92 protein-coding genes and 1 pseudogene are annotated in these 109,435 nt (G+C 39.6%); 45 read left to right on the plus strand and 48 right to left on the minus strand.

The window, feature by feature from the left end; all coding sequences use genetic code 11:
- Positions 1–1,216 precede the first annotated feature (1,216 nt).
- Both msrB and M3O96_RS22120 read right to left on the minus strand, forming a co-directional pair.
- The gene (msrB, locus tag M3O96_RS11885) at positions 1,217–1,633 is read right to left on the minus strand and encodes a peptide-methionine (R)-S-oxide reductase MsrB (RefSeq protein WP_249720811.1); all 417 of its coding nucleotides are present in this window, start codon (positions 1,631–1,633) and stop codon (positions 1,217–1,219) included.
- Positions 1,634–1,766: 133 nt separating this feature from the next.
- Positions 1,767–2,135, minus strand: a pseudogene (locus M3O96_RS22120) (four helix bundle protein).
- A 212-nt stretch (positions 2,136–2,347) separates the two neighbouring features.
- Here M3O96_RS22120 and M3O96_RS11895 point away from each other — a divergent pair.
- Positions 2,348–2,605: a hypothetical protein gene (locus tag M3O96_RS11895; protein WP_249720813.1), complete on the plus strand. Its 258-nt coding sequence runs from the start codon at positions 2,348–2,350 to the stop codon at positions 2,603–2,605.
- Between the two features lie 147 nt (positions 2,606–2,752).
- Here the strand turns inward: M3O96_RS11895 and M3O96_RS11900 are convergent, their stop codons facing one another.
- From M3O96_RS11900 to M3O96_RS11910, 3 genes are all read right to left on the minus strand, one after another.
- Entirely contained in the window at positions 2,753–5,143 is a 2,391-nt protein-coding gene (locus M3O96_RS11900; RefSeq protein WP_249720814.1) for a penicillin acylase family protein, read from the minus strand.
- Positions 5,144–5,371: 228 nt separating this feature from the next.
- Positions 5,372–6,556, minus strand: coding sequence for an aspartate aminotransferase family protein (locus tag M3O96_RS11905; RefSeq protein WP_249720815.1), 1,185 nt, complete (start codon positions 6,554–6,556; stop codon positions 5,372–5,374).
- 314 nt (positions 6,557–6,870) lie between these two features.
- Complete coding sequence (locus M3O96_RS11910) at positions 6,871–7,770, minus strand: class I SAM-dependent methyltransferase (RefSeq protein ID WP_249720816.1); 900 nt, start codon at positions 7,768–7,770, stop codon at positions 6,871–6,873.
- Between the two features lie 95 nt (positions 7,771–7,865).
- On the opposite strand from M3O96_RS11910, the gene M3O96_RS11915 reads away from it, so the two are divergent.
- The 3 genes from M3O96_RS11915 (at position 7,866) to M3O96_RS11925 (ending at position 11,843) form a co-directional block, all read left to right on the plus strand.
- Entirely contained in the window at positions 7,866–8,546 is a 681-nt protein-coding gene (locus M3O96_RS11915; protein ID WP_249720817.1) for a hypothetical protein, read from the plus strand.
- A 27-nt stretch (positions 8,547–8,573) separates the two neighbouring features.
- A complete protein-coding gene (locus tag M3O96_RS11920) occupies positions 8,574–9,812 on the plus strand; it encodes a S8 family serine peptidase (protein WP_249720818.1) in 1,239 nt (412 codons plus the stop codon).
- A 78-nt stretch (positions 9,813–9,890) separates the two neighbouring features.
- Positions 9,891–11,843, plus strand: coding sequence for a tetratricopeptide repeat-containing sensor histidine kinase (locus tag M3O96_RS11925; RefSeq protein WP_249720819.1), 1,953 nt, complete (start codon positions 9,891–9,893; stop codon positions 11,841–11,843).
- Here M3O96_RS11925 and M3O96_RS11930 read toward each other — a convergent pair.
- From M3O96_RS11930 to M3O96_RS11945, 4 genes are all read right to left on the minus strand, one after another.
- On the minus strand, positions 11,818–12,687 hold the full coding sequence (locus M3O96_RS11930; protein WP_249720820.1) for a type 2 periplasmic-binding domain-containing protein: 870 nt from the start codon (positions 12,685–12,687) through the stop codon (positions 11,818–11,820). The genes M3O96_RS11925 and M3O96_RS11930 overlap by 26 nt on opposite strands.
- A 78-nt stretch (positions 12,688–12,765) precedes the next feature.
- Complete coding sequence (locus tag M3O96_RS11935; RefSeq protein ID WP_249720821.1) at positions 12,766–14,100, minus strand: MFS transporter; 1,335 nt, start codon at positions 14,098–14,100, stop codon at positions 12,766–12,768.
- A gap of 40 nt (positions 14,101–14,140) precedes the next feature.
- A complete protein-coding gene (locus tag M3O96_RS11940; RefSeq protein WP_249720822.1) occupies positions 14,141–16,567 on the minus strand; it encodes a glycoside hydrolase family 31 protein in 2,427 nt (808 codons plus the stop codon).
- Positions 16,568–16,779: 212 nt separating this feature from the next.
- The gene (locus M3O96_RS11945) at positions 16,780–17,811 is read right to left on the minus strand and encodes a LacI family DNA-binding transcriptional regulator (protein ID WP_249720823.1); all 1,032 of its coding nucleotides are present in this window, start codon (positions 17,809–17,811) and stop codon (positions 16,780–16,782) included.
- A 349-nt stretch (positions 17,812–18,160) separates the two neighbouring features.
- Here M3O96_RS11945 and M3O96_RS11950 point away from each other — a divergent pair, with 349 nt between their 5' ends.
- The 4 genes from M3O96_RS11950 (at position 18,161) to M3O96_RS11965 (ending at position 24,809) form a co-directional block, all read left to right on the plus strand.
- Entirely contained in the window at positions 18,161–19,240 is a 1,080-nt protein-coding gene (locus M3O96_RS11950; RefSeq protein WP_249720824.1) for a SusE domain-containing protein, read from the plus strand.
- A gap of 90 nt (positions 19,241–19,330) precedes the next feature.
- Positions 19,331–22,108, plus strand: coding sequence for an alpha-amylase family glycosyl hydrolase (locus M3O96_RS11955; RefSeq protein WP_249720825.1), 2,778 nt, complete (start codon positions 19,331–19,333; stop codon positions 22,106–22,108).
- 20 nt (positions 22,109–22,128) lie between these two features.
- The gene (fbaA, locus tag M3O96_RS11960; RefSeq protein WP_249720826.1) at positions 22,129–23,190 is read left to right on the plus strand and encodes a class II fructose-bisphosphate aldolase; all 1,062 of its coding nucleotides are present in this window, start codon (positions 22,129–22,131) and stop codon (positions 23,188–23,190) included.
- A gap of 65 nt (positions 23,191–23,255) precedes the next feature.
- Positions 23,256–24,809, plus strand: coding sequence for an alpha-amylase family glycosyl hydrolase (locus M3O96_RS11965; protein WP_249720827.1), 1,554 nt, complete (start codon positions 23,256–23,258; stop codon positions 24,807–24,809).
- Between the two features lie 249 nt (positions 24,810–25,058).
- Here the strand turns inward: M3O96_RS11965 and M3O96_RS11970 are convergent, their stop codons facing one another.
- A complete protein-coding gene (locus tag M3O96_RS11970; RefSeq protein ID WP_249720828.1) occupies positions 25,059–25,712 on the minus strand; it encodes a hypothetical protein in 654 nt (217 codons plus the stop codon).
- Between the two features lie 418 nt (positions 25,713–26,130).
- Here M3O96_RS11970 and M3O96_RS11975 point away from each other — a divergent pair, with 418 nt between their 5' ends.
- The 9 genes from M3O96_RS11975 to M3O96_RS12015 all read left to right on the plus strand — a co-directional run bounded on the left by M3O96_RS11975 (position 26,131) and on the right by M3O96_RS12015 (position 33,569).
- Positions 26,131–26,442, plus strand: coding sequence for a hypothetical protein (locus M3O96_RS11975; protein ID WP_249720829.1), 312 nt, complete (start codon positions 26,131–26,133; stop codon positions 26,440–26,442).
- A 95-nt stretch (positions 26,443–26,537) separates the two neighbouring features.
- The gene (locus M3O96_RS11980; protein WP_249720830.1) at positions 26,538–26,693 is read left to right on the plus strand and encodes a lmo0937 family membrane protein; all 156 of its coding nucleotides are present in this window, start codon (positions 26,538–26,540) and stop codon (positions 26,691–26,693) included.
- Positions 26,694–26,818: 125 nt separating this feature from the next.
- A complete protein-coding gene (locus M3O96_RS11985) occupies positions 26,819–27,043 on the plus strand; it encodes a CsbD family protein (protein WP_249720831.1) in 225 nt (74 codons plus the stop codon).
- A 218-nt stretch (positions 27,044–27,261) separates the two neighbouring features.
- Positions 27,262–27,822, plus strand: coding sequence for a helix-turn-helix domain-containing protein (locus M3O96_RS11990; protein ID WP_249720832.1), 561 nt, complete (start codon positions 27,262–27,264; stop codon positions 27,820–27,822).
- A gap of 723 nt (positions 27,823–28,545) precedes the next feature.
- The gene (locus M3O96_RS11995; protein ID WP_249720833.1) at positions 28,546–28,971 is read left to right on the plus strand and encodes a hypothetical protein; all 426 of its coding nucleotides are present in this window, start codon (positions 28,546–28,548) and stop codon (positions 28,969–28,971) included.
- A 45-nt stretch (positions 28,972–29,016) separates the two neighbouring features.
- A complete protein-coding gene (locus tag M3O96_RS12000) occupies positions 29,017–29,259 on the plus strand; it encodes a hypothetical protein (RefSeq protein WP_249720834.1) in 243 nt (80 codons plus the stop codon).
- A 42-nt stretch (positions 29,260–29,301) separates the two neighbouring features.
- Positions 29,302–29,763: a hypothetical protein gene (locus tag M3O96_RS12005; protein ID WP_249720835.1), complete on the plus strand. Its 462-nt coding sequence runs from the start codon at positions 29,302–29,304 to the stop codon at positions 29,761–29,763.
- Positions 29,764–30,094: 331 nt separating this feature from the next.
- Entirely contained in the window at positions 30,095–32,575 is a 2,481-nt protein-coding gene (locus M3O96_RS12010; protein ID WP_249720836.1) for a response regulator, read from the plus strand.
- A gap of 454 nt (positions 32,576–33,029) precedes the next feature.
- Positions 33,030–33,569 carry a hypothetical protein gene (locus tag M3O96_RS12015; protein ID WP_249720837.1) on the plus strand — a complete coding sequence of 180 codons (540 nt, stop codon included), beginning with the start codon at positions 33,030–33,032 and terminating at the stop codon, positions 33,567–33,569.
- Between the two features lie 227 nt (positions 33,570–33,796).
- On the opposite strand, the gene M3O96_RS12020 is transcribed toward M3O96_RS12015, so the two are convergent.
- The 8 genes from M3O96_RS12020 to M3O96_RS12055 all read right to left on the minus strand — a co-directional run bounded on the left by M3O96_RS12020 (position 33,797) and on the right by M3O96_RS12055 (position 42,972).
- Positions 33,797–34,348 (minus strand): hypothetical protein, encoded by a 552-nt coding sequence (locus tag M3O96_RS12020; RefSeq protein WP_249720838.1) that lies wholly within the window; start codon positions 34,346–34,348, stop codon positions 33,797–33,799.
- 617 nt (positions 34,349–34,965) lie between these two features.
- The gene (locus tag M3O96_RS12025) at positions 34,966–35,160 is read right to left on the minus strand and encodes a hypothetical protein (RefSeq protein ID WP_249720839.1); all 195 of its coding nucleotides are present in this window, start codon (positions 35,158–35,160) and stop codon (positions 34,966–34,968) included.
- A complete protein-coding gene (locus M3O96_RS12030; RefSeq protein WP_249720840.1) occupies positions 35,154–35,987 on the minus strand; it encodes an HAD family hydrolase in 834 nt (277 codons plus the stop codon). The genes M3O96_RS12025 and M3O96_RS12030 overlap by 7 nt, the downstream gene beginning before the upstream one ends.
- Positions 35,988–36,045: 58 nt before the next feature.
- The gene (locus tag M3O96_RS12035; protein ID WP_249720841.1) at positions 36,046–37,608 is read right to left on the minus strand and encodes an arylsulfatase; all 1,563 of its coding nucleotides are present in this window, start codon (positions 37,606–37,608) and stop codon (positions 36,046–36,048) included.
- A 357-nt stretch (positions 37,609–37,965) separates the two neighbouring features.
- Positions 37,966–38,352, minus strand: a complete 387-nt coding sequence (locus M3O96_RS12040) for a helix-turn-helix domain-containing protein (RefSeq protein WP_249720842.1) — start codon at positions 38,350–38,352, stop codon at positions 37,966–37,968.
- Positions 38,353–38,588: 236 nt separating this feature from the next.
- A complete protein-coding gene (locus tag M3O96_RS12045; protein ID WP_249720843.1) occupies positions 38,589–39,779 on the minus strand; it encodes a helix-turn-helix domain-containing protein in 1,191 nt (396 codons plus the stop codon).
- Between the two features lie 214 nt (positions 39,780–39,993).
- Entirely contained in the window at positions 39,994–40,413 is a 420-nt protein-coding gene (locus M3O96_RS12050; protein ID WP_249720844.1) for a hypothetical protein, read from the minus strand.
- A 156-nt stretch (positions 40,414–40,569) separates the two neighbouring features.
- Entirely contained in the window at positions 40,570–42,972 is a 2,403-nt protein-coding gene (locus M3O96_RS12055; RefSeq protein WP_249720845.1) for an arylsulfatase, read from the minus strand.
- Positions 42,973–43,349: 377 nt separating this feature from the next.
- Here M3O96_RS12055 and M3O96_RS12060 point away from each other — a divergent pair, with 377 nt between their 5' ends.
- Both M3O96_RS12060 and M3O96_RS12065 read left to right on the plus strand, forming a co-directional pair.
- Positions 43,350–44,759 (plus strand): aldehyde dehydrogenase family protein, encoded by a 1,410-nt coding sequence (locus M3O96_RS12060; RefSeq protein WP_349630844.1) that lies wholly within the window; start codon positions 43,350–43,352, stop codon positions 44,757–44,759.
- 124 nt (positions 44,760–44,883) lie between these two features.
- Positions 44,884–46,098, plus strand: a complete 1,215-nt coding sequence (locus M3O96_RS12065; protein WP_249720847.1) for an iron-containing alcohol dehydrogenase — start codon at positions 44,884–44,886, stop codon at positions 46,096–46,098.
- Positions 46,099–46,271: 173 nt separating this feature from the next.
- Here M3O96_RS12065 and M3O96_RS12070 read toward each other — a convergent pair whose 3' ends face one another.
- The 5 genes from M3O96_RS12070 to M3O96_RS12090 all read right to left on the minus strand — a co-directional run bounded on the left by M3O96_RS12070 (position 46,272) and on the right by M3O96_RS12090 (position 50,617).
- Positions 46,272–47,468 carry a BamA/TamA family outer membrane protein gene (locus tag M3O96_RS12070; RefSeq protein WP_249720848.1) on the minus strand — a complete coding sequence of 399 codons (1,197 nt, stop codon included), beginning with the start codon at positions 47,466–47,468 and terminating at the stop codon, positions 46,272–46,274.
- Between the two features lie 196 nt (positions 47,469–47,664).
- A complete protein-coding gene (locus M3O96_RS12075; protein ID WP_502798913.1) occupies positions 47,665–48,732 on the minus strand; it encodes a formylglycine-generating enzyme family protein in 1,068 nt (355 codons plus the stop codon).
- A 137-nt stretch (positions 48,733–48,869) separates the two neighbouring features.
- Positions 48,870–49,331 (minus strand): hypothetical protein, encoded by a 462-nt coding sequence (locus M3O96_RS12080; RefSeq protein WP_249720849.1) that lies wholly within the window; start codon positions 49,329–49,331, stop codon positions 48,870–48,872.
- Between the two features lie 40 nt (positions 49,332–49,371).
- Positions 49,372–49,974 carry a hypothetical protein gene (locus M3O96_RS12085; RefSeq protein ID WP_249720850.1) on the minus strand — a complete coding sequence of 201 codons (603 nt, stop codon included), beginning with the start codon at positions 49,972–49,974 and terminating at the stop codon, positions 49,372–49,374.
- Positions 49,975–49,978: 4 nt separating this feature from the next.
- Positions 49,979–50,617, minus strand: a complete 639-nt coding sequence (locus M3O96_RS12090; protein ID WP_249720851.1) for a DUF4136 domain-containing protein — start codon at positions 50,615–50,617, stop codon at positions 49,979–49,981.
- 193 nt (positions 50,618–50,810) lie between these two features.
- On the opposite strand from M3O96_RS12090, the gene M3O96_RS12095 reads away from it, so the two are divergent.
- The 5 genes from M3O96_RS12095 (at position 50,811) to M3O96_RS12115 (ending at position 58,079) form a co-directional block, all read left to right on the plus strand.
- Entirely contained in the window at positions 50,811–51,974 is a 1,164-nt protein-coding gene (locus M3O96_RS12095; RefSeq protein ID WP_249720852.1) for a helix-turn-helix domain-containing protein, read from the plus strand.
- Positions 51,975–52,172: 198 nt separating this feature from the next.
- Positions 52,173–53,327, plus strand: coding sequence for a helix-turn-helix domain-containing protein (locus M3O96_RS12100; protein WP_249720853.1), 1,155 nt, complete (start codon positions 52,173–52,175; stop codon positions 53,325–53,327).
- A 124-nt stretch (positions 53,328–53,451) separates the two neighbouring features.
- The gene (locus M3O96_RS12105; RefSeq protein ID WP_249720854.1) at positions 53,452–55,542 is read left to right on the plus strand and encodes an alkyl/aryl-sulfatase; all 2,091 of its coding nucleotides are present in this window, start codon (positions 53,452–53,454) and stop codon (positions 55,540–55,542) included.
- A 355-nt stretch (positions 55,543–55,897) separates the two neighbouring features.
- On the plus strand, positions 55,898–57,136 hold the full coding sequence (locus tag M3O96_RS12110) for a BamA/TamA family outer membrane protein (RefSeq protein ID WP_249720855.1): 1,239 nt from the start codon (positions 55,898–55,900) through the stop codon (positions 57,134–57,136).
- A 136-nt stretch (positions 57,137–57,272) separates the two neighbouring features.
- Positions 57,273–58,079 (plus strand): DUF2490 domain-containing protein, encoded by an 807-nt coding sequence (locus tag M3O96_RS12115; RefSeq protein WP_249720856.1) that lies wholly within the window; start codon positions 57,273–57,275, stop codon positions 58,077–58,079.
- A 720-nt stretch (positions 58,080–58,799) separates the two neighbouring features.
- Here M3O96_RS12115 and M3O96_RS12120 read toward each other — a convergent pair.
- The 6 genes from M3O96_RS12120 to M3O96_RS12145 all read right to left on the minus strand — a co-directional run bounded on the left by M3O96_RS12120 (position 58,800) and on the right by M3O96_RS12145 (position 66,597).
- Positions 58,800–59,903 carry a serine hydrolase domain-containing protein gene (locus M3O96_RS12120; protein WP_283773986.1) on the minus strand — a complete coding sequence of 368 codons (1,104 nt, stop codon included), beginning with the start codon at positions 59,901–59,903 and terminating at the stop codon, positions 58,800–58,802.
- 244 nt (positions 59,904–60,147) lie between these two features.
- Complete coding sequence (locus M3O96_RS12125; RefSeq protein WP_249720858.1) at positions 60,148–61,350, minus strand: hypothetical protein; 1,203 nt, start codon at positions 61,348–61,350, stop codon at positions 60,148–60,150.
- A gap of 313 nt (positions 61,351–61,663) precedes the next feature.
- Positions 61,664–62,713 (minus strand): BspA family leucine-rich repeat surface protein, encoded by a 1,050-nt coding sequence (locus M3O96_RS12130; protein WP_249720859.1) that lies wholly within the window; start codon positions 62,711–62,713, stop codon positions 61,664–61,666.
- 69 nt (positions 62,714–62,782) lie between these two features.
- A complete protein-coding gene (locus tag M3O96_RS12135) occupies positions 62,783–63,898 on the minus strand; it encodes a BspA family leucine-rich repeat surface protein (RefSeq protein WP_249720860.1) in 1,116 nt (371 codons plus the stop codon).
- Between the two features lie 68 nt (positions 63,899–63,966).
- Positions 63,967–65,091 carry a BspA family leucine-rich repeat surface protein gene (locus M3O96_RS12140; RefSeq protein ID WP_249720861.1) on the minus strand — a complete coding sequence of 375 codons (1,125 nt, stop codon included), beginning with the start codon at positions 65,089–65,091 and terminating at the stop codon, positions 63,967–63,969.
- A gap of 147 nt (positions 65,092–65,238) precedes the next feature.
- A complete protein-coding gene (locus M3O96_RS12145) occupies positions 65,239–66,597 on the minus strand; it encodes a phosphatase PAP2 family protein (protein ID WP_249720862.1) in 1,359 nt (452 codons plus the stop codon).
- 509 nt (positions 66,598–67,106) lie between these two features.
- Here M3O96_RS12145 and M3O96_RS12150 point away from each other — a divergent pair.
- From M3O96_RS12150 to M3O96_RS12190, 9 genes are all read left to right on the plus strand, one after another.
- A complete protein-coding gene (locus M3O96_RS12150) occupies positions 67,107–68,273 on the plus strand; it encodes a sensor histidine kinase (RefSeq protein WP_249720863.1) in 1,167 nt (388 codons plus the stop codon).
- Positions 68,266–69,000, plus strand: a complete 735-nt coding sequence (locus M3O96_RS12155; RefSeq protein WP_249720864.1) for a LytR/AlgR family response regulator transcription factor — start codon at positions 68,266–68,268, stop codon at positions 68,998–69,000. The genes M3O96_RS12150 and M3O96_RS12155 overlap by 8 nt, the downstream gene beginning before the upstream one ends.
- 345 nt (positions 69,001–69,345) lie before the next feature.
- Complete coding sequence (locus tag M3O96_RS12160; protein WP_249720865.1) at positions 69,346–70,515, plus strand: helix-turn-helix domain-containing protein; 1,170 nt, start codon at positions 69,346–69,348, stop codon at positions 70,513–70,515.
- Between the two features lie 228 nt (positions 70,516–70,743).
- The gene (locus M3O96_RS12165) at positions 70,744–72,573 is read left to right on the plus strand and encodes an alkyl sulfatase dimerization domain-containing protein (RefSeq protein WP_249720866.1); all 1,830 of its coding nucleotides are present in this window, start codon (positions 70,744–70,746) and stop codon (positions 72,571–72,573) included.
- Between the two features lie 33 nt (positions 72,574–72,606).
- Positions 72,607–73,437 carry an alpha/beta fold hydrolase gene (locus M3O96_RS12170; protein WP_249720867.1) on the plus strand — a complete coding sequence of 277 codons (831 nt, stop codon included), beginning with the start codon at positions 72,607–72,609 and terminating at the stop codon, positions 73,435–73,437.
- 103 nt (positions 73,438–73,540) lie between these two features.
- Positions 73,541–75,442 carry an alkyl sulfatase dimerization domain-containing protein gene (locus M3O96_RS12175; protein ID WP_249720868.1) on the plus strand — a complete coding sequence of 634 codons (1,902 nt, stop codon included), beginning with the start codon at positions 73,541–73,543 and terminating at the stop codon, positions 75,440–75,442.
- A gap of 318 nt (positions 75,443–75,760) precedes the next feature.
- A complete protein-coding gene (locus tag M3O96_RS12180) occupies positions 75,761–76,240 on the plus strand; it encodes a hypothetical protein (RefSeq protein ID WP_249720869.1) in 480 nt (159 codons plus the stop codon).
- Positions 76,241–77,056: 816 nt separating this feature from the next.
- On the plus strand, positions 77,057–77,809 hold the full coding sequence (locus tag M3O96_RS12185) for a DUF2490 domain-containing protein (protein ID WP_249720870.1): 753 nt from the start codon (positions 77,057–77,059) through the stop codon (positions 77,807–77,809).
- 31 nt (positions 77,810–77,840) lie between these two features.
- Positions 77,841–78,590: a DUF2490 domain-containing protein gene (locus tag M3O96_RS12190; protein WP_249720871.1), complete on the plus strand. Its 750-nt coding sequence runs from the start codon at positions 77,841–77,843 to the stop codon at positions 78,588–78,590.
- 197 nt (positions 78,591–78,787) lie between these two features.
- Here M3O96_RS12190 and M3O96_RS12195 read toward each other — a convergent pair whose 3' ends face one another.
- Positions 78,788–79,435 carry a hypothetical protein gene (locus M3O96_RS12195; protein ID WP_249720872.1) on the minus strand — a complete coding sequence of 216 codons (648 nt, stop codon included), beginning with the start codon at positions 79,433–79,435 and terminating at the stop codon, positions 78,788–78,790.
- 41 nt (positions 79,436–79,476) lie between these two features.
- A complete protein-coding gene (locus M3O96_RS12200; RefSeq protein ID WP_249720873.1) occupies positions 79,477–79,944 on the minus strand; it encodes a copper resistance protein NlpE in 468 nt (155 codons plus the stop codon).
- Between the two features lie 183 nt (positions 79,945–80,127).
- On the opposite strand from M3O96_RS12200, the gene M3O96_RS12205 reads away from it, so the two are divergent.
- Positions 80,128–82,689, plus strand: a complete 2,562-nt coding sequence (locus tag M3O96_RS12205; protein WP_249720874.1) for a glycogen/starch/alpha-glucan phosphorylase — start codon at positions 80,128–80,130, stop codon at positions 82,687–82,689.
- 91 nt (positions 82,690–82,780) lie between these two features.
- On the opposite strand, the gene M3O96_RS12210 is transcribed toward M3O96_RS12205, so the two are convergent.
- The 4 genes from M3O96_RS12210 to M3O96_RS12225 form a co-directional block, all read right to left on the minus strand.
- Positions 82,781–83,266 carry a hypothetical protein gene (locus M3O96_RS12210; RefSeq protein WP_249720875.1) on the minus strand — a complete coding sequence of 162 codons (486 nt, stop codon included), beginning with the start codon at positions 83,264–83,266 and terminating at the stop codon, positions 82,781–82,783.
- A 425-nt stretch (positions 83,267–83,691) separates the two neighbouring features.
- On the minus strand, positions 83,692–83,937 hold the full coding sequence (locus M3O96_RS12215) for a DUF308 domain-containing protein (RefSeq protein WP_249720876.1): 246 nt from the start codon (positions 83,935–83,937) through the stop codon (positions 83,692–83,694).
- Entirely contained in the window at positions 83,934–84,299 is a 366-nt protein-coding gene (locus tag M3O96_RS12220) for an HdeD family acid-resistance protein (RefSeq protein WP_249720877.1), read from the minus strand. The genes M3O96_RS12215 and M3O96_RS12220 overlap by 4 nt, the downstream gene beginning before the upstream one ends.
- Positions 84,300–84,422: 123 nt before the next feature.
- Positions 84,423–85,427 (minus strand): helix-turn-helix domain-containing protein, encoded by a 1,005-nt coding sequence (locus M3O96_RS12225; protein ID WP_249720878.1) that lies wholly within the window; start codon positions 85,425–85,427, stop codon positions 84,423–84,425.
- Positions 85,428–86,022: 595 nt separating this feature from the next.
- On the opposite strand from M3O96_RS12225, the gene M3O96_RS12230 reads away from it, so the two are divergent.
- On the plus strand, positions 86,023–86,652 hold the full coding sequence (locus tag M3O96_RS12230; RefSeq protein WP_249720879.1) for a sterol desaturase family protein: 630 nt from the start codon (positions 86,023–86,025) through the stop codon (positions 86,650–86,652).
- Positions 86,653–86,737: 85 nt separating this feature from the next.
- On the opposite strand, the gene M3O96_RS12235 is transcribed toward M3O96_RS12230, so the two are convergent.
- The gene (locus M3O96_RS12235; RefSeq protein WP_249720880.1) at positions 86,738–87,292 is read right to left on the minus strand and encodes a ferritin; all 555 of its coding nucleotides are present in this window, start codon (positions 87,290–87,292) and stop codon (positions 86,738–86,740) included.
- Between the two features lie 431 nt (positions 87,293–87,723).
- Between M3O96_RS12235 and M3O96_RS12240 the strand changes: the two genes are divergently transcribed.
- On the plus strand, positions 87,724–89,064 hold the full coding sequence (locus M3O96_RS12240; protein WP_249720881.1) for a Gfo/Idh/MocA family protein: 1,341 nt from the start codon (positions 87,724–87,726) through the stop codon (positions 89,062–89,064).
- On the opposite strand, the gene M3O96_RS12245 is transcribed toward M3O96_RS12240, so the two are convergent.
- The 3 genes from M3O96_RS12245 to M3O96_RS12255 are packed head-to-tail and all read right to left on the minus strand — an operon-like array spanning position 89,065 to position 91,448.
- Positions 89,065–89,682, minus strand: a complete 618-nt coding sequence (locus tag M3O96_RS12245; protein WP_249720882.1) for a hypothetical protein — start codon at positions 89,680–89,682, stop codon at positions 89,065–89,067.
- Between the two features lie 60 nt (positions 89,683–89,742).
- Positions 89,743–90,303 carry a GNAT family N-acetyltransferase gene (locus M3O96_RS12250; RefSeq protein ID WP_249720883.1) on the minus strand — a complete coding sequence of 187 codons (561 nt, stop codon included), beginning with the start codon at positions 90,301–90,303 and terminating at the stop codon, positions 89,743–89,745.
- Positions 90,304–90,323: 20 nt separating this feature from the next.
- On the minus strand, positions 90,324–91,448 hold the full coding sequence (locus M3O96_RS12255; RefSeq protein WP_249720884.1) for a pyridoxal phosphate-dependent aminotransferase: 1,125 nt from the start codon (positions 91,446–91,448) through the stop codon (positions 90,324–90,326).
- A 223-nt stretch (positions 91,449–91,671) separates the two neighbouring features.
- Here M3O96_RS12255 and M3O96_RS12260 point away from each other — a divergent pair, with 223 nt between their 5' ends.
- Complete coding sequence (locus M3O96_RS12260) at positions 91,672–92,463, plus strand: hypothetical protein (protein WP_249720885.1); 792 nt, start codon at positions 91,672–91,674, stop codon at positions 92,461–92,463.
- A gap of 59 nt (positions 92,464–92,522) precedes the next feature.
- On the opposite strand, the gene mgrA is transcribed toward M3O96_RS12260, so the two are convergent.
- The 6 genes from mgrA to topA all read right to left on the minus strand — a co-directional run bounded on the left by mgrA (position 92,523) and on the right by topA (position 100,620).
- The gene (gene mgrA, locus M3O96_RS12265) at positions 92,523–93,542 is read right to left on the minus strand and encodes an L-glyceraldehyde 3-phosphate reductase (RefSeq protein ID WP_249720886.1); all 1,020 of its coding nucleotides are present in this window, start codon (positions 93,540–93,542) and stop codon (positions 92,523–92,525) included.
- Positions 93,543–93,562: 20 nt separating this feature from the next.
- The gene (locus M3O96_RS12270) at positions 93,563–94,585 is read right to left on the minus strand and encodes a patatin-like phospholipase family protein (RefSeq protein WP_249720887.1); all 1,023 of its coding nucleotides are present in this window, start codon (positions 94,583–94,585) and stop codon (positions 93,563–93,565) included.
- A 174-nt stretch (positions 94,586–94,759) separates the two neighbouring features.
- Positions 94,760–96,094: a YfcC family protein gene (locus M3O96_RS12275; protein ID WP_249720888.1), complete on the minus strand. Its 1,335-nt coding sequence runs from the start codon at positions 96,092–96,094 to the stop codon at positions 94,760–94,762.
- Positions 96,095–96,155: 61 nt separating this feature from the next.
- Positions 96,156–97,487 carry a flavin-containing monooxygenase gene (locus M3O96_RS12280; RefSeq protein ID WP_249720889.1) on the minus strand — a complete coding sequence of 444 codons (1,332 nt, stop codon included), beginning with the start codon at positions 97,485–97,487 and terminating at the stop codon, positions 96,156–96,158.
- Positions 97,480–98,172, minus strand: coding sequence for an SIR2 family NAD-dependent protein deacylase (locus M3O96_RS12285; protein ID WP_249720890.1), 693 nt, complete (start codon positions 98,170–98,172; stop codon positions 97,480–97,482). Before M3O96_RS12285 ends, M3O96_RS12280 begins: the two co-directional genes overlap by 8 nt.
- A gap of 123 nt (positions 98,173–98,295) precedes the next feature.
- On the minus strand, positions 98,296–100,620 hold the full coding sequence (gene topA / locus M3O96_RS12290; protein WP_249720891.1) for a type I DNA topoisomerase: 2,325 nt from the start codon (positions 100,618–100,620) through the stop codon (positions 98,296–98,298).
- Between the two features lie 156 nt (positions 100,621–100,776).
- On the opposite strand from topA, the gene M3O96_RS12295 reads away from it, so the two are divergent.
- Positions 100,777–101,259: a SixA phosphatase family protein gene (locus M3O96_RS12295; protein WP_249720892.1), complete on the plus strand. Its 483-nt coding sequence runs from the start codon at positions 100,777–100,779 to the stop codon at positions 101,257–101,259.
- A gap of 172 nt (positions 101,260–101,431) precedes the next feature.
- On the opposite strand, the gene M3O96_RS12300 is transcribed toward M3O96_RS12295, so the two are convergent.
- Together M3O96_RS12300 and M3O96_RS12305 are read right to left on the minus strand one after the other, a co-directional pair.
- Positions 101,432–101,797 carry a BlaI/MecI/CopY family transcriptional regulator gene (locus tag M3O96_RS12300; RefSeq protein ID WP_249720893.1) on the minus strand — a complete coding sequence of 122 codons (366 nt, stop codon included), beginning with the start codon at positions 101,795–101,797 and terminating at the stop codon, positions 101,432–101,434.
- Between the two features lie 257 nt (positions 101,798–102,054).
- Complete coding sequence (locus M3O96_RS12305) at positions 102,055–102,804, minus strand: acyl-CoA desaturase (protein WP_249720894.1); 750 nt, start codon at positions 102,802–102,804, stop codon at positions 102,055–102,057.
- 364 nt (positions 102,805–103,168) lie between these two features.
- On the opposite strand from M3O96_RS12305, the gene M3O96_RS12310 reads away from it, so the two are divergent.
- Positions 103,169–103,534: a phage holin family protein gene (locus M3O96_RS12310; protein WP_249720895.1), complete on the plus strand. Its 366-nt coding sequence runs from the start codon at positions 103,169–103,171 to the stop codon at positions 103,532–103,534.
- A 4-nt stretch (positions 103,535–103,538) separates the two neighbouring features.
- On the opposite strand, the gene M3O96_RS12315 is transcribed toward M3O96_RS12310, so the two are convergent.
- Positions 103,539–103,970 (minus strand): AlbA family DNA-binding domain-containing protein, encoded by a 432-nt coding sequence (locus M3O96_RS12315; RefSeq protein WP_249720896.1) that lies wholly within the window; start codon positions 103,968–103,970, stop codon positions 103,539–103,541.
- A 128-nt stretch (positions 103,971–104,098) separates the two neighbouring features.
- Between M3O96_RS12315 and M3O96_RS12320 the strand changes: the two genes are divergently transcribed.
- The 6 genes from M3O96_RS12320 (at position 104,099) to M3O96_RS12345 (ending at position 109,347) form a co-directional block, all read left to right on the plus strand.
- Positions 104,099–104,662 (plus strand): hypothetical protein, encoded by a 564-nt coding sequence (locus tag M3O96_RS12320; protein ID WP_249720897.1) that lies wholly within the window; start codon positions 104,099–104,101, stop codon positions 104,660–104,662.
- Positions 104,663–104,725: 63 nt separating this feature from the next.
- The gene (locus M3O96_RS12325) at positions 104,726–105,628 is read left to right on the plus strand and encodes a histone deacetylase family protein (RefSeq protein ID WP_249720898.1); all 903 of its coding nucleotides are present in this window, start codon (positions 104,726–104,728) and stop codon (positions 105,626–105,628) included.
- Positions 105,629–105,632: 4 nt separating this feature from the next.
- Complete coding sequence (locus tag M3O96_RS12330; RefSeq protein ID WP_249720899.1) at positions 105,633–105,866, plus strand: hypothetical protein; 234 nt, start codon at positions 105,633–105,635, stop codon at positions 105,864–105,866.
- An 84-nt stretch (positions 105,867–105,950) separates the two neighbouring features.
- Positions 105,951–106,562: an OmpH/Skp family outer membrane protein gene (locus tag M3O96_RS12335; protein WP_249720900.1), complete on the plus strand. Its 612-nt coding sequence runs from the start codon at positions 105,951–105,953 to the stop codon at positions 106,560–106,562.
- Positions 106,563–106,658: 96 nt separating this feature from the next.
- Positions 106,659–107,630 (plus strand): deoxyhypusine synthase family protein, encoded by a 972-nt coding sequence (locus M3O96_RS12340; RefSeq protein WP_249720901.1) that lies wholly within the window; start codon positions 106,659–106,661, stop codon positions 107,628–107,630.
- Position 107,631: 1 nt separating this feature from the next.
- Positions 107,632–109,347 (plus strand): OmpA family protein, encoded by a 1,716-nt coding sequence (locus tag M3O96_RS12345; protein WP_249720902.1) that lies wholly within the window; start codon positions 107,632–107,634, stop codon positions 109,345–109,347.
- Positions 109,348–109,435: the final 88 nt, after the last annotated feature.

A 109,435-nucleotide genomic window follows, 5' to 3' on the forward strand; every position in this document is an offset into this window, starting at 1 on the left:
TTAAAAATGATTAATTGGTGCGGTTCAATATGGGCAGGGATCTGTGCTGTTTGGCTAATCACAAAAAACTACCAGGATTTTTATCCTTTTCAGGATGTTTAGAGACTTGAATACAAAAATCTGTTTGGCTAATACTTTGATTTCAAGTATTTTAAAATTAGAAAATATCTTTTGAAATTAAAAACACTTTATAAATAATTCTTTAAAAATTAGAATTTGGCGGAGATTGGGGAAAATTCGGTAGGGGGGAGGGGGAATTTGGCGTTGACTAGATACAAGATATAAGACACAAGATTCAAGACTTTGGAAATTCAGAATTAAGAATGATGAATTTTTAATGTCGGATTTCGACAACTTGATAACAATGACAACGCATAGCAAACAAAAAAAAAGATACAAGATGCTAGACACAAAAATCAAGACTTAATAATAGACACAAGATTCAAGACACAAAGTCCAAGACTGATTCCTCGACAATTACAACGACTAGAACAATTACAACCACTAAAACTTAGATTCTTCGCTTCACTCAGAATGACGGTACTCAACCCGACAACGCGCAGCAGATAATTTGAAACCCGATTACCTGACAACGCGAAGCAGAAAACTGACCACCCGACAAAAATTTCAAAAAATCACGTTGAGAACTTACCAATTTCTCCGAAAAATTCAATCTCCAATTCCTTAGAAAAGGTCAATTCTGTAAAAAATAATGCAATAAAAATCTCAAAAACGGCCCTATTTCCCCCCAGTTCCTCCCCACCTTCTCCGCACCTTCCCCCTACCTTCCGTTATACCCTCCCCCACCATTCGTTAACTTTTGACCAATTTCCAAGAAACCATATAATTATTCCGGTAATTTTATGAGTTGTACTTTTTCAAGACTTAAAATTGGTTAAGAACCCGGTTTTATTTTTTCCCGGTTTAGCCTGTGGTAATTACTTCTAAGGTATCTATGGACAACTTGATTACGCGAAGCGGACAACAAAAATAGATGCAAGATGCTAGACACAAGAATCAAGACTTGTTTCCCCAACAACAATTAGAACAACTACAACCACTAGAACAATTACAACAACTAAAACTGAGATTCTTCGCTTCAATCTGAAGGATGGTCAACCCGACAACGCGCAGCAGACAAAAAAATAAGTCACAAGATTCAAGACACAAGATCCAAGACTTGATTGCCCAATAACAATTACAACCACTACAACAATTACAACTTTTTAAACCCCATACTTACTGAGTTGATGCAATAGCGAATGCCGCCTTTGTCTCTTGGGCCATCGGGAAATCGGTGTCCGAGGTGCCCGCCGCATTTGCCGCAGAGGATTTCTTCCCGAATCATGCCATGGGTATAATCCATGTGCACGTCGATCGCATCAGGTCGGACCGATTCGGTGAAGGACGGCCACCCGCAACCGCTGTCATACTTGGCAGAGGAATGAAAAATTTCGTTGCCACAGGCATGGCATTCGTAGATTCCGGTTTCTTTGTTAAGGTAATACTGCCCAGTGAAAGGTCTTTCTGTTCCTTTTTCTCGCAAAACATGGTAGGCTTGAGGATCAAGTTCCTGCTTCCATTCGTTTTCTGATTTGGAGATTTGGTAGGATTTTGTTGGTTTGGATTTCATTGGTAAAATGGTTCTAGTTGTTCTAGTTGTTGTAATGGTTGTGGCTGTAAAGGTTGTAATTGTTCTAGTTGTTGTAATGGTTGTAATTGTTGTGGGAGTCCGTTAATTTGATGGTTTTTGGTTTTTTCTTAGGTTATGTTTTCCAATTCGTTTTTACGTATTCAATGAAATTGTGGATTTTGACACCAAGTTTTCTATATTCTTCTTGTATCAATTGAACTTCTGCGTCATGCTCAGGATATAGAATCTTTAATTTTTCCAGATGGTTATGACATTCGAGGTTGCTTGCATGCGCATAAACCAAGAATTTGATAAAATCCTATTTGTAGGACTTTCTTCCATATCCTTCCATGATATTGGTATTGATTGAGTCAGACGACCTTCGCAACTGACTACCCAATTCGTATTTCTCATAAGAAGGTAACTTCAGACTGAATCGATGTGTTTCAAAAAACAACTCCAATGAAATTTTATAGATATCCAAGTCCTGATAGCTTTTCATTTGACAAATGTTTGAAATGAGCAATTGCCTAAATTAATCAATCCTGACTCAATTAATAGTTAATCAATAAAATTATTTCTTCAAGTAGAAACAAGATGCAAGACAATAGACAAAAGATTTGATTCTTCGAAAACAAAATGGAAACAAGAACCTAGACGCAGATTATTAACTTGAAACTTGATATTAATAAACCTACACAATTGATAATTGAGATGCTTCGCTTCACTACCAATGAAGAATATCGGGGTCGTCAAACTGATTCCAACAACAGTATAGGAAAAGTGTCTCAGTTAAGGGAGATTCTTCACCTTCGCAGGCTGCGGTTACCAAAGACAGATTTTGGAGGCGTCACCCTGAGTGAAGCGAAGGGTCTCACCTATAAAATAAAATCCTTCAGTTCCCGAAGAAAACGGGACAGGCTGTTCCTCCTTCAGGATGACGGGGAAACCAAATGTTATTACCTTTTCTGAACATTTTTTTAAAAATTTTGAATACTCAGGTTTACGGTTACCCAACCCAACAACAATTACAACCACTACAACAATTACAACCACTACAACAATTATAACCAATACAACAATTATAACCATTACAACCACCCCAACAAATCCCCCTCCCTACGGTCTCACCACCAACCTCCTCCCCCCACCTTTAATCACCTCCTCGTTCATCAGCATCGGGCGGTATTTGCCGGTGGCGTATAGGACGGCTTGGTCGGAGTAGTGGGGACTGAAAAGGTTGCCGCTCTGACCGGTGGGAAGGATGGATTCTGCCGCTTCTACGTCTGCAAAATCTATGATGATTCGCATGGCAGGACCGACATTGACTTTGTAGATGCCATCAGGATTGAGGGTAAATGGTAGTTTGTTGACCGATTCCTCATTGGCGGTGACGGCGGGGGCTTTGACGTTGAAGATTTTGTCCAAAGGTTTTTTGGCACCAAGAGGGTGAGGGTGTTCGAGAACGACGACTTTTTCCCAAAGCCATTTTTCACTGTCGGTACCCAATTGTTCGCTGAGTTCCGAGAGGGTTTTTCCTAAAGCGATTTTGACAATTTCGGCCTTGCTTTCCTTTGCTTCGGTTTTGGAATTGTCCCACCAAGGAGAATTATCGGTTCTGATCAGGGTCGGTACACTTCGGATGTACATAAATGTTTTGATGAAATTTTGAAAATCATCTTCCCCAAGTTCATCCGCCATCATGCCATGGAGGGTGTGGTACAGCCATTTGTAGTAAAAAGTAGGAGCGATGGATTCCAGGTCATGGCTGCCGTTCCAGTTTTCGATGGCCTCTTGTACAGGTTCAAAGCCTTTGAACGCGGCTAAATCCACGACAGCCAACATGCTTTTGGCATTGATGGGGTGGTTTTCGTTAATGGCTTCCAATTGGAGTGCCTTGATACTTTCTTGGGCCCAATCGTTTCGGGAAGTAACGGTTTTGGAGATTCTGTCCCAACGGTCGCCAGGATAATAGTAGCCCGGGAAGAAAGTCCCGTTGGAAAGGGTATCCGGTTGGTTATTGGCGGAAGCCACAAAACCTGAGGCAGGATTTATGCTCATGGGATTTTGCTCAAATGGGATCCATCCTGTCGGTTCGTCGGCAGGGTTACTGCCATCCAAGAAGATCTTACTGTTGACATGGTTTGGTCTAATGGGCAATTTTGCGGTAGCCCACCAAGCAATGTTTCCGGCCTTGTCGCCATACATGACATTGAGTCCGGGGGCGTGGATCATGCGGACTGCAGCCTCGGTTTCCTGTATGTTTTTGGCCCTAGCCATCTTCCATGTTGCTTCTAAGGCAACCGTTGGCTCGAGTACATAAACCCACCACGAAGCCACAGGATTTTGAGTCAGTTTGCCGATTTCGGGAAGGACTTCATTCATAATCGGACCGTGGATGGATTCTTTGATTTCAAAGGAAATGGGTTCTGAATCTTTGACTTGAATCGTTTCTGTTCTGGATGTCAATGGTCTAAATTCCTCTCCGTAAATGATTTCGTTGGGGTTGTTGGGATTGAGTTTTTCTTCAAAAAAATCCTGATCGTCGTTTTCAAACATCGTCAGTCCAATACTGTGGTGGCGTGTATGTCCAACCAAACCAAAAGGCATTCCCGCCAAGTTGTTGCCGTAATAGCTGAAACCGAGATATTCGAGATGGGCTTCATACCAAACAGATGGCTGTGCAAACCCGATGTGGGTATCATTACAGAACAGTACTTCACCGGAAGCCGTTCTGCTTCCCGAAATCACCCAAGAGTTGCTGCCTTCCAAGAGGGGAACGGGCAACTTTTCCAATAGGGCAGAAAGGGAATTTTCTATGACAAGGTCTGTGGTGATGGAATCTCTTTTGGGGTAATTGTTGGGGATCACATGGTGCTCCGGCAAAGTATGGACAGATACCATTTTCATATATTCCAGACCCAAGGTGCGGGCCATTTTGGTGACCAAAGGGTCTGTTTTCATCGCCATGGCAAAAGTAAAGGACATATATCCCGTGATGGCGTGGATGTCATTGATGGTGAATTCCCTCGGTTCTGATCCCAAGAGGGTATATTCAATGGGGATTTTTCCATGTCGGATAAAATGATTTACACCTTCGATATAGGCTTCGGTGGCGGATTTCCATTCTGAATTCCCGGCTTTGTTCCACTCTTCGGTGCTCCAAGCAGCATGTTTGGGAATACCCAAAGTCCTGAAAAATTTATCCACTTCCACCAAATCGGCACCCAAGAGTTCCGCCAAAGTGCCTGTTCCTACACGGCGCATCATTTCCATCTGAAAAAGCCTGTCCTGTGCATGGACATAGCCCAAGGAGCGGTAGGCATCTTCGGCATTGGCCGCATAGATATGGGGAACACCAAAATCATCGAAATAGACTTCCGCTTCCGCGGACATGGAAGGCATGTTGATTTCGCCGTTATATTTTGGTTTGAAGCTGAATTTGACTGCCTGAAATCCGATAAAGAACAGTACAAAAAGTACCGTTAGGGCAATGAGGATTTTTTTCATGGGTTTATTGATGGGTGGGGAATTTTTCAAGAGGTGATAAATGTAAAATTATCATAAATAAGACACAAGATGCAAGACACAAGATGCAAGACTTGATTACTCTAAAACAATGATAACCAGACAATGCGAAGCTGACAACTCGAAAACGCGACAACTTGACAACAATTACAACCACTAGAACCACTACAACAATTACAACCACTAAAACAATTATAACCCCTCCAACCCTCAACTCCCCCCCTCAATCGCCTCCAAAATCACCCCACAGGCTTTTTCTATTTCCTTCTCGGTAATGATCAAAGGTGGTGCGATCCGCATGGCATCATCGCAAAAAAGAAACCAATCGGTAATGACTCCATTTTCGATTGCCCTGTCGATGATTGGTTTAAGGACTTCGAAAGATTCAAACTCCACGGCCATCATCAGCCCTTTGTTGCGGATGGATTTGATTTTGGGATGAATAAGAAGTTTTTTGAAAAGATTTGCTTTTTGCTCGACTTGTTCCAAAAGCTTTTCTTCCTGAATAACTTTTATCGTGGCCAATGAAGCGGCTGCCGAAACCGGATGACCACCGAATGTCGTGATATGACCCAACAATGGATTGTTTTTGAATGCGCCCATCACGTCTTTATTGGCTATAAAAGCACCGATAGGCATGCCTCCGCCCATTCCTTTGGCACAGACCAATATATCAGGTACAATACCAAAATGCTCAAATGCCCAAAATTTGCCTGTTCTCCCAAATCCCGCCTGAATCTCATCCAAAATCAATAAGGTCCCCGTCTCATCACATTTTTTGCGTAAAGCCTGAAAATAATCTGGACAGGCTACCATGATTCCGGCTTCTCCCTGAATGGTCTCGACGATGAAAGCGGCCGTATCTTCTGTGATTTGATTGAGTTGGTGAAAACTCCCATAAACCACATTTTTGATTCCCGGCAAGAGCGGACGATAGGCTCTTTTGAAGATTTCATTGCCACCGACAGAAAGTGACCCATGGGAAGAACCGTGGTAGGCATTGACGCAGGATATGATTTCCCGGCGGTTGGTGTAGCGCTTCGCCAATTTCAATGCGCCTTCTACCGCTTCACTACCTGAGTTGACAAAATAGACATTGTCAAGGTGCCCGGAAAGGGTATCACAAAGTGCTTTAGCCAATTGAACCTGAGGACTTTGTACATATTCTCCATAAACCATCAGGTGAAGGTATTTGTCCAACTGATTTTGGATGGCCTCGAGAACTTTCGGATGGCGGTGACCGATATTGCTGACTCCTATTCCTGAAATCAGGTCCATATATACTTTTCCATCCGGCCCGTACATGTAGATTCCTTCTGCCTTTTCGATTTCTATCATCAAAGGAAAGTCAGTAGTCTGTGCGAGGATAGAAAGGAAAAGTTGGCGGTTATTCATTTTTTAAGATACAAGACGTAAGACACAAGATGCAAGACTTAGAGCCGAGAATCAAGAAACGAGAAAATTGTACCATTTACCAAGTACAATGAACCAAGTAAGTACTCCTAAACTTGAAAAGCCTAGAACCTGATAACAATGACAATGCGAAGCAGACAACATTTTCATTGAACCATGTTCCAAGTACCAAGTACAATGAACCAAGTAAGAACTCATAAACTTGACAACCCGAGAACCTAACAACCCGAGAACTTAACAACCCGAGAACCTGACAACCACTACAACCATTACAACAACTAGAACAATTACAACCTTTAGATTCCACTCCTAAACCTGAAGAAAATCCCCAGCGGCAGGTTCTTTTTGAATCTATCTACAAGGTATAACTCTCCGTGTTCGGCATTGTTGACATCTTTGAAGTTGGATTTGACAAGGTTGGCAGCAATCATCGAGCTGAAGCTTAGGGAATACATATTCAGGATGAGGAAGTGATGCTCGGGGTCTAGAAGCTCAGCACAGAGTTTGAGCATTTCATTGATCTGTTCTTCCAAAATCCATTTTTCTCCATCGGGGCCACGTCCATAGGCCGGTGGATCTAAAATAATGCCGTGGTATTTATTTCCCCGCCTGACTTCCCTCCTGATAAATTTCATCGCATCATCCACGATCCAACGGATACCATCCTGACCGGAAGATTCCATATTGTGCTTAGACCATGTGACTACCTGCTTGACAGAATCCAAGTGCGTGACATCTGCACCGCAGGCTTTGGCCGCAACGGAAGAAGCTCCCGTATAAGCAAAAAGATTAAGGACTTTAGGATTTTTTATGGGAAAGCTTTTCAGCGTATCAGCTATATAATCCCAATTGACCGCTTGCTCGGGAAAGAGCCCGATATGTTTGAAAGAAGTCATGGCAAGATTGAGTTTCATTTTAAGTCCATCCGGATTTTTGTAGCTGACTTGCCAATTGTGTGGAATCTTTTTCAGTTCATTCCATTGCCCTTTTTCTGGATTGTTTTTTTCCTTCGCAAAATGGGCATGAGCCAATTCCCTCCATTCTTTTTCATCCAGACTTTTGTCCCAGATTGCCTGTGGTTCCGGTCGGCTGAGGATATAATCTCCAAACCTTTCCAGTTTTTCAAATCCACCGGTATCAATCAGTTCATAATCTTCCCAATGCTGCGGGGAGAGAGAGAGGATGGTTTCTTTCATGCTGCAAAAGTAATTATATAATCGGAGAGCGGAAGTATTTTATAATTGGGAATAGTTTAGTTAATTTGGATTGTCTTTCATCCCCAATATCCATCATGAAGCGTTTCACAACTTTCCTTTTTATACTTATTCTTGGTTTGGGTTATATACCTTTTGCAAAAAGTCAGACCAATACTTCCTTAAATAGTCAGAATCAACAATACCTTGGCACATTCAGAATTAACCCTAAAAGTGATGGTTTGAAGGGCACTCCTTTTTTATTTGATGTTCCCCCTTTGGGCAAAATCGGACTTGACGGAGGAAAAGATTACAGCGAGATTCCTTTCAATATTCTGTTGGAAAAGAACGAAGTGTATATTCAGACAGGTGGAGAAGATTCTGAGCCCTTGTTATTGCGCAACTGGAAATGGATTGAGATACCCGGAGAGGAAGTAAGGAATTTCAGAATAGAATACCTTCAGGGCAAACCCCAAGTAGTAGAGATACTGTTTGAAAAAGAAGGTGAAAAATATATAGCTTCGCACAAAAAGACTTTGATAAGGCCTAGCAGTCAACGGGATGGGTATTCCGGTCCCCAATATGACACCTTCCGTCATGATATTAAGTACTTTATACTGAAGGGGATGCAGACCACAGAAATCAAAACAAACAGTGCAGGATTGAAAGAATGGGCAGGAAACCGCAATGATGAATTGAAGGAATTTTTAAAAGAAAATAAACTTAATCCCAGTGATCCTGTAGATATAAAAAAAATCATCACATTTTTGGTAAATTAATCCTAAATAAATAACAAAATATAATTTATGAGGTCTTTTCCGACTTTCTCAAATCTAACCATATTTGCATTTCTTCTGTTTTTCTCCTGTTCGCAGGATGAAACCATGGATTTGGAGCCACCCCAGAAATTAGAATTTACATCATTTGTACCTACTATACCTATTGAGGATCAATACATTGTTGTTTTTCATGAGGAAAAGATCTCAAGCAGATTAATCCAAACTGATGTCCAATCAATGGATTTATCTATGAGGAAGGAAGTTGTTAATTTATTATCCACATACAGGATATCAGAAGACAATATACAGCGGGTTTACTCTTCAGTTTTGAATGGATTTTGCGCCAAATTGGATAAGGACCAATTGGAAAAAATAAAAAAGGATCCTTTGGTGAAATATGTTGAACAGGATAGAGGTGGTGCTCTTGGACCTCTTACAGAAAGCATTGCCGTAAAAGGCAATACTGACCCGGTCAACACACAGATTGTTCCTTGGGGGATTACAAGGGTGGGAGGGCCATTTACTTACAAAGGTAAAAACTCCGTTTTTGTGGTGGATACAGGAATCCAACTAGACCATCCGGATCTGAATGTATGTGTCGAAAAAGCTTTTGATGCCTATCATCCAATCGATCCAAAGCTTTGCTTTGTAGATGAACACGGTCACGGTACACACGTGGCAGGAACTATTGGTGCTTTGGATAATTTCATTGGAGTAGTAGGTGTAGCGGCAGGGGTTGATTTAGTACCGGTTAAAATATTTTTCGGTCCTTTCGCTCAGTATTCATATTCAGGTATGATAGCAGGAATTGATCATGTTGGAAAAGTTGGAATTCCCGGAGATGTTGCCAATTTGAGTTTTGGAGGTTTTGATAGCAGCAGGGCTTTGGATGATGCTGTGCTTAATGCTTCGGAAAGCAAAAAAATATGGATGGTAATCGCTTCCGGCAATTCGAATCTTCCTGCCAATTCATTCAGTCCTGCGAGAGTTTCAGGAAATTTTACAATCACAGTCTCAGCGATCGATGCACTTGACCGGTTTGCCTGGTTTTCTCATTATGGATTCCCGATCAAATTTGCTGCCCCGGGAGTCAATGTATACTCTACCAACATTGGAGGGAGGTATAGGTATTTATCCGGTACTTCCATGGCAACACCCCATGTGGCAGGGCTAAGGGTTTTAGGTGAGATTGGAAATGATGGATTTGCTATCAATTATCCTGTAACACCTCCTGATCCTATTGCATATAGACCAAAAGGAAAATGATAAAATAAATAATTTGGTAGTTCATCTTTTTTTGTTAATATTATCGCTGTTTTACACACCCGAAAACAATTTTTCTTAATGAAAAAATCAATTGTGCTTATTTTACTTTTTTCCTCTTTGTTTGGGGAAATTTGTGCCCAAAATGATGAGATGGACAGTTTAAACAGGCTTCTTTCCCATCAGGTTTCCCGTGAAGACAGGGTTAATGCTTTGAACAAACTTACATTTCTTACCAGAGAAAAAGATTTGCAGCAGGCTTTGGTTTGGGGTCAAAGGGCAGAAGATTTGGCAAGTGAACTCAAGGACAGCCTTCAAATGAGTAGGGCAAAAGGTAATCTTGGGTGGGTTTATTTTAGACTTGGGATTTGGGAAAAAGCCTTCCGCTATTCCAAAGAATCTTATTTGATTGCTTTGGCCAAGGGATATAAAACTGAGTTAGGAATGGCTTTGAATAACCTAGGATCTCTTTATTACCGTCAGGATTATTATGATGAGGCCATCAAGAATTTTAAAGAGGCATATAAATATGGACAAGATGAAAACGATGCCTATTTAATCATCCGGAGTCTTAACAATCTCGCCCTAAATTATACCCTAAAAGGTGAATTGGATTCTGCTTTATTGTTTGCGAATGATGCGATAATATCCAATGAAAAATTTGGTGAAGAATATTTTATCACTTTTACACATAGGGTGCTTGGTGACATCCATCTTGGTAGGGGAGATGTCGGTAAGGCCATTGAAAGTTATGAGCATTCCCTCGAAATTTCCAACCCACAGCAGATCAAGACCTCCCAAGCTTCAGTATTGCATAGATTGGGAAACGCCTATTTTATCGACGGAAATACGTCCAAAGCATTAGAGTATCTTACCCAAGGACTAAAGATTTCTAAGGAAAACGGGTTTTTGGATGAATTGGTGGAAACTTATAAAACTTTCACCATGATTTATGATGCAAAGGGTAATATTCCTTTGGCTTTTCAATATCAAAAAGCCTTTACTGAACTCAATGCAGAAAGAGAAGCGGCTTCAAACAGGGAAAGAATGGAAATGTTACAGGCCAAGTTTGAAGTCGAAAAATCAGACGCTGAGATCAACTACCTAAAAGTTCAAAACCAATTAAAGGAAGTTGAAATAAAAAGTTTTAATAAAATTTTGACCATGTTTTTGGTATTCACTGCTGTATCAGTCGGTTTGTTGTTTTGGATGAGTATTATATTTAGAAAGAATAAGGAAACTACCAAAAGGCTCGTCGAAAAGAGGTCTATACTTGAAGCGCAGAAAAAAGAACTTCAGAAAAAATCTGCTGAATTGACAGAATCTAACAGGAGCAAAAACAGGATACTCTCCATCCTTGGACATGATTTGAAGAGCCCTGTAGCCCAGTTGAAGGGAGTCTTGGACCTTCTGCATTCCCAAGAATTGAGTAAAGAAGAATTTGATGGGATTTCACATATCCTCAAAAGAAATGTGGACGGCCTTTATGAAAATATTGATAATATCCTGAGTTGGTCCAAATCCCAAATGGAAGGATTCAAAGTTCAATTGCTTCCTACGAATATCAAAAAGGTAATCCGGCCTTGCCTGGAGCTTTTGCAATACCAGGCCAATTCCAAAGAAATATCCATCACCATCAATATCATCGAGGAAATTGCACTTGTCGATCAAGACCTGCTTCAGCTGATTATTCGAAACCTGCTGAGCAATGCCATCAAATTTTCGAACAAAGGATCCAACATTGATATTTATTCCCAAAAAGATGGGGATTTCATCAAACTTGTCATTCAAGATTATGGTCTCGGAATGAGTGAAATCCAGTTAGACACTATTCTCAACCAACAGGTATATCTACTCGAATCAAGCGTGGGGACAGACAAAGAAAAAGGAACAGGACTTGGATTGAATCTCTGCAAGGAATTTTTAGGTTTGATGGGTGGCGCACTGATGCTTGAAAGCAAGAAAGGCGAAGGAACCACAGCCATCTTACTTTTGCAGAGTGTTACTGTCAATAAAGCCCAACAAGTGATTTGAAGATCAATTCCTCAGGATTAAGCGTCTTTTCTATCAGTTTCAAATCTTTCAAAATATCAATTGTCTCCTGAATTGTATTTTTGGAAATCATCCCGCTGTTGGCCCACTTCGTTTGCCTTAGCCATGCATTGATGTCTTCAATTTTGATTTTGTAGGTCTCGCTGAGGAGAATTGGGTAATCGGGTGAATTGAGCAGGGATATAGATTCCAGATAAACCAAATCCCTCAGGGTTCTAATTACTTCCGGAGAGTCGGCTAAAATTGAAGGGTTGGCCACTATGACAAAACAAGGCCAAGGAGTGGGTATTTCTCCAATCCGATTAAAATACCCATTGTCTACAAATGGCTTGGTCATAAATTTTTCCCAGAGAAAAAGTTTATGGATTTCATCCTGCAAAGCCTCTTTGGCACCTTCTAGGTCACCGACAACTTCAAAATCAAGGCTTTCCATATCCCAACCTTCTCTTTTGGCCAATAAAAATGCCATCAAATGGGAACCTGAGCCATACCTGCTGATGACAAATTCACCGTGACCTAGTTCCGAAATGTCTTTAATTTCTGATTTTCCTGATCCATGAATTCCCCAAATCAAGGGAGATTCAACGTGGAGACCAATTATCAAAGCAGGATTACCCTCAATCTTATCTTTGATAAAGCTCTCAGTCAGCACCACTGCCAAGTCGGTGGATCCCTCACGCAGGGACGTGTTCATTGCACCTGAACCTTTGGGCTCGTCCACCCATTCCAATTGAATGCCTTGAGCCAAAAACGGCTGTCTTTTTATCACCTGAATCCATGGATAATTAAAGTGCTCGGGTACGCCGGTTATGGTTATTTTTTTCATAGTTAAGCTTCAGTTTTAAACAAAAATACCGCTAATATTTGGTTAGCGGTATTGAAAACTTAGGAAATACGATGCATTCTATGTGTCATGGGTGGCATTTCGGTCGGAAATGAAAATATTGCTCAGTCCTGCAACAATCAAGGAACATCCTGCCAATACCATGGTAAAGATCACCTCTTCTCCAAACAAAAGCTTATACAAGAAATTGATTCCGCCCAAGGCGGCCACAATCTGGGGAATCACAATAAACATATTGAAAATACCCATGTACACACCCATTTGTTTGGGATTGACAGCACCGGACAACATCGCATAGGGCATGGACAGAATACTTGCCCAGGCTATGCCTACCAAAGCAAAGCTAAGGTGAAGCATCCAAGGTTCGGAGATGTAGTATATCATGATAAATCCCAAACCGCCAGCGATCAAGCTGAACATATGAAGCATCTTCCTGTTTATTTTCACTTTGCTGGTCACAAAGGCAAGAATTAAGGCAAAAAACATTGACACCAAGCCATAAGTACCGAGATAATTACCCACGCTGTCAGCCGCATCATTATAAACCTGTGAGGTGGTATCTGTGGCTTTGAAAACATGTTCTGTGATGGCAGGAGTAGCAAAACTCCACATGGTAAAAAAAGCAAACCAAGAAAAGAACTGGACTACCCCCAATTGTTTCATGACTTTTGGCATTCCTAAAATGTTTTTAAAGATCTCTTTAAACCCATTCAAAAAACCTTTACTCTCTTCATTTTCTTTTTTGAGGGCCTCAAGGTCCTCAGGGGGATACTCATCTGTGGTCAATATGGTGTACAGAATCGAACTGAAAAGCACAACAGCACCAATAGCAAAAGCAAATTTGACCGAATCAGGCACCACTCCCGGCTCAGCGGTATTAGGGACACCTATCTGAGTCATCAACCAAGGCAAGTTACTTGCCACCCAAGTTCCGATACCGATGATCAATGTCTGCACCACAAAACCATAAGACCGCTGACTATCCGGAAGTTTGTCCGCGACTAGAGCCCTGAAAGGTTCCATGCTGATATTGATCGAGGCGTCCAAGATCCAAAGTGCTCCGGCTGCCATCCACAAAGCAGAAGAGTACGGGGCGAAAAACAATGCAATCGTACTAAAAATCGCCCCAATGAGAAAGAATGGTTTCCTTCTTCCAAATTTTGGATGCCAAGTCCTATCACTGATGTACCCCACTATCGGTTGTACAAGCAATCCTGTAAGCGGAGCGGCGATCCAAAGCAGTGGAATTGCATCTTTATCTGCACCAAGTGTTTGGAAAATGCGTGACATAAAGCCCCCTTGAAGAGCAAATCCAAATTGGATTCCAAGAAATCCGAAACTCATGTTCCAGATCTGCCAAAAGCTTAGCCTTGGCTTAGTATCGATTGCTTGCATTATCTTGGGTTAGAATCTTAAGGAAAATTTAGGTTATAGGTTATTGAATGGTGATTTCAAAGGCCTCAGCAACATTTTGAATGGTAAAGGTTGAAATATTTTTGATTTCCAAATATGGAAAGCGGTTTTCAGGTAAAGGATCAAAATCTGTCAGCATACCTAAAAAAGCAAAATCTTCTTTTTCTGGTGTTTTCAATTTTCCATTATAAAGAACCGATTCTGTTTTTATTCCATGAAAATATACCTTCACTTGTTGGAATTTACTTTGGAAATCGCCCTCGGTTTTTGAAAAGGTCAATGTCTTCAGCTCAGTATTCCAGATGATTTCCCTCTTCAAAAACTTTCCTTTTTTATAATCAGGACTGATGCCATCATCTTCGTAGTGAATATAGGTCGAAGCCTCCTTACCTGCGTAGATATGGAGATCAAGGATTCCATTATGGGACTGACCTGTATAGGACACATCAGATTGTAATGCTAGGATCGAGCCTGCTTTTATATATACTGGGAGGTAATTGAGTGGACAGTCTTGGTAGACGATCTGCTTTCCTTTATATTTTTGATTATCAAACAAATAGTACCATTCTCCTGCAGGAAGATAAACCTTGGTGATCTCTTTATGACTTTCTACCGGTGCAATCAGGAGGTTGTCACAAAAAAGGTATTGGTTTTCATAGGCACTTTCATAGATATATTTGTCATGGGAATAACCCACAGCCAGACTTTGAGCGATAGGAAGACCAGTTTTGGTACTCTTGTAGAAACTGCTGTAAATAGTAGGAAGCATTCTGTACCTCAATTTCATATAGTTTCTTGAAATCTCTTCTACTTCCTCTCCAAACGCCCAAGGTTCGGCATCACTGCTATTGATCATCGAATGCGCTCTGTACAAAGGAGAAAAAGTAGCTATGCTCATCCATCTAGCAAAAAGTGATTTGGTCGCTTCACCGGCAAAACCACCCACATCATATCCTGAATAAGCAACGCCGCTTAGACCAAGACTATTGACCAACCTGATGCCTGCCATCATGTGCTCCTCGCTCGCCACATTGTCTCCGGTCCATGCAGCTGCATAACGCTGAATTCCTGAAAATCCTGACCTTGTCAATACAAAAGGTCTTTCCTCGGGTCGTTGCAATTCACATCCTTCTTTGGCGCTTCTTGCCATTTGAAATCCATAAATGTTTCTTGCTTTTCTATGGCTGACATTTTCTCCTTCATAAGAAAAATTGATCAGATTTGGGGTGAATTGACCCCATGAAGCGGGTTCGTTCATATCAGTCCAATACCCATCTACTCCGGCTTCTTCGTAAAAAGCCATTTTTTCAGCCCACCACTGACGGGTATCCGGTTTGGTAAAATCAGGAAATGCGCACCAACCCGGCCAAACTTGTCCTTCATAAATTTCATTGTCTGGATATTTGACAAACAGGTCCTTTTGTTTTCCCTCATCAAAGGGCAGATAGCCTTTATCAGTTTTGATTCCCGGATCCATGATGACCACTACTTTGAACCCTTTCTCCTTTATGGATTTTATCATGGATTTGGGATCAGGGAATTTTTCTCCATCAAAAGTGAAAACTTTATATTTCTCCATATGATGGATGTCAAGATAAATGACATCTGCCGGCATGTCTTTGTCCCTGAATGTCTTGGCCAAAGTCAAAACTTCAGAATCAGGGTAATAGGAATACCGGCATTGTTGAAAGCCTAGGGACCACAAAGGTGGCATTTCCATTTTTCCGGTCAATTCTGTGTAGGAACTGATAATTTTTGAGACCGAATCATTATGGAAAAAATAATAATCCATATCTCCATCATCCGCGGAATAATAGATAAATCGGTTGTTGGAAGCTCCAAAATTGAAAACAGACTTATGTGTATTGTCAAAAAATATTCCGTAGGCGAGACCACTGTGAACTCCAATGTAAAAAGGAATACTCATGTACAATGGATCGTCACCTATCCCGTACGCAAAATAATCCGTATTCCAATTGGTAAAAGCACGACCCGAACGGTCAAGATGCCCCGTTTTTTCACCGAGGCCAATAAACCTTTCCTTGGGTTGCACTTTTTTATAGTTGCTTACCTCCGTTCCCAACCATGATACTGCAAAAGCTGGATCATCTTGGTTGATAATTTCGCCACTTGGGGTCAAGAACGTAAGGAAAAAAGGACTCAAGTTTACTGAAATATGGATATGGGAAGTTTTGATCCAAATTTTTTCACTTTCCACTAAGGTGTTGAACTGGATTTGGACGGGCCCTGATATTACACTGTAAGGGTTTGGTGAATATTTGGATTCTCTGCTGACCTGAATTCGTACAGTATCCTCTTTGTAAAGAGTAATTTCGAAATTTGCTGACGCAGTATTTCCATAGATCCCGTTTGGCTTTTCGTACCAGGACAAAACGTCCCCAATAGCCAGATTTTGAGTTGAATTTGATAAATTGGTGGGTAGAGGCATTTTATAATTGCTTATTAAATATTAATAGCCTGATATTTTTGTTCACAAGAATTGAAGTTGGGGGTCTAATTTATAATTTTATGTGAAAGGATAAAATTCTTTGGTAATTCCAATCGGCCAAAAAAATCATCCAGGATTGTTCAAAAAGCGGTTTTTTGAATTGTATGACATAATCAAACGATTGCATAAATAATTGCACAAGGGAGAAAAAATCAGACTTTCACAGATGATTTTCTAACCAACAATTCCGTATCCAAGACTACATTCTGCGAAACGGAATCTATTACTGTCTTTTTGTTGATGAGGTCCAATAAAAGTTTGGTAGCAGTTTCACCGATTTGGAATCCAGGCTGGGCAACCGTGGATAGGGGAGGATCGATCATAGAAGAAAATTGCCAATTGGAAAATCCGACTACACCCACATCCTCAGGTATTTTTAGTTCAAGGGCTTTGAGCGCCATCATGGCACCTGCTGCGACAATATCATGATGTGCGAATATGGCATCCGGTCTGTTTTCCTTGTTTTTGAACAATTCGGTAGTGATCAATATACTTTCCTTCTCGGTACCAAAGGGACATTCTACAATCCACTTTTCATCTTCTTGAATACCTGCATCCCTTAATGCATTCAAATAACCTTCTTTTCTTTGTTTAGAGATCGCGAGATTGACAGGTCCGGATAGGTGAACAATTTTTTTAAACCCTTGGTCAATGAGATGTGTCACGGCATTATAAGCTCCTTGATAGTCGTTGACAGTGACATTGATGGTATTTTTCAAGTCTGGTATCCTGTCAAAAAAAACAATCGGGAACTCTAAGTCTATCATCTTTTGGAAATGGTCAAAGTTGGTCGTTTCTCTTGAAAAACTTACAAGTACGCCATCAATTTGGTTGGAAAGCATGGTCTCAATGCTACTTTTTTCCCTTGTAAATCTCTCATTTGTCTGGCAAAGGATAACATTGTAGCCATTTGCGAATGCTACTTCTTCCACACCACTGATCACTGTAGAAAAGAAAAAATGAACTACTTCAGGAATAATTACCCCAATAGTAAAAGATTTACTCTTTCTTAAGCTGAGAGCTACGGCATTGGGCCGATAGTTTAGCTTGGTAGCAAGTTCTTTTACCTTTCGTTTAGTTTCATCACTTATACCAGGATAATCCTTTAATGCCCTTGAAACCGTAGATGTAGATACATTTAGTTCTTTGGCAATGTCTTTTATAGTAGCTTGACCGAGTTTCATAAAAATTAGATTTTTCTAATATTTAAATATATAGGTTTTCAGGATATTTAATATGCCTCAAGAACCATAATTTTTTTTGATTCACACAATTTATATGGTTTCACTTGGATTTTCTAAAAAAATATAATTTCCATGCAATCGTTTGCGGTTTCGTTTGCACAATTATTTGTAAAAAAATTCCATACTGATTATTTGCTTGGACATTTTTGATTCCGTAATATTTCATAGTTGTATTGTGATAATCGTATTCGATTGAAATATTCTTGCAGGTCACAATATAATTTTACAATAGAAAAATTGAATTAAATTAATTCCAACGTGAAACAATAAATACCAAAAACAAATTCCTATGAAAGTATTATCAAAATTAGTCTGGGTTGCATTCATTCTCCCTTTAATCCTGTGGTCTTGCAGCCCTGTAGATGATCCTGCAATTATCCCGCAAACGCCATCTACCTTAACTAGTCCTACAGCAGGTTCAGCTATTGTTCTTAAAGAAGCGGATAAAGCAGACACTTTATTTTTTCAGGCGTCTATCCCTGATTTTGGTGTTCCGGGAAACTACACCTACGCCCTTGAAATGGCAAGAGGCGGTACCAATTTTGCAACAGTGGTTGGGTTGGGTAGTTCCACAACTCCAACAGTAAAAGTTGCAATAGGTGAATTGAATAAGCAATTAGTAACAGCTGGACTTGACCCGGAAGTTGCTGGAAATGTTGATTTCCGTTTCAAAACCACCATCGACAGGAGTTTGAGTCCATTGGTCGGTGCCGGAACAACGCTTTCAATCACTCCTTACAAAGATGCTGTTATTCTTAAAAATTTATTCATTGTAGGCAATGCAGCACCTCCGGGATGGAACAACGACAACAACAACCCTCCTTTGTTCCGCGATCCTGCCAACAAAGATCTTTATGTATACACTGGCTTTTTTGCAGTGGGAGAATTTAAAGTCCTAGAGAAATTGGGTCAGTGGCAACCACAATGGGGCAAAAATGGTGACTCGGGTATCGGTGTCTCAGTTGGCGCTACAGAGCCCCCTGCTTGGGTAATTTCAGCTGCTGGACATTATGTATTTACGTTAAACCTTGCTACAAAAACATTTACTTTGGTTCCTTTTACCGGTGCTGCTGATGTCTACTTTCCAACCGTTGGAATTATCGGAAGTTCAACTCCTGGTGGATGGGATAATAGTACTGCAATGACGAACATTAATTTTGACAAACATCTTTGGTATACTACTGCCACAGTAACTAATGGCGAAATTAAATTCAGAGCGAATAATGCGTGGACAATCAATTGGGGAGCTAAGACTCCGATTTCTGGAAGAGCAGAGTTAGGAAGTCCTGACAATGTTCCAATTGTCGCAGGAACTTACAAAATGTGGTTCAACTCCCTAGATGGAAGATATATCTTTATTGGAGGGTAATTAGAATTACCTCTTTCTTAAAAGGCTACTGTAACGGTAGCCTTTTTATTTATAAATTAATCAGTATCTTATTTGAGTAACTTTCCGACAATGAAAATTAAAATCCTAATACCAATATTTTTTTTATTGAACCTGAGCTATGGTTTTTCCCAAGTAACCACTCAACCCACTTTTCCTCGTGCTGATCAAAAAATAAAAATCATATACGATGCCACCAAAGGAACAACAGGACTCAAAGATATTGATCCTGTCTACGTCCATATCGGTGCGGTCGTAGCCGGTCCTACCTCCACTACTTGGGCCATTGTTCCTTTTACTTGGGGCACAGCAAATGCGGATGCAAGAATGGTCAAAACTGCTCCTAATATCTGGGAGTGGGAACTCACACCAAACGACTTTTTCAAACCAGCGTCCGGTCAGACGATATATCGCTTAGGCATGGTTTTTAGAAATGCCACAGGTTCTTTAGAAGGAAAGAACGAGACAAATGGTGATTTTTTTATTAACCTGAGTCAGGGTTTTGAAGTCACTTTCACCAATCCTACCTCCTCCAAATTACTTGAAGTGGGAGAGTCACAAGAAATAAGAATAGCGTCCTCAGACAAGGCGGATTTGAGTCTGGAGATAAATAGTGTTCAGGTGGCTTCGGCCCCGAATGCAGAAAGTCTGACATATACCTTTTTAGCTATTACTGAAGGAGCTTTTAATGTAATAGCAAAAGCTTCGAAAACAGGAGAGGAAGATACTTCCGAGATAACCCTGACAGTTGTCGGCCCAAGCCCGCAAGCACCTTTACCTTCAGGGGCGAAAAAAGGGATCAACTATATCTCAGATACAGAAGTAGTATTTGTGCTGGAGGCACCGCTTAAGAAAAATGCCTTCTTGATTGGGGATTTCAACAATTGGGAGGTTCTTCCTCAATTTCAGATGAACCAAACTCCTGACAAAGAATTGTTTTGGTACAGATTGACAGGTTTGGTTCCGAAGCAAGAGTACATTTTTCAATATTTGATAGATGGAGATATTCGGATTGGAGATCCTTACGCGGACAAAGTTTCCGACCCTTTTCATGATGATGAGATCATCTCCCAAAACAGGTATCCCGGTCTAAAACCATATCCTAAAGGAAAAACTGAGTTTCAGGCTACTTTTCTCCAGACTGCACAGGATCAATACCAATGGAAATACCTCAACTACGAAAAACCAGCCATGGAGGAATTGGTGGTTTATGAACTTCTGGTAAGGGATTTTGATGACAGGAGGACATTCAAAGCTGTTGTAGATAGGTTGGATTATCTGCAAAGTTTGGGAATCAATGCAATCGAATTGATGCCTATCAAGGAATTTGAAGGGAACCTATCATGGGGATATAATCCCTCTTTCTTTTTTGCTGTAGATAAATTTTATGGCCCAAAGAACCATTTGAAAGAATTGATAGATGAAGCCCACAAAAGAGGCATTGTCGTCATTTTAGATATGGTTTTGAATCATGCCTTTGGCCAATCACCATTTGTAAGGTTATACAACGATGGAGATTATGGTGCTCCGACTCTGGATAATCCCTGGCTCAACAGAGTCGCTAAGCACCCTTTCAATGTCGGTTATGACTTTAACCATGAAAGCACCTATACCAAAGCCTTTGTGGATTCGGTCAATAATTATTGGCTGACAGAATACAAAGTAGATGGATACAGGTTTGACCTGAGCAAGGGCTTTACCCAAGTCAATTCAGGCGACAATGTCGGTTTCTTTGGAGAATACGACCCCACTCGAATCGCAATCTGGAAGAATATTTATGACCAAATCAAAGAAAATCACCCGGATGCATATGTTATCCTTGAGCACTTCGCTGACAACACTGAGGAAAAAGAACTGTCCAACTATGGCATGATGTTTTGGGGGAATATGAATTTTGACTTTAGGGATATTGCCAAAGGGAATTCAAGAAATTTTGATTGGGGCTTCTATCAAACAAGAGGTTGGAATGACAATACTTTGGTGGGCTACATGGAAAGTCATGATGAAGAAAGGACCATGTGGGAGTCCCTGACTTGGGGACAAACTTCCCCATTGAATATCAGACAACTCAGCAATGCCGTGAACAGAAACCAATTGATGGCGGCATTTTTCTTCTCCATACCTGGCCCAAAAATGCTATGGCAATTTGAGGAATTTGGATATGACCTAGAACTTAACAACGATAGGCTAGGAATCAAACCTACCAAATGGGAATACCTTGACAATCCCGAAAGACAGCGTCTTCTTAATATGTATAAAGCAATGATTGACTTGAAAAGCAAATATAATGCTTTTAATAGTCCTCAAAATGCCACCTTAGAACTGACTCAGCCACTGAAAAGTATCAAGCTTACTGAAGGGGATTTTCAGATGGTTCTTTATGGCAATTTTGGATTGTCGGATATTGCTAATGCAAACCTTACCTTTCCAGCCTCAGGAACGTGGTATAATTATTTTACAGGAGAAGAATTTGTCTTGAGTGGAACATCTAGAACATTCAGGTTAAGAGCCAATCAATTCCTGATGTTTACCAACAAAAAACTTCCATTACCGGCAGGTGAAATCCTCCAAGACCCCATTCTTTCCCTCAACCCGGAGTTACCAAATCCGTTGCAATTCAAAATTTATCCTGTTCCTGCGACAGACAGGTTGTTTGTAGAGTTCCCCACTGCCATGAATAAGGTATATTTTAGGATCATGGACGTGACAGGGAAAGTAATGAGGGATGATTCATATTCGGGAACAGACAAGAATTTGCAAGTCGATATACAGGAATTTTCCTCAGGTCTTTATATCTTTGAAATCAGTGATAACCGTCAAGTTTTTAGAAAGCGGTTTATAAAGAAATAATCAACCTATTTTAAATCAACATGAAATTCAAACCAGGAGTTAAGTACGGAGAAGAACTCAAGGACCTATTGTCGTATGCAAAAGAAAGTGAATTTGCTATGCCTGCGGTCAATGTCATCAATACCAGCACAGTCAATGCGGTCATTGAAACAGCAAAAAAAGTCAACTCTCCCGTAATCATACAGTTTTCCAATGGAGGCGGTCAGTTTTTTGCCGGAAAAGGATTAGGAAATCAAAATCAGATAGGAGCAATTCAAGGTTCCATTTCAGGAGCTTTGCACGTGCATAGAATGGCAGAAGCCTATGGTGTTCCTGTAATTTTACATACTGACCATTGTGCCAAAAAATTACTCCCGTGGATTGACGGACTTTTGGAAGAAGGAAAAGCCTATTATGCAGCTTACAAAAAGCCGCTGTATAGCTCTCATATGTTGGATTTATCCGAGGAGCCTGTCGAAGAAAATATCGAAATCTCAGTAGAATATTTCAAGAAATTCAAGAAGCTTGAAATGGGAATTGAGATTGAATTGGGGGTGACCGGCGGAGAAGAAGATGGAGTAGACAACACTGACGTAGACAGCTCCAAACTGTACACCCAACCTGAGGAAGTGGCTTATGCTTATGAGCACCTCAAGGAAGTGGATGATTTGTTTACTATAGCAGCCGCATTCGGCAATGTGCACGGTGTCTATAAGCCGGGCAATGTCTCTTTGAAGCCAGTCATTTTGAAAAATTCCCAGGATTATATCAATAAAAAATACGGAACAACAGGCAAGCCATTGTTCTTCGTATTTCACGGAGGTTCGGGATCAACCGAAGCCGAAATCAGAGAAGCCAACAGCTATGGTTCTGTCAAAATGAACATTGACACAGATCAGCAGTGGGCATTCTGGGAAGGTATCAAGAATTATTACAAGTCAAATGAAGGTTATCTCCAGTCTCAACTAGGTAGCCCTGATGGACCTGACAGTCCAAATAAAAAATACTATGATCCTAGAGTCTGGTTGAGAAAAGGCGAAGAAACCTTTATGAAAAGATTGGAACTTGCTTTTGAAATGCTCAACGCGATCAACAGAAACTAGTATTATCCATCAAAACCCGAGAAAAAGTCACTTTAGGTGACTTTTTCTATTTTAAAAAAGCCCTTATGAAAATTCGATCACTCCAATTTATTCTATTGATTTTGACATTAGCTGCAATATCCTGTTCTGGAAATAAAGAAAAAAAAGTCGAAAACCATTGGCCCCATGCAGGAATCACTTACGAGATCTTTATCCAATCATTTTACGATTCCAACGGAGATGGGATAGGGGATATCAATGGGGTCAAGAAGAAATTAGATCATGTAAAGGAATTGGGTGCAAATGCCATATGGTTTATGCCCATCATGGCTTCACCAAGTTATCATAAATATGATGTCACTGATTACAAAAGCATACATCCAGATTATGGAACGATGGAGGATTTCAAATTATTTTTGGAAGAAACCCACAAGAATGACATCAAAGTGGTGATCGATCTGATAATAAACCACACTAGCAACAAACACCCTTGGTTTATAGAGTCTCAGAAAGGAAGAGACAATCCTTTTAGAGATTATTATGTCTGGGCTCAAAAAGATACAATTGCAGCTTACATCAATAAAAAGACCATCACTCTTGATAGTGATAATGTGAAGCAATGGCATGACCCCGGATTTGGTATGGATTATTATTATGGATTTTTTTATGGCGGTATGCCTGACCTCAATTTTGACAATCCAAAAGTAAGAGAAGAAATATATGAAATCGGTCGGTTTTGGTTGGAGGAAGTAGGAGTGGATGGCTTTAGATTAGACGCTGCCAAGCATATTTTTCCTGATGACAGGCCATTGGACAACCATGAATTTTGGAAAGAATTTAGAAGTAAAATGACAGCCATCAAGCCGGATTTATATCTAGTAGGAGAGGTTTATGATAAAAAAGAAATTGTGGCACCTTACCTGCCCGGATTGCCTGCCTTGTTCAATTTTGATTTCCATTATACTTTGATCGAATCCTATAAAAAAGAAGATGGAATGCTGTTGGCCAAAAAGCAAAAGGAAGTGTTGGATTTTTATAATGGAATTACCGATGAATTTATAGACGCCACTTTTTCATCCAACCATGACCAACCTAGATTGCTCAATTCATTGGACGAAAACCCGAGGAAGCTGAAACAGGCAATCAATATCCTGATGTCGATGCCGGGAGCCCCGTACCTCTATTACGGAGAAGAAATCGGTATGCTTGGCAAAAAACCCGATGAACATATCAGGGAACCGTTCCTTTGGGATATGAAAGCAAATGACAAAGGAAGAGCTACATGGATTGTACCGACCTATTCAAAGGATAACATGGTCACGCCATTAGCCATACAAAAGTCTATGAGTACGAGTTATTTTAACCATTACAAAGAAATCATCCTACTCCGAAACAGCAACAGAGCACTCTCTCTTGGAAATCTGAAATTGTATGAGGGAGAATTGCCAAAACCCTTGATGGCTTTTTTTAGAATACATGACGACCAAGAAGTATTTGTTGTGCATAATTTAGGGGAATCGCCACTTTCAATGGATGTACCCGAAGAATTTCAAACTGTAATTTATTCCTTTGGCGAAGCTAAAAAAGACGAAAACAAACTCATTTTACCCGGATTAAGCAGTATCATTTTGGAATTGTAAACAATTGGAAAGCGTTTTCCTCATCTTTGGTTTGAGCTCAAAATTAAAGGTTTAAGCACAGGAAAATCTATGCATAGACCATCGTCGACAGTCCATTGCTATTACAATTGGACATCGCGCTGAGTTTTATATAGTTATTGTCAAAAAGAGTGCATACGTAAAAAGCCAATTGGATTAAATAAGAAAAGGCCTGCCTCAAATCAATGAAGCAGGCCTTTTGCACTAGGGTATGAATTGTTTGGATGCGAATTATTTTTTGGGAATGATGATTTTATCCCTGATCATTTTGTCCACTACCACGTAGGCAAATTCCTGTGCGGCTTTGTCAATGCTCGATGGATTGGTTGTCTCAGATTGGGCAGACCAAACCAAAGCCTGGGTGTCCGAATCATATAAGTTAATTTCTACATAAAAATTTTTGTCTGTGGCATAATATCCCGGCGAGTAGGAATTGGGACCATACATGCCATAATACCCCCCAAATCTTCCATATCCACCACCATAATACATAGGGGAATAAGAAGTGCCGGGAACATACCGGGTTTCATTGGTCTGATCTATAATTGCAATGGTCATGATACCATCTCTGCCACTGTTTTTGATTTCATGGGCGACTTGGTCTTTGTTGTCATTGGTCAATACCAAACCGGGTTTAATGTTTTCAAGATTGCTGATAGCCTGAATCCCTTTTTGAATCAGGAGTGCATCAATGTCATCTTCAATCGTTTTTTTTGTGACATAATTGTCTGCAATCAAGGCAGCAACAAAAAGGTTGGAATAACCGGTAGTTTCCGCTTCAGGGCTTTTCCACGAGCCTAGTATCTTGGTGGAAGGCGAACAACCTGCTAGGATCCCCGCAAAGACCATTAATAGAGTAAGGTTTTTTAAAATATGGCTTTTCATAAATTAGGTTTTTTTGTTTTAGGATTTTAGGATAACAATTTTCGTTGTGAATTCCTATATCAAATATAACTTATTGATAGTTTAAATTGATGATTTTGAAGGAAATGAAAACAGGTTTATTTCTATCATTTCCCAGTTGACCATCAGCTACATGAGATGAAAATCCCAAATTTTTTATCGCATTGAAAAACAAAGTTTCATTAAGCCTTCAAAGGGATTGAATTTTCTTTGGTGGGCGAAGGCGGCACGGGGTTTCATTTTTCATCCACATTTTCTATTGATTGTAATCCGCGGCAATATTTAATGTCTGCATAACCAAAAAAAATTCAAATCTGTTAATTATGATATTTTGGTTTATGAAATTGTAATGCTTTTTATACAATAACCTGCAAAATTGCACCATAAATAAAAACCAAAGATGAAAAAATTCAATGTGATTTTAATGCTGGCAATGGCGTTTACCTTATTTTCTTCTGTTTCTGTATTTGCAGGGGGTAAAGATAAGGAAGAGGCTAGACCCAAAATGCCTGAAGCCGAAATGAAACTTTTGGTGGAAAGACTTGAAGAGATCAAAACAATGGATAAATCCATGATGGACCGAGATGAGAAAAAAGAACTTAAATCTGAAGTTCGGGAAATCAATGAGGAAATCAAAAGAAACGGCGGAGGAGTTTACCTTTCTGTTTTTGCGCTTCTATTAGTAATCGTATTATTGGTTCTTTTGCTCTAAGTTATTTAATAGAATTCAGGAGTATCATTTGTAACATTCATACAAAAGTTATTGACATTATTTTAATCTTTTAACAAACCAAACAAATCAAAATCATGGGAAATATCCTTTACATCATCGCCGTTATTCTAGTCATCATCTGGGCCGTTGGGTTCCTTGGCTACGGTACAGGAGGCATCATCCACATCTTGTTGGTCATTGCCATAGTCGCAGTTTTACTGAATGTGATCAGGGGTGGCAGGGGCATTTGACGTGACCGAAGCTACTTAATTCACAGTAACATGTGAAGTCTACAATTTTAGTAACCAATAGTATCATGAGATCTGCCGGGACTCCGGCGATCTTTGTTCCTTTATTAACCTTAATCAAAAACTCCATGCAAACCAAAAAAACCACCAAAATAGACTCTTTCAGGTTATCTGGTGACTGGGGCCGGCAATCGACATTTCTTCAGGGACAGTTTCCTGAACTAACAGACGACGACTTGGAATTTGAAGAGGGGAAAGAAGATGAACTTATCAAAAGAATCGAACTCAGGTTGAATAAAAAACACGATGAAGTAGTTAATTTCCTTAAAAAAGGTCAATTGGCAACGTTCTGATTTTTCAAATCTGACACTGTCCAAAAAAAGATTAAAAACCTCTGACAACCAAAGCACAAGAACAGTAATTCTTGTGCTTTTGTCTTTATCCCCCTTTACCGGAAAAAGTGTAATATGAAATACTATCGATTTCATCAATCAAATCACAGTACTCCCATCCCCAACACATGTTTCGCATTCTTTGGGCATCATAACAATTCCACCAAAACAGCCAAATATTGAAAATCTATATAAAATACATGGTCAGCCTTCGTTGCAAAATAATTGTTCAACAAGAGTTAGAAAAGCTGGAAATTCCGTTTTTGACAGTTGACCTTGGGGTGGTAGAAACCAGCGCTAACATCAGTGGAAGTCAGCATGAGACCTTGTCCATTAATCTAAAACGTGTAGGACTTGAAGTACTTGATGACAAAAGAGGAATCCTAATCGATAAGATCAAAAATGTGATCATAGAAATGATCCACCATCATGAACAATTACCTAAAATAAATTATTCCGTCTACATCAGCGAAAAACTTGGCAATGATTATACCTACCTATCGAATACATTTTCTGAGGTAAATGGGATTACCATACAGCAGTATATCATAATCCACAAAATCGAAAAAGTGAAAGAACTTATGCTTTACGATGAACTCAACCTGACGGAGATTTCTTATAGGATGAATTATAGCAGCGTTGCCCACCTTTCAAATCAGTTTAAAAAAATCACTGGATTGACTCCCTCCTTTTATAAGAGGATGAGGAACTTCCGTAAACAGAATCTAGAAAATGTGTGATTTTTGTAACATTGTGAACAGAATATATAATGTTAAATTTGCAATTTTTCCAAACTTTGTACTTCTAGGTTTGAGATAACAACGGATAACAAAGAACAATATTGAATTACGGAAGGCCAACGTTTTCGAATATGTGATCACGAATTCACCGCCTATCTTGCGGATTTTGTAATTAGCATGAGAAACAATTTGAAATGCTTTTGACCATTTTCAAGAGTGGTTATGAAGAATAGGTTTTTTTATATAATGCCAAAAATTTTTCGGATTATCCAGGAGTAGGTACGTGTTAAGCTAGTTCGGCTTATATTATCTATAGGTTTATATAGCCCACAGTTATTTTTAAGACGGTTGATTTTGTTTGGGTGAATTAAATGATACCGATACTCTGCCACAAATGGATAATCTTATTTTTTTATTTTTTCATGAGAGCCTAAAAACGTAAAATATATAAGATTTTGCCCTGAATTTGTAAAAGTAAAATTATTCTTAGTCATATCTTTGTAGAGTAATTTATAGAAATTATTAGGGCTTATAAAATGGTTAGAAAGACAGGTAAAAACCTGTCTTTTCTTTGTTTATAGCTTTTCCAAAATTGGAGTTCTTTTATTTTATATTTTTTTGACATGTAAGATTTATAAGGTATAAGTTATATTCTGTAATTTTTAAGACTTGTGTTGGGCTACCTTTATCATATCAAACCAACAAATATTTAACTATAGTATTATGAAAAGATTAAAATCGATTACCGCGTTAATTATGGTATCTGGAATGCTTGCATTTGGATGTGAAGATTATCCTGATGGACCTGCCGTCAGCTTGATTCCAAAGGCAGAAAGAGTAGGCAATGAGTGGAAAGTAGGAGAGGCATTGGATAATGGAACTAATGTAACCGCCAACTACTCAAGATACGAATTAGACCTTACTCCAGGTGGTGCTGCTACACTTACTGCCCAGTATAGTTTGCTCGGCATGGAATATGACTTTGTGACTGACGGCACTTGGGAATTTGTAAGCGATGAGCAAAAAATCTCTTTTGATTTTGCCAACGACTTAGCAGACGGAGTATATGAAATCCTAAAGCTGGAGACCAATGACATGTGGTTGAAAGAAGATGGCGGAACTCTTGAATTGCATTTTATCCCTAGATAAAATTATTGATCTTAAGGTCAATTTAAACATTAAAAAACCAGTACTATGAAGATTTCAAATTCGAATCCTACCGGAATTATTGTCAGTAGTATATTGATGGTAATCGGTGCCGGAGCAATCCTTGGTTTTTTCTTTAATAAGAAGAATGGCATCATTACCAAAAAAGAAGCAAAACAAACAGGTAAATACATTGCCCAGCAATTTAACAATAAAGGTAAAAAGCTGAAAAACAAAGTTAAAGACCAAGTTGATGCTTCAAAATCAGTTTTGAAAGAGGTAACCAATTAAGTCTCTCTTGAAGCATCCAATCCATTGAAAATAAACAAGAAGATGAAGATCGTCCAGAAATTAAGCAAAGTGTTGATAGGTTCAGCCATCGTATTTGGCTTTAGCAATTGCTCCAAGCCGATAGAGGAGAAGATTGATGACGCAGAATCCAAAGTTCAGGATAAGCAATCTGATGTAATTGAGGCTAGGAAAGAGTTGCACGAAGTAGCCTCTGACTCGGTCAATCAGGTGGAGCAATACTTAATTGTCGCCAAAGAAAGATTGGATGCAAATTCCAAAATTCTTGAGGAGATGAAAAGAGAATTCTCTTCCGATAGATCAGATCGCGAACTTGACTTTAAGGGAAGGTTAGCAGCCTTAAACCAAAGGAATGTGGAGCTGATGGCCATCACCAATGATTCCCGGACAATTCGGAGCGATACTTGGGAAAATGTCAGAGTCGAATTGAATAAAGAGATGGATGATTTGGAAAAATCAATCGCCGTGCTTAGACAAAGGCAGTGACACATAATGATATTAGTGGATTAAGTACAAAGAATTGACAGGGATCCCTTGTCAATTTTTTTTGTTCATACCAATCGGAGCACCTCTACCTATGAGATTCTCTTGATAACCTAAGAGCATCTCCCCAAATTAGTATAGGCTTAAAACCAAGATTTATGATAATTTCTCAGGTTGTGATATAAGAAAAGGTATGATGATTTAATGACCTTTGTTTGCACTATTGTTTTTTGATCTTGAGGATTTGTATCAGACAAGGGTTTAAACCAATTTTTTTTAATGTAAAAATCAAAAAAAGGAACAGGAGCATTGAATGAATAATAAAAAAGAAAATATGACCTCAAAATTAATATCAGAGGACTCAATTACAGAAGATATGAATGAGCAGGAACAATACCTGCACCTCATCAATCTGATGCCTGAAAAGGTCACAAAAGCTGATCATGAAGGAAATATTTTTTATTTCAACAAAAGTTGGACAGATTTTACCGGAGTAAGCAAAGAGGAATTGGTAAAAGAAGGCTGGATTAAATGGGTTCATCCGGGAGATGTCGAAGAGGCAGAATCATCCTGGAAAGAAGCAGTGGAGAGTGGCCAAGATTTGGAAATGGAAATTCGCTTATTGTGTAGTGATTTAGAATATTACTGGCATATGTGCAGGGCACGACCAATCGCAGACACAAAGGGAAAAACAATCAGGTGGCTTGCAATCTATACGGTGATCAACGATCAAAAAGAGCTTAATGAGCATCTGGAAAATGTCGTAAAACAACGAACCAAAATACTCAACAAAACAATCAAGGAGCTCAGTGCAATAAACCAGGAACTAATAGACACCAAAGAGAAATTGGACTCAGGCTATGCAAGGAGTCTGATAGAAGCCAGTCATGACCCACTGATAACAATCAGTATTGATGGGAAAATCACAGATATGAATGAGGCTTTGACCACCATCACAGGCAAAACCAGAGAGGAGCTGCTCAATTCAGATTTTGAGCAATATTTTACAGAGCCAAAAAAAGCAAAAGAAATCTACAAAGATGTTTTCAAAAAAGGCTTTATAAGTGATTTTCCTTTAGTGCTAATGGATGGGGTGCTCGTGGATGTAATGTTCAACGGTTCAACCTATAAAGACCCGTTGGGTAATATCCTAGGTGCAGTGGTAGTGGCAAGGGTCGTTACAGAGCAGAAAAGAATCAAGAGAGAATTGGTCATAGCCATAGAAACAGCAGAATCTGAAAGGAAATCCGCAGAGGTAGCCAAAATCAAAGCTGAAAGTGCTGTCAAAGCCAAAGAACAATTTCTGTCCAATATGAGTCATGAAATCAGGACACCCCTGAATGCTATCATTGGATTTACCAATGTAATCCTCAAAACAAAACTCACTGAAAATCAAAATAAATTCATGTCTGCGATCAAAACAAGCGGTAATAACCTTTTGCTGCTGATCAATGACATCCTTGACCTTGCAAAGGTGAATGCAGGTCAAATGAAATTTGAGAAAAAGCCAACCAATCTAAAATTGATAGCTGACGATATTTCCCTGTTATTCGAAGAGAAAATCAAAGAGAAAAGCCTCGCTTATGAATTGGATTTCGATCCTCAAATACCGGAGTATTTGCTAGGCGACTCACTGAGAATAACCCAGATTATTGTTAACCTGATGGGCAATGCCATCAAATTTACCGAAACCGGAGGTATCAAGCTCTCTTTAAAATTAATCCATAAGGAAGCTGAAGCTGTCGATATCCAGATCTCCGTGCAAGACTCAGGAATAGGAATCGCAGAGGATAGAATTAAATCTATTTTTGAAAACTTTCAGCAGGCCACCAATGACATCACCAAACTTTATGGCGGTTCAGGATTGGGGTTGACCATTGCCAAACAATTTGTAGAAGGGCAGGGTGGAACCATTAAGGTAGCTAGCAAACTAGGTAAAGGATCCGTTTTTTCTTTTCTCCTGACATTTCCAAAAACAGATTATGTCCTCCAAAATGAAGAGCCCATTACTGAAATTGAAATCAATACAAAAAAAGTCAGGGTATTGGTAGCTGAAGATGTGATGTTGAATCAATTGCTAATCAAAACATTACTTGATGGGTTTGGATTTGAATCGGTGATAGCTATAAATGGAAAACAAGCAATTGAAAAACTTGAGGAAGGAACATTTGATATTATCCTCATGGATTTGCAGATGCCTGTGATGGACGGATTTGAAGCCACGAAGCATATCAGGAAAGTTCTTTATTCCAACATTCCAATCATCGCATTGACCGCTGATGTCACCACCATGGATAGAAGCAAATGTGCAGTTTCCGGTATGGACGATTATTTGGCTAAGCCAATTGATGAAAAGGCATTATTGAAGAAAATAAAGAAATTGACAGACATTCATCCTGTAAAAGAAAAATTGACAGGTAGACTGAGTAAATTATATAGAATGAAGCATAAGAATGATCACTTGACCAACTTTGAATACTTGGACAGAATCACTTCTTCTGACCAAGATTTGATGCACGAAGTGATCAACATGTACCTGTCTGAAACTCCGAAGTACTTGGAGGATGTTTTATCAAGCCTTGACAATAAAGATTGGAAAGGCCTTTATCTGGCAGCGCATAAAATCGTCCCCTCATTTCAAATCGTGGGCATATCACCCGAGCATGCAGCCATTGCGATGGATATCCAGAAATTTTCGAAAAACGAATCCGAAAGACACAGGCTTCCCGCATTGGTAAATGAACTTCAAAATCTGATACACACTGTAATGGAGGAATTATCCATGTATATCACCGCATCAACTAACGAGAACTAAAAGGAATCAACTTCTATTTGACCATTTTTTGAAATTACCCGTTGCTTTCAAAAAGATGCCAATGGCCTGATATTCTTTGATAAAATGGACAGCCGCATCTAAAAAACAACTCCTTATTCCGAGCTGTCCGACAGATAATGGAAGTATGCTGAATTTCCCCACTCTCAACGCAAGCTAATTTTTTCCATAAAAAAAGCACTGCCAAAAGCAGTGCCTCTTGCCCGTGAAGCCTAAAAGTAACCTTGATTTGATATTCAAATTTAAGTCGCATTATTTTCAAATTTTCTTTTCAATCATTATGAAATAGTGGTCTTTTTGGCCCTATTTTAACAAAACAATAATCCATATTTCTTCAAAACGAGATGGATTATTTTCAATTTTTGGATATATTATCATTAAAATAAAAATTTGGCTTATTGATTCTTACTAACTTTAGAAGAAACACAAACAAATCATGCAAAAGAAGAAATATATACCCCTCAAGGAATTTACAGATTCTAAATTGAGATATTCGCAACTTTACCTTGATGAGATAAAAAATCCGAAAATAGCCGGTTCAGAATATGAAAAAGCCCATCAGGAATCTTTTTTGTTTCATTTGAACGGAGTAGTAGATGCATTTTTAGCTGAATTGAACGAGATCTATGGGCTTGGGATCAAAGAGAAAAACCTCAATATCGATACCATAAAGGCAGCTAAATCGGATTCAAAAAAAGTTATTAAAGAAGGTAAGAAACTTGGCAAACTCATGGGCAAAAAAAATTGGCTTTATGAGTTGAAATCTTTCAATCCTTATATAATTCCGGCAATAAAAAAAACCAAAAAAACCAAGGCAGACAAGGACGAAGCTTCCAATTTTGTGGAGCAGGTAAGCCCAATACCTTCTAACCCGGTATTGGATAAGTTTGAAGAATGGCAGGCAAAGATGAGAAAACTAATCCCTGATCTTAGAGAGTCAGCACTTCTGGCCTCAGACAAAATTTCCAAAAAATAACCTCTATTACTTCCTATTATTCAGCTCCCAAGAATCCGACTTGGGAGTTTTTTTTTACCAAAATTTAATTGTGGGGTCTCCGCAAACATTCATAACTCCGATTTCCCCAGGTCTCGTTTCTCGCTTCTTGGCTCTGGTCTCCTGTTTCTTGCTTATTGTCTCTTTTTTCTAATTCCTCGTTCTGAATTATTCATTCCTCATTTATTATTCTGAAATTTTTCCAAAAATCAAATCCCCTTGCTAAAACCAATGCCAATCATCCAGGAATCATAGACACTAAATTTAAGGTCATATTGTAGGGTGACAAACACCTCCCACTCTTTTTCTATCTCCCAGCCTCTTTCTATGCCCAGTCGAAGAAGTGATAAGTTTTCCTCTTTGGCAATTTCATACCCCGTACCGGCAAGGAATGACCACCTCTCATGTGGTTTGTAAATCCCTACCAAGGTCATCGTAAGCGGTCTTTCCCTCTCAAATTCCTTATCTCCCTCAAAATCAATGACAGTAAAAGTTTCAGTGATGAAATCGGAATGAATCCCAACAGCCCATTTTCTATTTAGCTGATAATTGTAATCCAATCCCCAAGAGGGAACTGCCAAGACCTTCTTTTTACTATCCATTTCTCCTGCAGGAATGTGTGTATGGCCCATCGTAATAGAAACCCTGTGCTTCGACTTTTGATCTGTATCTTCTTTTTCAATTTCCTGACAAAAAAGAGGAGTTATGAATCCAGAAAATAAGATGAACATGGCAATTAAACTTACTTGTTTGACCTTCATTATAGTGGATGGGCGTTCATTGAAAATTACACAATCTTGTTTATTTTTTCAATAGAAAAGGACTTTTTACCTACTATTCCTCATTTCCTTGGTGAGGATATTTTTCTCTTTAAAAAAATGAGGCAATTGATAAAACAGATTTTAGAATAAGAATGATTTATATAAGATTTTTCACGGGAATTGTAATTAAATAGGAGGCATTTTTCACAACTTTGTCATGTCAACAACAACAAACGGCTTTGCACAGGTTGACCATAATCAAAAGTGATTATGAAGCAGAAATTTAAAAATTGAAGATATTTTTTGATTATCCGTGGTCAGGTAAGTTACATGCCTTTTCTATCCACTATTAGTTTAGAGGTTAATATGGATTTTAGGTTATTTTTCTTATGGTTGAATTTGTTTGGGTGAATTAAGTGAAACCGAAACTTACCTGCCACTGGATAGTCTTTTTTATTTTTTCTTGAGAGTCAACCTTGAAATAAAAGGGACTTTCATTGATATCGAATTTATTGAAAATATTATTAGGGCTTATGAATGGTTAGAAAGGCAGGTTTACCTGCCTTTTCTTTTTTTCGGCTTCTTTCAAAATTTAGTTTTTTTGAGAATTTCATTTTTTATTTTGGGAAAACATCTTTCCAATCTTTTGTCATATCCACAACAATCCAATTGAATTTGGCTGCATCATCAAATCCCTTCTCAAGGTGTCCTATCACTGAATTCCTGTCGTAGGCATATTCCCTTACCGAATCAGTATGGTGGATGACCATCCCAAACCTTGGCCCATCACCTGTCATAGTATATTCTAGCATTGCATAATCCCGGTCCGAATTGCCGGCAGCAAAGACTGGTCGTTTACAGATGTGTTGGTGGATACCCCCAGGCTTTCCTTCTTTGTTATCAATGAAATTGAGTTCAGGAAGTTGTTAATGACAGGTACACCATCCACTGTTTCATATTTGGATTTTATAGAGCTCCCAATAACTTGATAGGGCGGTATACCATACGCTTTCTCTGCCCAAACCCTCATGAAGTCAATACCTCCTCCAGAAACAATAAATGTTTTATAGCCATTTGAACGGAGGTAATCCAAAAGTTCTACCATAGGTTGAGAGATCATTTGGTTAAAAGCCTTACCGGTTTTAGGATGTTTTGCTTTTTCAAGCCAAGCGGATACAGATTTCTCAAATTCGGAGGTAGTCATTCCCGCATGAGACGCCATAATGAGTTCCACCAAAGCCTTCTCGCCTCCTTTCATCAAAGCTTCCAAATCACCGGAAACAACACTTTTAAAAGGTTCTTTGGATTTCCAATCAGGATGGTTGGGAGCTTCTTTTTTGATGTAATCAATACCGTAAGCCATCTGAGAATACATCGGCTGCTCACTCCAAAGGGTACCGTCATTGTCAAAAATTGCAATGCAGTCTGCTTCAGGAATAAAATCAGGACTTCCCGTTGTAGTTGTTTTGGTTACAAAATCAATTATTTGCTGCTTCGTACTGCTTTCATTCCAAGAGGGAAAATGATCAGATGCTACAACAACCTCTGTGGTGGATTTTGGTTGTGGACTGGTACAACCTACTTCAAAGAGCAATAGTCCTACTAAAACCATTAGTATAAATATTGATCTGAATTTCATAATTTATTTGGAATAAAATGAAAAGCCGGTCTTTATTTGACCGGCTTTTCATTCCGTATTAATTACTTTTATTTGTCATTCCTTCAATCTGTTTTTGGACTTTTCCCAAACTCCAGTCTCCTGCAGTTTGACTTGGAGGATAATCCTTAAAGGTTGAAAGGAAATTAAATGCATAGCCCTGAATGGCAATTAGAATATATGCTCGATCTATATACCAATCATAATAAGTATTGGAGCCTTCTATTGCCTTTTCAAAAGGATCTCTTCGAAGATTGATCAAATAAGGAGCTCTAAGTTCCACAAAAGGCTCCAACCATATCTGTAATTTATCCGATCTATTTTCCAAAAACATAGCTTTCCAGTCTCCATACCTCAAAGCTGCAATTTCCCCGGCATCATTTACATAAATAAATCCAGCCCTTGGAGATTCCTTGACCTTCCCTGTCAGGTAGTCAAGTTGGTTGACGCCATCTATGTGATTTTTGAAAGTTTTGCCGTTCATTGTGACTCCTTTTTTAATTTTCTCAACCACATTTGGGTCTCCGCCTATGGCTGCAAAAGTCGGTAACCAATCTTCATGTGAAACAATACCGTTTAGAGTAGTACCACCCACGAATTTTCCCGGCCATTTAATAAAAGCAGGCACTCTGTAAGCACCTTCCCAGCTGCTGTTTTTTTCACCATGAAATGGTGTTGTTCCTGCATCAGGCCAAGTGTTATAATGAGGTCCATTGTCTGTGGAATACATGACCACGGTATTATCAGCTATTCCCAACTCATCCAAGAGATCTAACAATTCCCCTACATGAAGGTCATGTTCAACCATTCCATCGCCATATTCATCTTGTCCGCTGATTCCTTTATGCTCTTCTTTAACATGAGTCCTGAAGTGCATCCTAGTTCCATTCCACCAAGTGAAGAAAGGTTTTCCTGCGGCAACCTGCTTTTTGATAAATGCTTTGGTAGCTGCAATTGACTCGTCGTCAATGGTCTCCATCCTTTTCTTGGTAAGAGGACCTGTATCTTCAAGTCTTTGACCACCTTTTCCATCTGCCCATGAATGGATAACGCCTCTAGGTCCATAAGTTTCTTTAAAAGTATTTCCATTAGCTAAAACCATATCAGTGGGATAATCTTCATTTTCAGGCTCCTCTTCTGCATTGAGGTGGTAGAGGTTTCCAAAAAACTCATCAAATCCATGCATTGTGGGTAGGTGTTCGTCCCGATCCCCTTGGTGGTTTTTTCCAAATTGACCTGTTGCATAGCCAAGGTTTTTCATCACTGTGGCAATAGTGATGTCAGTCTTTTGCCATCCTTCTTTGGCACCTGGCATCCCAACTTTGGTCATTCCTGTTCTTACTGGAACAGTTCCACCAATAAATGCTGCTCTACCTGCGGTACAGCTTTGTTGGGCATAATAATCTGTAAACCCAATTCCATCTTTTGCAATGCGGTCAATGTTGGGGGTTTTGTATCCCATCATGCCCCGGTTGTTGTGGCTGATGTTCCAGGTACCGATATCATCACCCCATATCACCAGGATATTGGGCTTTTTTTGTTGTGACCACGCAACGCTGAGACTAAAAGTCAGAAGCAGGGCACTGAGGATTGTTTTTTTCATAAATGGTTTTTGATTGAATAAAATAATTGGTAACGACGCTATAATAAGCCGTTTAGGAATGTCAAATTTACATTTGTCACCGTTCGGACTTGGCATACTTTAGGAGTAGTTGCAAAAACTCTTCGAATTTTGGCGAACAATATCAAAGTATGGCCGAAAATAGCCTGCTGAAATTAATTAGTATGAGCTGATGGTTGAGGAAATTAAATTGCTGTAGTGATTTGGGGTTCAGCTGCCAAGGAAATTTTTTAGTTATTTCGATATGAGTGAAGTAATCATCACCAGCTATAAAGATTAAAAATCAACCAAAATCCATCATAGAAGAAAATGGTAAGCTTTAAATATATTCAGCTTTTGTTATTTTGTTGCGAAAGGGTCTTTGATCCTTTTTTTGAAAGTCTCTGACGGCAACTCCCCAATGACATTTTTGTAATCTTGGCTGAATTGGCCCATATGGTGAAATCCATATCCCCCTGCGATTTCCTGAATGGTTTGCATGCCTCTTTTTGCTGCGATTAATTCTTCCTGTACTTTTTTAAGTTTTAAATTTTTGATAAACCTTTTAGGGCTCTCGTCAGTCATTTGTTTGAAATTGTAATAAAAGGTCCTTTGGGGCATGCCGGTTTCCCGGATAAGGTCCTCTAAGTTGGTTTCAATATTGTTAATCACATCTTCTTTCATCCTAAAGATGGACCTCTGAAGTTGTTCCTTTCGGATAGATGCAGGGGAGTTTGATTTTTTCATTATAGACATATAAGGTATTGGTTTCAGTAAATTCCCATAGATGACATCAACAGTGGTTGCTAAGCCTTTAAGGAGTTTAAAAATAGAAATGCCTTAGATCAAAATAATCAAATGTTAACTCCGTTTTTGCCAATACTTATCGAATTTTGGCGAAAAAACGTAGAAATTACACCATTTTAGGGAAAACTGATTCTGCCAAGAAAATTTTTCTGATTTCCACTAGGAGGTTTAATGAATTAATTTAAAACTACTTTGGATGGAAGATTTTTTTTAAAATCTGATGGTGTGGTTCCGGTAAATTTTTTGAAAGCGGCCAAAAATGAGTTTCTGTTGTTAAACCCACATTCCTTTGATAATGCCTCAAGTGTGTAGTTAGAAAAGATGCCGTTTTGAAGCATTCTCATACTGTAATCTATTCGTTTTTTGTTCAAAAGGTCAGCAAAAGTAGAATCCAAAGAGCGGTTGATACAGGCGGAAATCTGGTAATATGGAATCTGAGTATCTCTCGCAAAATCTTGGATGGAATATCCATGCTTCAAATAAACTTCTTTTTCCTCTATCCAATTCGTGATTAACATCCCCAATTCTTTCATTTTAATTTCCTGAGAAGGATCGGGTATTCCTGCAACTTCAATTTCTTTAGCAGGTAGTATTTGGTCGGTAACAAACTTAACCTCATTCAGTCCATATAATAATTTGGGATAAAAATAGAGCAAAACGGCACTTGAAAACAGCAAGATAGAAGCAGAGGAATGAATGAAAATAAAAGCCAAGCTACTTTCCAACCAAAAAAAGGTAAGGTAGTAGGGGAAAAACAAGAAAAACTCAAGCACCAAAAAGAAGATAATCCAAGATTTCCAATCTTTTTCAAACCTGTTTTGAGCTCTCTTTAGGCCTTTTTGCCAATATACTAAGGCTGCAATCTGTAATATCCAATACACATTGACCCAGGCAGTTCTGAATATTAAATGAAAACCTTTTGGAAAAAATCTGCTTTGGTTGAAACCAATAAATTGGTTTGGATCATTGATTTCAGCTATAATAAGCGTTAGTTTTTCATCTTGAGATAGCATCAAAACAGGCCAAAAATCAATTAAATATATCAATGATGGGATAAAATGAAAGGCGTCGTACCATTTCAAGGTTCTGTTTTGTGTGATGTTTAAAACATACAAAAAAGGCATTGGGATAAAAATCAAAGCAAAGATGTTGCCCGTCCTGTATAATCCGGGAAAATCTGCCATGAGGCCGGAATTGATTAGCAATGCCAAAAATATAGCAAATGATAGGCTTAAAAATGCCAATGCCAAAGGAATGTTTGATTTATTCCTCGTCATCGAATATACCAGAAGGATAGCACCTGTAACGGTCCCGACAATTACCGAACTGAAGTAAATAGTATTGGCAAGGTCCAGTTTTAAAAGCATTTAGGAAATTAAGGAATTTACCTTGAATATTTCAAGAAGGTACCAAAGGAATATGGTTGGATCCGCACCAATAGTAAAAATCCCTATTGGCTTTTTTACCGAATTCCCTATCGGTCTTTCCATTGTAAAAAGGACGAATTTGCAACTCTGCCAGATAGAAAAAGGCATTCCGCACCTTTAATTTAAAGATTGCGGATTACAATATTTCACAATATCAATCTATCGACCGGGTATTTTTTTCTTCTTTTAGTCTACCTTCAAAAAGGAGATAGAGGATAAATAAAAAAATCATGATAAAATCAACAATGACCGCAGTGCCAACCCCATAGCTATTATATTGACTGCCATAGCTGAGTACCAAGGTTATAAATATGGCTTTGCTTATTCCTGCTATTACCAATGAGTAAGCTCTCACAGCAGGTTTGAATGCGCCATAAATGAGCATGATCCCTGTAAGGCCTATCAAGGCTGACCAGCCCCGGACAATGATGTTTTCGTAACCCGACGAACCGAGTTCTTCTCCAAAATTCATTTGGAGAGAAGCTGCCGGAGAAAAAAGCCCTAGAAACATGCTGCAGGTAAGTAATCCGCAGATGAGCATGATCCACTTAAAGTTTGACACAAATTTGCTCATGAATGTTATCTTAATTTTTAAAAGAGATTGCGCTATTAATTCAAAAAGGAAAGAAGAATTCCAAGGAGATTACCGCAGTAAATGCTCCCTAAAATTCTTCCAGAATACATTTGAACCAACTTGGTACGACATGTATATTTATTAAAACCCTTTTTTTTAATCTATAATTGGTGGAGGGGTGTTGCTTTTAGCATTTTCTCCATTGCGTTGCACAGTTACTTTTTTAATTTCACCGCTAAACTTGCTTGACGGGCCATAGTCGGCGACGGGTGTTCCTAAATCAACTCCCACATCTGCCAAATCAACCACTCCGAAAATGCTAGGTTGAGTCCGTTCAATTCTTCCTTCTCCCACTTTTTCACCATCAATTAGAATAGTGCCAATACCACCGCGGCCGGGCCCACCTCCATCATACTTAAAATCAAAGCCAAGGGTGTGTTTTCCTGGTGGCAATGACTGCGTGGAAGTTAAGGTAGTCGAATTCAAGCCGAACAAATTATAAGTAAAGGAAGGTTTACCATTTTTAATGTAAAAAGATAATCCTCCAAATCGGCCACCTTGGCAAACCATAACCCCATTTGCGTTAGGTCCTACTTCTACTTCTGAAGTTATGGTGTAGGATGTATTTTGTAAATTAATGAAAACATCCACGCCAAGTCCCTTCATATCCTTCGTAAGTGTCATCGAAGTTCTATTCCCAAGCAACGTGGGCCTACCAGCCATCTCGGCTATCATTCGCTCCAACCTTCGGTCGTCTATTGGTAGTACATGGTATTTCTCTGCTTCTTTCATAAAGAGGGCTTGCATATCCTTAAGCCTATTGGGATCTGTTTTTGAAAGATCATTAGACAAGCTGAAGTCCTCTTTGGTATTGTACAGTTCCCATACATCATTTTGAAGGGTATTGTATGGTTCAGGAAGAAAAGGAGCCGCGTGAATGGTGCGGGCATACCAACCATCCTGATAAATAGCCCGGTTACCACCCATTTCAAAATATTGCACCGAATGTTGTTCGGGTGCGTCCCCGTTGTCGAATGAATACGCAAGGCTGGTACCTTCAATAGGGTCTTGAGCAATCCCATTTACCATTTTAGGAGAAGGGATTCCTGTTACTTCATAAATTGTTGGAGCCACATCACTTACAAAACCGAATTGATTTCTCATTTCACCCTTGGCTTTTATGCCCTTAGGCCAATGTACCACCATTCCATTTCGGCTTCCTCCAAAATCTGAAGCTACCTGCTTTGTCCAAGTAAAAGGGCTATTGGTAGCCACTGCCCATCCTGAAGCCATGTGTGGGATGGTGCTTTCTGTGCCCCATTCGTCATAAAGCTTCATCATATCTTCCACACTTTCCTTTACGCCGTTGAAGTAGGTCCATTCATTGAACATACCTGTTTGTTGACCTTCACCGCTGGATCCATTATCACCTGCGATAAAGAAAATGATGGTATTGTCTAATTCACCCATTTCTTCAATGGCATCTATCAAACGCCCAATCTCATAATCGGTATGCTCGGCAAACCCTGCAAAAACCTCCATCTGACGGGCAAATAATTTTTGTTCAATCGGTGATAAATTGGCCCAATCCTGAATTTCTTTTGGCTTTGGAGCTAACTTGGTATTTGCCGGTACAATACCCAATTTTTTCTGGCGCTCCAGAATTTCTTCACGCAATACATCCCATCCTTTGTCGAATTTGCCTTTGTATTTAGCAGAATACTCTTTAGGGGCATGATGAGGTGCTCTTGTACCTGCAGGTGCATAGTACAAAAAGAATGGTTTGTCCGGCTGCAAGGATTGCTGCTGACTCACCCATGAAATGGCCTTATTAGTCATATCATTGGTAAAGTGATAACCGGCATAGTTGGGGGTTTCTATCATGGTTACCCCATCATAAATGACTGGCGCCCAGTTGTTGGTAATTCCACCAAGGAAGCCATAAAATTTCTCAAAGCCTGAATGGGTTGGCCATCTGTCTTGTGGTCCATTGCTTGATTTTTCCCAAGTAGGCGTTTCATGACTTTTTCCAAATTGCGCCGTATTGTATCCGTTTTGTCTGAGCACTTCGGCCAAAGGTGTAACGGACTGAGGGCGGACAGAGCTATAACCTGGATAGGTAGTTGCCAATTCTGTAATTATTCCAAGGCTGACTGAGTGTGGATTGTATCCTGTAAGCAGTGCTGCCCTCGTTGGGGTGCAAAGTGAAGTTGTGTGGAATCTGTTATATGTCAAGCCATTTTTGGCTAGACGGTCGAGTGTTGGCATATATGCCGGACCGCCAAATGTTTCGGGAACAGCAAAACCCGTGTCATCCATCAAAATTATAACTACGTTTGGTGCATCTTTCGGAGCGGTAACTTCAAATCTTGAAGGAGGTGTAGTGTTGCGCACATCGAGTTCACTGTACCTAACCCTTTCAGGTTGTTTGATGGGTAGTACTGTTCGGTCTATGCCGTCCGGACTGGCAACCGTTGTGGTCTCGGTCTGCTTGGGTTCACATGCCAAAAATACCGCAAGGCTAGACATAAGTGACAGTTGTAATAATCGAATTTTCATACGTGAATATTTAATTGAGATTTTTTAAAATTTACTTACCAAGAATCTTTTTACTATCTGAAGTATGCTCGGAATCCCGAGAGTTTCAGGAAAAGCGCATGTAAAAACAATAGGCATTTTTGACGAAATATGAAAAGCTAGGTTTTGCCTTTTACGTTTAGAAATTTCTCTTTTTTCAATTTTTTAGGAAATTTTGTTTAATCTTCAAACTTATTGTTTCCCGAAAAGAAACTTTGGATAATCTTGCCAAATTTCGAGGAATGTTGGAAGCATTATAGGAATGAATACCACTTAGGATTTCAAAAAGATTGGTTTCTAAAAATTAAGGTTGAAAATTGTTGTCTTATCAAATTTTAGAAAAAATGGAAGTTGAATTGATGAAAACCGAAATAGATAGGGTTTTCGACTTGCAAAAAACTCATTCTTTAAATATGAGATCCAGCACTGCCGATGAAAGAATCGGACTGTTGCGCAGTCTACACGACTGGGTTTTGAGCCATAGGGGGGATATTCAAAAAGCAATGTATGCGGATTACCGCAAACCCTACACAGAGACCGATATTTCTGAGATTTACCCGGTGGTTTCCGAAGCCAAGCACACCATTAAGCACCTTAAGAGTTGGATGAAAACAAAAAGGGTTCCTACCCCCGTTACTTTTTTGGGTACAAAGGCATCGATCCAATATGAACCAAAAGGGTCATGTCTCATTATTGCACCATGGAACTATCCATTCAATCTCGCAATATGCCCAATGGTATCTGCTTTGAGTGCCGGTTGTACTGTCATGATAAAGCCTTCGGAAATGACACCGCATACCTCTGCGCTGATCAAACAGATGATCGACGAGCTTTTCAATGAAAACCTGGTTAGCGTAATTGAAGGTGGACTTGAAGCTAGTCAGCTACTTCTTGCCAAACCCTTCGATCACATCTTTTTTACCGGAAGTCCTATGGTTGGGAAGATTGTAATGAGATCCGCCTCTGACCATCTTGGTTCTGTAACCTTGGAACTGGGTGGAAAATCGCCTGTAATCATAGCGCCGGATGCCGACTTAAAGGACGCTGCCCGGAAAATCGCTTCAACAAAATTTATCAACTGTGGTCAGACATGTGTAGCACCTGATTTTGTTTTGGTACCAAAATCCTTACGGGATGAATTTGTCCAAAATTTAAACGAAGCCATTGATACGTTGTATGTCAGTGAGGGGCAAGGAGTAGAAAAAAGTCCAGACTATGGCAGAATCGTCAATGAGAGGCATTTCAATCGACTCAATCAATTGGTAGAGGAGGCCTGTAAAAACGGTGCCACACTTGCCAAAGGAGGTAAAAATATCCCGGAAGAAAATTTTATAGAACCGACTATCCTGACGATGGTCAAAGATTCTATGATGGTCATGGAAGAAGAAATATTCGGCCCCATATTACCCATCATGGACTATGAAAACATAGATGATGCCCTGAATTTTATCAACAAAATGCCTAAACCCTTGGCTCTTTATGCATTTTCTAAGAGTGATAAGAAGCTGGGATATATTTTCACCAAGACCAGCTCAGGTGGTGCTGTCGCCAATGACTGTGTGTTGCATTTTATCCATCCTGAGCTTCCTTTTGGAGGGGTGAACAATTCAGGGATCGGTAAGTCACATGGCCATTTTGGATTTTTGGAATTTACCAACCAAAAATCAGTCCTCAAGCAAAGGGTCGGCTTCACCGCAGTAACACCTTTATTTCCACCCTATAACAAAACAAAAGAAATATTAATTGATGGCCTCTTAAAGTGGTTTTGAAAAGGATTCTGAACCCTCTTAACTCAAGTAATTTTTAGAGGTTTCCGTTTTTTATTTCCCCTTACAGATCATTGCAACCTTTGTTTTGATTGATTTTCCTCAATTTAAAATCTTAAATACTGAAATGAAAAATTTATTGCTAAGCTCCTATTACAGGATATATCAAACAGGTTTTAAATTAGCGATGCCATTGCTTCCCTGGCGCAAACCTGTGCTGCTGGAAGGCCCTGGATGTGTAAAGAAAGTGCCAAGCTTACTTGAAGAATTAAAAATTAAAAATGTTCTGATCGTGACAGACAGTACTTTGATGAAGTTGGGGTTATTGGATAACTTGATTAGAACACTTGGCGTCAATGGCTGCAAATATGCTGTTTTTGATAAAACCGTACCGGATCCAACCATTGAAAATGTCGAAGAGGCACTGAAACTTTATCATCAGTATGATTGTAAAGCCATCATTGCATTTGGAGGGGGATCTCCTATGGATTGTGCCAAAGCAGTTGGCGCGAGAGTCAGCCGTCCAAATAAGCCTATTTCAAAAATGAAAGGCGTTTTGAAAGTAATCTTTAAGATTCCAACATTGATTGCGATACCTACTACTGCTGGAACAGGCAGTGAGATAACGTTGACTGCGGTGATAAGCAATAGTGATACCCACGAAAAATATCCTATCAATGATTTCAGCCTTATCCCAAATTATGCAGTACTAGATCCTGAGCTCACGTTAAAACTTCCTCCTCATATCACTGCGGCTACAGGTATGGATGCCATGACCCACGCCGTGGAAGCATATATTGGAAGAAGCAATACCAAGGAGACAAAAAAAGCTGCTTTGGATGCAATTTCACTCATCCATCAAAACTTGCTGCAGGCTTACAATAATCCAAGTGATATAAAAGCGAGGGCAGCGATGCTAAAAGGTTCATATCTGGCAGGCGTTGCTTTTACCAGAGCTTATGTTGGATATGTTCATGCGATTGCACATACGATAGGGGGATTCTATGGAATACCCCATGGTCTGGCAAATGCTGTAATTATGCCCCATGTCTTGGAGTTTTATGGCAGTGCAGCAAGCAACAGACTTGCAGAACTTGCAAACCATATTGGAATCGGAAAAGAAAGTAAAACCAACTCACAGAAAGCACAGGCTTTTATTCAGTACCTAAGGGATTTGAACAAAAAAATGACTATTCAAAGCCATATTGAGGAAATCCAAAAAAGTGATTTGCCGGAAATGATAAGCCGGGCGTTGGCAGAAGCCAACCCGCTATACCCTGTACCTCGGATTTTGTTTAGGGAAGATTTGGAAAAACTTTATATGAAAATTAAGGGCAAATAAAACTTATCTATGGGAGAAACCCCGGGTTACATTCCTAACCTGGGGTTGTTTTTTAGGATCGTTTGACACCAATGTTTGTGTCTCTTAAAACATCCATCATTCTGAATTATTAATTCTTCATTTTTTCTTGCTTCTTGTCAACTTCGTACTTCCTCCCTCATCCTTCCTCCTTTTCAAAAACTCTCGTTCACATTCAGGTAAAAACCGGAGTTGCCTTTTTGGCCCCAACCATAATCTGCTGTGATTGTGGTGCGGTTTTTCTTATTGATCATGACTCGGAGGCCTAGTCCATATCCGGGATTGAATTGTTCGAAAAGTTTCTCATTGATGTCTCTGCTACTGAAGCTAGCGGCATTGACGAAGACGGTTCCTCCAAACGTCTCTTTTTCTTTTTGTAATGGAAAGCGGTATTCCGCTTCGGTGTAGACCATGCTTTCACCCCGAAACCTACCTTGGGCATAGGCTCTTCCTGACCTTCCAAACATATCCCATCCGATCGAGGGTAGGTTCATGTAAGGGAGGTTACCGGTGACAAGAAAATTGCCCATTCCCCAAACTGCGATCAGATGTCTTTTCCTACTTTGGCTAAGGTTGAAATAGTGACGGTAATCCATTAGCAATGTGCTTGAGGATTGGTCTGAACCAAGGAAAGTAGGGTTGATCTTGTAGGAGAGGAGGGCAAAGTTTTTTTCGTAAGGGGAGACAATAATATCCCGGTTTTCCATGATGGCATTGAAGGTTATTCCTGACAGTACATACCTATCGGTCGAAAAGCCCCTTACCAGGTTGTACGCATCATGCGAAAATTCGAGAGTAGGAGAGGTCCCTTCGTTGGTAAAACTATTAATCTTCGAGTGAAGGTCAAAATGATAGCCCATACCCAGATAAAATTTGGAATCCCCGATTCTCCTTAAAACTGTTTCATAAAAACGGATCAGGTTGAAATCCATCTGCTGCTCTCCACGCCATACCCCAGGTCTTGCCGGATCTTCTCCCGGAATGTTCGGAGCGCTGCTGCCAAGTCCAAAAGTGGGTTGGGAGGTGATGAAATACCTCCAGTCTCCGACCAAGATCCATTTGTTCTTATCCAAAAAGATGTTGCTTCTTGAGCTGAAAATCCATTGTTTTTTGGTTGTGTATAGGAAATTACCGACAAGGTTTGACATTTTGGTGTCTGCAGGGTTCCCCATATACCAAGTAGCGGAGGGAGCGAGGCCAAACATCCAACCATTTGCCGGATTGGAACCTACAGCCGGCAAAGGCACCCATTTGAATTCATGGATTTTATTGGGTGTGTAAACTGTAGTATCCTGGGCTTTCAATTCCTGAAAAATGCCCAAAAATATAATGATCACAGAGAGTACCTTCATGGTGGCGTAGGGTGGATGGTTTGGGGTATTATTTCTAAATACAAATTTTACTTAGAATGGGTCAAAGCAAGTGATCAAATGCAAACTGATAAGGAAAACGCGCACAGCTATATTGAATGTACTGAATAATTTTCTAAAAAGGAAAATGAGCAGTCAGTATCAATGGACCTGCGATATTGAAGTTTTCGTTTGGTAATTATTTCGCATCTGCCACGCACCTGAATCCTACATTGGAGGTGCCACTGTCATTAGCATGTCCTTGCCTTGCAGATGGCCTGTAATTGATGCAATAATCATCCGCACAGAGAAACGAACCTCCTTTGATGACCTTTTCAATGGCATATGGATTGTCAGGGTTATAACATTTGCTGACTGCACTATCCAATGCCGGAGCCTCACCTGACATCCTGAGAAAGGTAGCCGCATCAAACCAGTCACTCGTCATTTCCCATACATTGCCGATGATGTCATAGAGACCAAAATCGTTTGGCGGAAAGCTTTTGACTGGAGCTGTGCCCAAAAAACCGTCCCTTCCTTCATTGGAATGAGGAAAATCTCCCTGGAACGTATTGGCCATAAACTGACCATTTGGCTGAAAGTCCACACCCCATGCATAGCGTTGGCTTTCTTTACCTCCCTTAGCGGCATATTCCCATTCTGCTTCTGTAGGCAGCCTCTTTCCGGCCCATTTGGCATAAGCCTCAGCATCTTCATCCGCCATATGGACGACAGGATGGTTTTCTTTTCCTTTGATATTACTTCCGGGACCTTCGGGATGTTTCCAACTTGCACCGTCCACCCATTTCCACCAAAGGCTCAGGTCATTTGTTTGGGTCGAAACAGCTTGGGCAGGAGGAGAAAAAACCAAAGAACCAGGTTGCATGTCCTTATCTGCTGGTCGAGGTGTTCCAGGAGGAAGCTGAACTTTCATTTCTTCCCAGTCTAAGGGTCGCTCGGCCACTGTCACGTAACCTGTTTCTTCTACAAACTTGGCATATTGAGCATTGGTCACTTCTGTCACATCCATCCAAAAACCTTTGACTTCCTTCCTGACTGCAGGTCGTTCTACATGATAAGAATCCTTCTCATTGGTACCCATTGTAAAAGCACCTCCTTCAATCCATACCATTCCTTCCTTCGAAAAATCTGAGGCTTGTTTTACTTCATTCTTTGTCACTTTGACTTCATTTCCCTTTGGATTGCATTGTGAAAAAAGAAATACTGTCAACAAAATAGGTAGAGCTGAATTGTGGAATTTTCTCATTGGTGGGTGTAGATTTGGTTTTTTGAAGGTAGGGTAGTCCATGAATATTAAAAATATTCAATTTTGGATCAAAGAACAAAAAAACCTGCTCCTCAATATAAGGAACAGGTTATTACTTGTTTCAAAGCCAAATTAAATTATAGCTCACCAATAAATGGAAGGCTTTCAGTAATAGCCAGAAGGATTGTATTTTGAACGTAATTTTCCAATTGGACAAATTTCGCTGCATTGATCGCACCAATAGATTTCTTTACATTTTTGTAATGCTTGGCGGTAAGTGCGTTGAGACCTGCATTATTTTTCATGGCCTTAAGGGCTATTTGATCAGCGTCTGTTTCAGTAAGATTTGGCAACTTTTCAAGGTACTCATTGATAATAAGGATTCTTGCCTTCATCAGCTCTCTTCTTTCTACTTCATAGGCTTCATAGACTGGCCAAAATGGGGAATCAGCAGGCAGTGCCATATATTGTTCTACCAATGCACGCTTTTCCATTCCAAACGCTGATTGGATAAGTTTAATCTCGTCGTTGATTTGCTGTGCATTGCTGATCAGTGGCAGAGCAAATAAGATCAATAGGGCAAATAATTTTGTTTTCATAAGAGGTTTTTAAATTGAAGTAAAGATTAGTTTGTATTAATTATTTGTTAAAATTTAGCATTACAAATCCGAGATTGAATCCCATCATCGAATGTGCCCGCATGTCGGCGTTTTCGAAAGTTTGATAATATTTTGAAGATAACTTAATTCCTACATAATCACTTAGCTGGTAGATTGCACCTATTTCAGGACGGATAATAAACTGCCTAGCTTCGTTTTTATCCACAAATATCCCCATGCTGACAGTCTGGGTATTGATGCCAAGACCCGCACCCATGGCCACGAAAGGCTTAAATGGTTTATCAGCATTAAAAATATAGATCACCGATGCCATTATTGGAGTGATTTTAAGGTACCTGTGTTGTATTCCGCTCAGGGAGGCTGTTCCCTGTTCAAAAATTTGGTTCGGAACTTCCTCGTAGAAATTCATAGTTCCAAATTCCACACCGTATCCCAAGTTATTTTCATTCATTTTATAGAATTCAAAATTGGCTCCACGACCTGTAAAGGTTTCCGTAAAATCTGCTGTTCCACCCAAAGGCATAGCAGGAGCAAAATTCAGCTTAATCATGGTTCCCTGACCGAAAACGGGTAAGGCAAGCACACTCATAACTACTACTGAGAAGTATAGGTATAATTTCATAAAATCACTTTTGGATGTAAGGAGATTGGATAAATGCCTGATTTACCCCGGCTACAGCCCGGTCGGTATTGCTGGTTTGTGACCCGGTCAGCGCACCGTTGACAATTACTACCCAATCCACTTCTAGCTGCTTGGTCGTTGAAACATTTTTCATATTGACCAATTGGATAAACAAAGACCCTGTGGATACCGAGGTAACTACTGCAGGCTGGTATGCTGGATAAATCCAGCCCAGACCGGCTCCCAGATTTGGATACCACCAATCCCAAAACCACCAACTATAATCGAATATCAAGGAATTACTTTCAGGTACTGTAGGTAATAAGATATAGTCAGGATTATCAAACTGGCTGACCTGGGTAAATCCTCTGGCGCGCATGTTTGTCCTTATGGCCCCAAGAATACTTCTGCCTGCAACAAAATCTATAAACGGTGGCTGTTGCCCGGGTTGGATGGGATTTTCAGTGACGATTACCACATTATCCGGAATGGCAAAAGTGGTCCCTTGAGAGAAATCGAATGTTGGATTAAAATTGGTATATACTACGTCAAGCGTGGTGACATCTTCAGGAAGATCAGGAGCGCATCCAAACGTGGCAATCAATCCAAATACAAAAGCAATATGTGAGAATTGGGACTTCATTAATAGTGGTGAATTTTAAATAATAAAACGAATTTCAAATGTATGAATAGTTTTTTGATAAAAGCAAAACAACCAATTTTGTGATGGTATTATCCTGAGAAGATTTTAGGAAAATTGGCAAAGTTCTGACAATTGGAATTTTAATATATAATTTGCAATTTCAAATTGCAGTAACTTATAAATGCATTTAAGTATGGAAGTAGCCCTAGATTGGAAAAACTTTTTTTACATCTTTTCGCAGTTTGTCGGATTTTTGGTTGGATTGGTCTTGATTTATTTTGGTTTCAAAAAAAATCCCCAAAACATCCTTCTTGGCTTTAATTTTTTGGTTCTCACCTATAGTTCCTTTATCATTTGGCTCATCACCACCTCTTATTTTGTTTATTTTCCACAGTTATATAGGACGGGAAACTTTACAGGACTTCTATTTATGCCCATGATGTATTTGTACATCCGGATGGTAGTGTCGGGCAAAAAGCTCCAATGGAGAGATTCTTTGCATCTTATCGTTCCCTTAATGTTTTTGGTAGATTACTGGCCAGTTCTTATTTTGGATAGCAGTGAGAAACTGGCGCTTATCCGATCCGAGATTTCCAACCCTGCATTATTTACTTCTTTTAATCAATCACGATTTTTTCCTGATGGTTTTTATACTCCTTTTAGATCTGTAGTTCTGTCTATATATTGGATTCTATCCGTCTATTGGGTGAGGCAGGGGACTAAGAAAATTGACAAAGAGGGGTTTGCAAAAGAGTGGCTCGCCTGGATAAAGGTTTTTTTGGTTTTGGAATTTTTCGTCTTCTTTCCATTTTTCATGCTTTTCTGGACGATAAAGCCTATTGCCGCTTATCATTTGGTACACATTACAATTGTGATTCTCAATTTGACTACCGGTTTATCCCTGATGTTTTTTCCAAAAATACTTTATGGTTTGGACAAAGATTTATTTATCCAACACCTTAAAAAGCAAAAGTCAAAAACAGAAATCATGGACAATCTTCCTGTCGAGAAATCCACTGAGATTGAAAATAAAGTAAAAACTGCGCTTGAAGAAAATAAAAGGTACCTGCAGCATGGTTATTCTATCCATGACCTGTCAGAGGATACAGGGATTCCCACCTACCTGCTTACAATGTATATCAATAAGGTATTGGATTCAAGTTTTACAGACCTGATTAATAAAAAAAGGATAGAAGAATGTTGTCTATTAATGGCTTCTGGGAAATACCCGCATTTGGCTATTGAAGGATTTGCAACCCTATGCGGGTTCAACAACCGCAATTCATTTTCCCTGGCATTCAAGAAGTTTAAGGATATGTCTCCCTCTGCTTTTTACAAACTCAAATCAATTAAGTAAACCTATTTGTTTATCTAAAGCCAATTTTTAAATATATAACGCGTCAATTTCAACGAATAAAATTCTCTTCAAAAGTTTATTTTTTTGAAAATTAAGTAAAAAGTACCCTTTAATTTTTCGTGATATTTACCAAATTTCGATAATTAATTATGGAAATGGAATATATTGTATCCATAAAGACCTCTTGTTACTTATTTTATGGAAATAACCTCCGTAAACCTCTTTTTCCTTTTCTCGATGTTTATTGGTTCCCTGGTTGGACTGGTTTTGATTTATTTTGGGTTTCAAAAAAACCGCCAAAACATCCTGCTTGGCATTAATTTTTTATTGCTTACCTACATGTCTTTGATTGTATGGCTTATTACATCAGGATATTACCATCATTTTCCATTTTTGTACAGAACAGGTAATGTGGTAGCCTTCCTATTTATGCCCTTAATGTATATGTATATCCGCATGGTATTGACAGGAAGGGGAATTACAAGTAAAGACCTTATTCACTTACTTCCTGTGTTGGTGTTTATAGTGGATTTTTGGCCTGTTTTTATGCTGGATAATGTTGAAAAACAGTTTTTGATCCAATCAGAAATTTCTAACCCTGTTTTGTTTACAAGCTATAGCCAAAGCCGATTTTTTTCTTTTGATTTCTATACACCTTTCAGATCACTTGTCTTGGCGGTTTATTGGGTTGCTTCAATCATCCTGGTTTGGACCTATTCTAAAAAACAAGATATTAAGGGTTTTGCCAAGGAGTGGTTTGTGTGGATTAAGATTTTCTTGGGAATGGAGTTTATGGTCTTTTTCCCCTTCCTTTTCTTGTTTTGGGCAATTGACCCTTTGACTAATTTTTTTCTTATTCATCTGACTATTGTGATTATAACCACGATTACCGGGTTTTCTTTGGTGTTTTTCCCAAAGATTTTATATGGTATGGACAAGCAGCTTTTCGAAGAACAAACAGTAAAAGCCAAACCCGAAAAGACGGAGCACCTTTCAGACCAAAAGGCAAAAGAGATTGAATCCAAACTCGAACTTGTCTTAAAAAGGGATAAGAAGTTTCTTCTTCCCGGCTATTCCATTCATTCCTTGGCTGCAGATACTGATATCCCTGTATATATACTTACGCTTTATATCAACCACCACCTCAACAGCAATTTTTCTGATTTGATCAATCAAAAGAGAATAGCCGAATCCTGTAAGCTGATTGAGTCTGGCAAGTTTGACCATCTGTCTCTAATCGGCCTTGCTGAAAAATCGGGATTTAGTAACAGGAACTCTTTTACCCTTGCCTTTCAAAAGTTCAAAAATATTTCTCCTTCAGTTTACATCAAATCCTTAAAGGCAAAAGCCTGAAATAAATCTCGCCAATTTTGATTAATTATTGGCATCAAAGTCAAGCCAAAATTATTTTACACTTATGGCCGTAGTAGATTTATATGTTATTTATAATTTAAAAACATATAAAAAATTTATGGGCATGAAACCAGTTTATAAAACCCTAATGATTGCGTTTTTGGTGGTGATATTATTCAGCCAATTCGGTTGTAATAATCAGAATACCGAATCTTCAGGAACTGATTTAAGTGTGAGTGACCACTTTGATCCAAAAGGAAAAGGTCCATCCAAATACACTTTAGATATTTGGGAAAATTGGAAAAAAACGTTGCCTTTTGATGACAAGCGGGATTTTGAAGAAGCTCAGAATGGCTTTATTGCTGCTCCGGACTTCCGACAGATCAAAAACGCTGCAGGCGATGTTGTTTGGGATATCGGTCGATATGATTTTTTGCTTCAAAACCAGGATTTCAAAACCATCCATCCTTCCCTTCAGAGAATAGCAACCCTAAATATGGGTTATGGTTTGTATAAAGTAACTGATGGGATCTATCAGGTTCGTGGGTTTGATTTATCGAATATGACCTTGATTGAGGGAAAAACCGGTTGGATCCTTCTAGATGTTTTGATTTCGCGCGAAACAGCTGCCGCAGCATTAAAGTTTGCAAATGAACAGTTGGGTGAAAGACCAGTAAGTGCAGTGATTTACTCTCATTCCCATGTTGACCATTTTGGTGGGGTGCGTGGAGTTATCAATGAAGAAGATGTCATTTCGGGAAAGATAAAAGTTATTGCTCCGGAAGGATTTATGAATTTTGCCGTATCAGAAAACGTGATCGCAGGCAATGCCATGAACAGAAGGTTGTTTTATCAATATGGAGTGCTTCTACCTGTTAGTCCCTATGGACATGTCGATCAGGCATTATCAAAGAACGCATCTAAGGGCATGGTAGGCCTTATTGCACCAACTATTTCTATCAGCAAACCTGTGGAGGAACACACCATTGATGGTGTCAAGATGATATTCCACAATACCCCTAATACTGAAGCACCGGTAGAAATGAATACTTATTTTCCGGAGAAGAAGGCATTGTGGATGGCAGAGAATGTAACTGCAACCATTCATAACATTTATACCTTAAGGGGGGCTTTGGTACGGGATGCCTTGACTTGGTCCAAAAAAATATCTGAGGCACTCTATATGTTTGGGGTTGATGCGGACGTGATGTTTGCCTCACATCATTGGCCAAGATGGGGAAATGAAAGGGTACAAGAAGTACTTCGAACTCAGAGAGATACCTATGGCCATATTCACAATACTGTTTTGAACTTAGCCAATCAAGGAGTAAGTGTCAATGAAGTTCATAACGTTTACGAAGTGCCGTCTGGCTTACAAAAGCAGTGGGCTGCAAGGTCTTACCATGGTTCTGTGGAGCATAACAGCCGGGCAATTATCAACAGGTATTTAGGCTATTGGGATGCCAACCCACTTACATTGATTCCTTTGCCGGAAAGAGAATCTGCACCGTTATTTGTTGAAATGATGGGCGGTGCCGGACCAATTATCGAAAAGGGAAAGGAACTTTTCGAAGAAGGAAAGTATAAGCATGCTGCGGAGATTTTGAACAAATTGGTTTTTGGAGAACCGGAAAACCAAGAAGCAAAAGACCTTTTGGCTGATTGTTATGAGCAAATCGGCTATCAACAAGAAAGTACCAGCGTTAGGAATAGTTTCTTGGCAGGAGCCTATGAACTTAGAAACGGAATTCCAGGTGGAACACCACCATCATCTGTTACCCCTGATGTCATTCGTGCTATGAGTACTGAAACATGGCTGGATTTTCTTGGTGTCAAACTTAACAGTAAAAAGGCAGAAGGTATTAACTTCAAGATGAACATCATTACCCCTGACAACAATGAAAAATTCTTAGTCGAGCTTAGCAACTCTACACTGTCTAACCTTAAAGGGTTTACCGCCAAAAACGCAGATATCACCCTTACCTTGAACCGTACAGATCTCAATCTGGCGATGATGGGTGTCAAAACCTTTGAGGATTTACTGAAAGAAGGAAAAGCCAAAGTAGATGGAAATCCGCAGATTCTTGCGCAATTGGTCGGCATGTTGGATGAATTTGACCCACGCTTTGAAATCCTCCCAGGTACAAAGAAGGATAAGTTTCAACCGGCAAAAGCTGATGGTGGATTCGATGAGCCTGCTTTTGTTGAAGATTGATTTTAAATTTTATAATATGAATCCGCAATATTGCAAGAAGCCAAATATGGGAAGGATTAGCATGCTGTGGTCAGTGGACTGTCGTCCGTTGACGAGTATCCGCAATCTATAAGGCCTCTTCCAATCCAACTTGCAACATTGCGGATACTCACAAACTTTATTTCAATCCGAATATTTCTTTGGTAGCAAAATGATTTCCTATAATGGTTCTCAGAACCATTTTAGGAAATCTATTGGTATTCGCAGCTTACACTTCCATTTCTTGCAATGATTGCTAGAATAGATGCAAGAATACTTTAAATTCCAAATTCCTTGCCACTATATTACGTCGTTCAAAATTATATTTCTGCCAAAAATGAAAAAATCACTTACTGTTGTATTGTTATTTGGATTCCTGTTTTTTAGCCCCTTATTTATATTTGGCCAAGAGGAAGAGAAGGTTCCCGATAAAGTAGAGAAAAAGGAAAAGAAGGTGGATATAGCCTTTTTGCCGGTAATTGCTGCCAACCCTACTGTTGGGGTTTTATTTGGCGTGTTGCCGGGCCTTAATTGGAATATGGGCACACCCGAAGATACAAGAAACTCCACTGCCTTGATAGGTCTTTACTATACCACATTGAACCAGCTTTTTACTTCCATCCGTTCAAATGCCTTCACAAAAAATGACGGGTTTAATTTATTGACAGACATCCGTTTTAACCTCAACGCGCAACCTACTTATGGCCTAGGGTCAGTTTTGGATAGAAGCACCTTGGTGGGAGGAAACGATACCCCTTCCGACAACCCGTATCCCCCTTTTCAAGAACAGGAAATGATGTCTTTTAATAATTTTAGGTTGTATCAAACTGTTCAGAAAAGACACAAACAGACCAATTTATTTTATGGGATCGGTTATCATTTGGATATTTTCTGGAGCATTGATGACAAACAGCTTGATCTTGATGCCAACCCGCAGAGAATTACACATCATTACAGGTATCAGGAATTAAAAGGAATAAATACCGAAAAATATTCGCAGTCCGGCCTTTCGGCAAATGCCACGTTTGATAGCCGGGACAATGTAGTAAACCCCTATGTCGGACAATTGGCTGCTATTTCATTGAGGGCATTTCCTGAATTTTTGGGAAGCACCACAAACGCCTCCCAATTGTGGATGGAATATCGGACATACGTCAATCTGGATAAAAACCGCGCACGAAATGTGTTGGCTTTTTGGACCTACGGATGGTTTGTCACCAGCGGCACTTCGCCTTACCTTGCATTGCCGGCCATCGGATGGGACATGTTTGCCCGTTCGGGAAGGCCATTCACACAAGGAAGGATAAGGGGGGAAGACCTTATGTATGCAGAAACTGAATGGAGGTTTCCTTTGCAAAGAGAAAAGGATAAGTGGGGGGCTGTACTATTTGTGAATACCACCACCGCAAGCAGCAGAACTGAAAACATTAGTCTGGCAAATAATTTTGTCTTTGGATATGGAGGCGGATTGAGATTTATGATCAATGAGAAGAAAAGGGTGAATCTGGGACTTGATTATGGTTTTGGAGCAAATGGTGCACAGGGATTGTTTGTCAACCTCAATGAATACTTTTAACAAAACATTGGCTTCTAGAAAATAGATTTATAATTTGTTCGATTAAGGTAGAAGTGTGAAAAACATACCAAGGTCCGGGTACATAAATTTGGGGTGGAATTCTTTGTTAAAGCGTTTCAATCATCCTGCCTTGGCAATGAAACTCCTAGAAGGAAAAAGTACCAATGTAAAAATGGCCATTAGGATGTTTTTCACCTTTTCTATTTTTCTAATCGTTGATTTCCAAGTTCAAGCCCAATTTGCCAAGCCCCAATATTGGTTCGCCTACAACCACACAGGTAGGTTTACGGACAGATGGAGCTATGGATTTGACCTCAACCACCGGACCAACGGGATCATTCCTTTCAATTCCAGCCTCAGTGCCGCCAGGATGGGTATGACTTACCATACCAAAACAGGATTTCGTTTTACAGCGGGCTATGCGTGGTTTGGGACTTTTGTGCCCCAACAAGATCGCATCTGGCTGCATGAAAATAGGATTTACGAGCAGGCACAATATACCCACGGTAAAGGCAAGTTAAATTTCACCCACCGCATCCGTATCGAACACCGGTGGAGACAATTGTTTAAGGATGCTGTTTTGGATGAAACAGAGGTATTCCTCACAAACAGATACCGCTATCTTTTCCAGCTAGATGGCCCGATTGCGAGAAGACCCGATAGACTGACTTCCATCCGCTGGCAGGTGGCCAATGAGTTTTTTATCCATAACAAAGAGGAAATAGGATATATACTTTTTGACCAGAACAGGACTTTGGCTGGCATAATTATATCCCCTTCACGAAGTGTGAGCATGGCACTTTTATATCAGTTGATCCTGCAGCAGCAGCCTTTTTTGAAAGAAACGCGTGCCATCAATTCCTTTAGGATAACACTTTTTCATCAATTGGATTTCAGGAAAAGGAAGACCTTTAAGATTGAGGAAATACCGGTAATTGATTGAGCTTCTATCGGTTCCGTAGTCCACGCTACGTCGGACAGGTATTGAGATGTTCGAACCCCTCGGAGTGTATCATGAACGCAGGACACTAAAGTTCAACTCCGATTGTGCTGAACATTTGAAGTAAGGAATTGAAAATTCCAAAAAATAAAAAGGGCAGGATTACAAATCCCACCCAGTCAAACGCTTATTCTACGCAAATACGTGACAGTTAGTCACCATCAAAAAATATATGAATAAGGATTGAAAAAAAGCCTTTCGGACTATTGTTTGGTTTTAGTTTAAAATTGGTTGAAACTATCACTGCGTTTAAACAGATTACCTAAGATGCAAAATGTAATAGTAAATTTAACTAAGCTTCAGATCGATATAGAAGCAATAGCAGTTTTTAGAGAGGAGTCTGAGGGTTCTTATCCACGAATAAATTATTTTTCGCATCGTTTATAAAGCTTGTCGCAGTAAACTTTCAACGATAGATAAAAGGGTGTTTTTAAAAAGGTATTTTATTGGATATTTCAATGTTGTCAACTTGCCCTCTGGAAAATCCACTGAATGTAATGCTCGGTCGGGATTTTAGAATTGTAGAAGTAAATGGATTGATGGCTTCCTTCCCTCCTCCCAACTTAATCACCTCATACTTTTGATCTTTTCGGATTCTGTTTTCATGGACAGGGGATTATGATTTAGGTTCTCCGGTTTAATTTAAATTCAAGAGATTTCATCCTAATTGGATTCAAACAAGTCATGGTCCGGCCAGCTGCTTTTGGATTTTATTTCATCATTGATTGCTCTCCTAAAAGCTTCAATAGCGGTACCGAACTCACTGCTATTGCCGTTGGCCACGACAGAAAAGCTGAAATTGTCATTTACTCTCTCCAAAACGGCTGAGGTTCCAGACATTGCACCATTGTGTATCCAGTTGAAAAACCCAAAATACATTTGGAACAAATAGTAATCTCGCAGAAAATCCTGTTTGTAGGGAAGTCTGTCGATTCTAGCCATAAATCTGAGTAAATCTGTCGCAGAGGCTACCCATCCACCTCCTGCATCCATCCTCTTAACGTCGATCTGGTATGGGGAAAAATCTGAATGAGAATTGTAATACCGTACCTCATTTTCAAATTTTCCTGAAAAGGTTTTGTTGCCGATATACATGGCTGTAATTCCAGAAGGCTCCAAGATATTGTTCCGTATATAAGCTTCGTAGCTTTCTCCGCTCACTTCTTCTATTACTCTCCCTAAAATACAATATCCAAAGTTTGAATAGAGAAAAGTGGACCCTGGTTGAAAATTAAGAGGTCTTGTATCAAGGATATAACCAATGAGCTGGTGCTGTGGGTAGTTAAGCGGTGAGAACATTGGATCATTTCCGTCGTTAGTCCAGCCACCTGCCTTGTGCTCTAGCAAGTGTCTGACGGTAATCGATTTTATGGCTTCTGAATACGGTTTGGTGCCAAATGTAGTTCCCAAAATTGCCCCTTCCCCAAAAACCTTGTCGTCCAAGGCCAATAGTCCATCTTGAGCAAGCTTGTAAATTCCAATAGCCGTAATGGGCTTGGAAACACTGGCTATTCGGAAAACGCTTTCGTTCGATACCGGCAATTTGGACTCTTTATCGGCAAAACCATATGATCCTTGGTAAACCAATCTTTCATTTTTCATTATTGCTATTTGCGCTCCAGGGATGTCATATCTATTGATAATTTCGTGGATTTTCGCATCCAGTGTTGAAAATTGATTTTCTTGCGAAGGTTCTGGTTCTGGTTCGCAACCAAATAGGAAACTAATGCAGACAAACGAAATAATAGAAATAAATGTCTTTTTCATAACTTTCTTTGCTTGACGTCAAGGTGAGTATTCGATACTATTACAAGAATTGCCAATTCTGAAACCAAATTTTTCAGCCATAAGTGCCTACACGGTAAAGGCTTTTGACGTACACTCCTTCGTTTGTGGAAGCTCTGCAAATGTTGCTCTTATTATTAAATATATATTTATTTCTTGTTTGACGAAAATCCTTCATAACGCATAGGGAAATGCAAAAGTGGTGACTGTATCCCGACTATCTTCTTTAAGATTTTTTTTTGAATGCTTTGTTATACACAAACTCACCAATTGCCTTTCCCTGATTTATGCTCGGGTTGATAGTATCCCTAAAATTCCATCCGCAATAGATTTTTGTTTCAGCATTATCCTGAACTGCCTGGTCAATGCTGGTATAAGGAATGGATTCGTAAGAAATATTAATATTGTTCGAAAAAACTTCCTTTAAAATTGCCCCAGTAGCCCCACCCGCAATGCCAAAAAGAGAAGGGTATTCTGGGACTCTAGGAGTAGGTAAAAAACTGGCCCAATTAGTGTTATAAATGCTTTTAATTGCAGTGACAGGCCTCCACCTATAATGAGTGTAAACATCTTTGAACATCGAAATAGTCCCGTCCGCCATGGCTGTGTGAATCAGTGCCAATAGCCTGGCAGTATCCCAAGCATTAAAACTCGGATTTTGTTTTTTTATGATTTCAATGGTAAAGTTGTTCCAGATAATGTGCTGGCGGAGATTGAGATAGTCGGTATTATTTCCCCATTTTTCAATCACACTTTTCTGTGCAGGACTAAGGGAATTTGTTATGTAGTTTAACGTGCTTTTCTCTTTTACTTCTTCCAAATCTACCGAACTGGGAACAAGGGAGACTAGCGGTTGGGTAAATTGGCCAAGGTCAAGAGGGTTCAAAACAAATGGTATTACCTTCATCGCAAAATCTGTCATAAATTTATTTCTGGGTGGAGGTGGTGCGTCATAATAATCCGCTTTGAATTCTCCTGGTAATGTTCCATCTGGAGGATTGGCTGAAATAGGTGTTATGTCCTTGTGACCATCATTTTTCCTTTTTTGGATTATCCCGTCTGCTGCATCCTCTCCAATTTGTCTTCCTCTTTCCTTTTTGGGATTATTTTGGAGTTCAATCATTTTTGAATCATACCATTGAATGATTTGGGCAGTACTTGGTATTTGATTGTTACTTGTTCCCACTTCATCTCTCGCCCAAAGGAGCATCTTTTTTGCCGCAGCATTGACTGCTGCCTCTGGAGAGGCACCTGAATCCAATGGGCCATAAAATGCATACCGGTCATATTTTTTTTTGATGCTGTTGAGTGCATCGTGGATGCCGATATGAATGATTGCCATCCTGCGGGCATCCGAACCAGGGTTCGAATGAAAGTCCAGCATTTGTGCTGCCTTTTCATTCCAATACAATACAAGATCTCTGTTCATTTTATTAAAAGTTTTTAAGGTTAAAAACCAAATACAAAAACAAATTGATGCTGGATTCACAAGTAAATTGAGGGTCAATTTGGATTTTAGGACCGCATTTGACACCATCTGACTCCTTATGTTAGCGAGACATTAGAAGCATGAATCACTGCATATTCCAATCTTCAAAAATCCGTTTTGGCTGTTTATAGACTGGATATAAAAGACTCCAACAATCCTTTCAAATGAGACAAATAATACCTTTTGGATCCTTAAAAAGGATGTTTCCAAACCCTCAGATTCAACTTTTCAATATTTAAATGGATGCTGTTTTCTAATCCGGACAGGTACCCCAAATGGGTTTTGGTAATGTCCAAGTCACTGGAAATGTCTCTTTGGGGGTATTTGGAATCTTAATTACGCACCAATTGGATAAGTCTTGGTTGAATTCAAAATTATCTTTGAACATAAAATCCATATTAGTGACATTGCTAACATCCCAGTCTGTGATGGGTTGGTTGAATAATACAACATCCCTAGGAGGTCCATCCCAACCCCAATCGAAAGTGTGGTCATAGTGAGCGAACATTCCCTCCATATTTGTCACATTACTGACATCCCAATTTCCTATGGGCTGATCAATACTGACCCCTCGAAATAAGTAGGTCATGTTGGTCACCAATGAAGTACACAATCTGGTCAAATCCACATCCTCTCTCACCCTTTGGCTTAAATATCCATCGTCAACTGCCTCATATTGTACCCCGTTGATAAAGCCCTTTTGACCGGGGTAGACGTTTTCGCATTTGCAGGTAATTCCGTTTTCAGCAAGGTAAAATTTTGGTTCTCCTACTGGTTTTGGTATAAAACTGACGGTTACCTTTTTAAAATCATCCATACCAATCCTGATAGGGTTTGTATTTCCATTTAGATTTCCGACCCAACTTCTAAATAGCCAACCTTCAGCGGGGATAGCATTGAGTTCTACAGTTGTTCCTGAGTAATATTCTCTTCCAGAAGGGTTTTCCACAACCGTCTCCGTGACAGTTCCTTCTCCTATGATTTCTAAATCCAGGGTATATACTTTTTTCACAAATACCCCAATTATGTTTTTGTTAGAATTCATCTCAAAAAAGTAAGGATTAGAGGTCCCAGCTGCATCACCTTGCCATTGTTGGAATACCCATCCTTCACTGGCTACCGGAATTACTGCGACCCTTTGACCTTCATTAAATGCATCAAGCCATCCCGGAGAAAAATAAATTACACCGCCTTCTTCTGGAGTTGCAGTTTTTGTTATTGTGTATGTCTTGACAGGAGTCTCATCCACACAGGCGGAGAATACCGCGAACAAGAGGATCAGAATTAATTTGGCGCTTCTCATAATTGATAAAAATTTAGGGTTGGAAATAATTTCAATTAGGTGGATTCCAGACTATCATGGTTGATTTATTTAATCCGGACAAGTTCCCCAGACTGGTTTTGGCAAGGTCCAAGCTGAATTGGAATAATCCTTAGGTGCTTTGGGTATATTCGCAACACACCAATTTGATAAATCTTGATTGAACTGTTGGTTTTGCCAAAAAATGTAGTCCATATTGGTGACCTTGCTAACATCCCAGTCCCCAATCGGTTGATTGAATACACCAAAAACAGGATCCCAAAGTATTATTTCTGAACTTAGTGCAAACATTCCCTCCATATCGATGACACTACTGACATCCCAACTACCAATCGGTTGGTTAAACTTGGAATCCAAAAACATCCATGACATATCAGTTACCTTGCTTACATCCCAGTTTCCAATACGTTGGTTGAGTTCACTACCCCAGAACAATGTCCTCATATCGGTAACAAGAGATGTACACAACTTTGTGAGGTCAGCCTTCTCATCGACTTTCTGCCTTAATAATTCATTGTCAACGGCTTCGAATTCAACGCCATTTAGGGTCCCTTTTTGCCCTGATATTACATTTTCACATTTGCAGGTGATCCCGTTTTCGGCAAGTACGAATCTTGCCTCCCCTTGAGGTTTGCGAACAAATATTGCCCATTTAAGGAAATTGCGTCCATCGATGCTTATTGTTTTAGGATTTTCGTTTGAAATCCGGTTTTTGGTCCCGACGATGTCTTCAATCACCCAACTTTCAAATACCCATCCTTCCTTAGGGACAGGGGTGAGTTCTACCATCGTACCATGGGGAAATTGCCTCCCGGAAGGATTTTCCACGATCCTTTCGGTGACTGTCCCTTCTCCAAGGATGGTGTATTCGAAGGAAATATCCTTCATGGTAAAAATAGCTTGAATGTTTTTGTTGGCATTCATAGTAAGCGTCAGCGGATTGGCTGTGCCGCTCCCGTCTCCTTCCCACCTTTGGAATTCCCAATTTTCATAGGGTACCGCAGTAAGGGTGACAGATTGCCCCTTCTCGAACAGTCCGGAGGTTGCTGAGGAAAGAATGTGCCCTCCTTCTGCGGGGGACGCCGACATGATCAGGTATACTGTCTCCTCTACGCAGGAAATCAGGGTGGTAAACAAAATGATTGGAAATAATTTAAGCGTTTTCATAGCGATCAAAATTAAGGGTCGAAAAACTTTCAATTAATTGTGACTCCAGACTATCATGCTTGATTTATTTAATCCGGACATGTACCCCATTTAGGTTTTGGCAGTGTCCACACCGGGTTGCTATAAAAATCCTTGGGGAATATTGGGATCTTTGCCACGCACCATTTTGATAAGTTTTGGTTAAAATTTTCATTACCATAAAACATATATTCCATATTTGAAACTTTGCTGACATTCCAATTCCCAATCGGTTGGTTGAATACGCTAGTCGAAAAATCATGTCCAACTGAAAACATTCCCTCCATATTTATCACATTGCTGACATCCCATTTTTCAATCGGTTGATTAAAAGCTGTACCGGCAAACATGTATGACATATCATTAACATTGCTGACATCCCAATTTTCAATCGGCTGATTAAAATATGGTGGAATCACGCCACTCATATTTGTGACCTTAGAAGTACATAATTTAGTCATGTCCACTTTCTCAATAAATCTTTGTCTTAAAAACTCATTATTTACAGCTTCATATTCAACCCCATTGAGGATTCCTTTTTGACCGGCTATGACATTTTCACATTTGCAGGTAATGCCATTTTCTGCCAAATAAAACCTCGGCTCTCCCTGTGGTTTGGGTACGAAAGTGACTGTTAAAGTTTTTGGTCCATCGATACGGGCTATTTTTGGGATTTCATTAGAAATTAAAGGTTCCCAATACCCACCATTGGTTTCAGCGCCTTTTTCTCCCCAACTTTCAAATACCCAACCTTCTTTGGGGACTGGAGTGAGTTCAACTGTTATTCCATGTGGATACTCCCTTCCCGAGGGGTTTTCCACAACCTTTTCGGTTACCGTGCCCTCTCCAATAATGGTGTAATCCAAAGCATAATTCTTTTTGACAAAGACAGCAACAACCCTTTTGTCTGAATCCATTTTCAGATTAAGAGGACTGGAAGCTCCACTTACGTCCCCTTCCCATTTTTGAAACACCCAATTTTCATTGGATTCGGGGGTAAGGGTCACAGATATTCCTTTAGGATAGAGGCTGTGCCAAGGGGAAAAATTGATCTTGCCGGCCTCCTCGGGAGTTGAGGACATGGTCAGCTTGAAACCTTCCTGTGGCTCTGGGTCTTTTTCACAGGCGAAAAAAACTGTAAGCAAAAGGATCGAAATTAATCTGGCTACTTTCATATAAAAATCAATTTTAAGTTTCTAAATGCTTTAAATAATCTTACCATCCTACTCCTGGAAAGCTTCTTGAAATCACTAAAACAACAAGCAAAAGATTTCTGGTCTTCATGTTGATCGCTCAATCCCAGTGCCTGTTGTTAAAAACTACTATGGTTTTTTAAAAGGTAGTGTATTAATGGCCGTTCCGACCAAACGACCTTGTTTAACGCCGGCTTTTCCTCCGAACCTAAAAATGGTTCCACCACTTACCCGTGCTTGAACAATGTTTTCAAGCATTTCACTGAAAGAGGAATAAGACCATTCTCCATGTGTTGTTTTATGTATATCGTCAACAAAGGCATAGTTTTTTCCAAAATATCCTTCCAAAATGGCAATTGAAGAAGCTGTTGCGGCAAGTTCGTCTGGATAAGAAGGTGTTTGCGGTGTATTTGGCAGAGAGATCCATGTACTTTGACCCATCACGCCTCTTATGTAAGTTACCGGCCTTAAAAGAAAATAATGGAACTTTGAATAAAACACTGCTCCTATAGCATCAGAAGCGGCCATATTCAGTTTGACATAAAGGGTGGCTGCATCTTCAAGATTTACTTTTTCCTCGATCATGATCTTGGTAGATATCCGCAACGTATGCGAAAGAGGGATGTAATTTGGGTTTAAGTCTCTCCAATTGTTGAACTGTCTTGTTTCATCATCGGTAATGTTATTCCTAGATTCATATGTATCCTTTGCTGCCTTATAAAAATCACATGCAGGTTCGGTAGAATATTCAGGATGTGGCGGGGCTAATACAGAATTTACAATATTTGGAATAAATGTTCTCAAAGAACCCTGACATGCAGCTGCAACAGGGAAGAATCCCGGTGGTGTCGGAACCCATTGGCCGGGACGCACGATAGGTACATAAGGAGGGCAGGGCTTTGGAGTACCATCGGCATTAAAAGTACCATCAGTTTTACTGTACTCATAAATGATGTCAGCAACATATCTTCCAAATTCAATGGAAAATTCTAATTGTTCGGGACTAACCTCCGACTGGTATTTTGAATTAAGAGATGCCTCTAGGGCTTCTACAGCGGTCAGGTTGGGTGCCGGATAATTCTGCATTATTTTTGAAGCAATACGGGCAATTGCAGCATTAGCGCAGGCAGGCCAGTAGTAGTCTTTTTTCTTATCGAATTGGATAGTGTTTCCTGTTAAGTGTCCATATATACTCTGATAAGAGGGCATACCGGGAACCACAGATTCATAGAGGGCTATACCGCTATAAGAGAAGATGCGGAGTGCTTGGGCGGAAAAATAAGGTTTTGTTTTTACTATCTCCGTCAACAAAGTGAACCATTCCGTAGCAACGTCCGCTTCGAATTTCTTTGCATGTGGAAGCGCACTCAAGTTGTCCTTGACCTTTGATGTCTCAACAATAGGAATATTCTCAACGCAGGATCCAACAACTACACTGAGTGACAAAGTCATTACCAATACCTTTGTTCTATAATTAAATTTTCTCATAATTTTTTTGGTTTTAGTTAAAAATTGGTTGAAACTATCACTGCTTTCAAACAGATTACTCAGGATGCAAAATGTAATAGTAAATTTAACTAAGCTTCAGATCGATACAGAAGCAAGCACAGTTTTTAAAGAGGAGGCTGAAGGTTCTTATCTGCGACTAAGTTGTTTAGTCGTATCTCTTATCAGGCTTGTCGCAGTAAATTTTCATCAAAGGATTAAAAGGTATTTTATAGGATAATTCAGTATCTGTCTTGCTACCCATGTCGGCCATGTTGTGCCGCTGATTTTTGGTGGAATAATGCCAGGATTCGAGACCGTTTTCCGTGATCAAATAGATGCATTGGATGATCAGAGAATGAACAATCGCAGATGTACCTGACCGGATAGTGAATTCAGACTATGAAATAAGGCTCCTAAAAATTACTCATAAAAAAAAGATCGATCATTGACAAAAAATTTATAACTTTTGTATCTACATAAGTTGCACGTTATCAAAGAAATATCAGTTTATGAATATCCAGGAATTTATTTTTTCCGAAAAACGAAATGACCGTATCAAGCAACACCTGTTGTTTTGGGGGATTTGGTTTGTATACTTCGCATTTACCCATGCCGCGTTTCCATTTGGAGGTCCCGATATCTCTTATTTTAAAAACCCGGTGTATACATTTACTGAAAGTTTCTTTGTTGTATTGGCACTAGCTCCAATGACCTATGGAATGCTATATTTTGTGTTGCCTAAATTTATCTTGAAAAAGAAGTACTTGCAGGGTTTCTTCGTTATCATCGTTTTTTGGTTTGCAGGAGGCATCCTAAACCTCTTCCTTATGGGTAAGATATTTCCTCCACTGCTGGCTATGTTGCTGCCTACACAGTATTTACCCCTAGCACCTCGGAGCGAAGGTGCATCTTTCTTTATGGCAGTGGTTGCTACAAACAAAGGGGCATTTTCGATTGCTTTCAGTGCGTTGATGCTAAAATTTGGTCAGCACTGGTATCACAAAGAACATAAGAATCTTCAATTGCAAAAGGAAAATACAGAATCACAATTGAGGCTGCTGACAGCGCAAGTGCATCCCCACTTTTTGTTTAATACGCTCAACAATATTTATTCTCAAACTCAGATAGAATCCCCGAAGGGTTCCAAGATGATCATGGGCCTTTCAGATATTCTCAGGTACATTTTATATGAAGGTCAAAAACCGATGGTGCGGTTGAAGCAGGAATTACAGTTAATCATTGAGTATGTCAATCTTGAAAAAATACGCTACGGCAATAAACTGGAAGTAAATGTTTTGATCCCTGATACACCAAACAATCTATATATCGCGCCATTGCTATTACTTCCGTTTGTCGAGAACTGTTTTAAGCACGGTACTAGTAATGTATTAGAAAATCCCTGGATCAACCTGACCATTGAATTGAAAGACACAACGCTTGTGATGAAGCTAATGAACGGAAAAGTGCCGGTGAAAGGAAAAGAACAAAAGCGTTCTGGCATCGGAATCAATAATGTACGTCAGCGTCTTGACCTTTTGTATAAAGACAGATATGATTTGCAGATAAGAGAGGAAGAAGAAGTCTTTATTGTTGACCTGCGGGTTGAACTCATTAGAATTACAAAAAAGAAGCAGATTGAAGAACTGAACCAACCACAAAACCCTGTTTATGCCTAATGAAAATCATATGCCGACCAATTGCATCATTGTTGATGATGAACCCATGGCAAGAGATGTGGTCAGGAGATACGTTCATATGATACCGGCATTGAAGCTCATAGGCGAATTTGGAAATGCCATTGAAGCAACCATGTTTTTACAAGATCAATCAGTGGATTTGATCTTTTTAGATATTAGAATGCCACAACTTAGTGGGGTTGAATTTGTAAGAAGCCTGCGCAATATGCCAAAGATCATTTTTACAACTGCACACAAAGACTATGCGCATGAAGGTTTTGAATTAGATGTTACTGATTACCTTTTAAAACCAATCCGATTTGACCGCTTTTTAAAAGCTGTGAACAAGGCTCTCCCCCCAAAACAGCAGGAACTTGAAACACATGGAATAACCAATGGAGAAAAAATCGAGCCTGCCATTTCATTTATTTACCTGCGGGCGGAACGCAAAATGAAAAAAGTGTCGCTGGATGATATAATCTATATTGAAAGTGACAGGGATTATGTAAAAGTATATACTGAAAATGGATTTATCATAACCCGTCAGACGATTGCATCAGTAGAGGCCATGTTGTCTGAAAGCCAGTTTGTACGGATCCACCGTTCTTATATCGTCTCGGTGAGTAAATTAAAGTCCTTTACTACTGAGACTGTGGAGATCGGGAACAAAGAACTGCCTATCGGAAAGCTGTACCGAAATAATTTTTTGAAACTACAAAGCAACTGAAATAGTAGCTCTTCACGAAGTGTGAGCATGGCACTTTTATATCAATTGATCCTGCAGCAGGAGCCTTTTTTGAAAGAAACGCGCGCCATCAATTCCTTTAGGATAACACTTTTTCACCAATTGGATTTCAGGAAAAGGAAGACCTTTAAGATTGAGTAAATCCCGGTAATTGATTGACAGGTTTTTCTTTTCCCCACTTATAAGCTATGGATGAAATACCAGTTTAATTCCAATCTGGATTGAAGGGCTTCATATTTTCATCTCAGTGACTTTTTAAATTGGTTGAATATTCATTAATTGAAAAGTTATTCATCCGAATAATTTTAGAAGGGAATTCTCAATCGAATGGAAATAAGTTTTGATTTTATATCCTTGGTTCATTTGGTGGCGATAGTATTAGGCATTGTGTCCTCTGCTGTTATCCTTTTTTTTGGTTTCAAAACCTTTCCCGCCAACCAACCTTTGGGCATTGGGCAGTTGAGTATTTCCTTGGGTCTTTTTGTGAGTTTTTCCCTTGTTTCCCAATTGATTGTCCATTGGCCTTTTTTGTATAGAACCGGACAAATTTTCGCCCTGATTTTTATTCCGATGCCCTATTTATATACCGTATTCTATACAAAGAAACGGCAGTGGCGTTGGTACGACTTGTTGCATGCGCTCCCATTATTGATTTACCTGGTTGATTATTGGGATGTTTTGTCCATGTCTTCGGCGCAAAAACTACTCCTCATCCAACAGGAAATCAATGACCTTGATGCCATGGCAAAATTTAACCAAGGCAAATTTATCGGTCCGGGTTTTCATCATATATTCCGCACGGTTTTGTTTAGTGCCTATTGGGTAGCACAAGTAATCCTTTTTGTAAAATGGGTGCGAAGTCAATCCTCAATAACTTTACAAAACAAGGTTTGGCGTAATTGGATGTTGGTGTTTCTGGGGTGCCAATTTTTCTTATGGTTCCCTTTTTACCTATCTCTTTTTTGGTTGGATGATTTGACCAATTACCAAATCATCGATTCCTTTTCAGTAATCTGGATATTGCTTTCAAGTCTATCTCTTTTCTTTTTTCCTTCCCTGCTGTATGGGAAGCCTATTGGTGGTGGAGAAGGCATCTTAAAGTTGACCAAAGTGCTTAAGAAAACCACCATATCTGAGGGAGAGGAAAAAAAATTAGAGGAAGTCATGCGGTCGATGGAAACACACATGGTTGAGAGTAGGTTATTTTTGAAGACGGGCTACACCATCAATGATTTTTCGAGGGATATCCATATTCCTGTCTATCTGATTTCAAAGTGCCTGAATACTTTCAAGGGTTTGGGATTTGTGGAATATGTCAACCAAAAGCGTGTCCTATATTGCGTTGAAAAATTTAAAAATGGGGAATGGTCAAATTACAAAGTAGAAGCCATCGCCACTGAATGCGGATTTAGTAACCGAAATTCTTTCACCAATGCTTTCAAAAAATTCCTCGGAACCTCTCCATCTGAATACAGGGAAACTTTTCACAAGTCATAGGTTTCAATAATTGAAAAACTCAGCTGATATTTTTCAATATCAAGTCATTGGTATTCGCCATAATTAATTGAATTCATGCCAAGACATTTAGCCTTGCTAGATGCCTTGACGTATTTTTGAGTTGGGCTCATCATTAAACATGCTGTTTAATGAGGTCAATTCACCATCTGGAATTTTTTCAATCCATAACCAATAAAACAAATCATAATTATAGCTCAAAAACATACCATGAAAAAACACCTTCTTTTAGTATGGATAGTGGCCGCCTGCCAACTTACCGTATCACAGGCGCAATCAACCCTCAACTATCCCGGCCGCTATATGGGCCAAGAGGAAGTACAGCTATTTACAGCACCCAATGGCGCGGTGGCAGATGCAGGATTTGCTAAGATATTGCAATTGATATACCCTCAACCGACCATTGAAAAGACTGCCGAAGGTATATGGGTGATTGGCGGATATTCTATAGCCAATTTTGTGGTGATTGAAACGGATGAGGGCTTAATTGTTATTGATACAGGTGACTCGGAAGAAGAAGGGAAGATAATCAGGGAAGTTATCCGGGAAAACATCAGCAAAAAACCCATCATTGCTGCCATTTATACCCACTCTCACTACTGTTTGGGTACAGGTGCGCTAGTTGACGACCCCAAAACAGCTATCATTATCGGGCATAAAAAATTGAACGAAACGGTTCAGACGGCCTTGAATGCAGGAGGGGCTATAGCAGCAATACCCGAATTGGGACCGGTTTTGAGTGCAAGAAAGGCGATTCAATTCAATAATTTCCTTCCCGATACAGGTGAGGATGGTTTGCTTGGTGGAAGGATCCGCGACAAGATAAACGCTTACTTACCTGCTAATAAAGTGGTTGAAAATGAAGAGATTGTTAAAATTGGTGGCATGGATTTTCAATTTTTTACAGAATACAAATCTGACGACTATAACCTCACCATTTGGCTACCCAAGCAAAAAGTAGTTATCAATAATTTCTATTGGCCGGGTATCCCCAATCTGTACAGTATCCGGGGCGCTTCTTACAGAGATCCGACGGAATGGAGAGATGGACTTCAGGTGATGAGGGATCTGAAACCGGAAAAAATGGTGAACACCCATGCAAGGACAGTATCAGGCGCCAAAGAAGTTTTTGAAGCTATCTCTCATTATATGGATATGGTCACCTTGGTTTATGACCAATCCCTAAGAGGGGTCTTACATGGCCTGGGACCTGATGAGTTGCGTTACTTTGTGTACTTGCCCAAACACCTTGCTGATTTCCCCAACAATGCACAGGCTTATGGTGAAGTGCCCTGGTTTACCCCTGCTGCATTTTACCACCAAATGGGTTGGTTTGATAGGGATGTTTCTACCCTCCAAAAGTTGCCCCCGGTAGAAGAAGCTCAACGCACTGTCGCATTGATGGGAGGAAGAAAGAAGGTGTTGCAGGCGGCAAAGACTTCATTTGGCAAACGTGAACTGGCCTGGGCAGCACAACTTGGGAATTATCTTTTTACCATCGACCCCAAAGATGCCGAAACCAGAAAACTATTGGCCGATGTGTACAGGGCAATGGGCCAATCATCTCTGAGCATGATCGGCAGGACATTCTTTTTAAGTGAAGCGAGGGCACTCGAAGGCAAAGAACAGCTTCCTAGGGTAGTTCCCCCGAAGCCTGAAAATATTGCGGGAAAACCTACCTTTTTTGTGGACATGTTCCGGGTGCGGATTGACCCCAGGAAATCAGAAAACACCGAGAAGATGTTGGTATTCAATTTCTCAAACGGAACCACGGCTGGCTTGCATGTGCGTAGAGGCATTGCCGAATTTGTTCCCAATCCGGCCAAACACTACAGGCCGGCTGATTTAACCTGTACAGTGGATACCAAAACATGGGCTGATCTTTATCTCAATGCCACTACTTTGGATGAAGCTTCAAAAAGTGGCGGGGTTAAAATGACCAAAGGAAGCGTGGAAGATTTGAAGGCTGTGATGGATTTGTTTGACAAATTTGATCCGGCTAAGAACTATACGATTCCGGTGAGCGATACCGAGTTCTGAGGTGATTTCGTATATAAAATAAGTTCTTGAGGGATGAATACTTCCACCCAAAAATTAAAAATCAACGGCATCGAGCTCAATGTCCTGCTTGCAGGCCCTGAGGACGGACCGCCTGTACTCCTGTTGCACGGCTTCCCCGACGACCACACCGTGTGGCGCTACCAAATACCGGAATTGGTCAAAGCCGGTTACCGGGTCATAGCCCCCGATACTCGTGGCACGGGTGATAGTGAGCTTCTGCCGCACGTATCCGATTACGGGATGAAACACCTGGTTGCCGACCAAATTGCTTTGCTCGACTACCTGGGACTTAAAAAGGTCCGCCTGGTCGCTCACGATTGGGGCGCGATACAGGGATGGGCGCTTGTGCTGAGACATCCTGAGCGGTTCGATCGCTACATGGCACTCTCGGTTGGGCACCCCTGGTGTTACACCCGTGCGGGGTGGCAACAAAAGCAAAAAGGCTGGTACGTTTATTTTTTCCAAACCGGAGCACTGGCACGGTGGGTTTGCAGCCTGAACGATTGGAATGTCTTTCGCCATTTTCTTCAGTTTGAGTCCGAATGGCCGCACATCAAGCAGCAATATTCTCGCCCGGGCCGTTTTGCCGCAGGGCAAAATTACTATGTCAGCAATCTGAAAAAATGGCACGCCGCACCGCCAACGCCTGCTCAAATCCCGGTGATGGGCGTATACAGTACCGCAGACATTGCGCTGGTGGAGAAGCAAATGACCCTTTCGGAAAAACTATGTCCCAAGGGATGGCGCTATGAGCGACTTGAAGGAGTAGGTCATTGGATGACACTCGAGGCGCCTGATAGGGTGACCGCGCTGATGCTGGACTATCTAAAGTCGCCTCTGTAGTGGCAGGAATGCTAATAACGCGCGGTTCCGATGAATGATATCGGTTTTAGATTTGAGAAGAATAGAATTAAATAATGTCCTTTAATATCATATTCTAAGAACAATGAAAACTATAAAATATTTTAAAACAGCAACAGCATACCTGGCTATCGCCTTGCTGGCTTTTTCGTGCAACGATAAAAGTGCCACAGAGAATCAGGCAGAAAATCAGACTGAAACGCAGGCAAGTGTTGACAATTCGAATTCGAACTACCCCGGCCGGTACATGGGCCGGGAAGATGCGCCCATGGGTACTCACCCTAGTGGTGCCGTCCACCTGGCTGCTGGTTTGAAGACCAACACAGAAATAATCTATGACAAACCTACCATTACCGAAGTTGCCAAAGATGTATGGGTGATTGGCGGCTATGCTTTTTGGAATTGTATGGTTGTGATAACGGATACAGGACTCATCGTATTCGACTCGGGCGATTCAAAGGACGAAGGCGCCATGATGAGAGAACTTATCAAAAAGAACATCAGTCAAAAACCCATCATAGCCCAAGTTTACAGTCATTCGCACTACTCGTTTGGTACCGGGGCCCTTGTAGATGATCCCAAGACCGCCATGGTCATTGGTCATGAGAAGACAAATGAATTGGTGATGGCCATGGGCAGATCGGGAGGGGTGCCGGCCATCATGCCCGAGATAGGGCCTGTTTTGACGGCACGTACCTTGGTTCAGTTCGCCAATTTCCTTCCCGACTCAGGACAGGATGCCAATATTGGCAAAAGACTTAAAGTGAAAGAAACTGCCTATTTGCCGGTGAATAAGCCGGTAAAGAATGGTGAGATTTTGAATATAGGAGGCACAACAATGCAGTTTTTTACTGAACACAGGTCCGATGACTATTCCATTACCGTTTACCTTCCGGAGACAAAAGTTGTTTATAATAATATGTTCATGTTAGGGATGCCCAACCTTTATTCATTGAGAGGCATGACTTATCGGGAGCCACAGGATTGGCGGGATGGATTGCTACTGATGAGAGACCTAAAGCCTGAAGTTTTAGTAAACACCCATTCACGTCACGTTGTGGGGGCTGAGGCTGTTTTCACGACCTTGTCCAATTACGCTGATTTATTGACGCTGATGTACGATCAGACGCTGAGGGGGATCCTGCATGGCCTGGGCAAAGGTGACTTGAGGTATTTCATTTACCGTCCAAGGCATCTTACTGAGCCCGCTTACACACATGAACCATATGGGGAAATTCATTGGATGGCCGAAGGCATTTACAATCATCAAATGGGATGGTTCGACAGGGACGTTTCCACGCTCAACAAGCTACCCCCGGCCGAAGAGGCAAAACGTTTGGTAGAATTGATGGGAGGCAGATCGAAAGTGCTGGAAGCCGCAAAAACCGCCCAATCCAAAAAAGAATATGCCTGGGCAGCACAACTGGGCAACTATTTGTATGTGGTTGATAAGCAGGATAAGGATGTACGCCAGCTACTTGCTAGCGTTTATAGGACTATGGGACAAATGGCCTGGGGTTCTATTGGCCGCAATTTCTTCATCAGTGAGGCAAGGGCATTGGAAGGGTCTGAGGTTATACCCACGTTAATCCCACCACCAGTGAGGGTTATTGAAAATGATCCAAAGTTTTACGTGAATATGTACCGGGTGCGTATTGATCCCAGGAAATCAGAAAACACTGAAAAAATGGTAGTGTTCAATTTCTCTAACGGCACAAGCGGAGGTCTGCATGTGCGCAGGGGCATTGCCGAATTTGTGACTGACCCTGCAAAGCACTACAGGCCGGCTGATATTGCCGCTACCGTAGATGCCAAGACATGGGCGGCTTTGTATCTAAATGCTGTTACCTTGGATGAAGCTGCTAAAAGCGGTGGACTGAAAATGAACACAGGAAGCTTGGAAGATTTGAAGGTGGTAATGGGTTTGTTTGACAAATTTGATCCTGTTAAAAACTTCACGGTTCCACCAACCGGGACTGATTTTTAAAATAAAACAAAAAGGTGAACTGAAATATCAGCGAATGGCCTAAGTATCCTTAGTTCTTGTGATTTTGTAGGTTAGTTTTAGAATTCTATCAGGGATTATTGCAGGATTTCTTATTCGGCAGTAATCCTTTTTTTTTGTCTCCTTCTCATTGATGGGTATCCATGACGGAAAGGATATCTTGATTTACCAAGTTACCCGTGTGCAAACGTTTAAGTCGGATAAGTTGCCTCGGAAGCTACTCCTGAGATATGAAAGGTTAGATTACTTCATTACTTTAGTTTGATAAGTAGTTTTAACCCCCTTAATCCAACAAAAAACATGGACAACTCCATCTCAATCACCATCCCACCCGTAGATTTGCAAGCAATCAAAGATGCCCTAGCTACCATTAACGGCATATTGAAGCCTTATCTGAAAGCCCTTACTCCCGAAGACCGTCGCAAACTCCTTAAAATGGGAGATGGTTCCGAACCATTTGTCAGCAAGGTCATGGATTATGCTGTCTCTGATCCACAGTTTCTTCCGCCTTTTGTACAGATCACCGAATTGGAAAAAGACTGGGATGCCTACTCTGCACTGGTTCCTATCTTTCGTACCGTACAGCAACTTGATAATAACCTCAGTGATACCGTGATGCTGACAGGGTCAGAAGCGTTTGAAGGTTCACTCAGTTATTATAACTCGGTAAAGATGGCAGCCAAAATGAATGTTCCCGATGCCAAAACCATCTATGAAGACCTCAGTAAGAGGTTTGAGGCACAGGGAAAAAGGAAGTCAAAACCAAGTGAGGAATTATAATAAAGTCGTGGGTTACCCATTGGACGAGGTCGGATCGCAAGATCCGTCCTTTTTTTATGAAAAAATACTATAATGGCCTCAGTCAGTGTCTTCACTGACTGAATCTTTTAAAAATGATAATGTCAGTGGAGACACTGACATTGGCTATTACTACTTCAGTACCTTCTTAGTATACTCGAGTACCCTCTGAGTATACTCGAGTACCAAAATTTCATACAGAGAAAGTCAAAAAGACTACCGCAGTAACAAAAAAGATTTCACGTGTAGTAAAATTGATTACTGCTGTATTGAATCAGAATTCCTTAGTATTAAAATATATTACTGCTGTTCCAAAAAAGACTACTCCTGCATTAAAAAAGGATACCGAGGTAACAAAAAAGATTACTGCTGTATTCAAAAAGATTACTCCTGAAGTCAATTTGAATACAGGAGTACCTTCTGAGGATACTTCAGTACCAAAATAAGGTATTCGAATAGGAGGTGACTGGATTGATTCCTTAATTTTGGGTGTTTACCTTCACTTTATAAATCCACCTATACTGAATATTAAAGAAAAATAATTTCAGTGAGGACATTTTCATTTGCGGAATTAAGCATTGATAAATCCAACCCCAAAACAATTCCATCAAATCCACAGGAACAACCCTCGAAACTCCAACTTCGATTAGGATTAGATGATGACGGAAGTTGCCTTACAACTCATTTGGAGTGCTAGGTAATTAAAAATTTGGTTAGTATCTGTCACCAAGGAATATCTAAATATCACTTTCCAATCAATTATGTATCTTTGGATAAGTTGGTGGTAAACAATCTGTGATGCGTTTTATTAAGCTTTTGATTTTTTGTTTGGTATTTCATTCCGGAGTTGCCCAACAGCAATTTGAGTCTAATTATGAAACTTGGTGGGGAGTGATGACCTCCGTGCGGGTATCCGATAAATGGTCTGTCTGGAACGATGCCCATTTTGTGGATGAGACTTTTTTTATTTACCGGACAGGGATGACCTACCACAACAAACGGGACAATCTTGTCACCACAGCAGGGTACAGTTGGTTGCGGCTTACCACGCCTCTCTCGGAGGGAAGATTGATCCGAACAGAACACCGACCCTGGATGCAGACTATTTTCAGGGTACCTTCTACCATTAAGCTAAGCACAAGTTTCAGGTTTCGATATGATGCCCGATTTATCCAAAACCTTGAATCAGGGCAGCTAGGAGAGGGGTTTTCATTCAATCACCGGTGGAGAATCAACAATTCATTGCGGTATAATTGGGGAAATGTCATCAGTCCAAACACTGTTTTGAGTACGACTTTACTAAATGAAGCCTTGTTTAGAACCGGTCCGGGACCTAATGGAGTCCGGCATGAACACCGAACCCACTTGATCGGAGGGCTCTCAACCGGCAAAGTCACTTATTCAGTGGGTTACATCGTAAGGTATATCAATATCAGTCCCGAAAGAGCGAGACTCAATCACGGCATGGTATTTTGGCTAACTATTAATCTGAATGTATTAAATAGAAGAGCTCCGGCTTTTGTAGAATTTCCTGAAGACCATGTTAATTAAAGCAAGCTAAAACTGTCCTACGCCTTTTTGAATGAAAGCAAGAGTACTGATATTTTCCCTTTTTATTCTTTTTAGCCGTCCTTCATTCGCTCAGAAAGAATTAGCTACTGAATCTTGGTGGGGCTTGATGACTTCAGGGCAGGTAGCGCCAAGATGGTCTTTGTGGTTGGATGTTCACCATGTTCCCCAACTGTTTGTGATTTATAGATCTGGAATTACATACCATACTAGTGACAAAAAGGTGGCATTGACAGCTGGGTATGCGTACCTTGGATTGACTACTCCATTTTCTGAAGGGAAACTGATTAGACCCGAACACAGGCCTTGGGGTCAGGCAGTTTACCGATTACCTAGCAAGGGACCTTTGAGTGCGAGTTTTAGATTCAGGTATGATCTGAGATTCAGACAAAAATTCAACCTCACAGAATTGACAGATGGTTTTTTTCTTAATTACCGTTACCGATTCAATATGAGTTTGAGGTATAATTGGGGAAATCGGTTGAGTCGTCATTTTAATTTTTCGAATACCCTGTTCAATGAATCATTGATAACCACCGGACCGGGACCTAATCCATTGCCTTTTGAGCACAGGGTTTTCTTTTTGTTTGGCTTTCAGAAAAAAGCGGTCACCTTCTCACCGGGGTACCATGTCAGGTTTGGGACGACAAATTTCGGAAATCTAAGAATCAACCATGGATTTGTGCTATGGGTTAATTGGAACTACAATTTCAAAAACTCAAAAAAGCACTCGCTGAAGGAATTTCCGGCTGATAGGATATAATCAGCATTGATGCCTTAATGTAACATTCAAAGTTGATTTTGTGATGAAAACCGTCCACAGTCGACAGAGACCGCCGCCATTTATAAACCAAGATTTGGTTTTATTACTTAGAAGTAAAAAAGAGTGGTGTTTAAAAAAAACCCCGGTCACGGAAGCTTTCAGCCATGACCGGGGTTTTCAATATAAATGAATCACTGCTATTGCTTACGGATTACTCCTTCTTCGAGCATCCTTTCCAAGACCACTTGGGCAAATTCGGAGGAGAATTTTTCCATTGAAGTTGGGTTGAGTGTTTTGGATTGCGCTGACCAAACCAACAATTCTGACTTGACATCATACATGTTGATTTCAATAAAATACTTTCTGTCATTGACAATATGGCCAGGAGTCATCATCATGCCATGGTTCATTCCCCAGTGTCCACCAAAATTTCCACCCATTCCCCAGCCTCCGCCCATCATCATTGGTCCGCCCATCATCATTGCACCTGGAATATAACGCTGCTCGTCCTGTACATCGATCAATGTCATGGTCATAATGCCATCTTGGCCATTTTGGTTGACTATATTCATCATCGCATTTTTGTCCAAGTCTGTACTCATCCAAAAATTTGGCCGGATAGTCGCACTGCTTGTGGTAGACCTTATACCTAAGGTGGACAATTTTGACCTGACATCGTCTTCTATGGTCTGTCTTTTGGTCACGTCACCGATGATGGCCGCAACGTAAAGGTTACTGTATCCTCCTCCATATTTATCGGGGCTGGTCCATGACCTTGTGATTTTTGTGGCGGGTGAGCAAGCTGCGGCAAATGCAAAAATGGCAAAGAATAGAATTTTTTTCATAATTAAGGGATTGTTGAAAGGAACTGTGTGGTGTGTGTATTTTATTGTTTGATCAATTTATAATTTTTTTCCAAATCTCCGGTAATTCTATTCCCATCCAAATCGAGGTGAAACAGGACATTTTCTCCTACAAAGTACTGATTTGGAGTACCTTCATTGATTAGGGTAACGGTATTTCCCGCATCGTTCCAGGTGAATGTACCGGAAATTTCTACCATAGTTTGGTTTTCTATACCAAGATACATGATTTTCTTAGAGTACGAATTACCCGATCCCAACTCAATGATGGTTTCTATACCTTCGCAATCAGCACATGGCAAAACTCCTTTGTAGATTCCCAAAAAGTCCAAGGAATTTTGTGCATTATGTTCATCTATGACCTCATCTTGTTCAAACACGGAGTCATCAACAACCAATTCATTTTGGTTCGTTTTGCTCTGGCAACCTTGAAGCATATAAGTAGCTATCAATAAGGCAACAACCAGCATTTCTTTAAATTTTATCTTCATTTTGAATCGGTTATGACTAAGTCAGAAAGATACAATCTAATTGGTATTGGCACAATTCCCGATTTTGTTTTTCTATTACTTTTACAACAATTATATATTTCTAAGTAAATTTCTCAGTTTTGATTGACTTTTTGTTTTGATTAACTTTCGGACTTCAAATGACTTTGTGAACTTAAAGAATAGATGAAAAAGACCAATACAAGTAATGGGCTAAATTCCGATGCAGAAAAAGTGCCTGAATTTAGTAGCCAAATTCAATCCGGTGAAAGAGAAGATTCCCGAACAGGATTGACAGTAGAAACTTTAAAAAAAGCGATTTCCAACAACCTTTTTTATGTACAGGCTAAATATCCTGAAATCGCCACAAGAAATGATTATTACATGGCGTTGGCTTATGCAGTCAGAGACAGGTTGCTACAAAGGTGGGTTGCTTCGGTGAAGCAATATATTCAGGGAAAAGAGCGGGTAGTATCTTATTTATCAGCAGAATATCTATTGGGTCCACATTTGGCCAATAACCTTATTAATCTTGGTATATATAATGAAGTCGAAAAAGCCTGTGAGGAATTGGGACTCAACCTTGATTGGCTGATAGAAAAGGAAGTAGAACCAGGATTAGGAAATGGCGGCTTGGGTAGGTTAGCGGCATGCTACATGGATTCATTGGCTACATTGGAAATCCCTGCCATTGGATATGGAATCAGGTACCAATTCGGGATTTTTGAGCAGGACATCAGAGATGGATGGCAGGTAGAAGATACCGATAACTGGCTGAGAAGGGGAAATCCTTGGGAAATCGCCCGAAGAGAATTGAACTATGATGTGAAGCTTGGAGGACATATACAGCATTACATTGACCGAAGTGGAAAATTCTGCAGCAACTGGATTCCTGAGTTGGTAGTGAAGGGCGTGGCCTATGATACACCCATTTTAGGATACAAGGTCAACACGGCAAATACTTTAAGGCTATGGAAATCAGAAGCACCACACTCATTTGATTTTCAGTCTTTTAATGCCGGTGAGTACAACAGTGCAGTGAATCAAAAAATCATCTGCGAAAATATCAGTAAAGTTCTCTATCCAAATGATGAGCAAAGAGAAGGGAAAATCTTGAGACTTCAGCAGCAGTACTTTTTTGTGTCTTGTTCTTTGCAAGACATGATCAATATCCACCTGACCCAAGGAGAAAAAATTGAGGATTTTTACAAAAAGTTTGCCGTCCAATTGAATGATACCCATCCGGCTATCGGCGTGGTGGAGCTCATGCGATTACTGATGGATGAGCATCTCTTGGACTGGGATACTGCTTGGAATATTACCACCAAAACCTTTGCCTATACCAATCACACCTTGCTTCCTGAAGCTTTGGAAACATGGGATTTGGAACTTTTCGGATCAGTATTGCCCCGACATTTAGAGTTGATTTATGAAATCAACAGAAGGTTTTTGGATTTTGTGACGATAAAGTTTTACGGTGACAACCAAAAAATCAGCAACCTTTCACTCATTGGTGAAGGAAAAAGGAAGCATGTCAGAATGGCCAATCTTGCCTGTCTCGGCAGCCATGCGATCAATGGCGTGGCAGCATTGCATTCTAATTTGTTAAAAAAGACAGTACTGAAGGATTGGTATGAACTTTCCCCTGAAAAATTCAGCAATAAAACCAATGGTGTAACTCCAAGAAGGTGGATCGTCTTGAGCAATCCCATGCTGACCAAACTGATTACAGAAAAAATCGGAGAAGGATGGATCAAAGATTTGGAAGAATTGCGTGGATTGGAAAAATTCGCCGATGACCCGGAATTTCAGCAGGATTGGATGAAAGTAAAACTTGATCAGAAAAAAGCTTTGGCTAAGAAAATCCAGCGAAGATTGGGTGTAAAAGTGGATCCCGAATCCATGTTTGATATTCAGGTCAAGCGTATCCACGAATACAAACGTCAGCACCTGAATGTGCTGCATGTAATTGCACTTTACAATCAGCTCAAGAAAAACCCTGATATGGAAATGGTGCCGCGAACCTTTATTTTTGCGGGAAAATCAGCCCCGGGTTATAGAAAAGCCAAATTGATTATCAAGTTAATCAATTCGGTAGGGGAGGTCGTCAATAATGACCCTGACGTACGGGGAAGATTGAAGGTGGTATTTTATCCGAATTACAATGTGACCAATGCCCAAAAGATTTATCCTGCCGCGGATCTTTCAGAGCAGATTTCTACTGCAGGAAAAGAGGCCTCAGGCACAGGAAACATGAAACTATCTCTGAATGGCGCTTTGACCATCGGAACATTGGATGGGGCGAATGTGGAAATCAGAGAATGTGTAGGGGAGGAGAACTTCTTCTTGTTTGGTTTGAATGCAGATGAAGTGTCCCAAACCAAATCTGAGGGATACAAAGCAATAGATTATTACAATTCTAATGCTGTGTTGAAACAAGCCATCGACCAGATCAACGCCGGTTATTTTTCACATTTGGACAAAAATACATTTAAAGAATTGACTGATTCCTTGATGTATGATGACCAATACCTAGTTTTTGCTGATTTTCAATCTTATCTTGAAGCACAGGAAAAAGTGTCAGAAGCGTTTAAGCACAAAGAAATGTGGGCCAAAATGTCCATTTTGAATACTGCTAGGATGGGGAAATTTTCCAGCGATAGAAGTATCAGAGAGTATTGTGATGAAATCTGGAAAGTGAAATCTGTTCCGGTCGAAATTGAGACTATGAGAATTATTGAAAAATAAAAAAAGGGGGTTTATCCCCCTTTTTTTTTGTTAAAAGCTATTGGATGATCAAGTTCTAGCTTGGCAAAGCTGTTCACGCCGAAATATTAAATTAAAAGACTTCCTTTATCTTGTAGTGTGTATCTTTAAAAGAAAATTTCTCTCCTTGCTTTTTTCCTTTCATGACTTGGTACAGAGGACTGTCAGCCGAAAGTCCAAATACAGAAATCCCATTGACTTTCATCCTTTCAATGCTAGCTGATACAAAGAAAACATCTTTGTCTGTAACCACCACACTGCCTAATCTCACGGAATCATAAATGTCTTCTATGGTTGGAAGCATGTTTTGAAGGAGTTCCATTTCCCTGTTTGCAAAACTTACCTGTTCACCTACGGCATTGGCTCTGTGGATCTGTTCTACATTGAATCCTTGTTGGGATGTGTCAGCATCTTCTTGGTTAGTTTCACTATCATTGCCCATCATCTCTCTGATGCTGTTTTTGAAATCATCAATCACAGATTGATGTTTTTGGATACTTGTTTCTAATAATGCCTTTTTGAATTCGGCATGATTGATATTTAATTCGCTGGTTTCCATTGTTATATATTGGTAGTTGAGTTCTGATTTATGTCGTGATTTTTCATTTATACAATTTAAAAATAGGAAGCCGTTGATTCCATGACATTTGTTAGGCCTTTCTATGATTATAATTCTGGATTCAGGTTGGTCTGTCCCGTGGGATTAAAAATACGGATAATCAAAAAAATGAGAACGGTAAAAATCAAAGCGAATTTAGCTGTCCTTTAAGATTCAAAATATCTCTTAGGATAATGGCAAAGACTATGCCCAATAATGGCCCTGCCTTTTATGCTTTTGTTTTGATTCATAGCATCCAACAAAAGCTTGACAATTCCCTTCAAGGTCTATCTTGAAACAGAACTATGATTTTGAATTAAATACAAAAAACCAGAATACCTAGGTACCTTATTTATCCAAATAGTATTTTTAGATATTGCAGGTATTTAGGACATTTTATTTTTCAGATTTTGTAACAGCTCTTTGGCATCACCACCTTTTTCTTTGATCTTCTTGAGTGCAAAAGCGAGGGTAATATTAAATAATCCCAAAGAGAAGAATGCCAAAGCAGTAAAAACCACAATGGTCAATCCTCCTAATGTCGGATTGAACAAAATCATCATGGAGAAAATGACTGACAATGCCCCACTAGCCAAAAGCCAACCCCATCCGTCAGAGCCGTATTTTTTCATGTCGAATGCAAAACCGAAGGTGGCAAAGCCTTTGAACATAAAATAAAAGGCATTGATAAATGGAGGACGACCATGGTGACAGCAGGATTGAAAAAAAGTACCGCACCTACTACAAAATCAAACATGGCCCCTGCAAAATGCCATCCCCAATCGTCGATTTCATTCCGGTTATTGATGGAGAAAATCAATTGAAAAATACCTGAAACGAACATAAACGAAGCAAAAATAATAGCCAAACTCATGTAACTTTTGACTGGAGTGGAAATGGTCCAAGCCCCAACAAGAATGAATAAAACACCAACCAAAAGTGGAAGCCACCAGTTTTTGATCATAAATCTGCTTTTTTTAAGTACTGATTCCATATTAGTTTTGTGTAAATGTTTGGGTTGTAAAAATATTTAATTCAAGATGTAAGGATTTTTGGGTTTCATTTCGGTTTGTTTCATGATATTATTAAAAATACCTATTTGCTCGATCAAGCCCGTTCACTCACTCATTGATGCCAACTTGATTTCAATTTTTTTCCTGAGCTTATTAAAAAACTGCATCCTATCCTTTTCTCCAACAGTGCTAACCATAGTAGATTTTTTGATCAGGTTATGGAGATTGTAAAACATGGCATCATTGAATTTGGGATCCATAGAGCCTATAAAGTACATCACACTGTGATTGAGATAGGTAATCCGGACGTTGTCCAACTCCGCGATAATGGTATTGTCACCAATGACAAAATCATTGACATACATGGTGAATGGTGCACTTTCGGCATTTGGCTCTTTTCCAAGAGGGAATTTCAAGCCCAATTCAGCCATTTTTTCTATATGGTTGACCACCTCCAGCAATTGCTCAAATAATATTCTCAACTCCTTCTGAGAGGAAATCAGCCCCATGTCATTATATAATTCAATCTGCCTGATGGTGACATTGATCCCTTCTTCATTCCAAACTTCCGTGGTAGGGATTTGATTGAATAAATTAATCATTTTGGTACTAGTATCCTTGAGCTTATAGTATAGCAGGTTATCAAAATTGAATTTTTCATTCTTGAGACTTTCATTGTGAAGAATAGATTTCATCCAAAAAAAGAATTTAAAGGAAGCCAATTCAGGAAAATACAAATGGTAAAAAGGAGGGAGGTCCTTTACGAGATAATACATGTGTTTCTTTTTCTGAATATGAAACATCTGTAATTGCTTCAGCACATCTTCAAACCAATCATCAAAACTGTCCTTGGTGAATGAATTCAATTTGCCATGGAATACGATAGCGTTGGTTTGCAGATTGAATATCTGATCGAGGGAAACATTAAAATGTTGGCTGATTCTTTTGATTTCCTCAAGGTCGATAAACTTTTCGCCACGGATCCTCCTGTAGGCAGAATCGTTACTGATTTCCAATAAATCTGATACTTCATCCACAAGGGACTTATAGGGGGGTAGTAGGTTTCTTATATGTTGGAAAAACTGAACCTGAATTTCTGAGTTGCCCATAAATATTTTAAAGAGTTTTGTTTAAAGATTTCCCGAAACTTGAGAACAATCCTAACCTTTTAATTTGAATTATCGGAATAAAATTTTGTTGTGGCCTTTTTAATAATCAGATATTGACTAATTTAAATACAAATACAGAATATTCCTAAATAAAATTCTGTCAAAACTCTATAAAAATATTTATATGACTATTATAAGAAAAATTTATGAATTATCGGATGGATTCAAATTGAATAGCTTTTTTCAAATTTGGTTATAATGAGTTGATGATTCAATATTATCAAAAATATTCCTTCTTGATAGAAAACTCTATTTTTTGATTTTAATCTAAAATCCCATTTTGAATAAATTTTTTTGGGAAGAATATTTAAAGTTGGCTTTGGTTTTAGGATTTTTTCAAAATTTAATAAAATTGGCTCCCCGCTCGCCTATTTTCCTGAATATATAACAATCAGGTCTTTAGCCTGCTTTTTTTCAATTCGCTTAGGATTCACGCCGCAGGTAATTTGGTATCAGAATTGGAAATGACGGTTTAGCATGTTTGTCTTGGATAAGCCTCGTTTCCTGAATTTTTATAAACAAAACTCAAAACCAAATGGAAACCCAAAGAATGTCCTCCGCAAAAAGAAAAGAGCTTTATGAAGCAATCAATTGCATCATGGTATTTGCTATCATCACCACCGTATTGGTCTTGGGAGCAGGATTGACAGCATCGTCCACATTCAAGTTTGTTTTTCTATTGGCCACAGGTTGGCTTGCATGGACCTTTACCGAATATTTTCTTCACAGATTTTGGATGCACAACCACTTCAGGAATGTAAACAGTAAACTTTATAACCTTCATATGAACCATCATAAACATCCTCAAGAGATAAAAATTGACGGGACCCACCGGACTATTATGTTTTCGTTAGGACTTGTGTTGGTATATTTTGCCTTGATATGGAACAATTATTTTACCTTGTTTTTAGGATTTTACATCGGAATGACTTTTTATAGTCTACTCCATATTATGCTTCACAAACCTTATGGTCGATATGTATTTCCCAATGTCCAAAAAGCCCATATCCATCACCATGGAAAATATCCTGATAAGGGATTTTCATTCAGCACGATCCTTTGGGATTGGATGTTTGACACCTTACCTCCAAAAGATGATGTCATTTCGAAAAAAATGTTGGATTTCTACTTCAAACCTGATGATGAAAGGCCGAATGAAAAATAGCCAAAAAAGTGATTTCTAGCACAGCATGGCATAAAAAAAGGGAAAAGCATTTGACCGCTTTTCCCTTTTTGTTTTATTTATTTTTTTAAATCAGTTTTGAACTTGCAGCGGCGGCTTTGCCATGAAGTTTACCTAGTTCTTGGTCAATAGTCCAAAGTCCAATTCCTTCTTCACCGATAATATCAAACAATTCCAAAGCCCTTCTAGCCAAGGTTTCTTCTTCTCTCTGCTCAGTCACATACCATTGCATAAAACTGAAAGTTGCAAAATCCTTGATCCCAAAAGCGTGGTCAACGATCAAGTTGATAGATTTAGTTACTTTGATTTCATGTTCGAGGATAAGCTCAAACACCTCACGCAAAGAATTGAAATGATGTCTTATTCCTGTAATTTCAGGTTGGATAGCATGTCCACCTGCTTCATTGACGTAATGGAAGATTTTCATCATATGCATCCTTTCCTCATCTGCATGTACATAAAGGTATTGGGACGCATTTTCATAACCCATCATATGACACCAAGAAGCCATTGATAAATAATATGCGGAAGATTTACCTTCCATTTCAACCTGTTGGTTTAACAATTTTTCTGTATCGATTAACAAAGAACGCTGAAGCGTTACGATTTCTTTTGGTTTCATGGTTATTACATTTTAATACAAACTTAACTAATTTGGATATATAAGGTTCCCAAAAGCTGATTTTTCAGGAGAATTTAGATTTGGTATAAGTAAAAATCTAAACTTTCGGTTGATAAGGAATTAATTGTACATGCAATCTTGCAAGCCGCATCACTGTAATTGGTCAAAGTTATGGGCAAGTGGAAATAAGCACATTACTTTGATCCTTTTATGTAAAAAACACTTTAACTGGATGACAATTTAAATTAATTAGCTAAATAAGGATTTCATCATATCAAATTGACTTTCCTAAAGCAAATTTATGCACATTTATACTATTGGCTTTTTGGTAAGTTGGTTATGCTTTATATTTAAAAATTATGTGTAACTATTTGTTGACATAATACCCCTCAATAAGAATATGTACCCTTTAAAAAAATAACCAAAACACCATGAATTCAAGAAGAAAATTCATCCAAAATGGCCTATTGCTATCCGCAGGATTAAGTATGCCCGGCATTATACATGCTGATTCATTTTCCGCACTCAGAAAGAAAATTGCACCCTCGGACCAGTTGAATTTTGCTGTGATAGGAGCCAAAGGCATGGGTTGGTCCAACATGAATGCCCATCTCAAAATGCCCAATGTCAACTGTGTAGCGATTGCAGACATTGATCAGAGTGTGCTTGACCAGCGGTCAGAAGATATCAACAAACTTAGGGGAAAAAAGCCTCAGGTCTATAAGGATTATCGCAAGATGCTCGAAAACAAAGACATAGATGCAGTGATCATCGGAACCCCCGACCATTGGCATTGTCTGACGATGGTAGACAGTCTTTCAGCAGGAAAACATGTTTATGTCGAAAAACCAATTGCCAATACCATAGAGGAATGTAACCTCATGGTAAAAGCCAAGCAGCGTTATGGAAAGATGGTGCAGGTAGGTCAATGGCAGCGTAGCGGTTCCCAATATGCTGAAGCCATTGCTTATGTCAAATCGGGAAAACTTGGTCAGATCAGGTTGGTCAAAACCTGGGCATATCAGGGTTGGATGAAACCTGTTCCGGTCAAGCCTGATGGTCCCGTACCGCAGGGCGTAGATTATGATATGTGGTTAGGACCTGCTCCGAAGAGACCTTTCAATGAAAATAGATTTCATTTTAACTTCAGGTGGTTTTGGGATTATGCAGGCGGATTGATGACAGATTGGGGAGTGCATGAAATTGATATTGCCTTATATGCTATGGGAGTGACTGCACCTAAGTCTGTTATGGCTTCAGGTGGAAAATTTGCTTATCCGGATGATGCGTCTGAAACTCCAGATACCTTACAGACCGTCTATGAATATGATGGATTCAACATGCTTTGGGAACATGCCACCGGTATAGATGGGGGAAATTACGGAACCACAGAAGGTATTGCTTTTATTGGAAATAATGCCACTTTGGTAGTGAATAGGGGAGGTTGGAAAGTAATCCCTGAAACAGAAAACCAAGATGGAAAAAGAGTCAATAAAATCGAGGAAATTCAATTGATCAAGCCTAATGGCAATGCCCTAGATATCCATGCGCAGGGGTTTGTCAGCTCCATTATCGAAAATGATGCGTCAAAACTAACCTGTGGAATAGAGACAGGCAGTATTGCTGCCATCAATGCCCAAATGGGAAATATCGCCTATAAAACAGGCAAGAAGGTATATTGGGATGCGACTAAAGGTCAATTTACAGATTCGCAAGCAAACGCTTTGATGAAAGCCAATTATCAGAATGGCTGGAAATTGCCAAAAGTATAATCAGGGCTTAAAAGAAGAAAGATTGAGGGGAAGGTTATTGGTTCCGGTAGCCTTCACCCCATCTTTTGAAATCCAGTTATGGGTGATGTTTACCCTATTTTTTTCGAAGTCAAATTGAATAATTATTTTTCCATTGGCTGGATCATGAATAGACTCAAAGATCAGTTCATCAGGAAAGTAATTGAAGCCAATGCTAGGTCCTAAAGAAAAATTTTTCTCTTCTAAGTTTGCTATCACCGCAGGTTCTGTAACTCCTGAGCTTGGATAAACAATATATTCTCCACTTTGAAGAGGAAATTCAGGCAATGTTTTGCCGTTGGTAACAGAGTAAATTACTAGTGACATTACTGATGAATTGGCAATAGATGGTTGGGAGAATTTCTCATCGGTAGAGAGATCGAGTTTTGCCCACACATGAGAACTTGCACTGGAAAAATTGACCGGTCCTGTAATGGTAAGCTTGGCGGATTTGAATTCAATTTTTTTGTCGCCAAAACTAAAATTGCTAAACTCCATTAAAGGATCCTCTCCATCATCTGTTATCGTACATGCCGAAATTCCAAAAATCAAAAAAGCTAAAAATATAACATTGGAATTTAAAAATTTTTTCGTCGTCATGAGGTATTATGTTTTCAGATAGGAATTTAACAAAAACTGTTCCTCAAAAACTCAGGATGTTCACCAATCATTTTCTCTTTTGACATATTCCCATTCCTGCTTGAGGATACCATAATATATGGTGTCTCTTCGCCTTCCTTTCGTCATCAAAGTATGGCTTCTCAATACACCCTCTTCGATGGCATTGATGTTTTTTAGTGCCTTTCTTGCTTGAATATTTAGAACATCAGTTTTGAATTCAATCCGTTCTAATCCCAGAACGTCAAAACAATAGGTCAACATCAATCTTTTCACTTGGGTATTAATTCCCCGTCCCTGAAAATCCAAACCTAACCATGTCCAACCGATTTCTAACCTGCTGTCTCTTTCAGAGATATTGCCAAAAGCGGTAGAACCGGCAATTGCCCCTGAAGATTTATCGATGATTACAAATTGTAACCTTTGATTCTCAAATGCCGGCAATGCCCAACTTGACAGTCCTTCCATTGTAGAAAGATCATGGGTGAAAAATCGCCACATTTCAGAATTGGAAGATAAAGCCGAGAGTTGGGGCAGGTCAGCTTCTATCAAAGGCCTTAACAAAACATGCTCATTTTCCAGTATGATGTTGAAATCAATCATTTAATAATTTTTTTCCTCTATTAGCCCAAAGTTTCTTTGAGGACTTTATTAAAGTAAGCCACCTCTTCGATGGTACCTGTACTTACCCTACACCAATCATTCAAGGGAGGAAAAGGTCTACCGACTACTACACCCTTAGCAAGCATTGTTTTGGCTAGTTCCTTGGCATCCTGATTTGCATGGAAAAAGACAAAATTTGCCTGAGAAGGAAGGTAGGTCAATTTCAATTCATCCAGTGTAGTCTCGATCATTTTGCGGGCTTCGAGATTTTTTTGAAGACTGAATTGGTAGAATTCTGTTTCTTGAAGCGCCGCTTTTCCTGCTTCTATGCCCATGATGTTGGTATTGGCGACAACCCTTTCGGAAAGGTTTTTAGCAATATCAGGTCTTGCGACTAGGTATCCAAGTCTAATGCCCGCGAGGCCGTAAACTTTAGAAAGGGTTTTGGAAACAATGATGTTTTTCCCTTCTTTCACCAGTTTGACCATAGAAGGATAGTTTGGATCTTCGATATAGTCACAATAGGCCTCATCGCTAAAGACCATTGTCTTTTTACTTACCGTTTCGCAGAAGTCCAAAACCTCATTGGCAGGAAGTAATTTCCCGGTTGGATTATTGGGATTACAAAGAAAAACCAGCTTGGTTTTTGAAGACACCCTTTTTTCAATTTCTTTCAGATCATAATTTAGGTCTTTGTCCAAAGGAACCCAGTTGATTTCAGCTCCCCAAACCTCTGCATAAGTCATCATGGATAGGAATGTAGGCAAACCTGAAATCACCTCATCGCCTTTGCCTGCATAGGTTATTCCGGTAATTTTCAGGCCTTCTGTAGATCCTGCTACCAATACAATGTGGTCAGGAGTTACCCCTTCTTTCTTGGCGATCATTTCAACCAAAGGAGCATTATAACCCCAAGGATACCTACAGCTATTATCAAAAGCATCCGACATGGCCTTCCTGACTTTTTGCGAAGGTCCGTATGGATTTTCATTCGATCCTAGTCTTATTGGGTTATCCAATGGACGGGGATTGAATTTCCTAATCTCTTCAGCGGACAATGAACTAAATGCTCCTGTACCTGTGAGTAATGCAGCGCCTCCCGCCAAAGAAGCACTTCTTAACCAATCTCTTCTAGAAAATTTCATATGATTCTGATTTGAGTCAAAATGTAATAATATCAGTTTTTTATTCCTAATCCCTGCTCCGGGGAATGCACTTTATTGGTAAATATCGCCGAAACAGAAAATATTTTACCAATTTCATAAACACAAGAAAAAAAACTAGATAAATATTGTCATTTTCAAAATAAAGTACTTAAATTTTATCGAATACTTATCAATTAGTCTTTAATCCCAAAATTATACTACCATGAAAAAATTAATAATTTTCTTGTTTGTGGGGATTTTTGCCGTTTCTATGGCAAACGCCCAGGCGCCAACTTATCTGGTATTTGAGTTCATCAAAGTAGAATCGAATCAGACTTATGATTTTATCGAATTCAAAGATTTTATGGAAAAAATCTACAGGGCAGCTATCAATGATAAAAAGATCATCGGCTGGGATTTTTGGGCACTACAATCCGGCGCTGATCCAAGTGAATTTCAATACATCACCATCACTTATTATGATAACCCGGTGGCGATGATGAACGGATTCCAGGATGAAGAAATGGTCAAATATGCCATGATTGCCTATCCTCATTTGACAGAAAAGCAGGTTGTCGAAAAATTCAATTCGGCTATCCAAAGCAGGGAAATATCCCAAAGAGCCTACATGCAGGAAATATCGACTACAAAGGACAATTTCAACCTCAAAAAAGGATCATTATCTTCCTTTGATATGATGAAAGCAGTAGAAGGTAAATTCCAAGAGTATGAAAAAGCTGAAAAAGAAGTTTTTCTTAAACTCCATCAAAACAGGATCGAAAAAGGTCTGATGGGAAGTTGGAGTCTTTTGAGGACAGCACTTCCCTTTGGAAGTGAGGCCAAATATACCCACTTGACCATGAATATGTATAAAGATTACCTGCAGTTTTTTAATGGGCAGGAATATGAAGACATGGAGTCTACCGCTGAACAAAGGGCTGCCATGGCAAAAGGAATCGAAGCCAGAGAACAGAAATACATTTATCTAGCCACTTTAGAAAATTCTGTCAGGTAAATTGTTAGAAAGGAAGTAACGGTGACAAACTTATAAAGATTGTCACCGTTATTTTTTTGTTAGGATTGAAGGATATCCTCTATTTTTTTCAACTCTTCGGAAGAGAAATTCAGGTTTTTGACGGCATTCACATTCTCTGCCAATTGTTCGGGTTTACTCACCCCGACCAAAACAGTGGTAATCCTAGGATCTTTTAATAACCAGGCTATGGCCATTTGTGCTAGACTCTGATCCCGGTTCAAAGCAATTTGATTGAGTTGCCTCACTTTATTGATCACTGCCTCTGAGACTTGTTCTTTTTTGAGATACCTGCCATCCTTTGCAATTCTACTGTCTTCAGGAATTCCCTTGAGGTATTTGTCTGTGAGGATTCCCTGTTCCAGAGGTGAGAAAGCAATCGAACCGACTCCTTTTTCTCCCAAGACATCCAATAAACCACCTTCTACCCATCTGTCAAACATGCTATATCTCGGTTGATGGATAAATAGGGGAGTTCCCAACTTACTTAGAATTTCATAAGCTTTGGTGGTGTCCACAGCATTGTATTGGGATATCCCTGCATATAATGCTTTTCCTTGTCTGACAATCTGATCTAAGGTTCCCATTGTTTCCTCAAGGGGAGTTTCAGGATCAGGCCTATGATGATAAAAAACATCCACATAATCGAGTCCCATTCTTTTCAAACTTTGATCAAGTGAGGCTATAAGGTATTTTCTTGAACCATGATTGCCATAAGGTCCGGGCCACATATCCCAACCTGCTTTGGTAGAAATAATCAGTTCGTCTCTGTAGGGCAGAAAGTCCTTTTGCATGATTCTGCCAAAAGTCTCCTCAGCAGAACCATAGGGAGGACCGTAATTATTGGCAAGGTCAAGGTGAGTAATTCCAAAATCAAAGGCTTGGCGAAGGATGTTTCTTGCATTTTTAAAATCAGCATTATGCCCGAAGTTATGCCATAATCCAAGGGAAATCATGGGCAACATAATGCCGCTCTTGCCACATCTTCTATATTCCATGGAATCATACCTTTCCGGATTTGCATGATACAAGGGTAGTGGTTGGTGGTCGTTGATATGCATTGTCTTTATTTCAATAAGTTTTAAGATTTATTTTCAATTAGATTAGTGATGATTTCATCAATCTTTTCTTGGTTGTTTTGGACAAAAAGGACACCTGCTCTTTTCAAAGCAGCCATATTCTTTTTAGTGGCATTGGCCATATCAGAATTGGCATCACCGATCGGCGGTTCTAGTCGGACATATCCCTGTCTGTTATTTCCTGCATCAAAGAGCCATTCCAATTGATGCGAAACAGTCTCTGAATTGCCTGACATCATGATATCGATCAGTGGTTTGATCCATTCCACAGTTCCGAAGTTTTTGGCTTTTTTGTAGGGAATAGGTTTTTTGACCGAACCGGTACCGATAGAAATCATCATCATGTCCTTGGAAGTTGGATTGGTAACGTAGTCAAAGATACATTTTCTAACTTCGGCATAGGCACACATCGCCGGATTATTGGCGAATACCCCCCCATCAATTAACGGAAAGGATTCCGCAGCTTTGGATTGGATCAAGGCTGCCTCAAAGTAGGTAGGTGCGGCCGATGTAGCTAGACTTAGGTCTCTGACATAAAAATCCTCGGCTTCGCTTTCAAGGGCTTTAGAATGCTTGAAAAATTTCGCTTTTCTCTCTTCGATATCATAAGAAGTAAAAAGGCAGGGGCGAATCAGCTGGCTCAAAAGCGTGTCCCCAAAGTAATCATTTAAAGATTTTTTCAAATTGGTGTTCGAAAACTTCTCGTCTTTGAGTCCATAGAGTGATTTGACTTTTTGGGAAAAGGGATTGCTGAAAATCTCCTGTCCGTTTTCCAAATACAATTGAACTACCTCTGATAATGTGTATTTGGGTTTTTTGGGATTGCTTTCACTGGGCATGAGCATCCCGCAACCCAATATGCCACCGGTGCTGGTACCTGCTACAAAGTCAACATAATCGACTAGCCTTGCATCAGGATCCAATAAGCGGTCTTGCAGCTTTTGTTCCATCAGGGCCAAAATTGTCCCTGGGATAATTCCTCTGATTCCACCTCCATCTATGGAGATGATGGTTACTTTTTTCATTGGGATTTGGGTCTTGTTAAAAATAATGTATGTATGCAGACAGTACTGCGAACTTTCAATTTTCTTCTGTCCAAAGCTATTCGGTACTGATTTCTAATTCTAAATTTAACACTTTAGAGGAATCTATTTCGTAGTAAAAACAAAGAAATAGCACCTTATTTTTCCCGAAAAATTTCAGTAAAAAATAAAAATACCCAAAACAATGCTAGTCATTCCGATGAGCAGCAAAACAAGGGTTGGTTTCCAAGTAGTCTTCATCCACTCTTTATATGAAATACCTGAAGCAGCCAAAATGGCCATCAAAGCTCCATTGGTAGGTGTGACCAAGTCCATCAGGCCTGCGCCATATTGATACGCCAATACCACCACCTGTCGCGACATTCCAATCAGATCCGCAATCGGTGCCAATAATGGCATCGTCAAAACAGCCTGACCGGAAGTACTCGGGACAGGAATATGCAATATACATTGACCCACCAACATGGAGACCGCCGAAAGACCAAGTGGCAAACCTTCCAAAGGGCTGAATAATCCAAGAATAATGGTATCAATAATCTGCCCTTCCTGCATGATCAGGTAAATACTCCGGGCCATTCCCACTATCACACCGGCAAAAATCAATTCCCCAAAACCCTCCGAATAGGCCCTTGCTGTACCATTGATTCCAAGGTTTCCTATTAATCCTGCCGCCAACCCCAAAACAAAGAAGATGGCTGACATTTCATTGTAATTCCAACCCAAATTGGTCAATCCATATACCATAAAACCAAAAGTGAGCGCAACGAGAATCAAAATTACAACGTGGGAATTGGACAGACTTTCAGGCTTTTTATCTGACATATCCAATTGGGAGGAATTGTCTTTTCCGGTTTTGATAAAATAAGTAATCCAAAAGCCCAAGGCCAAACCAAGAAAAACCAATCGATACAGACTTCCTGAAAATACTGGGACTTCAGCCACTTTTTGGGCAATGATTACTCCAAATGGGTTGGTCGGACCAAATGAACCGCCTATCACCGCTGAACCCAAGCTGAAGGCAATGACCGCGGTTTTGGAATATCCGATTTTGGTAGACAAAACCATCAGCAGCGGAACCATGGCAATTACTTCCTCTTGAAAACCGCTTAGGTTGCCCATAGCTGCAAAGAGAACTCCTATAATTACGGTCAAGAAGGATTTTGCATTTTTGAATCTGAAAATCAAAACTTCCAATCCCCGGCTGAAAGCACCGGTTTTTTCAACCACGTAAAATGCCCCTCCAATGATCAAAATCAAAACCACTACCTCAGCGCCTTCAATGAACCCTTCGGGAATACTCAGGAACATCTTTCCAATGCCGACCGGATTGTTTTCATGTTGCTTGTAGCTACCCTGAACAACTATTTCCCTACCTGAGACCTCATCCAATACCCGATCATAAGACCCTGCAGGGACGATATAAGTCAGCATGGTAGCAAAACCAATGAAAACAAGCATGATGATCAAGGGGTGGGGAAAGGATAGTTTCATGGTGGCAGGGCTTAATTTGGCGTCAATAGGATTGAAGTACAGTTTTTAAACTCTTATATTCTCAGACCAAATCGGAAATAACTTGAACCTTCTTTTTTGAAACATAATCCTTGGGCAAGTATTTCAGCAGCTGCTTTTTAAAAGCATGAAAATCCACAGTAATTGTATGCCTTGGGGTGTCAATTTGCTTGTAATGAGGGTGGGTTACCTCTTTTTCGCAAAGGTCTTTGATATTGGATGGTCTATTCCATTTGCCTGCTATCTCTCCTGCCATGATCTTTGCCTGTAATTCCGCTCCGGGCCAAATACAGCCCAAAGGCTGGAACATACCCACGAAATAGAGATTTCGGAACTCGGGGTGGAACATTTTCAAGTAAAGCGGAACCGGTCCTGAACTGTAGTCAATAAATTTTTTGTCGAAGAAAGGGTGGGAGAGATAGTAACCTGTACAGGCAATGATAGTGTCATATTCTTCTTCATTGTCGTCTTCAAAAATGATTTTCTTCCCATCCATTCTTTTGATATCCGGCCTTGGCTTTACCTTTCCGTGTCGGATTTTGTAGAGCAGTTCATCATTGATAGTCGGATGGGTTTCCCCAAATTTGTTTTCTACTTTCCGCAAACCGTAAAGGTGATTGTCTCCAATCATTATTTTGAGCAATATATCAAAGAAAAAACTCCTGATTTTGAGCGGAATCCAAGCACTTCTTTCCCCGATTTTGTCTGAAGGTTGGCCAAAAAAGAACTTTGGGATGATTCTATAACCACGCCTCCAGGAAATGGCAGTCATTTTACTGACTCTGCTGGTTTCCACAGCGACATCGCAGGCGGAATTGCCACCACCTATGACAAGAACCCTTTTATCCTTGAATGGTTCAGCCTTTTTAAACGAGTGTGAATGCAAAAATTCCCCTGCAAATTCTCCCGGGTAATTTGGCCACCTTGGATTCCAATGGTGTCCGTTGCAGACAACCAAATCTGAGAATTCTTCGGTTTTTCGGATTCCACCTGTTTCAGTGGTAATCTCCCATTTACTTTGGCTGATCCATTCGCAATGAATCACCATGGTATCGAACCTAATATGTTCTACCAAGCCAAAATGATCAGCATAAGCTTGAAAATACCTTCTCAATTCATCATGGGATGGATAATCAGAAACCGTGGTATCAAAATCGTCAAAAGTGAAATCCGAATATTGGGACAGTGTTTTGGAGCTGATTATATGGGTGGTTTCAAAAACGCTGGAGTGGCTTTCATTTTCCGAATAAACCCAATTTCCTCCTACCTCTGAATTGCGGTCAAAGGCCACGGCATCAATCCCTTGGTCCAAAAGATTTTTCAAAGCAGTAATTCCAGAAGGACCAGCCCCAATGACTGCAACTTTTTTAGGCATATTTTAGAATGATTTCTTCAGACATAATTTTGGTTCCAACCGATGCGGGAGCTTCTATTTTGTGAAGCCGATCAAAATTGGATATCTCGGGAATCTTTACATCGATAATGTACTTCGGAGCATTTTTTGGACTGTAGGCGATCAATCCTGCTGCCGGGTAAACTGCCAAGGAGGTACCGATAACGGCAAAGATATCTGCTTTTAAAGTGGCCTCAATGGCTGTCTCGATCATAGGTACATTTTCGCCGAACCAAACTATAAAAGGCCTCAATTGGCTTCCTTTATCACATTTGTCTCCGATATTTATTTCCCAACCATCCATTTCATAAACCAACCTTGGATCCAATGTACTTTGGGATTTAAACAATTCACCATGAAGGTGAAGTATTTTTGATGAGCCTGCCCTTTCATGGAGGTTGTCGACGTTTTGGGTAATGATCGTCACATCAAAAAACTCCTCCAACCGTGTCAATTCATAATGTGCATCATTGGGTTGGACAGAAAGTGCCTGTTTTCTTCTTTGGTTATAAAAATCAAGAACGAGCGTAGGGTTCTTTCGCCAACCCGTGGGAGAAGCGACTTCCATCACATCATGTCCTTCCCAAAGTCCACCACTGTCACGGAAAGTGCTTATTCCGCTTTCGGCAGATATTCCTGCCCCCGTGAGAATTACCAATTTCTTCATTCCAATAGCTTTTTGAATTGAAAAATGAATATAAGCCTCAATCCCAAGAAAAAAAATGAGAAAGCGAAAACAGATGAAAAATCCCTTTTAAGCACAAAAAAAGGGCTATACGCCCTTTTTTATTTATGCCTTCTTTTTGGCAAACTTGCCTTTCTTTTTTGTATCTGGCTGGCTTTCAATTATTTCTAATGTTTCACCATAAGTCAAACTTTCAGCTTCTTTGCCCTTTGGGATTTTGAAGTTATTTTTTCCAAACTTAATATAAGGTCCCCATCTACCATTCAAAATCTGTATTTCTACGTTTTCCTCAAAAGACTTGATATGCTTCTTTTCATCAGCTTCTCTTTTGTCTTCGATGAGTTTAATTGCCTCTTCTTCATTTATCGTCATCGGGTCTTGCTCTTTACCGAGTGAAATAAACTTGTCATCATGTCTGAGGTATGGGCCAAATTTCCCCACTGCTGCAACGATTTTTTTGTCTTCAAAAATGCCTACTTCTCTAGGCAGTTTGAACAATTCAAGGGCGGCTTCAAGGGTAATGTTTTCTATAAATTGCCCTTTCTTCATGCTGGCAAACTGCTTCTCTTCATCATCCTGCTCACCTATCTGCACCAATGGTCCAAACTTCCCAAGCCTGGCAAATATTGTTTTCCCTGTTTTAGGATCTTTGCCCAAATCACGCGCACTATTGATATCTGCCCGGGCAACATTGGCGGTTTCCTCTACCCGCAGGTGGAATTTGCTGTAGAATCCTTCAATCATATCCTCCCAGTTTTGTCCGCCATGGGCAATATCATCAAACTCCTTCTCAACTTTGGCGGTAAATGAAAAGTCTATCACATTTGGAAAATGCTCCACCAAGAAGTCATTTACCACCATGGCGATATTGGTAGGGAAAAGTTTATTTTTATCTGCTCCTGTAATTTCCTTTTTTGTTTCTTTAGCAAACTTCCCTTTCACCAGCTTCATCTCGGTATAGTTTCTATCTGTACCTTCTCTGGATTCTTTGGTGACATAATCTCTTTTTTGGATTGTCGAAATAGTAGGAGCATAGGTAGAGGGTCTCCCGATTCCCATTTCTTCCAATTTCTTCACCAATGAAGCTTCTGTATATCTAGGAGCTGGTCTTGAGAAGGTCTCCCTTCCTTTCATTTCCTCCAAATCCAAGCTTTGGCCTATATTTACCGGAGGTATCAGGCCTTTGTTGCCATTTTCCTCATCCTCAGGCTCATCATCAGTATCTTCCAGATAAACCTTTAAAAATCCCTCAAATTTGATCACTTCTCCGGAAGCAATTAGTTTTTCAGGGGTTGTGGAAATTCCGATCGTAACAATTGTTCTTTCAAGCTGCGCATCAGCCATTTGAGATGCAATAGCACGCTTCCAGATCAATTCATAGAGGCGTTGTTCATTTCTATCTCCTGTCACCTCACTTTTTGCAAAGTCGGTAGGTCGGATTGCTTCGTGGGCTTCCTGGGCACTTTCAGATTTGGTAGTGAATTTTCTAGGTTGATGAAATTCAGGACCAAAAGAGGAAGTGATTTCATTTTTTGCAGCAGTGATTGCATCTTCAGACAGGTTGACACTATCTGTTCGCATATAAGTAATCTTTCCTGCCTCATAGAGTTTCTGGGCCACAGACATGGTTTGGGCTACAGAAAAGCTCAATTTCCTACTTGCTTCTTGTTGAAGTGTGGAAGTGGTAAAGGGAGCTGCAGGGGATTTTTTAGCAGGTTTTTTCTCAAGGTTTTCTACTGAAAAATCTGCTCCAATACATTTTTTAAGAAAGTCTTCAGCATCTGCCTGACTTTCAAATTTCTTGGGAAGTTCTGCAGATAGTCTTTTTCCTTTTACATCAAAAATGGCAGTAATTCTGTAAGCCGATTTTGATTTGAATTTCTCAATTTCTCTCTCCCGCTCCACAATCAACCTCACGGCCACGGATTGAACACGTCCGGCAGAAAGTCCTGCCTTTATTTTTTTCCAAAGGATAGGAGAAAGTTCAAAACCCACCAATCTGTCCAATATTCGTCTTGCTTGCTGTGCATTGACGAGATCAATGTCTATTTTGCGGGGATTATCGATTGCTTTAAGGATAGCATTTTTTGTAATTTCTCTAAAAACAATCCTCTTTGTCTGCTCATCTTTCAAATTCAGTACTTCTTTGAGGTGCCAAGAAATAGCTTCTCCCTCGCGGTCATCGTCACTTGCCAAGTAGATGGTCTCTGCATCCTTTACCAAACTTTTCAATTGCTTGATCACTTCCTTTTTGTCAGGAGTGATTTCATATGTCGGTTTGAATTTATTTTTGACGTCAATCGCATGGTCGCCTTTGGGTAAATCCCGGACATGACCATAACTCGAAGCAACCTTAAAATCCTTACCTAGATACCCTTCAATAGTTTTTGCTTTGGCAGGTGACTCTACTATTACTAAATTTTTTGACATAATTAAGTTTGCTTTAAAAGATGGCTCGCAGCTGTAGCTCTCCATTTAAAATCCTAAAAATAGACTGCAATATATTCCTATCCAAATAAACCTGATTTTCATGTTTTTAATTAAATCGAATTTTGCCACATTTATATGTATATAAATTTATAAAAAATGGCTACCCAAAAATTTTTATACCTCCTAAGACATGGGGAGGCAATACCGGGAATCGGGCAGATTGGAGACATCAAAAGACCACTTTCGGATTTGGGAAAATCCCATATCAAAAGGCTACTAAAGACCCTTGAAGATCGTAAAACAGAATTTGATTTGATATTAATCAGTCCATCGGTAAGGACTTCACAAACAGCGAAAATTATTTCGGATGCTATCCCTCCAAAAAAAATTGTTGTGGATAAAGACATCTATGATGCCGAGGTTGAAGACTTATTGAAAATCCTTCAAAACATAGAAAGCCTAACTGAAAAAATCCTTATGGTAGGACATAATCCGGCTTTAAGTTCTTTGGTCACATACCTGACAGGCGATGAATCGATCAATATGAACCCGGGGATGATGGCAATAATTGAAATATTAGTGGACGATTGGCTGCATGTAGGTAAAAATGCAGGGTTACTTGTAGATTTGATCAATTGAAGTCGACTATAGTGTCATCAAAGTTAGATCCAATATGATGAGCCATAAAAAAAGCGCTTTCAAATTTGAAAGCGCTTTTAGGAATTGATTTTCTTAGATTGATTTTAGAACCGAAATTTCAATTTATTCATTGTGATAATGTCGGTGGTAAATCAAACCATAATGCTTAAGCTTACTTTTTCAAATCACCCTTAACTTCTTCCATGATCTTTTCGACTTCTTTTACGTCAAGGCTTTTATCCTTTGCGTGAAAAGATGCCAGTTTGGCAAATGAGCCACTGAAATATCCTGTAAGAAGGTTCTTGATTGAAAAGCTACGGTATTCGTCCTTGGAAACTATTGGAAAATACTCGTGTGATTTTCCATAGGCTTTGTGATTGACAAAACCTTTTCTTTCCAGAATCCTCACTATTGTGGAGACAGTGTTATAGGCTGGTTTGGGTTCGGACATTTTTTCTAGGATATCTTTTACGAAACCTTTCTCGATATCCCACAGGATCTGCATGATCTGCTCTTCTGCGCGGGTTAGTTCTCTCATAATGTGTTTAAGTTTAAATTCGTTTCCAACTTATCCATTTAGTTTCTTAATTCCAAGCAAAGGATTTAAAACTTTTTTTGGATTTTTTAAAATAAAAAAAATCGGGGCCAAGTTTAGTTCGAGGGAATAGAATTAATTAAAAAAAATCTCTAAAAAATTATGAAAAACAAATATCAACCTTTCAACAGAAAATATCCTGATACAAAAGCAAAAAACCTCCGTTTGGAGGTTTTTAAAGATGAATTATAATTATTTCTTTAAATTGGCCTAAGCTTTATCACTCCTGTTGCATGTAATAACTTCACTATCGGGTAGGTAGGGTCAAACTCATACCATTTTACTGCAAAGTTTGGACGGTTTGGTAATCTGTGGTGATTGTTCTGAAATAATTCTCCCAACATCAAAAGGTCAAGAAGCAAGCTGTTTTTGGATTTGTCATTATTATCAAAGTTGGCATAGCCATATTTATGACCACTCCAATTTACGATAGCTCCATGTACCGGACCCATCATAAAGTGAATCGGTAACAAAAAATACATCCACCAATGTGTGCCTGCCAATTCAAAAACCGAAATACTCAAAACATAGACCAAGACGTAAAAAACACCCCAACCCAACCTCACAATCATGGTATCAGCAAATAGGTCAAATTTATTCCAATCAGGAACATCTTTAGAAAATCTTTCTTCAGGCTTCAATTTGAAACTGAAGTAGTCATTGTAAATATTTTTTGTTTTCCACATCATGGTAAATAGATTTTCAGTATGGTGTGGGCTGTGTGGATCTTTTGGAGTGTCGCTGTAAGCATGATGCATTCTATGGAGAATAGCATATGCTCTTGGAGAAAGATATGAACTGCCCTGACATGCCCAAGTGAAAAAGTAGAAAAACTTTTCCCAATATTTATTCATGGAAAACATTTGGTGGGCAGCGTACCTATGCAGGAAGAAACTTTGGCAAAACAAGGAGAAATACCAATGCAAAAGGAAGAAAACGATTAAAATCACTTTATTAGGATTAAGAATTGTAAATAATGCGTAAAGATATACCCCTATAACCAAAATCTGAAATCAAAGTTGTGGTATCGGATGAAAAATGATGAAAATCATCAAAATGAAATCTATCGGACCAAATCGATATTATAATTTTCATGTTTACCCAAAAAAGAGGGTCAAGGTAGACTAACCAAACCTGATATGGACTCTGTACTAAATAGCTTCTCCTTACAATACGAATCGCCCAAATCTCATTAATTAAGACTATTGAACTGTTTTTGGAGAAAGTATGAATTTAGAAGCTTATGGATTGCTTCCAAGAAAAAATTTGATAGTTTAAATTCAGTTCATATTTTTGTCGGGAAAAAGAACGATTATGGGCAGATCCAATGACGCAATAAATATCATCATTCAATTGGTCCTTGGGGCAATTTCTGTTCTCATAGCCCAATATATCCTGCCAGGCGTGGCTGTAAGTGATTTTTTCACAGCTTTGGTTGTGGCTGCATTGTTGACCCTTTTGAATTTGACCATCAAACCTATTCTCATCTTCCTGACAATACCCATTACAGTATTGACTTTGGGGCTGTTTTTACTTGCGATAAATGCCATCCTCATTTTATTGGCGGCGGAGATCATTCCCGGGTTTTCAGTGGACGGATTTTGGTGGGCTTTGGTTTTTAGCCTTATCCTGAGTCTGATCAATTCCCTCCTGGGGGTTAATTTTGGTCGAAATCGTTAGTTTATTATTCAAAGTAGGGAAGGGTATGGTCATCTAACCTTTTATAATAGAGCAATTCGCCATTTTCATTTTTAAAAAAGTGTTTTTGAGTTGATTTTTGAACATGAACTAATAAAACGGACTTTTCTATTTCAATGTTTTTTTCATCCATTCCCAGTGTTTCAAAAAGCTCAAAGTGAATTATTGGGGGAGGTGTGCAATTTTCAGATATGGCTTTTTCGACCATGAAGATTTCTTCTTCCGGGTCTATTCCAATAATTTTTTTGTTATCTGAAACGCCGATTACTATAATCCCACCTTCAGTATTTGCGAACGCAACCAAAGTTTTGGCTATTTTTTGTGGTGATTTTATCAATTGTTTAAAATCGATTGTCTGGCTCTCTTTTCTTTTTAAGAGAATTTTTAAAAATTCTTCATTTTTTTTAGGGGTCAACATTTTTTTTTATTATAAATACTTGTATTTTAAGTACTTAAAACCAAAATAAATTACATATATACCACATGCGCTTTTAAGTTAACAGAAACCGTTGTATGTTGTCTTATAAATCCACCAACTTTTCTAATATGAAAAACCAAAATGAAGGTTTTGTTCCAGAAACAATTGCTGCCTTAAAAAAAGACCTTGAAATTTCCAAAAAGAATTTTAAAATTGTTCCGGGTGAGGATAATTCAGAGGAATTTGTCAATTTTTATTTCATAGGAATGCACGAAGGCAAAGAAGTGATATATGATGCTGCTTTATACACTTTAAGACTTCATCATGCTTCCGAAGTTTATGAGCTCGCAGAGCATGAAGCCGCCAAGAAATTTCCAAATTTTAAGGGTATTCATTATGAAGAAGATGAAAATGGAAACCTCAAGCCTCTAAGTAGTGAGGAAGAGGAAATAGGATGGTTTATGACCGAAATTATCATGGACATAGAAGAAGATGAATCTGTCAAAGTTCAGGAATTTGTTGATGTGGACATGAACCATGATTATGGAATTGGGTTGGATGCAGCTTTGAATGTGGATGTTATTGATGAAAGAGTTATTTCAAAATTTGTCAAAGAATTTAATGATGACAGTTTGGTTTTGGATGATACACTCTATGCATTCCAGTCTGAGGAAGAGGATGTAGATGATTAATTAGCTATGATTTTTCAAACCATTATTGAAGACGCTTGTTAACAAACAAGCGTTCTTTATGTTATGCTCAAAATTGCTTGGTCACCTATTTATTGCCATCCACTTCCGGAGGGACACCGATTTCCAATGGAGAAATACAACCTGCTTCCCGAACAACTTTTATATGAAGGAACAGTTGCGGAATCTAATTTTTTTACGCCTTTGGAAATGGAGGATAGGTGGGTTCTTACTACCCACGATCTATCATATTTCGAAAAACTGAAATCCCTTAGCTTAAGCAAATCTGAAATTAGAAAAACGGGATTTCCCCTCAGTCAGGAATTGATCGAAAGGGAAATTCATATCATGAATGGTTCTGTCCAAGCAGCAGAATTCGCACTTCAATATGGCATAGCTATGAACATTGCGGGAGGAACACATCATGCTTTTGCAGAAAGAGGAGAGGGATTTTGTTTGTTGAATGACATTGCGATTGCTTCAAATTACCTAATCGATAATGGATTGGCTAAAAGAATATTGGTGGTAGACCTTGATGTCCACCAAGGAAATGGAACTGCCAAAATTTTTGAAAAGAACCCAGCTGTATTTACTTTCAGCATGCACGGAGCTTCCAATTATCCTATGCACAAAGAAACTTCTGATTTGGATATCGGTTTGCCTGACAATATCGATGATATTCAATACCTGAAAATCCTAAAGGAAACGCTTCCAAAATTAATTGATTCCTTTGAACCGGATTTTATAATGTTTCAGAGTGGGGTTGATGTATTGGGTTCAGACAAGTTGGGAAGATTGGGTTTGACCATAGCAGGATGTAGGGAAAGAGATAAAACAGTTTTGGAATTGGCCAAAAACCACTCCATACCAATAATGTGCTGCATGGGCGGAGGATATTCCGAAAAGATAAGCCTCATTATTGAAGCACACGCAAACACATTCAGGCTTGCACAAGATTTATACTTCTAGATATATGGATACTTTAAAAAGAAAATGGCTCAAATATGCGGTTTTGGGGATTTTAGTAATGGGTTTTGGATTTAGTGTTTTAGGGGAAGGAATGATAGCCAAAGCTTTGGGGAAACCAATTCTAAACTGGTTTTTGATTGGTACAGCAGGTTTGTCATTGATTTTTGCTGGATTATCGGTCTTTGGTCAGGCGGTAGTGTACAAAACTATGATTGACCAAAAGAAAAAAGATCTTTAACGGAAATTAACATATGACCCTGCAAATAAAATTTGCAAAAAAGATACTTTGTTTATATTTGCGCCAATTAGAAAATAGACAATCGTGAAAAAAACAGCAAAATTATTAGTCTTAGCGGGAATTTCAGCTTTGACTTTTTCCTCGTGTGACCAAGCTGGTAAAAACACAGAGGGAGCGGTATCAACCGAATCAAGTGAATCAGTAAGTGTGGCAGACCTCAAAGTAGCCTATGTGCTGACTGATAGCGTCATCGCTAGATATACTTATTTCAAAGAGAAATCAGGAGAAATTACCCAAAAAGGAAAAAACTTTGAAAGTGAATTAGGTACAAGGGCAAAAGGATTTGAGCAGGAAGTTGCGAATTTTCAGCAGACTGCCCAAGCAATGACTCCTAATCAAGCGAGAGCAAAACAAGATGAATTGGTAAAGAAAGAACAAAACTTAGTCACATACAGGGATAACATCATGCAGGAATTGTCAGGTGACGAATCCAAATTGTATAGTGATGTATATGATCAGATCCAGGCGTTTTTGACAGAATATGCTGAGGAAAATAACCTTGAAATGGTCCTTTCCTATACCCGTGGCGGTGCAATCTGGTATTCAAACAAAGCATTGGATATCACAGATATAGTTGTTGAAGGTATTAATAAAAAGTACGAAGCTTCTAAAGTTCCTACTCCTGCAAAAAAATAATACTACCCATTTCAAAAAGCCCGGCACTGCGTGTCGGGCTTTTTTTATGTTTATATAATTGGTACTTTTGCACCGAAAAAATCCAATAACTCCAATATGAAAATTACAGAATTTTTAAAACATAACTTTAGACACTTTAATGCTGCTGCGCTTATCGATGCTGCAGAAGGCTATAAAACGCATCTTGACAACAATGGTAAAATGATGGTCACTTTGGCCGGTGCCATGTCTACAGCGGAATTGGGAATCTCCCTTGCTGAAATGATCCGTCAGGACAAGGTACAGATCATCTCCTGTACCGGTGCCAATCTGGAAGAAGATGTTTTCAATCTTGTAGCGCATGATTATTATGAGAGAATTCCCAATTATAGAGAATTGTCCCCTGAGCAGGAGCAGGATTTGCTAAGCAGACACATGAATAGGGTGACCGATACCTGTATTCCTGAAATGGAAGCCATGAGACGGATCGAAAATGTGATTTTGGAGGAATGGGTAAAAGCAGATCAGGCAGGGCAAAGTTTTTTCCCTCATGAGTTTTTCTACAAAATTCTATTGTCAGGCAAATTGGATGCAAGCTTCCAAATTGACCCAAAGAATTCATGGTTGCTCGAGGCAGCTAAAAAGAATCTGCCGATGATCGTTCCCGGATGGGAAGATTCCACTTTAGGTAATATGTTTGCCGGACACGTGATCGCCGGTGATGTGAAAAATGTTCATACAGTCAGGACTGGTATCGAATACATGATTTTCCTTGCAGATTGGTACACCCAAAATGCAAAAGATGAAAGTACAGTCGGATTTTTTCAAATTGGCGGGGGAATTGCTGGAGATTTTCCGATTTGTGTTGTTCCAATGCTTCACCAGGATTTGCAAAGAACCAATGTGCCACTTTGGGGTTATTTCTGTCAGATTTCCGATTCTACGACTTCTTATGGATCTTATTCCGGAGCAGTACCGAATGAAAAAATTACCTGGGGCAAACTTGGACTTAACACACCAAAATTTATCATAGAATCAGATGCTACAATTGTGGCACCCCTGATTTTTGCCATTGTCCTCGACCAATAAAATGAATTTAAAAAGTAAGAGAATTTCATTAAAAGCAAGTGGGTTTATCCTGCTTGCTTTTTTCCTTTTATCCGCTGTTTCAGCCCAGGAAATCACCCAAATTAAGCCCTTAAATTCACCATATGATGAGCAAAACCCTGTTTTCTCGCCAAACGGGGAATTGTTTTTTACCATCGGTTTTCATCCGGATAACAGTGGTGGCCCGACAGACTTTGGTGATATATGGTACAGCAAAAAAGATGGGAATGGAGCTTGGTATAAGCCTCAAAGAGTTGCTGATTTGTCTACCACAGGAAATGATGTATTGATTGGTTTTTCTGATGCTTTGACAGCATTGGTATACCATAGTGGTCAAAATGGTAAGAAACAAGGAATCCATCAATATTCCAGATTCGGCAATTCCTGGAATTACCTCCGTCCTTTGGAAATGGGAAATTTCAAAAACAATGGCACCTATTTCAGCGGGAGACTTTCTTCCGATAGCAATACCCTTGTCATGTCAATGGCATCCTTTGGGAGTTTTGGAAATGAAGATATTTATGTCAGTTTCAAGCAATCCGAGTCGGTATGGACTTCTCCTTTGAATCTTGGACCACAAATTAACACCTATGCACAGGAACATACGCCTTATCTTTCGGATGACCTGAAGACCTTGTATTATTCTTCTAATTCCAAGGATAGCAGAAAAGGGAAAGACATTTTCTATTCCCAAAGAATAGGAACCGATTGGAATAAATGGACTAATCCCCTTCCATTAAATTATACTAATTCGCAAGGGTCAGAGATGAGTTACATGAAATTCCCCGGGAATGATGGCAATGCACTTTTTACAAGTACACAAAACAGTGAAGGTTTTGGAGACTTTTTCATGGTCAAATTCCAGACCATCGAACCTTTAGCTCAAGAGGAAGTCACCATCCCTACACTGCCAAAAGCAATTGTTCAGGAACAAATTCTCCCAAATAATGAAACTTTGGCGATTGTGGGAAAAATGGATTCAGTAAAAACAAATACCGAAGCAATCAAACCCATTATTCCAACGATCTTGGCTGATACGGTAGCTAGAATAGCCGAAATCACACCTGAAGAAACTCCTGTCAAGCCATCAATCTCCAAACCAATACAAAGGAGGGAAATGGTTAAAGTCTTGGATGCCCAAACCAAAAACCCTATAGTTCACAAAATAGAAATCAGCAATGAAAGGGGTATAAAAAAAGTAATGCCTAGTCAGGAGCAACTTTGGAGTGAATTGGAAGATTCCCAATGGGTAAATTTCACAGTTAGCTCGAAAGGGTACCTTCCCCAGCTTTTGGACAAAACCAGTTGGATGGAAGCAGAAGGAAACGAAATTTTGTTGAAACCTGCTGTAGCAGGAACGGCTATCATCTTGGAAAATATTCAGTTCAACAGGGGTACATCTGATTTTGCAGATGCAAAGTCTATCCAGGTTTTGGATGATTTTGTATTATTTCTCAAAGAAAATCCTTCCATCAAAATCAGATTGGAAGGCCATACAGACAATGCAGGAGATCCTTCCCTCAACAAAGACTTGTCAATGAAAAGAGCCTCAAAAATAAGAGCCTACCTGACCATCAATGGAATTGAATTTGAAAGAGTCAGAACATCCGGATGGGGTGGGACACGCCCGATTGCCGATAACAATACCGAGGAAGGAAGAACCATCAACCGAAGAGTGGAAATGCTCATTGAAAATTAAAATGAATTGATAATAATAGTTTAGTAATTGGTCATATATTATTGATTATCAATAATATATGACCAATTATTTTTTTATTTGGATTTAA

Origin of the sequence: Aquiflexum sp. TKW24L (assembly GCF_023502205.1) — a bacterium.
Lineage (GTDB): Bacteria > Bacteroidota > Bacteroidia > Cytophagales > Cyclobacteriaceae > Cognataquiflexum.

What these genes read in the sequence shown, in the direction of transcription:
- msrB (WP_249720811.1), bottom strand. Translation starts at nt 1,633, where the DNA reads ATGAAATCCAAACCAACAAAATCCTACCAAATCTCCAAATCAGAAAAC.
- M3O96_RS11895 (WP_249720813.1), top strand. Translation starts at nt 2,348, where the DNA reads ATGCTTCGCTTCACTACCAATGAAGAATATCGGGGTCGTCAAACTGAT.
- M3O96_RS11900 (WP_249720814.1), bottom strand. Translation starts at nt 5,143, where the DNA reads ATGAAAAAAATCCTCATTGCCCTAACGGTACTTTTTGTACTGTTCTTT.
- M3O96_RS11905 (WP_249720815.1), bottom strand. Translation starts at nt 6,556, where the DNA reads ATGAATAACCGCCAACTTTTCCTTTCTATCCTCGCACAGACTACTGAC.
- M3O96_RS11910 (WP_249720816.1), bottom strand. Translation starts at nt 7,770, where the DNA reads ATGAAAGAAACCATCCTCTCTCTCTCCCCGCAGCATTGGGAAGATTAT.
- M3O96_RS11915 (WP_249720817.1), top strand. Translation starts at nt 7,866, where the DNA reads ATGAAGCGTTTCACAACTTTCCTTTTTATACTTATTCTTGGTTTGGGT.
- M3O96_RS11920 (WP_249720818.1), top strand. Translation starts at nt 8,574, where the DNA reads ATGAGGTCTTTTCCGACTTTCTCAAATCTAACCATATTTGCATTTCTT.
- M3O96_RS11925 (WP_249720819.1), top strand. Translation starts at nt 9,891, where the DNA reads ATGAAAAAATCAATTGTGCTTATTTTACTTTTTTCCTCTTTGTTTGGG.
- M3O96_RS11930 (WP_249720820.1), bottom strand. Translation starts at nt 12,687, where the DNA reads ATGAAAAAAATAACCATAACCGGCGTACCCGAGCACTTTAATTATCCA.
- M3O96_RS11935 (WP_249720821.1), bottom strand. Translation starts at nt 14,100, where the DNA reads ATGCAAGCAATCGATACTAAGCCAAGGCTAAGCTTTTGGCAGATCTGG.
- M3O96_RS11940 (WP_249720822.1), bottom strand. Translation starts at nt 16,567, where the DNA reads ATGCCTCTACCCACCAATTTATCAAATTCAACTCAAAATCTGGCTATT.
- M3O96_RS11945 (WP_249720823.1), bottom strand. Translation starts at nt 17,811, where the DNA reads ATGAAACTCGGTCAAGCTACTATAAAAGACATTGCCAAAGAACTAAAT.
- M3O96_RS11950 (WP_249720824.1), top strand. Translation starts at nt 18,161, where the DNA reads ATGAAAGTATTATCAAAATTAGTCTGGGTTGCATTCATTCTCCCTTTA.
- M3O96_RS11955 (WP_249720825.1), top strand. Translation starts at nt 19,331, where the DNA reads ATGAAAATTAAAATCCTAATACCAATATTTTTTTTATTGAACCTGAGC.
- fbaA (WP_249720826.1), top strand. Translation starts at nt 22,129, where the DNA reads ATGAAATTCAAACCAGGAGTTAAGTACGGAGAAGAACTCAAGGACCTA.
- M3O96_RS11965 (WP_249720827.1), top strand. Translation starts at nt 23,256, where the DNA reads ATGAAAATTCGATCACTCCAATTTATTCTATTGATTTTGACATTAGCT.
- M3O96_RS11970 (WP_249720828.1), bottom strand. Translation starts at nt 25,712, where the DNA reads ATGAAAAGCCATATTTTAAAAAACCTTACTCTATTAATGGTCTTTGCG.
- M3O96_RS11975 (WP_249720829.1), top strand. Translation starts at nt 26,131, where the DNA reads ATGAAAAAATTCAATGTGATTTTAATGCTGGCAATGGCGTTTACCTTA.
- M3O96_RS11980 (WP_249720830.1), top strand. Translation starts at nt 26,538, where the DNA reads ATGGGAAATATCCTTTACATCATCGCCGTTATTCTAGTCATCATCTGG.
- M3O96_RS11985 (WP_249720831.1), top strand. Translation starts at nt 26,819, where the DNA reads ATGCAAACCAAAAAAACCACCAAAATAGACTCTTTCAGGTTATCTGGT.
- M3O96_RS11995 (WP_249720833.1), top strand. Translation starts at nt 28,546, where the DNA reads ATGAAAAGATTAAAATCGATTACCGCGTTAATTATGGTATCTGGAATG.
- M3O96_RS12000 (WP_249720834.1), top strand. Translation starts at nt 29,017, where the DNA reads ATGAAGATTTCAAATTCGAATCCTACCGGAATTATTGTCAGTAGTATA.
- M3O96_RS12005 (WP_249720835.1), top strand. Translation starts at nt 29,302, where the DNA reads ATGAAGATCGTCCAGAAATTAAGCAAAGTGTTGATAGGTTCAGCCATC.
- M3O96_RS12010 (WP_249720836.1), top strand. Translation starts at nt 30,095, where the DNA reads ATGACCTCAAAATTAATATCAGAGGACTCAATTACAGAAGATATGAAT.
- M3O96_RS12015 (WP_249720837.1), top strand. Translation starts at nt 33,030, where the DNA reads ATGCAAAAGAAGAAATATATACCCCTCAAGGAATTTACAGATTCTAAA.
- M3O96_RS12020 (WP_249720838.1), bottom strand. Translation starts at nt 34,348, where the DNA reads ATGAAGGTCAAACAAGTAAGTTTAATTGCCATGTTCATCTTATTTTCT.
- M3O96_RS12025 (WP_249720839.1), bottom strand. Translation starts at nt 35,160, where the DNA reads ATGCTAGAATATACTATGACAGGTGATGGGCCAAGGTTTGGGATGGTC.
- M3O96_RS12030 (WP_249720840.1), bottom strand. Translation starts at nt 35,987, where the DNA reads ATGAAATTCAGATCAATATTTATACTAATGGTTTTAGTAGGACTATTG.
- M3O96_RS12035 (WP_249720841.1), bottom strand. Translation starts at nt 37,608, where the DNA reads ATGAAAAAAACAATCCTCAGTGCCCTGCTTCTGACTTTTAGTCTCAGC.
- M3O96_RS12040 (WP_249720842.1), bottom strand. Translation starts at nt 38,352, where the DNA reads ATGAAAAAATCAAACTCCCCTGCATCTATCCGAAAGGAACAACTTCAG.
- M3O96_RS12045 (WP_249720843.1), bottom strand. Translation starts at nt 39,779, where the DNA reads ATGCTTTTAAAACTGGACCTTGCCAATACTATTTACTTCAGTTCGGTA.
- M3O96_RS12050 (WP_249720844.1), bottom strand. Translation starts at nt 40,413, where the DNA reads ATGAGCAAATTTGTGTCAAACTTTAAGTGGATCATGCTCATCTGCGGA.
- M3O96_RS12055 (WP_249720845.1), bottom strand. Translation starts at nt 42,972, where the DNA reads ATGAAAATTCGATTATTACAACTGTCACTTATGTCTAGCCTTGCGGTA.
- M3O96_RS12060 (WP_349630844.1), top strand. Translation starts at nt 43,350, where the DNA reads ATGAAAACCGAAATAGATAGGGTTTTCGACTTGCAAAAAACTCATTCT.
- M3O96_RS12065 (WP_249720847.1), top strand. Translation starts at nt 44,884, where the DNA reads ATGAAAAATTTATTGCTAAGCTCCTATTACAGGATATATCAAACAGGT.
- M3O96_RS12070 (WP_249720848.1), bottom strand. Translation starts at nt 47,468, where the DNA reads ATGAAGGTACTCTCTGTGATCATTATATTTTTGGGCATTTTTCAGGAA.
- M3O96_RS12075 (WP_502798913.1), bottom strand. Translation starts at nt 48,732, where the DNA reads ATGAGAAAATTCCACAATTCAGCTCTACCTATTTTGTTGACAGTATTT.
- M3O96_RS12080 (WP_249720849.1), bottom strand. Translation starts at nt 49,331, where the DNA reads ATGAAAACAAAATTATTTGCCCTATTGATCTTATTTGCTCTGCCACTG.
- M3O96_RS12085 (WP_249720850.1), bottom strand. Translation starts at nt 49,974, where the DNA reads ATGAAATTATACCTATACTTCTCAGTAGTAGTTATGAGTGTGCTTGCC.
- M3O96_RS12090 (WP_249720851.1), bottom strand. Translation starts at nt 50,617, where the DNA reads ATGAAGTCCCAATTCTCACATATTGCTTTTGTATTTGGATTGATTGCC.
- M3O96_RS12095 (WP_249720852.1), top strand. Translation starts at nt 50,811, where the DNA reads ATGGAAGTAGCCCTAGATTGGAAAAACTTTTTTTACATCTTTTCGCAG.
- M3O96_RS12100 (WP_249720853.1), top strand. Translation starts at nt 52,173, where the DNA reads ATGGAAATAACCTCCGTAAACCTCTTTTTCCTTTTCTCGATGTTTATT.
- M3O96_RS12105 (WP_249720854.1), top strand. Translation starts at nt 53,452, where the DNA reads ATGAAACCAGTTTATAAAACCCTAATGATTGCGTTTTTGGTGGTGATA.
- M3O96_RS12110 (WP_249720855.1), top strand. Translation starts at nt 55,898, where the DNA reads ATGAAAAAATCACTTACTGTTGTATTGTTATTTGGATTCCTGTTTTTT.
- M3O96_RS12115 (WP_249720856.1), top strand. Translation starts at nt 57,273, where the DNA reads ATGAAACTCCTAGAAGGAAAAAGTACCAATGTAAAAATGGCCATTAGG.
- M3O96_RS12120 (WP_283773986.1), bottom strand. Translation starts at nt 59,903, where the DNA reads ATGAAAAAGACATTTATTTCTATTATTTCGTTTGTCTGCATTAGTTTC.
- M3O96_RS12125 (WP_249720858.1), bottom strand. Translation starts at nt 61,350, where the DNA reads ATGAACAGAGATCTTGTATTGTATTGGAATGAAAAGGCAGCACAAATG.
- M3O96_RS12130 (WP_249720859.1), bottom strand. Translation starts at nt 62,713, where the DNA reads ATGAGAAGCGCCAAATTAATTCTGATCCTCTTGTTCGCGGTATTCTCC.
- M3O96_RS12135 (WP_249720860.1), bottom strand. Translation starts at nt 63,898, where the DNA reads ATGAAAACGCTTAAATTATTTCCAATCATTTTGTTTACCACCCTGATT.
- M3O96_RS12140 (WP_249720861.1), bottom strand. Translation starts at nt 65,091, where the DNA reads ATGAAAGTAGCCAGATTAATTTCGATCCTTTTGCTTACAGTTTTTTTC.
- M3O96_RS12145 (WP_249720862.1), bottom strand. Translation starts at nt 66,597, where the DNA reads ATGAGAAAATTTAATTATAGAACAAAGGTATTGGTAATGACTTTGTCA.
- M3O96_RS12150 (WP_249720863.1), top strand. Translation starts at nt 67,107, where the DNA reads ATGAATATCCAGGAATTTATTTTTTCCGAAAAACGAAATGACCGTATC.
- M3O96_RS12155 (WP_249720864.1), top strand. Translation starts at nt 68,266, where the DNA reads ATGCCTAATGAAAATCATATGCCGACCAATTGCATCATTGTTGATGAT.
- M3O96_RS12160 (WP_249720865.1), top strand. Translation starts at nt 69,346, where the DNA reads ATGGAAATAAGTTTTGATTTTATATCCTTGGTTCATTTGGTGGCGATA.
- M3O96_RS12165 (WP_249720866.1), top strand. Translation starts at nt 70,744, where the DNA reads ATGAAAAAACACCTTCTTTTAGTATGGATAGTGGCCGCCTGCCAACTT.
- M3O96_RS12170 (WP_249720867.1), top strand. Translation starts at nt 72,607, where the DNA reads ATGAATACTTCCACCCAAAAATTAAAAATCAACGGCATCGAGCTCAAT.
- M3O96_RS12175 (WP_249720868.1), top strand. Translation starts at nt 73,541, where the DNA reads ATGAAAACTATAAAATATTTTAAAACAGCAACAGCATACCTGGCTATC.
- M3O96_RS12180 (WP_249720869.1), top strand. Translation starts at nt 75,761, where the DNA reads ATGGACAACTCCATCTCAATCACCATCCCACCCGTAGATTTGCAAGCA.
- M3O96_RS12185 (WP_249720870.1), top strand. Translation starts at nt 77,057, where the DNA reads ATGCGTTTTATTAAGCTTTTGATTTTTTGTTTGGTATTTCATTCCGGA.
- M3O96_RS12190 (WP_249720871.1), top strand. Translation starts at nt 77,841, where the DNA reads ATGAAAGCAAGAGTACTGATATTTTCCCTTTTTATTCTTTTTAGCCGT.
- M3O96_RS12195 (WP_249720872.1), bottom strand. Translation starts at nt 79,435, where the DNA reads ATGAAAAAAATTCTATTCTTTGCCATTTTTGCATTTGCCGCAGCTTGC.
- M3O96_RS12200 (WP_249720873.1), bottom strand. Translation starts at nt 79,944, where the DNA reads ATGAAGATAAAATTTAAAGAAATGCTGGTTGTTGCCTTATTGATAGCT.
- M3O96_RS12205 (WP_249720874.1), top strand. Translation starts at nt 80,128, where the DNA reads ATGAAAAAGACCAATACAAGTAATGGGCTAAATTCCGATGCAGAAAAA.
- M3O96_RS12210 (WP_249720875.1), bottom strand. Translation starts at nt 83,266, where the DNA reads ATGGAAACCAGCGAATTAAATATCAATCATGCCGAATTCAAAAAGGCA.
- M3O96_RS12215 (WP_249720876.1), bottom strand. Translation starts at nt 83,937, where the DNA reads ATGAAAAAATACGGCTCTGACGGATGGGGTTGGCTTTTGGCTAGTGGG.
- M3O96_RS12220 (WP_249720877.1), bottom strand. Translation starts at nt 84,299, where the DNA reads ATGGAATCAGTACTTAAAAAAAGCAGATTTATGATCAAAAACTGGTGG.
- M3O96_RS12225 (WP_249720878.1), bottom strand. Translation starts at nt 85,427, where the DNA reads ATGGGCAACTCAGAAATTCAGGTTCAGTTTTTCCAACATATAAGAAAC.
- M3O96_RS12230 (WP_249720879.1), top strand. Translation starts at nt 86,023, where the DNA reads ATGGAAACCCAAAGAATGTCCTCCGCAAAAAGAAAAGAGCTTTATGAA.
- M3O96_RS12235 (WP_249720880.1), bottom strand. Translation starts at nt 87,292, where the DNA reads ATGAAACCAAAAGAAATCGTAACGCTTCAGCGTTCTTTGTTAATCGAT.
- M3O96_RS12240 (WP_249720881.1), top strand. Translation starts at nt 87,724, where the DNA reads ATGAATTCAAGAAGAAAATTCATCCAAAATGGCCTATTGCTATCCGCA.
- M3O96_RS12245 (WP_249720882.1), bottom strand. Translation starts at nt 89,682, where the DNA reads ATGACGACGAAAAAATTTTTAAATTCCAATGTTATATTTTTAGCTTTT.
- M3O96_RS12250 (WP_249720883.1), bottom strand. Translation starts at nt 90,303, where the DNA reads ATGATTGATTTCAACATCATACTGGAAAATGAGCATGTTTTGTTAAGG.
- M3O96_RS12255 (WP_249720884.1), bottom strand. Translation starts at nt 91,448, where the DNA reads ATGAAATTTTCTAGAAGAGATTGGTTAAGAAGTGCTTCTTTGGCGGGA.
- M3O96_RS12260 (WP_249720885.1), top strand. Translation starts at nt 91,672, where the DNA reads ATGAAAAAATTAATAATTTTCTTGTTTGTGGGGATTTTTGCCGTTTCT.
- mgrA (WP_249720886.1), bottom strand. Translation starts at nt 93,542, where the DNA reads ATGCATATCAACGACCACCAACCACTACCCTTGTATCATGCAAATCCG.
- M3O96_RS12270 (WP_249720887.1), bottom strand. Translation starts at nt 94,585, where the DNA reads ATGAAAAAAGTAACCATCATCTCCATAGATGGAGGTGGAATCAGAGGA.
- M3O96_RS12275 (WP_249720888.1), bottom strand. Translation starts at nt 96,094, where the DNA reads ATGAAACTATCCTTTCCCCACCCCTTGATCATCATGCTTGTTTTCATT.
- M3O96_RS12280 (WP_249720889.1), bottom strand. Translation starts at nt 97,487, where the DNA reads ATGCCTAAAAAAGTTGCAGTCATTGGGGCTGGTCCTTCTGGAATTACT.
- M3O96_RS12285 (WP_249720890.1), bottom strand. Translation starts at nt 98,172, where the DNA reads ATGAAGAAATTGGTAATTCTCACGGGGGCAGGAATATCTGCCGAAAGC.
- topA (WP_249720891.1), bottom strand. Translation starts at nt 100,620, where the DNA reads ATGTCAAAAAATTTAGTAATAGTAGAGTCACCTGCCAAAGCAAAAACT.
- M3O96_RS12295 (WP_249720892.1), top strand. Translation starts at nt 100,777, where the DNA reads ATGGCTACCCAAAAATTTTTATACCTCCTAAGACATGGGGAGGCAATA.
- M3O96_RS12300 (WP_249720893.1), bottom strand. Translation starts at nt 101,797, where the DNA reads ATGAGAGAACTAACCCGCGCAGAAGAGCAGATCATGCAGATCCTGTGG.
- M3O96_RS12310 (WP_249720895.1), top strand. Translation starts at nt 103,169, where the DNA reads ATGGGCAGATCCAATGACGCAATAAATATCATCATTCAATTGGTCCTT.
- M3O96_RS12315 (WP_249720896.1), bottom strand. Translation starts at nt 103,970, where the DNA reads ATGTTGACCCCTAAAAAAAATGAAGAATTTTTAAAAATTCTCTTAAAA.
- M3O96_RS12320 (WP_249720897.1), top strand. Translation starts at nt 104,099, where the DNA reads ATGAAAAACCAAAATGAAGGTTTTGTTCCAGAAACAATTGCTGCCTTA.
- M3O96_RS12325 (WP_249720898.1), top strand. Translation starts at nt 104,726, where the DNA reads ATGCTCAAAATTGCTTGGTCACCTATTTATTGCCATCCACTTCCGGAG.
- M3O96_RS12330 (WP_249720899.1), top strand. Translation starts at nt 105,633, where the DNA reads ATGGATACTTTAAAAAGAAAATGGCTCAAATATGCGGTTTTGGGGATT.
- M3O96_RS12340 (WP_249720901.1), top strand. Translation starts at nt 106,659, where the DNA reads ATGAAAATTACAGAATTTTTAAAACATAACTTTAGACACTTTAATGCT.
- M3O96_RS12345 (WP_249720902.1), top strand. Translation starts at nt 107,632, where the DNA reads ATGAATTTAAAAAGTAAGAGAATTTCATTAAAAGCAAGTGGGTTTATC.